At 66.5% G+C, this 115,343-nt stretch carries 82 protein-coding genes and 3 tRNA genes (1 of these 85 running past the window's edge); 33 read left to right on the top strand and 52 right to left on the bottom strand.

Annotation, left to right across the window (positions count from 1 at the left end):
• Positions 1 to 170: 170 nt before the first annotated feature.
• The 12 genes from F7Q96_RS08205 to F7Q96_RS08150 form a co-directional block, all read right to left on the bottom strand.
• Positions 171 to 953 carry an SDR family oxidoreductase gene (locus F7Q96_RS08205; protein ID WP_053821886.1) on the bottom strand — a complete coding sequence of 261 codons (783 nt, stop codon included), beginning with the start codon at positions 951 to 953 and terminating at the stop codon, positions 171 to 173.
• Positions 954 to 1,014: 61 nt separating this feature from the next.
• Positions 1,015 to 2,880, bottom strand: a complete 1,866-nt coding sequence (locus F7Q96_RS08200) for an acyl-CoA dehydrogenase (protein WP_053821887.1) — start codon at positions 2,878 to 2,880, stop codon at positions 1,015 to 1,017.
• A gap of 77 nt (positions 2,881 to 2,957) precedes the next feature.
• Positions 2,958 to 3,383 carry a PaaI family thioesterase gene (locus F7Q96_RS08195; protein ID WP_053823106.1) on the bottom strand — a complete coding sequence of 142 codons (426 nt, stop codon included), beginning with the start codon at positions 3,381 to 3,383 and terminating at the stop codon, positions 2,958 to 2,960.
• Between the two features lie 99 nt (positions 3,384 to 3,482).
• Positions 3,483 to 4,661: an acetyl-CoA C-acyltransferase gene (locus tag F7Q96_RS08190; protein ID WP_053821888.1), complete on the bottom strand. Its 1,179-nt coding sequence runs from the start codon at positions 4,659 to 4,661 to the stop codon at positions 3,483 to 3,485.
• Between the two features lie 81 nt (positions 4,662 to 4,742).
• Complete coding sequence (gene pncA / locus F7Q96_RS08185; RefSeq protein ID WP_053823107.1) at positions 4,743 to 5,378, bottom strand: bifunctional nicotinamidase/pyrazinamidase; 636 nt, start codon at positions 5,376 to 5,378, stop codon at positions 4,743 to 4,745.
• Positions 5,379 to 5,416: 38 nt separating this feature from the next.
• On the bottom strand, positions 5,417 to 7,498 hold the full coding sequence (locus F7Q96_RS08180) for a 3-hydroxyacyl-CoA dehydrogenase NAD-binding domain-containing protein (protein WP_053821889.1): 2,082 nt from the start codon (positions 7,496 to 7,498) through the stop codon (positions 5,417 to 5,419).
• Between the two features lie 342 nt (positions 7,499 to 7,840).
• The gene (locus tag F7Q96_RS08175; protein ID WP_053821890.1) at positions 7,841 to 8,554 is read right to left on the bottom strand and encodes an ABC transporter ATP-binding protein; all 714 of its coding nucleotides are present in this window, start codon (positions 8,552 to 8,554) and stop codon (positions 7,841 to 7,843) included.
• On the bottom strand, positions 8,554 to 9,366 hold the full coding sequence (locus F7Q96_RS08170) for an ABC transporter ATP-binding protein (RefSeq protein WP_006576137.1): 813 nt from the start codon (positions 9,364 to 9,366) through the stop codon (positions 8,554 to 8,556). The genes F7Q96_RS08175 and F7Q96_RS08170 overlap by 1 nt, the downstream gene beginning before the upstream one ends.
• Complete coding sequence (locus tag F7Q96_RS08165; protein ID WP_053821891.1) at positions 9,363 to 10,676, bottom strand: branched-chain amino acid ABC transporter permease; 1,314 nt, start codon at positions 10,674 to 10,676, stop codon at positions 9,363 to 9,365. The genes F7Q96_RS08170 and F7Q96_RS08165 overlap by 4 nt, the downstream gene beginning before the upstream one ends.
• 4 nt (positions 10,677 to 10,680) lie before the next feature.
• Positions 10,681 to 11,628, bottom strand: a complete 948-nt coding sequence (locus F7Q96_RS08160) for a branched-chain amino acid ABC transporter permease (protein WP_151022477.1) — start codon at positions 11,626 to 11,628, stop codon at positions 10,681 to 10,683.
• Between the two features lie 168 nt (positions 11,629 to 11,796).
• Positions 11,797 to 13,035, bottom strand: coding sequence for a branched-chain amino acid ABC transporter substrate-binding protein (locus F7Q96_RS08155; protein ID WP_053821892.1), 1,239 nt, complete (start codon positions 13,033 to 13,035; stop codon positions 11,797 to 11,799).
• 157 nt (positions 13,036 to 13,192) lie between these two features.
• Entirely contained in the window at positions 13,193 to 14,818 is a 1,626-nt protein-coding gene (locus tag F7Q96_RS08150) for a 3-(methylthio)propionyl-CoA ligase (RefSeq protein ID WP_053821893.1), read from the bottom strand.
• Positions 14,819 to 15,271: 453 nt separating this feature from the next.
• Here F7Q96_RS08150 and F7Q96_RS08145 point away from each other — a divergent pair, with 453 nt between their 5' ends.
• The 5 genes from F7Q96_RS08145 (at position 15,272) to F7Q96_RS08125 (ending at position 19,312) form a co-directional block, all read left to right on the top strand.
• Positions 15,272 to 16,903, top strand: a complete 1,632-nt coding sequence (locus tag F7Q96_RS08145; RefSeq protein ID WP_053821894.1) for a protein adenylyltransferase SelO — start codon at positions 15,272 to 15,274, stop codon at positions 16,901 to 16,903.
• Between the two features lie 66 nt (positions 16,904 to 16,969).
• Positions 16,970 to 17,419, top strand: a complete 450-nt coding sequence (gene msrB, locus F7Q96_RS08140) for a peptide-methionine (R)-S-oxide reductase MsrB (protein WP_053821895.1) — start codon at positions 16,970 to 16,972, stop codon at positions 17,417 to 17,419.
• A 101-nt stretch (positions 17,420 to 17,520) separates the two neighbouring features.
• Positions 17,521 to 18,084 (top strand): septation protein A, encoded by a 564-nt coding sequence (locus tag F7Q96_RS08135; protein WP_053821896.1) that lies wholly within the window; start codon positions 17,521 to 17,523, stop codon positions 18,082 to 18,084.
• A gap of 16 nt (positions 18,085 to 18,100) precedes the next feature.
• On the top strand, positions 18,101 to 18,430 hold the full coding sequence (locus tag F7Q96_RS08130) for a BolA family protein (protein ID WP_053821897.1): 330 nt from the start codon (positions 18,101 to 18,103) through the stop codon (positions 18,428 to 18,430).
• An 87-nt stretch (positions 18,431 to 18,517) separates the two neighbouring features.
• A complete protein-coding gene (locus tag F7Q96_RS08125) occupies positions 18,518 to 19,312 on the top strand; it encodes a peptidylprolyl isomerase (protein ID WP_053821898.1) in 795 nt (264 codons plus the stop codon).
• Positions 19,313 to 19,467: 155 nt separating this feature from the next.
• Here the strand turns inward: F7Q96_RS08125 and F7Q96_RS08120 are convergent, their stop codons facing one another.
• On the bottom strand, positions 19,468 to 20,082 hold the full coding sequence (locus F7Q96_RS08120) for a DUF1439 domain-containing protein (RefSeq protein ID WP_151022447.1): 615 nt from the start codon (positions 20,080 to 20,082) through the stop codon (positions 19,468 to 19,470).
• Positions 20,083 to 20,164: 82 nt separating this feature from the next.
• A complete protein-coding gene (locus tag F7Q96_RS08115) occupies positions 20,165 to 20,365 on the bottom strand; it encodes a SlyX family protein (RefSeq protein WP_053821900.1) in 201 nt (66 codons plus the stop codon).
• A gap of 673 nt (positions 20,366 to 21,038) precedes the next feature.
• Between F7Q96_RS08115 and F7Q96_RS08110 the strand changes: the two genes are divergently transcribed.
• A complete protein-coding gene (locus F7Q96_RS08110) occupies positions 21,039 to 22,046 on the top strand; it encodes a DMT family transporter (protein WP_082371477.1) in 1,008 nt (335 codons plus the stop codon).
• Between the two features lie 32 nt (positions 22,047 to 22,078).
• Here F7Q96_RS08110 and F7Q96_RS08105 read toward each other — a convergent pair whose 3' ends face one another.
• From F7Q96_RS08105 to F7Q96_RS08095, 3 genes are all read right to left on the bottom strand, one after another.
• Positions 22,079 to 22,453, bottom strand: a complete 375-nt coding sequence (locus F7Q96_RS08105; RefSeq protein WP_053821902.1) for a Clp protease/crotonase-like domain-containing protein — start codon at positions 22,451 to 22,453, stop codon at positions 22,079 to 22,081.
• 60 nt (positions 22,454 to 22,513) lie between these two features.
• On the bottom strand, positions 22,514 to 23,032 hold the full coding sequence (locus tag F7Q96_RS08100; RefSeq protein ID WP_043437575.1) for a nucleoside deaminase: 519 nt from the start codon (positions 23,030 to 23,032) through the stop codon (positions 22,514 to 22,516).
• Between the two features lie 84 nt (positions 23,033 to 23,116).
• Positions 23,117 to 24,559 carry a nucleobase:cation symporter-2 family protein gene (locus F7Q96_RS08095; protein WP_144425803.1) on the bottom strand — a complete coding sequence of 481 codons (1,443 nt, stop codon included), beginning with the start codon at positions 24,557 to 24,559 and terminating at the stop codon, positions 23,117 to 23,119.
• 149 nt (positions 24,560 to 24,708) lie between these two features.
• Between F7Q96_RS08095 and F7Q96_RS08090 the strand changes: the two genes are divergently transcribed.
• Positions 24,709 to 25,623 carry a LysR family transcriptional regulator gene (locus tag F7Q96_RS08090; protein WP_053821903.1) on the top strand — a complete coding sequence of 305 codons (915 nt, stop codon included), beginning with the start codon at positions 24,709 to 24,711 and terminating at the stop codon, positions 25,621 to 25,623.
• A gap of 35 nt (positions 25,624 to 25,658) precedes the next feature.
• On the opposite strand, the gene F7Q96_RS08085 is transcribed toward F7Q96_RS08090, so the two are convergent.
• The 13 genes from F7Q96_RS08085 to F7Q96_RS08025 all read right to left on the bottom strand — a co-directional run bounded on the left by F7Q96_RS08085 (position 25,659) and on the right by F7Q96_RS08025 (position 44,331).
• Positions 25,659 to 26,522: an energy transducer TonB gene (locus F7Q96_RS08085; RefSeq protein ID WP_144425804.1), complete on the bottom strand. Its 864-nt coding sequence runs from the start codon at positions 26,520 to 26,522 to the stop codon at positions 25,659 to 25,661.
• 3 nt (positions 26,523 to 26,525) lie between these two features.
• The gene (locus F7Q96_RS08080) at positions 26,526 to 27,428 is read right to left on the bottom strand and encodes a DUF6708 domain-containing protein (RefSeq protein ID WP_151022445.1); all 903 of its coding nucleotides are present in this window, start codon (positions 27,426 to 27,428) and stop codon (positions 26,526 to 26,528) included.
• A 3-nt stretch (positions 27,429 to 27,431) separates the two neighbouring features.
• Complete coding sequence (locus F7Q96_RS08075; protein ID WP_082371478.1) at positions 27,432 to 30,695, bottom strand: T6SS effector BTH_I2691 family protein; 3,264 nt, start codon at positions 30,693 to 30,695, stop codon at positions 27,432 to 27,434.
• Positions 30,696 to 30,774: 79 nt separating this feature from the next.
• Positions 30,775 to 31,707: a DUF4123 domain-containing protein gene (locus F7Q96_RS08070; RefSeq protein ID WP_151022443.1), complete on the bottom strand. Its 933-nt coding sequence runs from the start codon at positions 31,705 to 31,707 to the stop codon at positions 30,775 to 30,777.
• Between the two features lie 2 nt (positions 31,708 to 31,709).
• Positions 31,710 to 34,499 (bottom strand): type VI secretion system Vgr family protein, encoded by a 2,790-nt coding sequence (locus F7Q96_RS08065; protein WP_151022441.1) that lies wholly within the window; start codon positions 34,497 to 34,499, stop codon positions 31,710 to 31,712.
• Between the two features lie 62 nt (positions 34,500 to 34,561).
• Positions 34,562 to 37,294 carry a type VI secretion system ATPase TssH gene (tssH, locus tag F7Q96_RS08060; RefSeq protein WP_151022439.1) on the bottom strand — a complete coding sequence of 911 codons (2,733 nt, stop codon included), beginning with the start codon at positions 37,292 to 37,294 and terminating at the stop codon, positions 34,562 to 34,564.
• A gap of 20 nt (positions 37,295 to 37,314) precedes the next feature.
• Positions 37,315 to 38,520, bottom strand: a complete 1,206-nt coding sequence (gene tssG, locus F7Q96_RS08055) for a type VI secretion system baseplate subunit TssG (RefSeq protein ID WP_151022437.1) — start codon at positions 38,518 to 38,520, stop codon at positions 37,315 to 37,317.
• Positions 38,484 to 40,337: a type VI secretion system baseplate subunit TssF gene (gene tssF, locus F7Q96_RS08050; protein WP_151022434.1), complete on the bottom strand. Its 1,854-nt coding sequence runs from the start codon at positions 40,335 to 40,337 to the stop codon at positions 38,484 to 38,486. Before tssF ends, tssG begins: the two co-directional genes overlap by 37 nt.
• Before the next feature lie 114 nt (positions 40,338 to 40,451).
• A complete protein-coding gene (gene tssE, locus F7Q96_RS08045) occupies positions 40,452 to 40,925 on the bottom strand; it encodes a type VI secretion system baseplate subunit TssE (RefSeq protein ID WP_023263644.1) in 474 nt (157 codons plus the stop codon).
• Between the two features lie 107 nt (positions 40,926 to 41,032).
• Positions 41,033 to 41,536 carry an Hcp family type VI secretion system effector gene (locus tag F7Q96_RS08040; protein ID WP_006577978.1) on the bottom strand — a complete coding sequence of 168 codons (504 nt, stop codon included), beginning with the start codon at positions 41,534 to 41,536 and terminating at the stop codon, positions 41,033 to 41,035.
• A 98-nt stretch (positions 41,537 to 41,634) separates the two neighbouring features.
• Positions 41,635 to 43,122, bottom strand: coding sequence for a type VI secretion system contractile sheath large subunit (gene tssC / locus F7Q96_RS08035; protein ID WP_006577977.1), 1,488 nt, complete (start codon positions 43,120 to 43,122; stop codon positions 41,635 to 41,637).
• Positions 43,115 to 43,636, bottom strand: coding sequence for a type VI secretion system contractile sheath small subunit (gene tssB, locus F7Q96_RS08030; protein ID WP_006577976.1), 522 nt, complete (start codon positions 43,634 to 43,636; stop codon positions 43,115 to 43,117). Before tssB ends, tssC begins: the two co-directional genes overlap by 8 nt.
• Positions 43,637 to 43,701: 65 nt before the next feature.
• Positions 43,702 to 44,331, bottom strand: a complete 630-nt coding sequence (locus F7Q96_RS08025; protein WP_151022432.1) for an outer membrane protein assembly factor BamD — start codon at positions 44,329 to 44,331, stop codon at positions 43,702 to 43,704.
• 302 nt (positions 44,332 to 44,633) lie between these two features.
• On the opposite strand from F7Q96_RS08025, the gene tssJ reads away from it, so the two are divergent.
• From tssJ to F7Q96_RS07995, 6 genes are all read left to right on the top strand, one after another.
• Positions 44,634 to 45,263 (top strand): type VI secretion system lipoprotein TssJ, encoded by a 630-nt coding sequence (gene tssJ / locus F7Q96_RS08020; RefSeq protein ID WP_151022474.1) that lies wholly within the window; start codon positions 44,634 to 44,636, stop codon positions 45,261 to 45,263.
• An 81-nt stretch (positions 45,264 to 45,344) separates the two neighbouring features.
• A complete protein-coding gene (gene tssK, locus F7Q96_RS08015; RefSeq protein WP_151022430.1) occupies positions 45,345 to 46,691 on the top strand; it encodes a type VI secretion system baseplate subunit TssK in 1,347 nt (448 codons plus the stop codon).
• Positions 46,688 to 47,479, top strand: coding sequence for a type IVB secretion system protein IcmH/DotU (gene icmH / locus F7Q96_RS08010; protein ID WP_151022428.1), 792 nt, complete (start codon positions 46,688 to 46,690; stop codon positions 47,477 to 47,479). The genes tssK and icmH overlap by 4 nt, the downstream gene beginning before the upstream one ends.
• A 90-nt stretch (positions 47,480 to 47,569) precedes the next feature.
• Positions 47,570 to 50,338, top strand: coding sequence for a type VI secretion system Vgr family protein (locus tag F7Q96_RS08005; protein ID WP_249041656.1), 2,769 nt, complete (start codon positions 47,570 to 47,572; stop codon positions 50,336 to 50,338).
• A gap of 7 nt (positions 50,339 to 50,345) precedes the next feature.
• On the top strand, positions 50,346 to 51,827 hold the full coding sequence (locus tag F7Q96_RS08000) for a hypothetical protein (RefSeq protein WP_053821907.1): 1,482 nt from the start codon (positions 50,346 to 50,348) through the stop codon (positions 51,825 to 51,827).
• Complete coding sequence (locus tag F7Q96_RS07995; protein WP_151022426.1) at positions 51,824 to 52,774, top strand: hypothetical protein; 951 nt, start codon at positions 51,824 to 51,826, stop codon at positions 52,772 to 52,774. The genes F7Q96_RS08000 and F7Q96_RS07995 overlap by 4 nt, the downstream gene beginning before the upstream one ends.
• A 348-nt stretch (positions 52,775 to 53,122) precedes the next feature.
• On the opposite strand, the gene F7Q96_RS07990 is transcribed toward F7Q96_RS07995, so the two are convergent.
• From F7Q96_RS07990 to F7Q96_RS07975, 4 genes are all read right to left on the bottom strand, one after another.
• The gene (locus F7Q96_RS07990) at positions 53,123 to 53,734 is read right to left on the bottom strand and encodes a hypothetical protein (protein ID WP_151022424.1); all 612 of its coding nucleotides are present in this window, start codon (positions 53,732 to 53,734) and stop codon (positions 53,123 to 53,125) included.
• A complete protein-coding gene (locus F7Q96_RS07985) occupies positions 53,731 to 55,929 on the bottom strand; it encodes a M23 family metallopeptidase (protein ID WP_151022422.1) in 2,199 nt (732 codons plus the stop codon). The genes F7Q96_RS07990 and F7Q96_RS07985 overlap by 4 nt, the downstream gene beginning before the upstream one ends.
• A 6-nt stretch (positions 55,930 to 55,935) precedes the next feature.
• Positions 55,936 to 58,776, bottom strand: coding sequence for a type VI secretion system Vgr family protein (locus F7Q96_RS07980; RefSeq protein WP_053821908.1), 2,841 nt, complete (start codon positions 58,774 to 58,776; stop codon positions 55,936 to 55,938).
• Positions 58,777 to 58,928: 152 nt separating this feature from the next.
• The gene (locus F7Q96_RS07975; protein WP_151022421.1) at positions 58,929 to 59,834 is read right to left on the bottom strand and encodes a hypothetical protein; all 906 of its coding nucleotides are present in this window, start codon (positions 59,832 to 59,834) and stop codon (positions 58,929 to 58,931) included.
• Between the two features lie 330 nt (positions 59,835 to 60,164).
• On the opposite strand from F7Q96_RS07975, the gene F7Q96_RS07970 reads away from it, so the two are divergent.
• From F7Q96_RS07970 to F7Q96_RS07945, 6 genes are all read left to right on the top strand, one after another.
• A complete protein-coding gene (locus F7Q96_RS07970; protein ID WP_053821910.1) occupies positions 60,165 to 61,010 on the top strand; it encodes a M15 family metallopeptidase in 846 nt (281 codons plus the stop codon).
• A 104-nt stretch (positions 61,011 to 61,114) separates the two neighbouring features.
• Positions 61,115 to 61,381 carry a PAAR domain-containing protein gene (locus F7Q96_RS07965; RefSeq protein ID WP_006575567.1) on the top strand — a complete coding sequence of 89 codons (267 nt, stop codon included), beginning with the start codon at positions 61,115 to 61,117 and terminating at the stop codon, positions 61,379 to 61,381.
• A gap of 53 nt (positions 61,382 to 61,434) precedes the next feature.
• Positions 61,435 to 62,928, top strand: coding sequence for a hypothetical protein (locus F7Q96_RS07960; protein ID WP_053821911.1), 1,494 nt, complete (start codon positions 61,435 to 61,437; stop codon positions 62,926 to 62,928).
• A gap of 90 nt (positions 62,929 to 63,018) precedes the next feature.
• On the top strand, positions 63,019 to 66,996 hold the full coding sequence (gene tssM / locus F7Q96_RS07955) for a type VI secretion system membrane subunit TssM (protein ID WP_151022419.1): 3,978 nt from the start codon (positions 63,019 to 63,021) through the stop codon (positions 66,994 to 66,996).
• Positions 66,993 to 68,006 carry a type VI secretion system-associated protein TagF gene (tagF, locus tag F7Q96_RS07950; RefSeq protein WP_053821912.1) on the top strand — a complete coding sequence of 338 codons (1,014 nt, stop codon included), beginning with the start codon at positions 66,993 to 66,995 and terminating at the stop codon, positions 68,004 to 68,006. The genes tssM and tagF overlap by 4 nt, the downstream gene beginning before the upstream one ends.
• Positions 68,003 to 68,809, top strand: coding sequence for an OmpA family protein (locus F7Q96_RS07945; RefSeq protein ID WP_023264548.1), 807 nt, complete (start codon positions 68,003 to 68,005; stop codon positions 68,807 to 68,809). The genes tagF and F7Q96_RS07945 overlap by 4 nt, the downstream gene beginning before the upstream one ends.
• 137 nt (positions 68,810 to 68,946) lie before the next feature.
• On the opposite strand, the gene tssA is transcribed toward F7Q96_RS07945, so the two are convergent.
• Both tssA and purL read right to left on the bottom strand, forming a co-directional pair.
• Entirely contained in the window at positions 68,947 to 70,044 is a 1,098-nt protein-coding gene (gene tssA, locus F7Q96_RS07940; RefSeq protein ID WP_053821913.1) for a type VI secretion system protein TssA, read from the bottom strand.
• A gap of 146 nt (positions 70,045 to 70,190) precedes the next feature.
• Entirely contained in the window at positions 70,191 to 74,237 is a 4,047-nt protein-coding gene (gene purL, locus F7Q96_RS07935; RefSeq protein WP_053821914.1) for a phosphoribosylformylglycinamidine synthase, read from the bottom strand.
• Between the two features lie 338 nt (positions 74,238 to 74,575).
• Here purL and F7Q96_RS07930 point away from each other — a divergent pair, with 338 nt between their 5' ends.
• Positions 74,576 to 77,092, top strand: coding sequence for an alkaline phosphatase D family protein (locus F7Q96_RS07930; RefSeq protein WP_053821915.1), 2,517 nt, complete (start codon positions 74,576 to 74,578; stop codon positions 77,090 to 77,092).
• 165 nt (positions 77,093 to 77,257) lie between these two features.
• On the opposite strand, the gene F7Q96_RS07925 is transcribed toward F7Q96_RS07930, so the two are convergent.
• Positions 77,258 to 80,911: a hydantoinase B/oxoprolinase family protein gene (locus F7Q96_RS07925; RefSeq protein WP_053821916.1), complete on the bottom strand. Its 3,654-nt coding sequence runs from the start codon at positions 80,909 to 80,911 to the stop codon at positions 77,258 to 77,260.
• A gap of 123 nt (positions 80,912 to 81,034) precedes the next feature.
• Entirely contained in the window at positions 81,035 to 81,652 is a 618-nt protein-coding gene (locus tag F7Q96_RS07920) for a winged helix DNA-binding protein (RefSeq protein WP_053821917.1), read from the bottom strand.
• Positions 81,653 to 81,993: 341 nt separating this feature from the next.
• On the opposite strand from F7Q96_RS07920, the gene F7Q96_RS07915 reads away from it, so the two are divergent.
• From F7Q96_RS07915 to pgi, 8 genes are all read left to right on the top strand, one after another.
• Entirely contained in the window at positions 81,994 to 83,364 is a 1,371-nt protein-coding gene (locus tag F7Q96_RS07915) for an amidase (RefSeq protein WP_390885738.1), read from the top strand.
• Between the two features lie 137 nt (positions 83,365 to 83,501).
• Positions 83,502 to 84,491 carry a TRAP transporter substrate-binding protein gene (locus tag F7Q96_RS07910; protein WP_053823110.1) on the top strand — a complete coding sequence of 330 codons (990 nt, stop codon included), beginning with the start codon at positions 83,502 to 83,504 and terminating at the stop codon, positions 84,489 to 84,491.
• Between the two features lie 177 nt (positions 84,492 to 84,668).
• The gene (locus F7Q96_RS07905) at positions 84,669 to 85,181 is read left to right on the top strand and encodes a TRAP transporter small permease (RefSeq protein ID WP_053821918.1); all 513 of its coding nucleotides are present in this window, start codon (positions 84,669 to 84,671) and stop codon (positions 85,179 to 85,181) included.
• A gap of 81 nt (positions 85,182 to 85,262) precedes the next feature.
• Entirely contained in the window at positions 85,263 to 86,561 is a 1,299-nt protein-coding gene (locus tag F7Q96_RS07900) for a TRAP transporter large permease (RefSeq protein WP_053821919.1), read from the top strand.
• A 6-nt stretch (positions 86,562 to 86,567) separates the two neighbouring features.
• The gene (locus tag F7Q96_RS07895; RefSeq protein WP_053821920.1) at positions 86,568 to 87,842 is read left to right on the top strand and encodes a D-amino acid dehydrogenase; all 1,275 of its coding nucleotides are present in this window, start codon (positions 86,568 to 86,570) and stop codon (positions 87,840 to 87,842) included.
• Positions 87,843 to 87,875: 33 nt separating this feature from the next.
• Positions 87,876 to 89,513 (top strand): NAD(P)H-hydrate dehydratase, encoded by a 1,638-nt coding sequence (locus F7Q96_RS07890; protein WP_053821921.1) that lies wholly within the window; start codon positions 87,876 to 87,878, stop codon positions 89,511 to 89,513.
• Complete coding sequence (locus F7Q96_RS07885; RefSeq protein WP_053821922.1) at positions 89,510 to 90,454, top strand: DMT family transporter; 945 nt, start codon at positions 89,510 to 89,512, stop codon at positions 90,452 to 90,454. The genes F7Q96_RS07890 and F7Q96_RS07885 overlap by 4 nt, the downstream gene beginning before the upstream one ends.
• Before the next feature lie 108 nt (positions 90,455 to 90,562).
• The gene (gene pgi / locus F7Q96_RS07880; RefSeq protein WP_053821923.1) at positions 90,563 to 92,212 is read left to right on the top strand and encodes a glucose-6-phosphate isomerase; all 1,650 of its coding nucleotides are present in this window, start codon (positions 90,563 to 90,565) and stop codon (positions 92,210 to 92,212) included.
• Between the two features lie 30 nt (positions 92,213 to 92,242).
• Here pgi and F7Q96_RS07875 read toward each other — a convergent pair whose 3' ends face one another.
• The gene (locus F7Q96_RS07875) at positions 92,243 to 92,941 is read right to left on the bottom strand and encodes an ABC transporter ATP-binding protein (RefSeq protein WP_053823111.1); all 699 of its coding nucleotides are present in this window, start codon (positions 92,939 to 92,941) and stop codon (positions 92,243 to 92,245) included.
• Here F7Q96_RS07875 and F7Q96_RS07870 point away from each other — a divergent pair.
• Positions 92,940 to 93,647 (top strand): arylesterase, encoded by a 708-nt coding sequence (locus F7Q96_RS07870; protein WP_082371481.1) that lies wholly within the window; start codon positions 92,940 to 92,942, stop codon positions 93,645 to 93,647. The two genes, F7Q96_RS07875 and F7Q96_RS07870, sit on opposite strands and share 2 nt — an antisense overlap.
• 147 nt (positions 93,648 to 93,794) lie before the next feature.
• Here F7Q96_RS07870 and F7Q96_RS07865 read toward each other — a convergent pair whose 3' ends face one another.
• The 8 genes from F7Q96_RS07865 to mnmC form a co-directional block, all read right to left on the bottom strand.
• Positions 93,795 to 95,729: a SurA N-terminal domain-containing protein gene (locus F7Q96_RS07865; RefSeq protein ID WP_053821925.1), complete on the bottom strand. Its 1,935-nt coding sequence runs from the start codon at positions 95,727 to 95,729 to the stop codon at positions 93,795 to 93,797.
• A 167-nt stretch (positions 95,730 to 95,896) separates the two neighbouring features.
• Positions 95,897 to 95,973: transfer RNA gene (locus F7Q96_RS07860), tRNA-Asp, on the bottom strand.
• Positions 95,974 to 96,042: 69 nt separating this feature from the next.
• A tRNA-Val gene (locus F7Q96_RS07855) sits at positions 96,043 to 96,118 on the bottom strand.
• Positions 96,119 to 96,368: 250 nt separating this feature from the next.
• The gene (lon, locus tag F7Q96_RS07850; RefSeq protein WP_053821926.1) at positions 96,369 to 98,783 is read right to left on the bottom strand and encodes an endopeptidase La; all 2,415 of its coding nucleotides are present in this window, start codon (positions 98,781 to 98,783) and stop codon (positions 96,369 to 96,371) included.
• Positions 98,784 to 99,026: 243 nt separating this feature from the next.
• Complete coding sequence (clpX, locus tag F7Q96_RS07845) at positions 99,027 to 100,301, bottom strand: ATP-dependent Clp protease ATP-binding subunit ClpX (protein WP_006575958.1); 1,275 nt, start codon at positions 100,299 to 100,301, stop codon at positions 99,027 to 99,029.
• Between the two features lie 233 nt (positions 100,302 to 100,534).
• Complete coding sequence (gene clpP, locus F7Q96_RS07840) at positions 100,535 to 101,185, bottom strand: ATP-dependent Clp endopeptidase proteolytic subunit ClpP (RefSeq protein WP_053821927.1); 651 nt, start codon at positions 101,183 to 101,185, stop codon at positions 100,535 to 100,537.
• A gap of 94 nt (positions 101,186 to 101,279) precedes the next feature.
• The gene (gene tig, locus F7Q96_RS07835; RefSeq protein ID WP_053821928.1) at positions 101,280 to 102,638 is read right to left on the bottom strand and encodes a trigger factor; all 1,359 of its coding nucleotides are present in this window, start codon (positions 102,636 to 102,638) and stop codon (positions 101,280 to 101,282) included.
• 230 nt (positions 102,639 to 102,868) lie between these two features.
• A complete protein-coding gene (mnmC, locus tag F7Q96_RS07830; RefSeq protein ID WP_151022417.1) occupies positions 102,869 to 104,920 on the bottom strand; it encodes a bifunctional tRNA (5-methylaminomethyl-2-thiouridine)(34)-methyltransferase MnmD/FAD-dependent 5-carboxymethylaminomethyl-2-thiouridine(34) oxidoreductase MnmC in 2,052 nt (683 codons plus the stop codon).
• Between the two features lie 146 nt (positions 104,921 to 105,066).
• Between mnmC and F7Q96_RS07825 the strand changes: the two genes are divergently transcribed.
• The gene (locus F7Q96_RS07825; protein ID WP_053821929.1) at positions 105,067 to 105,924 is read left to right on the top strand and encodes a 23S rRNA (adenine(2030)-N(6))-methyltransferase RlmJ; all 858 of its coding nucleotides are present in this window, start codon (positions 105,067 to 105,069) and stop codon (positions 105,922 to 105,924) included.
• A 40-nt stretch (positions 105,925 to 105,964) separates the two neighbouring features.
• Here F7Q96_RS07825 and F7Q96_RS07820 read toward each other — a convergent pair whose 3' ends face one another.
• The 5 genes from F7Q96_RS07820 to F7Q96_RS07800 all read right to left on the bottom strand — a co-directional run bounded on the left by F7Q96_RS07820 (position 105,965) and on the right by F7Q96_RS07800 (position 111,759).
• Positions 105,965 to 106,438: an aminoacyl-tRNA deacylase gene (locus F7Q96_RS07820; RefSeq protein ID WP_053821930.1), complete on the bottom strand. Its 474-nt coding sequence runs from the start codon at positions 106,436 to 106,438 to the stop codon at positions 105,965 to 105,967.
• A gap of 220 nt (positions 106,439 to 106,658) precedes the next feature.
• Positions 106,659 to 106,979 (bottom strand): PXPV repeat protein, encoded by a 321-nt coding sequence (locus F7Q96_RS07815; RefSeq protein WP_053821931.1) that lies wholly within the window; start codon positions 106,977 to 106,979, stop codon positions 106,659 to 106,661.
• 164 nt (positions 106,980 to 107,143) lie between these two features.
• Positions 107,144 to 107,230, bottom strand: a tRNA-Leu gene (locus tag F7Q96_RS07810).
• 205 nt (positions 107,231 to 107,435) lie between these two features.
• Positions 107,436 to 110,543, bottom strand: a complete 3,108-nt coding sequence (locus tag F7Q96_RS07805; RefSeq protein ID WP_053821932.1) for an efflux RND transporter permease subunit — start codon at positions 110,541 to 110,543, stop codon at positions 107,436 to 107,438.
• Positions 110,544 to 110,553: 10 nt separating this feature from the next.
• Positions 110,554 to 111,759 carry an efflux RND transporter periplasmic adaptor subunit gene (locus tag F7Q96_RS07800; RefSeq protein WP_053821933.1) on the bottom strand — a complete coding sequence of 402 codons (1,206 nt, stop codon included), beginning with the start codon at positions 111,757 to 111,759 and terminating at the stop codon, positions 110,554 to 110,556.
• 397 nt (positions 111,760 to 112,156) lie between these two features.
• On the opposite strand from F7Q96_RS07800, the gene hpnC reads away from it, so the two are divergent.
• The 3 genes from hpnC to hpnE form a co-directional block, all read left to right on the top strand.
• A complete protein-coding gene (gene hpnC / locus F7Q96_RS07795) occupies positions 112,157 to 113,044 on the top strand; it encodes a squalene synthase HpnC (protein ID WP_053821934.1) in 888 nt (295 codons plus the stop codon).
• A gap of 96 nt (positions 113,045 to 113,140) precedes the next feature.
• Positions 113,141 to 113,977, top strand: a complete 837-nt coding sequence (gene hpnD / locus F7Q96_RS07790; RefSeq protein ID WP_053821935.1) for a presqualene diphosphate synthase HpnD — start codon at positions 113,141 to 113,143, stop codon at positions 113,975 to 113,977.
• A protein-coding gene (gene hpnE / locus F7Q96_RS07785) for a hydroxysqualene dehydroxylase HpnE (RefSeq protein ID WP_249041655.1) crosses the window boundary here: on the top strand, positions 113,950 to 115,343 show its 5' portion. It continues 154 nt past the right edge of the window; the window shows 1,394 of its 1,548 coding nt (coding positions 1–1,394); its start codon is at positions 113,950 to 113,952; its stop codon lies beyond the right edge, outside the window. The genes hpnD and hpnE overlap by 28 nt, the downstream gene beginning before the upstream one ends.

Genomic DNA, 115,343 nt, shown 5'->3' with positions numbered 1-115,343 from the left:
AGGGGTCGGTGGGGATACGCTGCTTGCCCTGTCCCTCGGTGGTGGTCTTCCCTCTCCCGCAAGCGGGAAAGGGAAGCCATCCGGTGGCGCACTCGGGCAAGGCCACTGTGTTCCTCCTCTCCCCTCATGGGCAGAGGGCTGACAGAGGGGTGGGTCCGGCGCGCCGCGGTTCAAACGGCGCTGACGCCCCCATCCACCGCCAGGATCTGTCCGGTGATGTGCTTGCCGGCCTCGGTCGCGAACAGCAGCGCGGCGCCCTTCAGGTCCTCGTCGTCGCCCAGCCGATGCAGCGGCACGCCCTCGCACATCTTGTCGACGCCCAGCCGCGCCAGCGAGCCCTGCGTCATCTTCGACGGGAAGAAGCCCGGCGCCAGCGCATTGACGGTGATGTTGTGCTCGCCCCATTCGGCCGCCAGCGTGCGCGTGAAATTGACCACCGCGCCCTTGGACGTGTTGTAGGCGATCGTCTCCATCGTGCCCGGCGGGTTGCCGGCCAGCCCGGCAATCGACGCGACGTTGATGATGCGGCCATAGCGGCGCGGAATCATCGATTGCTTGCCGATGCGCTGCGTCAGCAGGAACAGGCCGCGGACGTTCAGGTTCATCACCTTGTCCCAGGCCTCGACCGGATGGTCTTCGGCGGGCGCGCCCCAGGTTGCGCCGGCATTGTTGACCAGGATGTCGACGTGGCCCAGGCGCGCCAGCGTCTCGTCGGCCAGCCGCGCGATCTCGTCGTCGCGCGAACCGTCGGCGGCGATCCAGTCGGCCTCGATGCCGCGCGCCTTCAGATGTTCCTGCGCGGCCTTCAATTCGTCGGCCTTGCGCGCCGACAGCACCAGCCGCGCGCCCTGCTCGCCCAGCGCCTCCGCGATCTGCAGGCCCAGCCCGCGCGAGCCGCCGGTGATCAGCGCGGTGCGCCCTTTCAGGTCGAACAGTTGTGCGATCGTTTTCATGGTGTCCCCTCCTTGTCTCGGTGTCCGATGTCTTGTCCCGGCGTTTCGCGATGCGCCGGTCCTAGAACCAGGCGTCCTGCATGTCGAGCGTGGTGCGGTCCAGCGACGCCAGCAGATCCAGCTGCGGGCCGACCTTCGGCAGTTCCCAGCGGAAGAAGTAATCCGCCGCCGCCAGCTTGCCGCGATAGAAGCCAGCGTCCGCATGGTCCGACGGCAGCGCCGCCAGCGCGGTGTGCGCCAGCATCGCCTGCTCCAGCCAGATCCAGGCGACCACCACGTGGCCGAACGCTTCCAGATAGACCGAGGCATTGGCCAGCGTCACCGCCGGATCGCCGGCCGCCCACAGTTGGGACGTGACGTCGGCCAGCCGCGCGACGCGCGCGGCCAGTGCCTTGCCATGCGTGGCCAGGCCATCGTCGCCGCTGGCCATGGCGCGCTCGATGGTGGCCTGCACCACCTGTCCCAGCGCCTTGAACGCGGCGCCGTCCTTCATCACGACCTTGCGCCCGAGCAGGTCCAGACCCTGGATGCCGTGCGTGCCTTCGTGGATCGGGTTCAGCCGGTTGTCGCGATAGAACTGCTCGACGTTGTACTCGCGCGTATAGCCGTAGCCGCCGTGCACCTGGATCGCCAGGCTGTTGGCCTCCAGGCACCATTGCGAGGGCCAGCTCTTGGCGATCGGGGTCAGGATGTCGAGCAGCAACGCGAGGCGCTGATGTTCCGCCGTATCGCCGGCCGTGGCGGCGGCGCGCTCCTCGTCGACCAGCCGCGCGCAGTACAGGTTCAGCGCGAGCCCGCCCTCGACGTAGCTCTTCTGCGCCAGCAGCATGCGGCGCACGTCGGCATGCTCGACCAGCCTGACCTGCGGGCTGGACGGGTCCTTGCCGCCGGGGCCGACCGGCCGGCCCTGCGGCCGGTTGCGCGCGTAGTCCAGCGCGTGCAGATAGCCGGTATAGCCGAGCATCACCGCGCCGAGGCCGACGCCGATGCGGGCCTCGTTCATCATGTGGAACATGCACGCCAGGCCCTGGTGCGGCTGCCCGACCAGATAGCCGATCGCGCCCGCCTTGCCGCCGGGACGGTAGCGCGTGCCCTCGCCGAAGTTCAGCAGGCAGTTGGTGGTGCCGCGATAGCCCATCTTGTGGTTCAGGCCGGCCAGCACGACATCGTTGCGCTCGCCCAGCGAGCCGTCGGCATTGACCAGGAACTTGGGCACGATGAACAGCGAGATGCCCTTGACGCCGGGAATCAGCTTGCCGTCCGGGCCCGGGATCTTGGCCAGCACCAGATGCACGATGTTGTCCGACAGCTCGTGCTCGCCGGCCGAGATCCACATCTTGTTGCCGCGCAGCCGGTATTGCGCGCCCAGCGGCGATTCGCCCTCGTACTCGGCGCGCGTGGTGATGTCCGACAGCGACGAGCCGGCCTGCGGCTCGGACAGGCACATGGTGCCGAAGAAGCGCCCTTCCAGTTCGGGCTTGACGAAGGTCTCGATCTGCGCCGGCGTGCCGTGCGTCAGCAGCAGATTGGCGTTGCCGATGGTCAGGAACGGATAGGAGCTGGTGCCGACGTTGGCGCCCTTGAAATACGCGAAGCCGGCCTTCTCGACCACCACCGGCAGCTGCATGCCGCCCAGTTCGTAGTCCTGCCCGGCCGCCATCAGGCCGGCCTCGCAGAACGCCTTCAGCGCGGTCTTGACCTCGGGAATGATGGTGACGGTGTCGCCGTCGAAATGCGGTTCCTGCTGATCGTTCTTCTTGTTGTGCGGCGCGAACAGATCGGTGGCGATCTTCTCGCAGGTATCGAGCGCGGCGTCGAAGGTCTCGCGCGAGTGGTCGGCATAGCGCGGAATGCGCGTCAGCGATTCGACATCGAGCCACTCGTAGAGCAGAAAATCGAGGTCGCGGCGGGAAAGGATCAACGACATGGCGATTGCCGCTCCTTGGGATGGGAATGGATAGCGGGATGGGGGCGTAGGTTGCCCTCTCCCAACAAGAGTACCGCTCAGCCCGCCTCGCCCATCCGCGCGATGGTGCCCTGCGCGACCGCGCACAGCTTTTCCTCGCCGTCCCGGACGGCGAAGACATCGCAACGGACCACGGCCTGCTGCCGCCCGCGGCTGACGCACTCGGCGCGCGCGATCAGGCGCTCGCCCAATGCCGGGCGAACGTAATTGATCTTGTATTCCGAGGTCACCACCGGCGCGGCCATCGCCGCGCCGCCGGCATAGGTCAGCGCGTTGTCGGCCAGATAGCTGACCACGCCGCCGTGAGCGAAGCCATGCTGCTGCTGCAACGGCTGGCGCAGCGGCAGTTGCAGCTCGGCGCGCTGCGGCGTCAGCGCGGTCAGCTCCGCGCCGAGCAGCACCGAAAACGGCTGCTCGGCGAGGATCGCGCGGCCGTGGGCCAGCAGGTCGCCCGGCTGGCCCAGATCACGCGGCTGGCCGCGCTCCGCGCGTTCCTCGGCGGAGCCGGCGGACGGTGCGGCGGACGATGTGGTGGACGAAGCGGAAGACACCGCGGCCTGCGCTTACAGCACCTCGAACAGGCCGGCCGCGCCCTGGCCGCCGCCGATGCACATGGTGACGACCACGTACTTGACGCCGCGGCGCTTGCCTTCGATCAGCGCATGGCCGACCAGGCGGGCGCCCGACACGCCGTACGGGTGGCCCACCGCGATCGCGCCGCCGTTGACGTTCAGGCGGTCCATCGGGATGCCGAGCGTGTCGGCGCAGTACAGCACCTGCACCGCAAACGCCTCGTTCAGCTCCCACAGGCCAATGTCCTCGACCTTCAGGCCGGCCTTCTTCAGCAGCTTGGGCACGGCGAACACCGGGCCGATGCCCATTTCATCGGGCTCGCAGCCGGCCACCGCGAAGCCGCGGAAGGCGCCCAGCGGCTTCAGGCCGCGCTGCTCCGCCAGCTTGGCGCTCATCACCACCGCGGCCGAGGCGCCGTCCGAGAACTGCGACGCATTGCCAGCCGCGATCACGCCGCCCGGCATCGCCGTGCGGATCTTCGACACGCCTTCGTAGGTGGTATCCGGCCGGATGCCCTCGTCGGCCGAGACCGTGACCTCGCGCGTCACCAGCTGCCCGGTGGCCTTGTCAGCCACGCCGGCCAGCACCGTCAGCGGCACGATCTCGTCGTTGAACTTGCCGGCCTCCTGGGCCGCCGCCGCGCGCATCTGGCTCTGCACGCCGTATTCGTCCTGGCGCTCGCGCGGGATGTTGTAGCGCTTGGCGACGTTTTCCGCGGTCTGCAGCATGCTCCAGTAGATCTCGGGCTTGTTCTTGACCAGCCAGCCTTCCTGGATCATGTGGCGGTTCATCTCTTGCTGCACGCAGGAGATGCTCTCGACGCCGCCGGCGACGAAGATGTCGCCCTCGTCCGCGATCACGCGCTGCGCAGCCATCGCGATGGTCTGCAGGCCCGACGAGCAGAAGCGGTTCACCGTGGCGCCCGGCACCGTCACCGGGCAGCCGGCGCGCAGCGCGATCTGGCGTGCGATGTTGGCACCGGTCGCGCCTTCGGGATTGGCACAGCCCATCAGCACGTCCTCGACCTCGCCCGGCTCGATGTTGGCGCGCGCGATCGCGTGCTGGACCACATGGCCGCCGAGGGTGGCGCCGTGCGTCATGTTGAAGCCGCCCTTCCAGCTCTTGGCCAGACCGGTCCGTGCGGTCGATACGATCACTGCCTCGTTCATTTGTTGCTCCTCAGTATTCTCGGTGTCTGGTGTATCGATGTCTCGATGTCTCGGTGCCCATGCGCTGTCGCACGGGCCATCTCAGCTCAGCAGCTCGGCGGCACGCACCCTGCCGACGCCCGCCTCGGCGAGGCTCGCCCAGGCGGCGTCCAGCGATCCGTTCAGGTCGATCGCGCGGCAGGCGTCCTCGACCACCACCGCATCGAAGCCCGCCGCGCGCGCGTCCAGCGCGCTCCAGGCCACGCAGTAGTCGGTCGCCAGGCCGACGCAAATCACGCGGCGCACGCCATGCTCGCGCAGATAGCCGGCCAGCCCGGTCGGGGTCGTGCGGTCCGCCTCGACAAAGGCGGAATAGCTGTCGACCTCGCGCTGATGGCCCTTGCGGATCACCAGCCGCGCGTGCGGCACCGCCAGTTGCGGATGCAGCTCGGCCCCCGGTTGCCCTTGCACGCAGTGCGCGGGCCAGAGCACCTGCTCGCCATACAGCAGCGTGGTGGTCTGGAACGGCGCCGCGCCGGCATGGTTGACCGCGAACGACACGTGGTCGGCCGGGTGCCAGTCCTGCGTCAGCACCACATGCGTGAACGCCTCGGCCAGCCGGTTGATCACCGGCACGACCTGGTCGCCGTCAGGCACGGCGAGCGCGCCGCCGGGCATGAAGTCGTTCTGCACATCGATCACCAGCAGGCAATCGCTGTTGCCGAAGCGTCGTTGCATGGTCGCGTCCATTGCGTCGGTGTCGTGCCGTTCGCCGCTCAGCCGTTGAAGCCCTTGCCCTCGGCCGCCAGCTTCTTGAGCAGCGGCGCCGGCTCCCACGCTTCGCCGTGGTAGCCCTTGGCATAGCGCTGCATCGACAGCAGCACGTTGTACAGGCCGACCTGGTCCGCATACAGCATCGGGCCGCCGCGATGCAGCGGGAAGCCGTAGCCGGTCAGGTACACCATGTCGATGTCCGAGGCCTTCGAGGCAATGCCTTCCTCGAGAATCTTCGCGCCTTCATTGACCAGCGCGTACACCAGACGCTCGACGATCTCCTCGTCCGAGATCTTGCGGCGCGTGATGCCGAGATCCTTGGAATGCTGGACGATCATCTCGTTGACCTGCTGGTTCGGATACGGCTTGCGGTCGCCCGGCTTGTAGTCGTACCAGCCCGCGCCGGTCTTCTGGCCGAAGCGTCCCATCTCGCACAGCAGGTCGGCGGTCTTCGAATACTGGATGTCCGGCTTCTCGACCGCGCGGCGCTTGCGGATCGCCCAGCCGATGTCGTTGCCGGCCAGGTCGCCCATGCGGAACGGGCCCATCGCGAAGCCGAACTTCTCGATGGCCTTGTCGACCTGCTCGGGCAGCGCGCCCTCGTCCAGCAGATAGCCGGCCTGGCGGCTGTACTGCTCGATCATCCGGTTGCCGATGAAGCCGTCGCAGACGCCCGACACCACCGCGGTCTTCTTGATCTTCTTGGCGACCTGCATGACCGTGGCCAGCACGTCCTTGCCGGTCTTGTCGCCGCGCACCACTTCCAGCAGCTTCATCACGTTGGCTGGGCTGAAGAAGTGCATGCCGACCACGTCCTGCGGACGCTTGGTGAACGAGGCGATCTTGTTGACGTCGAGCGTCGAGGTGTTCGAGGCCAGGATCGCGCCGGGCTTGGCGACTTCGTCCAGCTTCTTGAAGACGGTCTCCTTGACGCCCATTTCCTCGAACACCGCCTCGATGATCAGGTCGGCGTCCTTGATGTCGTCATAGGACAGCGTGGTCGACAGCAGGCCCATGCGCTGCTCGACCTTCTCCTGCGTCAGCTTGCCCTTCTTGGCGCTGTTCTCGTAGTTGCGGCGGATCGTCGCCACGCCGCGCTCCAGCGCTTCCTGCTTGGTCTCCAGAACGGTGACGGGGATGCCCGCGTTAAGGAAGTTCATCGAGATGCCGCCGCCCATGGTGCCGGCGCCGATCACGGCAACCTTCTCGATCTTGCGGGTGGGCGTGTCCGACGGCACGTCGGGGATCTTGCTGGCGGCGCGTTCGCCGAAGAAGGCATGGCGCAGTGCGCGCGATTCCGGCGTATTGACCAGGAACATGAAGCCTTCACGCTCCAGGCGCAGGCCCTCGTCGAAGGGCTTGAGCGAAGCGGCGACCGCCTCGACGCACTTGCCCGGCGCCGGGAAATTCTTCGCGACGGCGGCGACGGTGTTCTTCGCGAAGGCGAGGAAGCCCTCTGCGTTTTCATGGCGCACCTTCAGGTCGCGCACCTTCGGGTGCGGGCCCGACGCTGCGCCGACATTGCGGGCGAAGGCGATCGCAGCAGGCAGCACGTCGCCGTCGACGATTTCGTCGAACAGCTTGGTGCCGGCAAACTTCTCCGACGGCACCGGATTGCCGGTGACGATCATGTTCAGCGCGGCCTCCAGGCCGATCACGCGCGGCAGGCGCTGCGTGCCGCCGGCGCCCGGCAGGATGCCCAGCTTGACTTCGGGCAGCGCGATCTGCGCGCCCTTCGAAGCGACGCGGTAGTTGCAACCCAGCGCCAGTTCCAGGCCCCCGCCCATCGCCACCGAATGGACCGCGGCGACGACCGGCTTGGTCGAATTCTCGATCACCTTGATCACCGAATGCAGCGTCGGCTCCTGCGTCGCCTTCGGCGTATTGAACTCGCGGATATCGGCGCCGCCCGAGAACGCCTTGCCGGCGCCGGTGATGACGACCGCCTTGACCGCGGCATCGTCCAGCGCACGGGTCATGCCTTCGACGATGCCAAGCCGGGTGCTGTGACCCAGGCCGTTGACAGGGGGATTGTCGAGCGTGATGACGGCGATGCCGTCCTGAACCTGATACTGCGCTGTCATGCTGGTTCCTTTGGTGTCTTGGTTGTCTCGGGATTCGAATTCTCGAATATTGTTTTGCTTCGGCTGCGCCATCGGTATCGCGGTGCGCCCTGGGAATAGTAGGCGCGAGCCGGCCGTCCGGGGAGGCGAGCGAAACAAGCATACACAAAATAGAACGGTCGTTCAATTTCTATTTTGGAGGAGAAATTCGCCGCCGCAGGCACAAAAAAAGCGCGCCATGCGGGGGCTGCATGGCACGCCTTCATGGCATGCATGGTCGAAACGGAAGCGGTCGATAACACCCTGCCTAACAGCCTCTTTGGCAGTCTCTTCAGCGGCCTCTTCAACAGCCTGTTCCGGCCCTCAAACCTCCAACCACTCCTTGCGCACCTGCGCATTGGCCTTGAGCTCGGCCGGCGTGCCTTCGAAAACGATGTGCCCGTGGCCCATCACGTAGACACGCTGCGAGATGTCCAGCGCGATCGCGAGCTTCTGCTCGATCAGCAGCACCGACACGCCGCGCTCCTTCAGCACCTTCAGGTAGTCGGCAACCTGGGCGACGATCATCGGCGCGAGCCCCTCGGTCGGCTCGTCGATCAGCACCAGGTCGGGGTCGCCCATCAGCGTGCGGCACAGCGTCAGCATCTGCTGCTCGCCGCCGGACAGCACGCCGGCCGGCGTGTTCTCGCGCTCCTTCAGGCGCGGAAACAGCGCGAACATGTCGTCGGTGCTCCAGCGCGGCCGGCTCTGGCGCGGGTTCGGCTTCTCGCCCAGCAGCAGGTTCTGGCGGACCGTCAGCGTCGGAAAGATGTCGCGATTCTCGGGCACGTAGCCGACGCCGAGGTGTGCGATCTCGAAGGTGCGCCGCCCCAGGATCTCGTCGCCGCGAAAGCGTACCGAGCCCTCGGCCTTGACCATGCCGAGGATCGCCTTCGCCATGGTCGAGCGCCCCACGCCGTTGCGCCCCAGCAGCGCGACGATCTCGCCCTCGTCGATATGCAGATCGACGCCATGCAGGATATGGCTCTTGCCGTAGTAGGCGTGCAGCCCCTGCACCTCCAGCATGCGCTTGCCCATCAGTGCGCCCCCTCGCTTGCGCTTGCGCCTACCGCGCCCTCGCCTTCGCCCTCGTCGAGCGTCGTGCCCAGATAGGCTTCCTTGACGCGGCGATCGTTGCGGATGGCCTCGGGCGTACCGGTGGCGATCACCTCGCCGTAGACCAGCACCGAGATGCGGTCGGCCAGCCCGAACACCACGCTCATGTCGTGCTCGACCATCACCAGCGTCTTGCCCACGGTGACCTTGCGGATCAGCTCGACCGCATGGTCTGACTCCGAGCGGCTCATGCCGGCGGTCGGCTCGTCCAGCAGGATCACGTCGGCGCCGCCGGCGATCGTGATGCCGATCTCCAGCGCGCGCTGCTCGGCATAGGTCAGCAGGCCCGACTGCGTATGGCGCCGGTGCTGCAGGCCGATCAGCTCCAGCACTTCCTCGGCCCGTTCGCGCGCATCGCGCAATTCGGACAGCCGGTGCCAGAACGAATACTTGTAGCCAAGCGCCCACAGCACCGCGCAGCGCAGGTTCTCGAACACCGTCAGCCGATGGAAGATATTGGTGATCTGGAAGCTGCGCGACAGCCCCTTCCGATTGATCACGAACGGCTGCAGCCCGCCGATCTCCTCGCCATTGAGCCGCACCGATCCCGAGGTCGGTGCGAACCGGCCGGAGATCAGGTTGAAGGTGGTCGACTTGCCCGCGCCGTTGGGACCGATCAGCGCATGGCGCTCGCCGCGCGCAATGTTCAGCGTCACGCCGCGGATGATCTCGGTCTGGCCGAAGCGCTTGCGCACATCGGTCAGCTCCAGCGCCGCCGTGGTATCCCGCCTCATGCCGCTCCTCCCGCGATTTCCGCCTGCACCTTGTCCCACCGCAGCCGCGCCTGCCCCACCGTGAAGCGCCATGCGGCCAGCCCCACCAGCCACAGCGCCGCCGCCACGCCCCAGGGCGCCAGCGTGCCGGCATCGAACGCGATGCCGAACAGCGTCATCGCGGTGCCGTTGGCGCTGTCGACCTGCACCTTGTAGACCAGCTCGACCGTCAGGATGATCGCCGCCAGCAGCACCACCCCGGCCAGCGCGCACAGCCCGTAGGACGGCAGCATCTGACGGAACTTGCCGCGCGCCACCAGCGGCAGCTGCATCATCAGCAGGCTGGCCAGCCCGCCCGGCACGAACATCACCATCAGCACGAAGAACAGGCCCAGGTACAGCAGCCATGCCTTGGTCAGGTCCGACAGCGCGACCGCGAACAGCACGAACACCACCGCGCCGATGATCGGCCCGAAGAAGAAGCCGGCGCCGCCGATGAAGGCGGCCAGCAGCACGCCGCCGGAGCGCACCGCGCTGACGTTCTCCGCCGACACGATCTCGAAGTTGATCGCCGCCAGCGCGCCCGAGATGCCGGCGAAGAACGCCGACAGGATCAGCACCAGATAGCGCACGCGCTGGGTGTTGTAGCCGATGAACTCGGCCCGCTCGGGGTTGTCGCGCACCGCGTTGGCGATGCGGCCGAGCGGCGTCTGCGTCCACGCATACATCGCCGCCATCGACAGCAGGCACCAGATCGCGATCAGGTAGTAGACCTGCCGGCCCGGCCCGAAGGTGATGCCCAGGAACGGCTCGCCCACCACGCGGTTGGTCGAGATGCCGCCCTCGCCGCCGAAGAATTCCGGGAACATCAGCGAGCTGGCAAACACCATTTCGCCGATCCCCAGCGTGATCATCGCGAAGGTGGTGCCGGACTTCTTGGTCGTCACGTAGCCGAAGATGACGCCGAAGAAGGCACCGGCGAGTCCCCCGACCAGCGGCAGCAGCGACACCGGCATCCACACGGTGCCGGCGCCGGCCATGTTCAGCACATGGACCGCGATGAAGGCGCCCAGGCCCGAGTAGACCGCGTGGCCGAACGACAGCATGCCGGTCTGGCCGAGCAGCATGTTGTAGGACAGCGCGAACACGATCATGATGCCCATCTGCGACATCAGCGTGATCGCAAACCCGCCGGTGAAGATCAGCGGCAGCACCAGCATCAGCAGCGCCGTGGTGCCCCACAGCACCCAGCGGCCCAGGTTCAGCGGCCGGTAGCGCATCGTGCGGCCGTTCAGCGCGGTGTCTTGCGTGCGTTGCATCGTCGATTCCATCGCGTCAGCTCTCCCGGGTTCCCATCAGGCCGCGCGGGCGGAAGATCAGCATCACGACCAGCAGCAGATACGGCAGCACCGGGGCGACCTGCGCCACCGTCAGCCGCCACAGCGAATAGAACGGCGTTTCGCTGGTCACGTTCAGCCCCAGCGAATTGAACATGCCGGCGAGCGACGCGTCGATGGTGACCGCGAAGGTCTGCAGCAGCCCGATCAGGATCGACGCGATGAACGCCCCGACCAGCGAGCCCATGCCGCCGACCACCGCCACCACGAACACGATCGAGCCGACCGCGGCGGCCATCGACGGCTCGGTGACGAAGGCATTGCCGCCGATCACGCCGGCCAGCCCCGCCAGCGCGGCACCGCCGCCGAACACCAGCATGAAGACGCGCGGCACGTTGTGGCCCAGGGCCTCGACCATCTCCGGATGCGTCAGCGCGGCCTGGATCACCAGCCCGATGCGGGTGCGCGTCAGCACCAGGTAGATCGCCACCAGCATCGCCAGCGACACCAGCATCATGAAGGCGCGGTACTTGGGGAAGGCCGAGGTGAACACGGTAAACAGCGGCCCGTCGAGCTCGGCCGGAATCCGGTACGGCACCGCCGCCAGACCCCAGACCAGCTTGACGCCCTCCTCGATCAGGTAGGCGAGGCCGAAGGTGAACAGCAGCTCGGCGACGTGGCCGTACTTGTGCACGGCTCGCAGGCCGAAGCGCTCGACCAGCGCACCGGCGAACGCCACCAGCAGCGGCGCGGCGATCAGCGCCGGCCAGAAGCCGATCTTGGTCGAGATCGAATACGCGAAATAGGCGCCGAGCATGTAGAAGCTCGCATGCGCGAAGTTCAGCACGCCCATCATGCTGAAGATCAGCGTCAGGCCCGACGACAGCATGAACAGCAGCAGCCCATAGCTGATGCCGTTCAACAGCGAGATGATGAAGAATTCCACAGCCAGTCCTTCCATCTGGCGCCGGGCCGGCGGCAAGTGCCGCCGTCCGGCGAAGGCGAAGCGAGGGCGGGCGCGGCGGCCGTGTCTGTGCCCCCAGGGGCCGGCAGCATACCACCGGCGCTGGCGGTCAGAGGCCGCGCGGGCGCGCCGCGTGTGGCGCGTCCGGGATCAGCCTGGACGCTTCATCTGGCAGGAGGTGGGTTGGGCGGCGATATGCGCGTCCAGCACCGCGTTGGTCTTCCAGCCGTAGCCGGTGTTTTCCTGGTCGTACTTGACTTCCTTGCCGTCGACCTTGGTCCAGGTGGCGATGGTCAGCGGCTGCTGGGCCTGGTGGTCGGTCGCGCGCATCTCGACGGTACCGTTCATGCTCTCGACCTTCATGCCCTCGAGCGCCTTGGCCACCTTGACCGGATCGGTCGACTTGGCAGTCTGGAACGCCTTGCTCAGCATCGCGATACCGGTGTACGAGGCCATCACGTAGAAGTCGTCGTTGTACTTCTTCTCGTAGCCCTCGATCACATCCGAGCCGCGGAAGCCCTTGTTGTTCGGGTTGTAGTAGCCGACATAGCGCACGCGCTCGGCTCCGGCCGCCCCCATCGCGGTCGGCACCCCGGTGGTGGCCGCGTAATAGGTGTAGAAATTGGCGGTCAGCCCGGCGTCCTTGGCCGCCTTGATCAGCAGCGCGAGGTCGCTGCCCCAGTTGCCGGTGATCACGGTATCGGCGCCGGCCGCCTTGATCTTGGCCACGTAGGGCGAGAAGTCCTTGACCTGCGCCAGCGGGTGCAGGTCCTCGCCGACCACCTGGATGTCCGGGCGCTTGCGCTTCAGGTATTCCTTGGCGGCACGCGCGACCTGGTGGCCGAACGAGTAGTTCTGGTTGATCAGATAGACCTTCTTGACGTTCTGGTCCTGCGCCAGATAGGTGGTCAGCGCCTCCATCTTCATGTCGGAGTTCGCGTCCAGACGGAAATGCCAGTAGTTGCATTTCGAGTTGGTCATGTCCGGATCGACCGCGGCATAGTTCAGATAGATGATCTCCTTGCCGGGGTTGCGCTCGTTGTGCTTGGCCACCGCGTCCTGCAGCGCCAGGCCGACCGACGAGCCGTTGCCCTGCACCACGTAGCGAATGCCCTGATCGACGGCCTGCTTCAGGATCGTCAGGCTTTCCTGCGGCGACAGCTTGTTGTCGAATCCCACGACCTCGAACTTGTGCCCGCCGGCCCAGTTCTTCTGATTGGCCAGCTCGGCGACGTACTGCCAGCTCTTGAGCTGGTTCTGGCCGACCGGCGCCATCAGGCCCGACAGCGGATCGATGAACGCGATCTTCACCGTATCGGCCGCGGCGGCTCCCGAACCGAGCGCAGCCATCAATGCCACGCCGGCGACGAGCGGACGCAATCTGATCATGGTTTGTCTCCTTCTCTCTTTCTCTCGTTGGCTATCGTGATGAGCGGACTACCGGGGCTGCCGCTTGTATCGCGGCTTGCCCGATGGCCCGTTTGCTTCTACGGCGGCGCCATCGAAGACGCCCCCGGCTGCTGCACGTGCCCTGCGGCGGCCCCGTTCAGGCCGTCGGCAGCCGATAGTCCTTGAACTGCTCGCGCAGCTTCAGCTTCTGCATCTTGCCGGTGGCCGTCAGCGGGATCTCGTCGACAAAGGCGACATCGTCGGGGATCCACCATTTGGCGACCTTGCCCTCGAAGAAGCTCAGCAGCTCTTCGCGGGTCAGCTCGGAGCCAGGCTTCTTCATCACCACCAGCAACGGCCGCTCGTCCCACTTGGGATGGTGCACCGAGATGCAGGCGGCCATATGCACCGCCGGATGCGCCGCGGCGACGTTCTCGACGTCGATCGACGAAATCCATTCCCCGCCGGACTTGATCACGTCCTTGCTGCGGTCGGTGATCTGCATATAGCCGTCGGCATCGATGGTCGCCACATCGCCGGTCGGAAACCAGCCGTCGACCAGCGGCGAGCTGTCGCTGCGGTAATAGCGGTCGATGATCCAGGGGCCGCGCACCATCAGGTCGCCGAAGGCCTTGCCGTCCCACGGCAGCTCGCGCCCTTCGCCGTCGACGATCTTCATGTCCACGCCGTAGATGACCCGGCCCTGCTTCTCCAGAATCGCCTGCTGCTGCTCGGGCGGCAGCGACAGATGCTTGTTCAGCAGCTTGCAGGTGGTGCCCAGCGGCGACATCTCGGTCATGCCCCAGGCATGGATCACCTCGACATCGAGCGCGTTCAGCGCCTTGATCATCGCCGGCGGCGCGGCCGAGCCGCCGATCACCGTGCGCTTGAAGCTGGAGAAGCGCAGCTGGTTGGCCTGCACATGCTGCAGCAGGCCGAGCCAGACCGTCGGCACGCCCGCCGAAAAGGTGACCTGCTCCTGCTCGAACAGCTCGTACAGCGAGGCGCCGTCGAGCTTCGCGCCCGGGAACACCAGCTTGGCGCCGACCAGCGGCACCGAGTACGGCAGGCCCCAGGCATTGACGTGGAACATCGGCACGACCGGCAGGATCACGTCCTTGGCCGAGCAGCCCAGCGCGTCGGGCAAGGCGGACGCATACGAATGCAGCACCGTCGAGCGGTGCGAATAGAGCGCGCCCTTCGGATTGCCGGTGGTGCCGGAGGTGTAGCACAGGCTCGACGCGGTGTTCTCGTCGAAGCTCGGCCACTGGTAGTTGCCGTCCTGGCCCTCGATCAGATCCTCGTAGCACAGCAGCGGCAGCTTCGATTCGGCCGGCAGGTGCGCGCGGTCGCTCATCAGCACCCAGCCCTTGACCTGCGGGCAATGCGGCGCCAGGCCCTCGACCAGCGGCAGGAAGGTCAGGTCGAAGAACACATAGCGGTCTTCGGCGTGATTGACGATATAGGCCAGCTGCTCGGGGAACAGCCGCGGGTTGATCGTGTGGCAGACCGAACCCATGCCCGATACCGCGTAGTAGATCTCGAGGTGGCGGTAGCCGTTCCACGCCAGCGTGCCGACCCGCTCGCCGGGCTGCACGCCCAGCTTGCCCAGCGCCTGCGCCAGCTGGCGGGCGCGCAGTTCGCAGTCGCGGTAGGTATAGCGGTGGAGATCCCCTTCGGTGCGCCGCGAAACGATTTCGGTGCTGCCGTAATGGCGGGCGGCGTGGGTGATGATGGAGGAAATGAGCAGCGGCGCGCCCATCATTTGTCCCATCAATGCCATGGGAATGGTCTCCTGTATCGGTTGCGATATTCGCCCCGGCAACGCCGAGAAGCGAACAATCGTTCTTTTTTTAGGCCGACAAAAACCTTCCAGCGGAAGGCGTCAGCAGACACGCTCGCACTGCCCGTCCTGCACTGCCCACGTGCACTGCGCCGGTGCACAGCAGAGGCGCAAACGGGCGGCATGACGGGAAGACTGCCGGTGATGGCCGCGCCGCGATGGGAACAAGCGGAAACAAGCGGGAACACCGGCCGCGGCGCCGCGGTCAGACCAGGGAAAATGCGGCGTGCAAGTACAATACTGCCAGCCATGTTGCACCTCAACATGTCGTTTTCCCTAGCCTGCAAGCGCACTTCCAGGCAGGCCACCGATTGCAGGCTGTTGCACCGCGCCGGTCCCCAGCCCCCTCCGCGACCATTCGCGCCCGGCGCGTGAAGCCAAGGCCCCGACCTCATGTCCTCTGATCCGACCTCAGCTGTCTCCCCCGCACCGGCTCCCTCGGCTCCATCGTCGCCCGCCATCGCCGCAGAACCGCCCTTTTCCGTGGCGCCCGGTTTTGCCGCGCTCGGCGAGCGCTTCTTCACCCGCCTGCAGCCCATGCCATTGCCGGCGCCCTATCTGGTTGCCGTCGCCCCGGCCGCGGCGGAACTGCTCGGCTGGCAGGCGGGTCATTCGGGCGAGCCAGCCAGCCCCGACAAGGCGCCCCCGCTGCGGGACTTCGCCGAAATCTTCATCGGCAACCGCGTGCCGGACTGGGCCGATCCGCTGGCCACCGTCTACTCGGGCCACCAGTTCGGCGTCTGGGCCGGTCAGCTCGGCGACGGCCGCGCGATCCGCATCGCCGAGGCGCAGACCGCCAACGGTCCGTGGGAAATCCAGCTCAAGGGCTCCGGCAAGACGCCGTATTCGCGGATGGGCGACGGCCGCGCCGTGCTGCGCTCGTCGATCCGCGAATACCTGTGCTCCGAGGCCATGGCCGCACTGGGCATTCCGACCACGCGCGCGCTGTGCATCGTCGGCTCCGACGCGCCGGTACGCCGGGAGACCATCGAGACCGCCGCGGTGGTCACGCGCCTGGCGCCCACCTTCATCCGCTTCGGCCATTTCGAGCATTTCGCCGCGCACGACGACGTGGCCGCGCTGCGCCAGCTGGCCGACTTCGTCATCGACCGCTTCATGCCGGAATGCCGCGACAGCGCCGGCGGCGAGACCATCAGCCCCTACCAGGCGCTGCTGCGCGAAGTGTCGCTGCGCACCGCCGACCTGATGGCCCAGTGGCAGGCCGTGGGCTTCTGCCATGGCGTGATGAACACGGACAACATGTCGATCCTCGGCCTGACCATCGATTACGGCCCGTTCGGCTTTCTCGACGCCTTCGACGCCAACCATATCTGCAATCACTCGGACACCCAGGGCCGCTATGCCTACAGCCAGCAGCCGCAGGTCGGCTTCTGGAACCTGCATTGCCTGGCGCAGGCGCTGCTGCCGCTGTGGATCCAGCGGGAGGACGGCCAGGCGCCGACCGAAGCGGCCAAGGAGGCCGCGATCGAGGCCGCGCACGCCGGCCTCGATCCCTTCCGCGACCGCTATGCGCAGCGCTTCTTCCAGCTGTACCGCGCCAAGCTGGGCCTGGCCAGCGCCGATATCGACCACGCGGCCGACGAGGCGCTGCTGACCGACCTGTTCCGCCTGCTGCATACCCAGCGGGTCGACTACACCTTGTTCTGGCGCAACCTCGCCCGCATCTCCTCGGCGGACGGCAGCCGCGACGCGCCGGTGCGCGACCTGTTCATGGACCGTGCCGGCTGGGACGCGTGGGCCGAACGCTACCGCGCCCGCCTGCGTGCCGAGAACTCGGACGACGCGGCCCGCGCGGCATCGATGCTGGCCGTCAATCCGAAGTACGTGCTGCGCAACCATCTGGCCGAGGTGGCGATCCAGCGCGCCAAGGAGAAGGACTTCAGCGAGGTGCAGCGGCTGCTGGCGGTGCTGTCGCGGCCATTCGACGAGCAGCCCGAGGCCGAGTCGTATGCCGCGCTGCCGCCGGACTGGGCGTCCGGTATCGAGGTAAGCTGTTCGTCCTGATATCGGTCCCGATCTCGAACCGATCTATCGAACCCAACACCGATCGCCCCCACAAGGATCCGCATCATGCCCGTCAACAAGACCGAAGCCGAATGGCGCGCGCAACTGTCCGACATCGAATACCGGGTCACGCGCGAGGCCGCCACCGAACGCGCCTTCACCGGCCGCTACTGGGACCACTGGGAGCCCGGCATCTATCGCTGCGTAGGCTGCGGCACGCCGCTGTTCGAGTCCACTACCAAGTTCGACGCCGGTTGTGGCTGGCCCAGCTATTTCCGGCCCATCAACGGTGAGGTGATCGACGAACACGTCGACCGCAGCCACGGCATGGTCCGCATCGAGGTGCGCTGCAAGGAATGCGGCAGCCATTTGGGTCACGTGTTCGAGGATGGCCCCGCGCCGACCGGCCTGCGCTATTGCATCAATTCGGCTGCGCTAAAATTCGACGACCGCGAGCCCGAACCGGGCTCCGGCGAGGATGCCGGCCACGCCGGCAAGTCCGGCACGCCTGGCTGAGCCGCAGCGCTGACCAACGCACGCTGACCCGCCGCGGCCAGACCCCACGATAACGATTCCGCGATGCCGCGCGCCGGCATCGCCTTCCCCGACGGACCCGCATGAAATTTCTGTTCGACCTGTTCCCGGTCATCCTGTTTTTCGTCACCTTCAAGCTGGCGGGCATCTTTGCCGCCACGGCGGTCGCCATCGCGGCCACCATCGTGCAGATCGGCTGGGTCTGGCTGCGCCACCGCAAGGTCGAACCGATGCAGTGGATCAGCCTGCTGATCATCGTCGTGTTCGGCGGCGCCACACTGCTGCTGCACAACGAGACCTTCATCAAGTGGAAGCCGACCGTGCTGTACTGGCTGTTCGCGGTCGCGCTGCTGGCCTCCGCCGCGATCTGGCGCAAGAACCTGATCCGCGCCATGATGGAAAAGTCCGTCAAGCTGCCCGACCCGGTCTGGGGCCGCCTCAATACCGCCTGGGCCGGCTTCTTCGCCGCGATGGGCGTGCTGAACCTGTGGGTGGCCTACCAGTTCTCGACCGACATCTGGGTCAATTTCAAGCTGTTCGGCAGCATGGGCCTGATGCTGGTCTTCATCGTCGCGCAAAGCCTCTGGCTGTCGCGCCATATGAACGAAAACGCGCCGGAAAAAGCGCAGGAAAGCGCCCGCGATTGAGCGCGGGCATCGCACCATGAACGACGTCTCTTCTTCGTTGCCTCCCGACAGCGCCGCCAACAGTCCGGCCGGCGACACCGCCGCGCAGATCGACGCCCTGCTGCGCGCCGAACTGGCCCCGTCCCAATTGACCGTGCGCGACGACAGTGCGCTGCATGCGGGCCATCCGGGCGCGGCCTCGGGCGGCGGGCACTATCATGTCACCATCGTCAGCGAACGCTTCGCCGGCGCGAGCCGGGTTGCCCGGCATCGCATGGTGTATGATGCGCTGCGCAGTCTCTTCCCCATGCGGATCCATGCCCTGGCAGTGTCCGCATTCACCGAGCAAGAGTATTCCGCGCAGTGACCATCATCCGCGCGGTGTCTGCACAAGCCTCTGCGCAAGTACCTGCATAATCGTCCAGCCTTCCCCAGACTTCCCAACACTGATTCCATGAAGACCACTGTCCTCTCGTTCAGCCTGGCGGCTGTGCTTGCCGCTGGCAGCTTGCCCGCACTCGCCCAGAATGCCGCCGTCGTCAATGGCAAGGGTATTCCGTCGGCCAAGCTCGACAAGCTGATCGCCGGCACCGGCCAGCCGGATTCCCCGGAGCTGCGGGATCGCGCGCGCAACATGCTGATCGACCGCGAACTGCTGGTGCAGGAAGCCACCAAGCGCGGCGTCACGCAAAACCCGGACGTGCAGGAGCAGCTGGAACAGGCGCGACTGAATGTGCTGGCCGGCGCTGTATTCGAAGACTATGTGCGCACCCACGGCACCAGCGATGCCGAGCTGCGCAAGCAATACGACAAGATCAAGGCCCAGTTCGGCAACGGCAAGGAATACCGCGCCCGCCATATCCTGGTCGAGAAGGAATCGGAAGCGGTCGCGATCATCGCCAAGATCAAGGGCGGCGCCAAGTTCGCCGACGTGGCCAAGGCCTCGTCGAAGGACCCGGGCTCGGCCGCCAACGGTGGCGATCTCGACTGGGCCAGCAGCAACAGCTATGTGCCGGAGTTCTCGGCCGCGATGGCCGGGCTGAAGAAGGGCCAGATGACCGAGACCCCGGTCAAGACCCAGTTCGGCTGGCACGTGATCCTGCTCGAGGACGAGCGCGAGACCAAGATCCCGACCTTCGAGGAAGCCAAGCCCCAGCTGCAGCAGATGCTGATGAGCGACCAGAACTGGCAGCGCGAGCAGTTCCAGTCGATGATGAAGTCGCTGCGGGACAAGGCCAAGATCCAGTAAGGCGGCTTGCCCCTGGCGCCCGGTCACCACCGGGCGTCGACGAGAAAACCGGCGCTTTACGCGCCGGTTTTTCTTTGCATCTCGCGGCCATTCGGGCCGTTCGAGCCATTCGGGCCATTCGAGCCATTCGGGGCCGTGAGACGGTCGGCCCCGCCCTACTTCGTGTCGATCTTCACCGCGATACCATCCTCGGTCACGGTGATCGCGCCGGGCTCGACCTGCTTGCCGTTGACCTGCAGCTCTTCGGGCTTGAACGTGTGCAGCGGATAGTCCTTCAGCAGTTCCTGCGCGACCAGGTTGCCCACCGCATTGAGCTGCGCGCTGTATTGGCCCGGCACGCCGTCGACGTGGACCTGCTCGACGGTCGGGTTGTCGAGCAGCACCGCGCGCTTGACCGGGTCGTAGCGCAGGCCGCTGTTCAGCGCCAGCGTGCCGTTGATCGGCGGCGCCGGCAGCAGGCTGTTGGTCAGCTGCGCATCGACCTGCGTGGTGATGCGGTTGCCCGCCGCGTCGAGCGTCAGCCGCGGCCGGGTCAGCCGGACGTCAAGCACCTGCGCATAGCGCAGCGTCGCCGGAAAGCGGCCTTCGACGGCGCGCTGCAGTTCCTGCTTGGTGAAGGTGTATTCGCCGGTCCAGATGTTGTAGCCGGCGATGGCGGCGCCCGAGAGCACGGCAAGGCCGGCACCGAGGCCAAGCGCCGCGGCGGTGGCCGTGGCCGCCAGGGGCCGCCGGAGGCCCCGGCGGCGGCCATGCGAAGGGATCGAAGACATGCGCGATGCTGGAGTGGTCACCTCGGTCAGACCCGGGTGGCGTCCCGACGTTCCAACATCGGCAATTGGTAGCAACGGCGGCTCAGTAGTGCGGCGGTATTTCCTGCACCGACCCGTCGGCCGCGTTACCCGTGGCAGCGGGCAATTGCTGGTACAGCGCCTGCATTTGCTCCTGCAGCAATTCGATCTGCCGCTGCTGCTTCGCGACGGTCAGGTTCAGCGTTTCCAGCAGGTCTTCCTGGAAGGCCAGCTTGACCTCCAGCTCGGTGATTCGCGATTCCATGAGGTCCTCCAATGCCAGATGTCAGACATACGGGCGGGCATGCGCCCGCGGGGCGCGCATTGTACCGGACCGGCGCCCCGGCCCGGGCCACCGCGGACGGGGTTGTCAGCACATCATAGAGCGTGTACGCTTGCGCGAGTCGTGCCGCGGAAAGCATCGGATTTCGGTCTGATTCCGATAGATCGCCCCGCCGCCGACGCACCGACCGTCCCATGACGGTCGTGTGACGGTTTTCCACCCCTTTCGGTTCCACTTGGGCTCCATGACGCCTGTACGCCGCGCTTCTTCGATTGCCGATCCGGTCCTGCCGACCGGTGGCGCGCGCGCGTCGGCGCCTCCCCGCGTTTCTCCTGTCTGGTCGCCGCCGGCCGCTGTCTGCTCGCCCCCGGCTGACGTCGCTGCCGTCGTGGCAGGCGTAGCACCGCCGCCCGCTGTCGTGGCCGGTGTTGCACCGCCGCGCGCCGTCGTCGCAGCGGTCGCCCCGCCGCCCGCGGCCGTCCTCGGCTGACCCCAGCCGACCCCCACTCTTCCGTCTGACCGTGCGCGCCCGGCGCGCGCGAACGCCATTGCCGTCTGCTGGATGCCGCGCATCGCGCCGATGCCGGCTCGCAATCGCCGCCGGCGTTCGCTCACGGTCGACCGAAGCCCGTCACACCAATGACAGGTGAAACCGATGAACTTCCAAAGATTCGCGCATGCGGCGCGATCGACGTTGTCCTTGCTGTCCTTGTCGACGTTCTCGTCGGCGCTGTTGTCGGCATTCTCGTCCCGACCGACCTCGTCCCGGCCCTCCTCCTCCCGACCGTCCCTGCGCTCGCGCGTGAAGCTGCCCGACACCTGGGCCGCCCACGGCTCCACGGCGCTGTTCGTGCTGCTGTGGAGCAGCGGCGCGATCGTCGCCAAATGGGGCCTGGCCTATGCCTCCGCCTTTGCCTTCCTGACGCTGCGCTTCGTGCTGGCGTTCGGCGTACTGCTGGCGATCGCCGCATGGCGCCGCCGCTGGCTGCCCGAGCCCGGACAGCGCGCGCGGGTCGCGATGGTCGGGCTGCTGCTGACCGGCTGCTATTCGATCTGCTACCTGCTGGCGCTGGACCGCGGCGTCACGCCCGGCATGCTGGCCACGCTGCTCGGCGCCCAGCCGATCCTGACGCTGCTGCTGACCGAGCGCCGCTTCTCGGCGTTGCGGCTGATCGGACTGGTGCTGGCGCTGGCGGGGCTCGTGATGGTCGTCTACCAGGGCATCGGCATTGCCGGCACCCCGGTGGCTGGCATGCTCTATGCGCTGACCGCGCTGGCCACGATGACGGCCGGCACCATCGTGCAGAAAGGCATCCGCCAGGCGCCGATCGACGTGATGCCGCTGCAATACGGCATCGCGCTGCTGATGTGCCTGGCGCTGCTGCCGTTCGAGCCGATCCACGTCTCGTGGACGCCCGCGCTGCTGCTGCCGCTCGGCTGGATGGCGCTGGTGATCTCGATCGGCGCGACACTGCTGCTGTACCGGATGATCCAGGGCGGCAATCTGGTCAATGTGACCAGCCTGTTCTACCTGGTGCCCGCCGGCACCGCGGTGCTCGACTATCTGATCCTCGGCAACCGGCTGGCGCCGCTCGCGTTGGCCGGCATGGTGACGATCCTGCTCGGGCTGGCGCTGGTGTTTCGGAACAAGCCCGGGGCGTGATGAGCCCGTGCGCCGTCGCCGGCCACCGCTGCTCAGGGCGGCGGCCGGCGACGGCGGGCCAGCACCGCGCCCAGGATCAGGCCGACCACGAGGGCGACCACGATCCACAGCCATGACGCTGCCATCGGTGGCGCCGTAGCGGGCGCCGTCGACGACCCGGGGGCGGCGGTCGGCGTCACGCCGGCCATCGTCGCGGTCAGCGCCTGCCAATCGGCTTTCGTGATCTGCGTCATCCGGGCCGCATCGGGCAGCCCGAACACGCAGATCTCGCCGCCCGGCAACTGACAGAAGCGCTCGGCCGGGCAAGCCTTCAGGATCTGTGGGGTTTCTCCCGTGCCACACCGTGCGCCGGCGCTCTTGAGCACCTGCAGGGTGACGTCGGGATGCTTGGTCAGTTGTTCCGGCATGGTGCCTCCCGCTGACATCGGCGACGAAACGCGTCGCAAGCGCGAGGCCCCTGCCCCGCCTTACTTCCAGAACCCAGTATGGGACTGGGCCGCCTCGTCTTCCAGCATCGGACCGTGCACCTCGATCTGGCGCTGTCCCCGCGCGAAGACTTCGCGGCAAGGCAGCGAGAAAGTCGGATTCTCCGGATGGTCGCCGGTCAGCCCGAGCAAGGTGTGCTCCGACAGCGCATAGACCACGCGGCCGATATTGCACCAGTAGATCGCGCCGGCGCACATGCAGCAGGGTTCGGCGCTGGTGTACAGCGTGCAGCGTGCCAACTGTTCCGGACTCAGGCGCTTGGCGGCCAGCGCCGCTGCGGCCAGCTCCGCATGCTGGGTCGGATCACCCTGCGGCGGCATCGAGTTGTTGCCGGCCGAGGCGACGATATTGCCGTGCTCGTCCGCCACGATCGCCGCGAAGGGATGGCGGCCGTTCTGCTTCGATTGCTCGGCCAGCGCGATTGACTCGCGCAGCAGCCGCAGGTCCAGTTCGGACAGCGTGGAGGTGGTGGTACGGGTCTGGGTGTCGATGGCTGGCATCGGACGATTCTCCTGGCAAAGATGCGCGTGATGGCGCGATTCGATTCGATTCAAATAGATTGCGGCCGGCATGGCCGCGTGGGATCAGGACTGGCCCGGGGCGACGGCATGCTCGCTGTCGGTCACCGCGGCCTGCGATGTCCCACGATTGAGCAACAGGTTCAGCAGCACGGCCGTGATGGCGCCGAGGAAAATGCCGCTGTCGAGCACCAGCTTCAGCGGCCCTTCGACGCGCTGGAACAGCGCCGGCAGCGACATCGGCAATACGCCCACGCTGACCGACACCGCGACGATGATCGCGTTGCGCGTGCCGTCGAACTTCACCCGCGACAGCTCCTGGATACCGGCGACCGTCGTCATGCCGAACATCACGATCGCGCAGCCGCCCAGCACCGGCCGCGGTACCGATGCAATCAACGCGCCAAGCTTGGGGAACAGGCCCATCAGCACCATGATCGCGCCCGCCGAGGCGACGACATAGCGACTCTTGACGTTCGAAAGCGCGATGAGCCCGGTGTTCTGCGTGAACGCGTTATAGGGAAAGCTGTTGAAGACGCCGCCGAGCATCGTCGACAGTCCATCGGCGCGGAAGGCATCGCCGAGCGTGCGCTGCGTCGAGGGCCGGCCGACGATGGTGCCGATCGCCAGTACATTGCCGGTGGTCTCGGCCATGATCACCAGCATCGCCAGCAGCATCACCAGCGTCGGCACCGGTGCGAAGGACGGGGCGCCGAACGCGAACGGCGGGCTGATCTCGAACCAGGCGGCGCGCCCGACCGCGTCGAAGCTCGTCATGCCGCACGCCATCGCGACCGCCGTGCCGGCCAGCAGGCCGATCAGCACCGACAGATTGCCGATGAAGCCGGAGAAGCGCGCATAGACGAACAGCGTGATGGCGATCGTCGCCAGGCCGAGCAGCAGGTTCGGCGCCGCGCCAAAGTCCGGTGCCGCGGGATTGCCGCCGCCCAGCCAGATCGCCGCTGCGGGCATCGGCGTGACGCCGATGATCACGATCAGACTGCCGATCACCACCGGCGGAAACCAGCGCAGCAGCCGGCTGAACAGCGGTGCAATCGCGATGGTCAGCGCGCCGGCGGCAATGACGGCACCGAACACATGGCTGAGCCCGTATTGCTGGCCGATCAGGATCATCGGCGCGATCGCGATAAACGAACAACCCTGGATCAGCGGCAGGCGTGCGCCAAAACGCCAGAAACCCAACGTCTGGATCAGCGTCGCGACGCCCGAGGTCAGCAGGTTGGCATTGATCAGCGTGACCATCTGCTGCTGGGTCAAGCCCAGCGCGCTGCCAAGAATCAACGGCACCGCGACGGCGCCCGCGTACATCACCAGCACGTGCTGCAGGCCGAAGCTGGCCAGCTGCCGCACTGGCAATCGTTGATCGACCGGATGGACGGCCGGGCGGACGTCCGGGTGGTTGGCCGATTGATAGGCCGAATGAGCGGCCGAGTGAGCGGCCGGCTCCTGCGGCATCGGTTCTGGTCCCGCCTGCTGCTGCGAATGCATCGTGGTCTCCTCCGTCTGGTCTGTGGTCCCGCGCTTTTGCGCCGGCCGGATCGGTGCGCCATAATCCGGCGGGTTTGCGCGGCGGGCCAAATCGGCAGCCATCGATTTTTTTGATAGGCAGTTTTTTGACGGGCAGGAGTCAGGCAGCGATGCGCTATTCGCTCGATCAGCTGGAAATGTTCACCCTGGTGGCCAGCACCGGCTCGTTCTCGGCCGCGGCCCGGCAACTGCGCAAGACGCAGTCCGCGGTCAGCACCGCGATCGCCAATCTGGAGGCCGACCTCGGCCTGGTGCTGTTCGAACGCGGCGGCAAGGCGTCGACGCTGACGCCGGCCGGAGAAAAGCTGCGCAACGAAGCCGAACTGGTGCTGGAGCGCTGCCTTCAACTGGAAGCGCATGCCAACGAGCTCGGCGAACGCGTCGAGCCGGCGCTGACGCTGGCGATCGAGGTCCCCTACTCCACCCTGATGCCGCCGCTACGGGACTTCGCCGAGCGCTTTCCGCATGTCGACCTGCAGATCCGGCATCCGCTGCATGGCGATGTGGCCGAACTGCTCGCGCGCGGCGAAGCGGACCTGGGCATCGCGTTCTCGCAGCCGGCCTACCCGCGCGATCTCGGCTTTGCCCAGATGGGCAAGCTGATCCTGTCGCATGTCGCCCACCGCGACCATCCGCTGTCGAAGCTGAAGCGCGTCGATTTCGCCGACCTGCGCGCGCACCGGCGGCTCGTCTTCAGCGGCCACAACCACAAGCTGCCGAGCAGCGAATACCTCGACGCGACGCGCTGCTGGCAGGCGGAGAGCTATGCCGCGCTGCTTGAACTGGCGCGCACGGGCCTCGGATGGACCACGCTGCCGCGGCAACTGATTCTGTCCGAATTGGCGTCAGGCGAACTGGTGGAACTACCACTGACCGCTTATCCGTACACCGACTGGCTGGTCGGCGTGGATCTGATCTGGGCGAAGGCGCATGTGCTCGGCAAGGCAGGGCTGTGGTTGAAACGCCGGCTTGGCGAGCACAAGGTGTATGAAGTGGATCGGGAGGGGAAGAGGACGACGTTGTAGGGCCGGCGCCCTCGCTGGCGGCCGTACGCTCCGGCCTACCCTCCTGCCTGTACGACAAACGATTGCGTCGTCGTGAACGGTACAAGGGCACCGCTACCGCGCACCGAACAACGCATCGCGCTCATCGCCCTGCGCGCCGCGTTGTCCACCGGCTGGAATCCCGACGGCTTTTCCAGCGCGGTCCGGGCCACCGAACCATCCTCACCGATCCACACGCGCACCGTCACCGATACCGGCTTGTCGGGCAGCTCGCTGACCAGGGTCAGCCGCGGCTGCGAGCAGCCGACATTGGGCGGCAGCCCTTCCCGATAGTTGACCGGCGCAGATGCGGCCGGCCGCGGTGAAGTTTCCTCGTTGCGGCAGATCGCCTGCTGCTCCTCGAACACCTTGCGCATCGCCTGCAGCGTGTGCGGCTGGGTGGCCGCGCCGGCCGACCACTTGGCCGCCAGCGGCGCCGGCAGAGCCTTGCCGACGACTGCAGATTCCTCGGGCGTCAGCCGGAAAGCGAGATTGCCTGACGACAGCCGGTCGGCTCGCGCCTGCTGGATGCGCTTGCCTACCGGGGTATCAAGGAAACGCCTCAGCGCGAGGAATTCCTCCTTCGAAAAATCCTCTGCCAGGGGATAGCCGATTTGGTTTGCTACCGTGCGCGGCTCCATGGCCGACAGGCAGGCGGCGCGCTTGGGCGAAACCTTGTTGCCTTGCGGCTTCAGCGTGCCCTTGGCGGCGGGGATCACTTCGCCGGTAGCGACGGCTTCGGAGACGCGCTTGGCTGCAAGCTCAAGAGTGCTCGGCTGACTATCGGCCGCAACTACAGCGACACTGCTGGGGGCCCAGAGAATAAGCGGCAACAATCCCGCAATGAGAGTCGAGCGGCCAGTGTCGATGTGGTCGACCATGTATCAACGGCCCTTTCCTTCAATCTGCTCAGGGGATAGCGGAGCGCCGCCGGCCGCTTCCTCCAAATACTTGGGGAAACGCAGTGGTGGGTTGTTGTTTGTCGGCTTACGGAGTGATTCTCCGTCGTTTAGAACTGGGCCACCTTCTTCCATATACCGCCTGATATGCTCCCAAATTTGAATGCAAGGTCCATCACCTGCATTAAAGGTATCGCCCAATCGAACGACATCTTTGAGACGTCTAGGATTGTCTTCATCACCCCACAGAATCGCAATTTCAGACGTCTCTCTAAACAACGCACCCGTAAACTGGATGGCCTTATAGGTTCGAAAGTGCGCGTCATCCCAAGAGCGGACGATGAGATCGACCGGCGCAGGCTGCCAGAACCTAAGGAAATTTGGAAATCTAACTTGGAAGTATGATACTTGCCGAGTATGCCTATTAAACATGATAGGCCAGTCCGGCGGCGCCCAACGAATAATATTAATGCACCAAACAACAAACAAAAAATCAACCACAATTAAGAAAAGAAACAACAAAGAACCAATCACATCCGATAGCGATATATCGTCCGCCGCAAAATGATAAAAATCCCCAATGAGAGAAAATGCAACTGGGAAAAATAAAAACATCCCCATCAATATGCCGAGCCATACAAAAAATTGTCGCGTTGACCTGCCCGCTGGGGATCCCACCAACAGGGCACTCGGGTAGGCGCCGATGATCGTGTCGTAGGTCCTGGCTACTTTGCTGACGGGACCGCTACCTAAAGCAGGTGCTCCTCGGACGGGCGCGTTTTTTAGAAAAGGCACACGCCTTTTCAGCTCTTCTGGTATATCAAAGATACGCTCTGATGCGCCAGATTCTGGCAGCAGTATTTCTTTATCAAAGTCGTGCACAAACATTACTTAATCTCGAAGAACCTCGTCCACGATGAATACCTCATCTCCTGCCGCGCCTGCATTCGGTGCAAATATTGACACCCTTGCGTAAGCCGAATCGTACACCAGCATGTCGACTTTAACGGAGATAATGTGACTGGAATATCCTGAATCCTTGTCTACCGTCGGCTCGTGTTTTGGCGCTTGAACTCCGCTCTTCGCACCCGTCGTGAGCCATCCGTGCCGTCCCTCACCATAATGGCGAATGCCTGCGACGAGGGAATCCCCGGTCTTGCCAGACCCATATATTCTGACTTCCCATGGCAACTTATGATCAAGCGGAAGTGGAATTTTCAGTCTCAGCCAAGCCTCGCGCGAAAAGCTTTGTGCAGCATGTTGAGGAGTGGACAAACCGCCAAACCCGAGCTGCGACGATGCGGCTGATATTGCCATATTCTCGAGCAGATTCAGGCGATACGAAAAATCCACTTCCAAACCAAGCAACGTCTTATTTGCTTCCACCGACTCTTTTTCAAAACCACCCCATTTATCCGACGCCTTCCCCCAAAGTGTTTTCGCCGCCCATTTCTCTGGTGGCCTGTCCTTTATCAACAGAATCACGAAGCCAACAATTACACCTAAAGCCACCAACAGCAGGCCCCAGCCCGTGGCCGACAGGCCTAAGAATGGCGTCGTCCATCCGAATGCCGCTGCGACCAAAGCTCCTGAAGCAACGCCAAACAGGACAAGCTGGAATCGGTACCCTGCCCGCGCATCTCCATCGCCATCTTTTCCAGCTCGCTCCATGTTGATATATGCCTGAACGGCGTCGATCGCCGTGGTGAAGGCGCCGAGCATACCGGCCAATTTGGTCAACCCTTCTGTAGCAACATGGAGTCGTATTCGCTTTGCCACCCCGATCTCAGCGAATACCGCACCAATGCCGAGACCGGCCGACAATAGTGCTAAAGCGCCATCCTGACGTTCGCTGCTATTACCCTTTGAGTAGTCGCCCCATGTCTTTGCGACTACCAAGACTTGTAATACGCCGGACCCGGTTGCAAGCACACCGGTTTTTGTCCGAAGTGCCGCCATATAGTCGCGCGCGACCTTGGTGAGCCCAGAGAAGTCCAGGCTCATGGTCCATTGAGCCAGCTTGTTACCATAGACTTCGGCTGGCCGTACGACATACTTTCCAACGGCGGCACCGGCTTCTTTCGCGCCCCGAAACACATCCTCCGGTGCTCCTTTCGCGATAAGGTACACGTCGACCATCCCCATTGCGGCAACCGGTGCGCCGTTCATCTCCAGGGCCGTGGCTCCGTTCAGTACAAGGCTCTCGACCTTCCGTTCGGCCGACTTTGCTGTAGCAGCCACCGCTTGCCGAATCTCCCCCTTCATGCTGTGCCATAGCGCCGTCGCTTCGCTCAACGTCACCCTTACCCGCACCAGCGTGATGTGCGAAGGCTCGGACTTGATCATCAAAGCCATCGTCGCCAACTTCAGTTTGTACCGAAGCTGTTCAGGCAGATTTCGTGCCCTATCCAAGCCAGCCGACACTGCACCGACGACTGGAAGTAAATCCTGTACAGTCTCTTGCATCAATGCCGCGAACTTCCGACCAGGGGAGAGATCTGCCAGCGTTTTGATGGCATCAAACCCCTTAGACCACTGATTTGGATCATCTACCCATTTCGCGAAGGTCATCTGATTTCCGAGGAGGGCTTTCCACAGCAGGGCTTCATCGTTGGCTGCGGGCAGCGTCAAGAACCCCTCGAACGCTTCCTGCCCTTTCTTTGTCAAGGGACCACCAAGCGTCAATTTGCAGATGCATCTGGCATAGAAAAGGCCATCCGTTTCGTTTGCGGTATCGAAATCATTCTTTGTGACAAACTTCCTGGCATCGCTGCGTAACCATGCAAGATAGTCTTCCTCGACACGCGCGAGCTGCTTTTCGTCATCTGCGACGGTTTGGTAATACGTCTGCAGAAACTCCCTGTGTTTTGGTGCCTTGCGCCCTCCCTGCAATTTGTCAAGGACGTCCCCGACCAGGTCGTTCGTCTGGTAATCGATTTCCTTGGCACTCGGGATATCAATGGTTCCATTCAAATTATCGGGATACCAATGATTAGGGTTGGGTGACCCTTTTACGAGCCCCGGACGGAACCGAGCATCGGCCGGTAATTGCTTACTAGCCATCATCGTATCGAACTGCTTTCGGGTCACGGCCTTACCCTGCAAATGCGCGAAACCTGCGTTGGTTTTCCTCCTATCCGCACCATTTTGCTCGATGATTTTTAGCATGCCCTCGATCTGGAGTGCCGATGGCAAGCAGTCGGGGCCCTTCTTCTCCAGCAAACGGGCAGCATCATTGCAAAGCGTCAGCCTCCGTTGTGCTGCCTCAGTCGTCACGCCAACAGGATCGGGCACGCTAACAATCATCAGATTGGCGTCGGTGAACTTTTTGGACGGATCGGCCGCCACAAGCTTGCGGGCTTCGGCCATCAAGTGCGACGCCCATTCCCGGCGTTTCTTTGGGGGCTCGTCGTCGAGTATGTGCGGCTGGTCTTTCTTTTTTTGTTTGTCGTCCTTGGTTTGTGGCTGCTCCTCCGTCAGCTGATGCCCCTGAAACGGATTTCCGCGCAATGCCTCGGGGTGTGTCTGCGCGAGCTTGGGCTTATAGTCGGCGACGCATTCCTCGATGTTGAGCACCGACATGGGCAGCGAACGTTCAGCCCTTCCCGCCTTTGCGTCAATGCATGCCATGCGCTTGCTACGCAGGCTTTCATTCGCGGCATAGCGCTTGCGTACGGGCTCGCTCCACGGATGGTCGCTGAAGCCGACCCACACGCGCTGTGTATTGGCGGCGTCTGGAATGACGAACAGCATGGCGATGGCGTACGCCTCGGTCCGCTTGCAGTAAAACGCCTTCGGATCCTCGCCGGCTGCCGCCAGGGCGACCGGCGTCAGATATCCGCCCTCGTCGACATGGAACAGTTGCCAACCACCTTGCTGCTTCAGTTCCGGCGTATGAGGATGCTCATAGTACGCATGAAGGTAGCCCTTGCGCAGCGTTCGCATGACATAACCGGACGCGGTGAGTTTCTGATCCGCCACGCCCTTTAAAAGAGGCTCGACGTATTTCCTGCGTGCGTTGGCATATGCCGCGTCGGCCAACCCCGGCCGCACCAGCAACACCGGCAACCCGGTCTTCACACAGGACGGGCACCCCTGCCCGCCACAAGCCGTGGCCGTCGCCGCTGCCGCATTGGCACGCGAGCCGTAGGTCATTACTTGTCCTTCTGCCATGTCTTGGATCCGATGGTTGTGTTGCGTCGAATTGAGCGGATGAAAGCGGGACGCTGCGGCGCTATGCCGGCACTTCCGCGCGCTCCAGATCGCGCCGGATGGCGTCCCAGCCTTCCGGGTCGGGGATTTTTTCCAGCGCCAGGCCGAGCGGAATACCTTGCTCGCGGGCCTCTTCGACCGCCCTGATGATGCGGGGGTGTTCGGTCAATCTGGGATGCAGCATCAGCTGATAGGCGCCGAGCAGCACGATGTCGGCGCTTTCTGTAAGACCGATGCCGCGAGCCGATGCGACCGCATGGTCCGCCTGCTTCAGGTAGTCGTGCGGCAGTTCGTCCTCGAAGGCGCGCCAGCCTCGCAGCATCTGCTGAACCTCTTCACAGCGGTGTGCGTGACGCCATTGCGCCTGCGACAGTTGCAGTGGCGGCATGCCTGCCGCAAGGGGTGCCAACGGAACTGGTGGCCCGACATACCGCACGACGGCGCCACGCCGATCCAGTACGAGCCATTGTCGGATCGGATGCATCAGCGAAGCTTGCTGGCCTGACTCGAGCACCGGCCACATCCATTCGAGCACGCGCCGATCTGCGAGACGGAAATAGCGAATGCCGTGCCCCGGTTCGATCGGCGACATGATGTTGGCAAAATGCCGGGCCAGTGCGTCGCCGGATTCTTCGGACAGCAGCCAGCCACCGACGGCAAATCCGCGCGTGCTTTCGAGTTCCGGGTTTTCGAGCTCGGCAATGGATGCGACAACGCTGGCTTCCAGTATCTCTACCGCGGTCGCTCGCAGCCCCAGTAGGTACGGGCGTTTGTCGTGATCGATGCCCGGCCGGCGAATCGGAATGTCCCAACGCTGAAGCGCCGCCGCCTCGACGCGCTCTGCATCGATCGGCTCGTAGAGCATCGGATCGATCAGCAGGTACGCACGCAGGCTGTCATCGGCTTGCAGCGATGTACCGATTTGCTGAATCAGTTGGTCCGCATCGATGGCCATGGCTATAGCACCGCGCTGCCGCTCGCCGCAGCAGCATCGTCCTTGGTGGGACAAGCCTTGAGGTCCCCATTGGCAAGGTCGGTACTTGCCTCCCCACCACCCGGCCCCACAAACCGATGCCCCGCCCCCTTGAACTCCACCTTCCCGGGCGCGTGCAATTCGATCTTGCCGCCCAGCACGCGGACCTGCGCGCCGGCGGCATTCAGCAGCACGTGCTGCTTGCCCTCGACCGTAACGTTGGCCTGCGTCGAGGCGATGGTCACCGTGCGCTCGGCTGCGTAGCGGCTGGCGCCGGTCAGGCTGGCGACTTCGACCTTGCCGGTGGCGGCGTGCAAGGCCATGCCTTTCGCGTCGCCGCCCTTTTGCCCGGTCGGCGTACCTTGGCCGGTGGAACCAGAGCTTGAACCGGAGCCCGAGCCCCCCTGCCCATCGGTAAACAGGCTAAGACCATCAGCCACCGCGACGGCCAGATTGCCGCCTGCCGCAAGATTGAAATGTTCCCCGGCCACCAGCGTGGCATTGGTGCCCGCGACGAGCACCGCATCGGCCGGCGTCGACAGCGCCACGCCCTTCGGGCCGGAGACCACCAGATGCGGCTCGCTGTAAGCAATCGCAGAGCCGCCGTCCTCGGCCTTCGCCTCGGTACGCAGCACCTCCGCGCTGCGCTTCAGCGATTCGAGCGCCGGCAGTGCATCGGCAGCGGGCTCGCCTGGCAGCGCGGCCTTCTGTTTTGCGGCCTGCTGCTCCAGCGTGCGGGCGAGCTCCAGGCTGTCCTCGACCTGCGTCGCGGCCTGTTCGCTCTGCAGCAGCGGTTGCGTGACGCTGCCATCTTCGGCGGCGATCAGCAGCCCGGAGCCGGCGCGGACGCTGCCGGAAGCGTCGGTGGCCAGCGCCGCGCCATGACCCAGGTCCGCCTCGCGGGCGTTGTCGCGCTGGAACAGGTGGTGGCCCAGCGTCAGCGACGTCGCGGCCTGCGTGGTCGACAGCAGCGTGCGGCTCTGGCCCTCGGTGTCGTCGAACACCAGCTGGTTGTAGCCGCCGTTGCCGGTCTGGCTGGCGGACAGCGCCTGCGTCTTGATGCCGGACATTACGGCGTTGTGTGCGTGCGCCTTGTCGTTCTTGCCGTCACCGGCGAACCAGGCGGGCGCATTGCCGGTCGCGTTCGCGGCGCCGGCCTGTTGCTTGTTGATCTGCGCGTCAGGCTCGCCGGCGCCGTTGTAGGCCGCGCCGACGACCACCGGCCGGTCGATATCGCCGTTGACGAACTCGACCACGACTTCCTGGCCAACGCGCGGCAGCGCGACGCCGCCCCAGTTGTCGCCGGCCACCGGCGTGGCAACGCGCAGCCAGCAGCCCAGTGCGGACTCGGCGCGCGCGTTGTCGTCCCCGGCCGGGTGGGACTGACGGCTCGATGAACGCCCGCCGCGCTGCCAATGGAATTGCACCTTGATGCGATGGTCCCGATCGGTATGGACAGGACCGCCGTCGCCGACGACCAGTGCGGTCTGGCTGCCGCGCACGGTGGGACGCGGATGCAGCAGGCGGCCGTCGTCGCCGCGCAGCGCCGGCCGGTATGGCACGCTGGCGCGCACGGCGGTGAAGCGGTTGCGGTACAGCGGCAGCGTTTCGTTGTCGCCGGCCGGGGCCAGGCCCGTCATTGCCATCAAGGCCTGGCCGAAGCCCTCGTTGAAGTTGTTGCGAGCCTCGTGCGTAACCGACAGCACCACGAAGCGGCGGCCGTCGTCCTCGTCGCCATCGTGCTCGTAGTGATCGAGCAGCGAGAACGTGGTCGCCGGCGCCAGCGTGCGCACCGTGCCGCCGCCATGGAAGGCCTTGTTGCGAACCTCGAGCGATTCCATCGCGATGCGCGCGATGCGCTGCGCCTGCTCGGCATCCTCGAACGCGTACTGGCCGACGTAGTCGGTGTCGGTCAGCGCGGTGGCCTGTTCGCCATTGTCGTGGTGCGTGCTCAGCGTGGCGCTGCGCAGCGAGGCGGTGCGATAGTCCCAGGTCGCCAGCTCGACCGCATTGGTCTGCCACTGGCGCTCGCCCTGCCATTCGGTGATCACGTCCTCCGAAGCGGTCGCATCGGCGCGGCCGAAGCGGACGCTGGCCTGCGCGTTGTCCTTGAATACGTCGTTGCGATCGGCGATCACCATCCGATGCAGGCCGAGGGCGTCGCCATCGGCAGCCTCGTGCTCGAAGTAGTAGAACAGCCCTTCCTCGGCAAGCAACCGCGTCACGAAATCGAAATCCGACTCGTCGTACTGCGTCACCACGCTGCGCTTCGGATAGATCGCGGCGTCGGCCACCGCCCAGCGCCATTCCGGCACCAGCTTGCCCTGCCCGCGGTAGTCGCCGAGCACGCTGTCGACGACTTCGATCACCGACATGTCCTGGAACAGGAAGCTGTCGCGCCGATGCCGCAGGAAGGCAAGCCACGGCTCGATCACGAGCCGGTAGCGCGCCAGGCCGCCATTGGCGCCGACGCGCTCGAACACCGTCACATGGCCGTGCAACGCGCGCGGCTTGTCGCGGCTGAGCTGCGTCAGCAGATCGATGCGCACCGGCTGGCCGAGCAAGGCGGCCGGATCGAGCTTCGCGTCGTCCGACAGCGCCGACAGCTCGATACGAAAACCGCCGCCATCGAGCTGTTCGCGCGCGAGCAGACGCTCGGCCAGCAGCACGTCGTCGCCCAGCGGCGTCGCTAGCCGCAGCAGCCGGTCGTGCTGGCGGAAGGCCGCGCGCAGTTGCGCCGCCAGTTCATGCGCCATATCGGTCAGTACGCCCATCGCTGCCTCGACTGTGAGTTACGGTGTCAATCGACTCAATCGACTCAATTGACTCAATTGACTCAATTGATCTTGTAGCGGAAGCCGCCGTTCTTGTTGACGCCGACCTTGATCTTCTGGATCGCCTCGCCCTGCGCCATCTTCGCCAGCACGGACTGCGCGATCTCGGGCAGCAGCGTGCCGTTCAGGATATGGTCGACCGCGCGCGCGCCGGTATCGACCTCGGTGCAGCGCTGCAGCACCGCCTCGGTCACGGCGTCATCCCATTCGAAGACGGCGCGGTGGTTCTGCTGCACGCGTTCGCCGATGCGGCGCAGCTTCAGCTCGATGATCTCGACCAGCGTGTCGTCGCTGATCGGGTAGTACGGCACCACCTTGGTCCGCCCGATAAATGCGGGCTTGAAGGTCTTGTACAGCGTCGGGCGCAGCGCCTCGGTCAGCGCGTCGGCGTCCGGCAGTTCTTCGGCGGACTTGTTCAGGCAGGCCTGCATGATCGAGGCCGAGCCCGCGTTGGAGGTCAGGATGATGATGGTGTTGCGGAAGTCGATGGTCCGGCCCTCGGCGTCCTCCATCCACCCCTTGTCGAAGACCTGGAAGAACATCTCCAGCACGTCCGGATGCGCCTTCTCGATTTCGTCGAGCAGCACCACGCTGTACGGGTTGCGGCGCACCGCCTCGGTCAGCACCCCGCCCTCGCCATAGCCAACATAGCCCGGCGGCGAGCCCTTGAGTCCCGACACACTGTGGGCCTCCTGGTACTCGCTCATATTGATGGTGATCAGCTTGCGCTCGCCCCCGTACAGGATGTCGGCCAGCGCCAGCGCGGTCTCGGTCTTGCCAACGCCGGACGGGCCGACGAACAGGAACACGCCGCGCGGCTTGTGCGGGTCCTCCAGATTGGCCGCCGCGGTACGCACGCGCTGCGCCACCGCTTCGAGCGCGTGCGGCTGGCCGACCACGCGCTCCTCGAGCAGCGGCTTCAGGTTCATCACCGTGTGCAGCTCGTCCTTGACCATGCGGCCCAGCGGAATGCCGGTCCAGGCCGAGACGATCTCGGAAACGACCTGGCCGTCGACCTGGATCGGCACCAGCGGCGTTTCGCCCTGCAGTTCGCGCAGTTCAGCCTTCAGGCGCGACAGTTCGTCGGCCGGGGCCGCCGGCGCGGCGGCCTTGCGACGGCGCCCGGAGGCGGGCGCGATATCGCTGTTGGCATCGACCGGTTCGGCTTCCTCTGCAGCGCTATCGGCGGCCGCCTCACCGGCACCCGCATCGCGCGAGCGCAGCAGCGCGACGATCTGCTCGACCAGCTCGCGTTCGCGTGCGAGCCGTTCGTTACCCGCGGCAATGCGCTCGCGCAGCGTCTGCTCCTGCTTCTGCAACTCGGCCAACCGTGCCTGATGCTGTCCGCCGGTCGTCAGCTCGCGCTGCAGCGCGCCGATCTCGACGGTCAGGCGCTCCAGCGCCTTCTGGTCCTGCTCGATTTCGGCCGGCGTCGCGCTCTGCGCCAGCGCCACCTTGGCGCAGGCGGTGTCGAGCACGCTGACGGCCTTGTCCGGCAACTGCCGGCCGCTGATATAGCGGTGCGACAGCCGCACCGCCTCGGTGATCGCCTCGTCGAGCACGCGCACGTCGAAGTGCCGCTCCATCAGGCCGACCATGCCGCGCAGCATCGCCGAGGCCAGCGCCTCGTCCGGCTCCTCGACCTTGACGACCTGGAAGCGCCGCGCCAGCGCGGCATCCTTCTCGAAGTACTTCTTGTATTCGGCCCAGGTCGTGGCCGCGATCGTACGCAGCTCGCCGCGCGCCAGCGCGGGCTTCAGCAGATTGGCGGCGTCGTTCTGGCCCGCCTGGCCGCCCGCGCCGATGATGGTGTGCGCCTCGTCGATGAACAGGATGATCGGCTGCGGGCTGCGCTTGACCTCGTCGATCACGTTGCGCAGCCGGTTCTCGAATTCGCCCTTGACGCTGGCGCCGGCCTGCAGCAAGCCCATGTCCAGCGTACGCAGTGCGACGCCGCGCAGCGGCGGCGGCACGTCATCGGCGGCGATGCGCAACGCCAGTCCTTCGACCACCGCGGTCTTGCCGACGCCGGCCTCGCCGGTCAGGATCGGGTTGTTCTGCCGGCGGCGCATCAGGATGTCGATCATCTGGCGGATCTCGGCGTCGCGGCCGATCACCGGATCGATGCGGCCGTCGCGTGCCGCCGCGGTCAGGTCGACGGTGTACTGGTCCAGCGCCGGGGTCTTCGACAGCGCGCCCTGCCCCGAGGGCTCGTCGGCCGCCGCGGCGCCGGCGTCCGCGAACGCCACGGCCTGCTCGGCCTCTTCCGAGCCCTTGGTCAAGACGGCCAGTTCATGCTTGAGGCGCTCGACCGGGAACTGGCCGAAACGTCTGGAGCCGCGCTCGGCCAGCGGCGCCAGGCTCGGCTCGGTCAGCAGCGCCAGCAGCAGATGACCGGAGCGGATGCGCGTGGTCTGCGAATCGAGCGAGGCGATCAGCCAGGCATGCTCGAACAGCTTGGGCAGCCACGGCGAGAACGCCGGCGTGCGCCCATTGCCCGTCTGGAAGCGCCCCAGCTCCCTGTCCAGATCGCTTTGCAGCGCGGCCGGATCGATACCGCTCGCCCTGGCCGCGACCGACACGTCGCTGCGGGGATTCTCCAGCAGCGCCAGGAACAGATGCTCCAGGTCGACCTCATAGTGGCCGCGCGCCATGCACAGCGAGGCGGCCCGTTCGGCGGCCTGCCGGCTGGTGGCATTGAGCTTGGCGATCAGCGTCTTCAAGGGGGTGGCCATGATGGCTCGGCTCCGGTCTATCAATGAATGGGCGACAGCGTGTAATGCGCGTCGCTGCGATCCTGCGTGGCGGGTCGCGAAACGAGGAAGGTGTCCCAGCCGACATGACCGCTGCCTGCGGCGCCGAGCTGGGACCCGGTCACGTCCTGCCGGCGCAGGATCGGTTTGACTTCGTATTCGAGCGTGGCGCCGCCCAGCACGGTCAGCATCTTGCGCAGCGCCAGCGCGCCCTCGGCGCCGGGCAGGAAGGCGCGGTACTGGTCGCGCGCCAGCGGCCCGATCCAGACGCGCACGCGCAGATCGCGCTGCCAGACCCGCTGACCGGCCAGCGCGGTGGCGCCGAGTACGTTATTGACGCCGCCCAGCCGCGACCATTGCGACGGCGGCACCCGATACCAGCCGCCGACGAACTGCTCGACGCGGAACGGCACGCGGAAATAGTCGGACAGTACCTGCTGCAGATACGACGCAGACATCGGCCGATGCCGCACTGCCGTCGCATAGCCGGCGACCGCTTCGTCGTGGATCGTCCCCGGCGTCTCGCGCAGCCCGCGGCGAACGCCGGCATCGGCCACGCCCGCCAGCGACAGCAGCAGCGGCAGGTAGTGGCGCGTGCGGTCGACCTCGTGCTGGAACGGCAGCCGGTACTTTTTCCACGCCAGATAGAACAGCGCGGCGGCGCGGTTCGAGAAGATATCGAAGAAGGCGCGCGCGGCGCCGTCGCGGCGCATTGTCTCGCGCTCGGCCACCACTTCGGTGTAGTGCAGCGGCAGCGCGCCCTGCCCGCCCAGCATGCCGAAGAAGGCCGGCGTCACGGCCACGTCGTCGAGCGGGCGTTGTGCCAGCGCCTCGGCGAAGCCGGCATCGCTGTCGAGCGCCTCCTTGGCGAAGCTACCCGCCTCGATCTGCACGATTTCGCTGGCCGGGAATGACAGCGACAGCGCGTTGGGAAAGCGCACGCGCGTGGCGAGCTGGTGCTCGGGAGTGTCGGCGACGCGCGCGATGGCGTTGCCGTTCACTGCCCCGTTCACTGCCCCGTTCACCGCGCGATTCGCCACGCCGTTGGCCGCGCCATGCACGCCGCCATTGGCATCGCCCTGCGCCCGGCCCTGACGCGCGAACTGAATCTGCAGCAGCCGCACCGCCTGGAAGAACTGGAAGCGATACGGCTGCCGCAGCAGCCGCCGTATCACACCAGGATCGATTCGCCGCTTCGGGGAGCGCATTGGATCAATTCCTTGCCGGTGCGGCGCGAGACGGCGACGAGCTGCACAAAGCTGTTCAGATGGACGTACAGACCGAAGAAGTGGTCCATCACGCGGATGAAGCGGTGCAGGCCGGTGCCGACAAAGGCTTCCTCGTCCAGCGTCAGGCGGACTTGCAAGCCGCGCACGAACGTCGCGAACGGCTTGCCCGCCAGCCACTGGGTGGTGGGCTGATAGTCCAGTCCGACGATGCCTTCGATCTGCCGCGCCGAGATGCCGCTGCGGGCCAGGTCATGCAGGCGCAGCATCTCCTTGAGCGCCGGCAGGCCGTCCTGCACCAGCGACAGATGGTTCAGCGCCAGCAGCGAGATCAGGCGCCATTGCGCCGCGCGGCCGCCCGGCAGCCGCAGCGACGGCGTCGGCTTGCGCAGGAACGTGATCTGCCGCGCGATCGACGTGCCTTCCATCGTCAGATCGCCGTCGGCATGGCCGAACGACAGGCTGGCCGGCAGATCGCGATTGGTGCAGGTGACGTCGATGCTCAGCGTATCGGTCTGCGGCTGCGCCGGATCGAAATCCAGGTCGACGATCGAGATCTCGGTTTCGTAGCCGGGACTGCGGCGCGCCACCAGCTCGTCGCGCCGCGCCAGCCAGAAATGGCCCGCGCGGTTCGGATCGTCGGCGTGATGCAGCGAATAGAACGGCCGGAATTCGATCACGTCGTTGCCATTGGCGGTCTCGCGCACCAGATGAACGCGGTCGATCGAGTAGATGTCGTAGCCGTGCGCGCGGCGGCCGTCGGCCACCACCGGATAGGCGCTGGCCGTATGCTCGATGCGGATCGGGTCGGCCTTCTGTGCGAACAGGTTGACCACCGGTGTGCAATGCAGCCGCAGATGCTCGGCCTGCAGGCTCTCCAGCAGGCGCGCGGTGTGCGAGTCGCTGCGGATGTCGGTCATCACCAGATGCAGCTGCAGGCGCCGGGTGTTGCCACCGGCCGGCCCCAGCGCTCGGCGCAGTGCCGCCAGATCGATGTCGACGAAGTTGAATTTCTCGGCGAAGGCGAAGTGTTCGGACAGCAGCCGGTAGGCGGGATGCGAGCGCGCCGGCGTGTCGATCAGCGCCTCGTCGGCGGCAAAACCCACCTCGCGCAGCGGCACGGCGGACAGCCGCTGCCAGACGCCAGGCCGCGGTCCCTCCAGATACGCCGCCGCGGTATGCAGGAACAGCGCGTCGCCGAGCGCGGCGACGAAGGATGGTTCGCCGTCCAGATAGACCCGCAGCGTATCGAGCGCCAGCGTGTCGAAACCGCCCCGCTCGCCCTGATAATCGAGCGCGATCGTCAGCGCGCCCGTCGCTCCCTTGGGCAGTACGGTCGCTGCCGGCGCAACCGCTGCGCCGCGATAGCTCGCCTCGGCGATGCGGACCGGGGCAAAGGTCACGTCGTAGGCGGTGCGGAAGCGGCATTCGACCCGGTTGACCGGCCGCGTGCTCAGCATCGTGCCGCGCGGCACCGTCATCGGCGCGGACAGCTGCGCCGCCGCGCCACGGGCATCGAAATGCGCGATCGAGCAGGACGGAAACGGCCGCAGGTAATGCGGATACATGACCTCCAGCAGCGCTTCGGTCAGTTCCGGGTAGTCGTCGTCGAGCTTCTTGCTGATGCGCGCCGTCAAGAAGGCGAAGGACTCGACCATCCGCTCGACGTGCGGATCGTCGCAACCGTCGGCCGACATGGCGAGCCGCCCGGCGATCTTGGGATATCGCTCGGCGAAGTCGCGCGAGTACCGGCGCAGATAGGCCAGTTCTCGCTCGTAGTAAGGCAGTAGCTCTTCCATGGCTGCTCGGCGGTCGGTGCGTGGCGGTGGCGGGTTGGATTGGCTCGGGCATGGATTGGGACAATGACCCGTTCATGGATCCGTGCTTGGGTCAAGGACCATGCGCCTGCCCTGTCAGGTTCGTCCGCGCGTCACCGAGTACTGCAGCGTCGACGGCTGCAGCAACGCATCGAAGCTCACCGGCTCCCGCGCCGGCCCCACCAGCAGCATGGCGGTGATGCCGAAGCACAACGCATTGGTGTTGCGCTCGCTGACATCCAGCGACACGGTGACATTGCGCAGCCGCGGCTCGTGGCGCTCGATGGCCTTGGTCAGCGACTGGCAGATGTAGTTGCGGTCGTAGTAGCTGGCCAGACTGAGCCCGGCGAAATCGTTGAGCCCGTACGTCAGCAGCGAACGCTTGCACTCCGGCAGGCCGCTCAACTGCGCTTCGTCGATCACGATGCGCGTATTGAGCAACGCCTCGATGTCGCGCGCCACCGTCGACTTCAGCTCCTCGAGCGTCAGCTGCCGCATCGCGGTGGGCAACGGCGCGTGGGGCTCGTCGTCGAACAGCTTGTCGAGCAGACTCGGTTCGAAACCTTTCATGGCAAGCGCCGGCACCCCGGCAACCCGCGCGTTGCCGCGCCGAATCGCCAGGATGCCGGCATCCGCTTCAACCGATCATCGGCCAGCATCGCCCCCAAGGAACGGCATCAGACCGAGTAGGTCTTGTCGTTCTTGGTCAGGCTCCAGGCGCCCTGCGAGTTGCCGCCCTGGTTGCCGCCGATCTTCTGCTGGGTGTACTTCCACTGCACCGCGGCGTACTTCAGCGAGAACTTGTCGGTCGGCAGGCCTTCGGCCGCGACCTTCGCATCTACCGCGCCCAGGATCGCGTTCTTCAGCTTGATTTCCAGATACTTGACGCGCTTGCCTTCGCCGTCAGCGCGCATGAAATCGATCGTGACCTCGTCGAAGGTCGTGCCGCCCGACGCGTGCTGATACAGCAGCGGGCTCACCACGTCCATGTCCTTGGTAAAGATCATTTCGCCGTGCTCGCAGCGCTCGGCGGTGTGACCGCCAGCGGTCGAAGCGGTCGCCGAACGCGGCTGCTTGATGTTGTGCTCCCAGCTGAGGACTTCGATCCAGTCCTTGTGGTCCTTGTCCTGGGATTCACCCTTGATGGCGGGATTACCGAACTTGACGTAGATATCCTTCATGAGACCCTCGATGAGATAGTGGCTTTGTTTCGCCTTAGAAAGTACTGCTGCCTCGACCGTCGGACGCCGGCATGGCGCCGGTGTCCGACGGCAACCGGTTACGAGTTGGCGGCCTGCGGCAGGTCGGCGACCAGGCGCAGCGAAATCGACAGCTCGTCGAGTTGGAAATGCGGACGCAGGAAGGCTACCGAACGGTAAGCGCCGGGCTTGCCCGGGATTTCGGAAACCTGGATCGACGCCTCGCGCAGCGGGAACTGCGCCTTCTGCTCCTGGCTGGCGTTGTCGTCCAGCAGAACGTATTGCGAGATCCAGCGGTTCAGGAAGCTTTCAACGTTCTGGGCCGAAGCAAAGCTGCCGATCTTGTCGCGCATCATCGCCTTCAGGTAATGAGCGACGCGCGAGACCGAGAAGATGTACTGCAGCTGGGCGGACAGCACCGCGTTGGCATTGGCGCTGTCGGTGTTGTACTTCTTCGGCTTCTGCACCGATTGCGCGGCGAAGAAGGCCGCGTAGTCGGAATTCTTGCAATGGACCAGCGGGATGAAGCCCAGGTCGCTGAGCTCCTTCTCGCGGCGGTCGGTGATCGCGATCTCGGTCGGGCACTTGAGCGCGATCTCGCCGTCGTCGGTCTTGAAGGTGTGGGTCGGCAGGTCTTCCACCAGGCCGCCGCCCTCGACGCCGCGGATCGCCGCGCACCAGCCGAAGTCCTCGAACGCCGCGGTCAGGCGCGCGCCGAAGGCCCAGGCGGCGTTGCACCACAGGTACTTGCTGTGGTCGGTGCCGTCGACGTCCTCGACGAAGTTGAAGCCCTCGACCGTGGTGCCGTCCTTCGGGTTGTACGGCAGACGGCCGAGGAAGCGCGGCATCGTCAGGCCGACGTAGCGCGAATCCTCGGACTCGCGGAACGACTTCCACTTGGCGTATTCGACGGTGTCGAACACCTTGGCCAGGTCACGCGGCTTGCCCAGGTCGGCGAACGACTCCAGCCCGAACAGCTCCGGCGAGGCCGAGGCGATGAACGGTGCGTGCGCGGCCGACGCGACGTGCGACATCTGTTCGATGAAGTAGATGTCTTCGGGCTGGCGCGTGATTTCATAGTCGCCGATCAGCGCGCCGAACGGTGCGCCGCCGAAGGTGCCGAACTCTTCCTCGTAGACCTTCTTGAACAGCGCGCTCTGGTCGAAATCGATCGCGGTCTTGAAGTCGCGCACCAGGTCGCGCTTGGTCGCATTCAGCGCCTTGATCTTGATCATCGTGCCGGTCTGCGTTTCCTTGACCAGGTACGACATGCCGCGCCAGGTGCTTTCCAGCTTCTGGAATTCCGGCGCGTGCATCACGGCGCTCAACTGCGCCGAGATCAGGCGGTCCAGCTCGGCCACGCGGGCATCGAGCGTGGCCGACAAGTTGTCCGACACCACCACGGTGCCGTCCAGCACTTCCTTGACCAGCTCGCCGATGATGTCCTTGGCACGCGCGTGTTCGGCGTCGGACTTGGCGACACGGCTCTGCTCGACGATCTCGTCGAGCAGGCTGGCATTGGCAACGGGCGCCGCCTGCGCGGCGACTGCGGCTTGCGTCTCAGGCATCCTGACCACCCTTCGGTTCCTTGCCGCCATGGCCGAGCTGCTGCAGCTTCTCGGTATTGGTCAGCACTTCGCTAAGCAGATCTTCGAGCTTGTCGTTGCCGGCGAGCTTGTTGCGCAGGTCGGCCAGCTTCGAGCGGGCCTCGAGCAGCTTGCGCAGCGGCTCGATCTGGTCGACCACCGCTTCCGGGCTGAAATCGTCGAGCGAGCGGAATTTCAGGTCGACGCCGAACTTCCCGCCGTCCTCGGACAGCTTGTTGGGGACCTGGAAGGCCGCGCGCGGCTCGACCGCCGACATCACGTCGTCGAAATTGTCCCGATCGATATTGACGAACTTGCGGTCGCGCAGCTTGGGCAACGCAACTTCCGACTGACCGGACAGGTCCGCCACCACGCCGACGACGAAGGGCAATTCCTTCTGCTCGATGGCGTCGCCCTTCTCGACGTCATAGGTGAGCTGCACCCGGGGCGGACGCACCTTCTGCAGACGCTTTTGCACGCTTTCCTTCTTGGCCATGCGGATTCTCCGGTTGTTCCGGTCGTGGTTGTCGGGGTTTCGGGACGTGGGTACCTGGCCGTGGATCAGCGCAGCGCGCCGAACGGATCGGCGGAACCACCGCCGGCATTGGCGGCGGCCGGCGCGGCAGCCGGAGCCGCCTGTTCCGCGGGCGCGGCCTTGGCGCGCGGCGCCGGACGCGCGACCGGACGCTTGCGCACCGGCGGCTTCTTTTCCTCGGGGAACAGCACCTGCTCGCCCAGCGTTTCGCGCAGCATCTTGGCCAGTACCTGCGCATCGGTGCGCACGTCCCCTGCCAGCGCGCTGTCGTCGCGCAGCTCCATCACCGAGCGGCGCGCCACGCGCAGGCCGCTGACGGCCAGGATGCTCTTCGCCTTGCGATCGTTGCTGTCGCGCTGCAGCGCTTCTTCGGCAGCGAGGATGGCCTGCGGATATTTCTCGTCGGCGTACTGGATCTGCGCGATCTGCGACCACGGCTCCTGGCGAGCGGGGTTCGCCTTCGCGATCTCTTCGTACAGGCTCACCGCCTGCTCACGCTGGCCGCCCTTCAATGCCGCGTCGGCCTGCGCCATGCTTTGCGTGAATGCCTCTTCCGATTGCGGACCCGAGGTGCTCCCAGTGGAGGCGCAACCGGAAAACAATGCGGCGGCACCAATGGCAATTGCAAAAGATCGTGAAAAGCCAAAAGGGATCATGGCTCTGACCGTCGCGTGGCTTTGTTGTTGACGTATTGTTCAATGCCTTCTCCGCGCTGGATAAAACAAAGCGGAGTAATTGATTGGTAAGCGATATTGGCCCAATCGGCGCGCAATAGTACACTCTGCGCGTCGCCGCTGACAACCATACCGAGGGTAGGTTCCAGACAGTGAATTAAATGAAACTGAATTCTGGTTTTCGTGCGGCAAAGCATCGTTGTGCAAGCCATTACATAACACCGCCGCCAGACGTCAGGGTCGCCCGCCACATAGCACAGGCCAATAAGAAGAATCCGATTTGTATGACTTTTTTACAATTCTTTATAAATCCACGGACAGTGCTGGCCGGGCTGGCCGTCGTCACGCTGGCGTCATGCTCCGTTGGTACGCAAGTGCTGGCCGGCGCAGCCGGTGGAGCGCTGGAAGCGTTGGGAATCAAGCCTACCAACGTACCGGATGCGCAAAAGCCGCCCCGGCAGGTACCATTGCGGCTTTATGCCGGCAATAACCTGAATGCGGCCAATGACAATCGCGCCGCAGCATTGGTGGTACGGGTTTACACCTTAAAGGAATCAACCGCCTTTATGCAGGCGCCCTTCGACGCCTTTGTCGATCCGGCGCGCGAAAAACAGGTGCTCGGTTCCGAATTGGTCAACGTTCGCGAAATCACGCTGATTCCGGGTCAGCGTTATGACGTGATGGAAAAAGTCTCGCGCGAAGCGGGTGCGATCGGGGTGGTCGCCTTGTTCCGCAGTCCGGCGCCGCAGCGCTGGAAATTCGCCTTCGATGCAGCAAAGGGAGAGAAGTCCGGTATCACGATCGGCCTGCATGCCTGCGCGATGACGCTGACCGCGGGCGAGCCCCTGACGCCCAGCGATGGCGTGCCGCGGTCCTCGCTGAACCTGCTGTCGCCGACCAGTTGCCGGGCGTGAGAGCGCAGCCATGATGGCATCCATTGCCCGCGGCCGCGCCGATCGGGACAAGAAAGACAACAAGGCTATACAAGGCTAATTGTGAGCGATTCCGCCAAGATCCTCTGGGGCGAAGGTCTATTCCTTCGCCCGCAGCATTTCCAGCAGCAGGACGCCTATCACGAGGCGCGGCTGCACGCCACCGCGCAGGCGATCCAACCCTACGCCTGGGGGGTGCGCCACGCCCGCTTCGATACCGACGCACTCGCCAGCGGCATTCTGCGCATCAGCGAACTGTCGCTGTTCTTTCCCGATGGCGAATGGTATTGCGCGCCGCAATCGGACGAATTGCCGGCGCCGCTCGCCCTGGCCAATCTGCCGGCCGGCGTTTCCGAATCGACGTTCCATCTCGCGCTCTATCCGCTGCGCGATTTCGGCGGCAACTACCGCGAAGCCAGCGAAGGCTCGCCCTCTTCCCGCTTCGTCGGCCACCAGCGCGACACCGCCGATCTGTTTACCGAAGCAGAACCGGCATCGATCGCCTATCTGAAAAAGGCGGTCAAGCTGGTCGCCGATTCGGAACCGCGCGACCAATATATTTCGCTGCCGCTCGTCCGCGTGCGCCGCACGGCCACCGGCGGTTTCGAACTGGACGAGAATTTCGTCGCGCCGAGCCTGGCCATCAACGCGTCGGCCGTGCTGTACCAACGGCTGCGCCGCCTGCTCGATGCGCTGCAGGCCAAGGTCAATGCGCTGTACGGCTTCCATCGCGAGCCGACCAAGAACATCATCGAATTCCGCTCCGGCGATATCGCGTCGTTCTGGCTGCTGCATACGGCCAATGCCTCGTTCGCCGCGCTGTCGCACCTGTATCACCATCCCGAAGTCCATCCCGAACGGCTGTTCCAGGAATTGCTGCGCCTCGCCGGCGCGTTGATGACCTTCTCCAAGTCGTACTCGCTGGCCGACCTGCCGGTCTACGACCACGGCAATCCGGGCAAGGTCTTCGCGCAACTCGACACGATGGTGCGCGAGTTGCTCGATACCGTCATTTCCACGCGCTATTTCGCGATTGCGCTCGACGAATCGCGGCCATCCTTCCATCTCGGCCGCCTGGACTCCGGCAAGATCGACGACAAGACCCGCTTCTACCTGTCCGTATCGGCCGACATGCCGACCGTCGAACTGGTCGATGCGATTCCCGCGCGCTTCAAGGTCGGTGCGCCTGACGACGTCGACAAGCTGGTGCTGTCCTCGATGCCCGGCGTGCCGCTGACCTATACGCCGCAGGTGCCGCCCGCCATCCCGGTGCGCCCCGGCGCCTGCTATTTCGCCGTCGAGGCACGCGGGCCGTTGTACGAACGCATGCTGCAGGCGGGCACGATCACCATCTATACGCCCGCCGGTATCCGGGAACTTCAACTTGAACTGATCGCGGTGACCTCATGAGCTCCACTTCGATGCCCTCGCTGTTTGGCGACGCCCCGGCCGGCGCGGCCACCACCTTTGCCGATTCGGGCGACGCCTCGCGCCACGCGCGCACGCTGCTCGATCTGCTGTACGACGGCTTCTTCATGCTGTTCCTGCTGCGCAATGGCCAGCCGCCAGACAGCGCCGAGAACTTCCTTGCCAAGGTACGCGGGTTTCTCGACGAGTTCGACCGTGGCGCCAAACGCCTGAACGTGTCGGCCGACGATGTCTTCGACGCCAAGTACGCGTTCTGCGCGGCCATCGACGAGACCATCCTCGCCTCGGACTTCGCAATTCGCGCCGATTGGGAGCGCCGCCCGCTGCAGCTGGTGCTGTTCGGCGAGCAGCTTGCCGGCGAAGCCTTCTTCACCAAGCTCGAAGCGCTGCGCGCACAGGGCGCTCCGCGTCTGCAGGCGCTGGAAGTCTTCCACATGTGCCTGCTGCTGGGATTTCGCGGCAAATACATCCTCGAAGGCCCGGAGAAGCTGTCCTACCTGACCGCGCGGCTCGGCGACGAGATCGCGGCGATCAAGGGCAAGCGCGCGCCGTTCGCCCCGCACTGGCCGCTGCCCGACAAGATCGCGCACACGCTCAAGCGCGAGACACCGCTGTGGATCTTCGGCGCCGTGTTCGCGCTGATTGCGCTGCTCGGCTACCTCGGCCTGTCGTCGGTGCTGAACAAGCAGACCAACGATGCGATGCAGGAGTACTCGCAGGTGATCAAGCTCGGCCCGCGCTTCTCGCACCTGACGATTTCGCTGCCGTAAGACGGATGCCGATCGAACGCCTGGTCGCGCCGCACTGACACAGAGAGAGCTCCGAAGCCGGACGCCAACCACCACCTCGCCAAGGTAGCCATGATGCCCACCACGTCGCTGCCGTCGGCCGTACTTGCCTCGCTGCTCGGCCAGGGCACGCGGCAGATCGCGCTCGACACCCCGCTTCGCGAAGCGAATCTGATCGTCGAGCGTTTTACCGCGATCGAGGCGGTTTCGCGCCCCTTCGCCATCGAGATCGACTGCCTGTCGCCGTCGGCACATCTCGACACGGTCGAACTGGCGCGCCAGGAAATCACGCTGCGGCTGATGCTGGCCGACGGCCGCTACCGCGCCTGGCACGGCTTCGTCGTCGATTGCGCGGCGATGGGCGGCGACGGCGGCCTGGCGCGCTACCGACTCACCGTCGCGCCGTGGCTCGAGCGCCTGCGCGGCCGTGTCGACTGCTACGTCTATCAGGACAAGACCGTGCACGAGATTGTCGAGGAGGTGTTCCGAGACTACCCTGCCGCCAACTTCCAGTTCTCCGTCTCGCAACCGCTGCGCCGCCGCTCGATCTGCGCGCAGTACCGCGAGAGCGATTTCGACTTCGTGCAGCGGCTGCTGGCCGAGGAAGGCCTGTCCTACCGCTTCGAGCACCTGCAGGGCGAAGACGACAAACCGGAAGGCAGCCAGGCTCGCCACAAGCTGGTTGTGTTCGACAACGATGCCGAACGCCCACCCTGCCCCCAATCAAGCATCCGCTTCCATCGTGCCGACATGACCGAGGAATCGGACACGATGACGGTCTGGTCCACGCGGCACAGCATCGGACCCAATGCCGTCACCGTCTCGTCGTGGGACTACAAGACGCTGACCGCCGCCTCGGCGCAGGCCAATGCCGCGGCGGTGCCCGGCGAATGGCCGACGCTCGAATCGTTCGATGCGCTGGGGCCCTATCGCTATCCCGATGCTGCGACCGCAGATCGTGCGGCGCAACTGCGCATGCAGGCCGAGGAAAGCGGCTTTGTCCGCTTCGACGGTGCCGGCACGGTGCGCCAGCTGGGCGCAGGCCAGCGCTTTGCCCTGACCGAACATTTCGCAGCCGACGGCGACGAGTTCGTCGCGCTGTCGGTGCGCCACGAAGCGGCCAACAACCTCGGCGCCGATGTCGCCAAGCTGCTCGGCACCACCGACATCGAGGCTGGCGGCTATCGCAACACGCTCGAAGCGGTGCGGGCCGATGCCCCGATCGTGCCGCGCTTCCGCGCCAAACCGACCGCCCCGGAAGGCCAGACCGCGATCATCATTGCCGAGGGTGAGACGCCCCTGCACACCGATCGCGATCATCGTGTGCGTGTTCGCTTTCCTTGGCTGCGGGCCCCTGCGCCGGCGGACCAGACGAGCCAGGCGGGTCAGGCCGGGGCCTTCACCGATCCGGGCTCCGACGATCTGACGCAGGTTACCGCCTGGGTGCGCGTCGCCGGCGCCATGGCCGGTCCCAACTGGGGCACGCACCACCTGCCGCGCGTCGGCACCGAACTGCTGCTGACCTTCCTCGACGGCGACATCGACCGGCCCTTGGCCGCGATGCAGCTGCACAACGAACAGGACACCCCGCCCTGGGCCAACGACGACAAGCCGCTCGCTTCGATGTTGTCCGGCTGGCATACCCGCGGCCTTGGCGGCGACGGCTACAACCAGTGGGTCGTCGACGACTTCAAGGGCCGGCTGCGCATGCGGCTGGCCAGCTCCGCGGCGCAGACCCAGCTGAACCTAGGCTATCTGGTCGCCCAGGGCCCGCAGGATGCGCAGCGCGGCCCCTGGCGCGGCACCGGTGCCGAGCTGCGCAGCGATGCGTGGACAGTCGTACGCGCCGGCCAAGGTCTGCTGCTGTCGACCACGGCCCGGCCCCGCGCCACCGGCACCATGATGGGCATGCCCGAGGCGGTTGCGCTGCTCAAGGGCGCGCAACGCACCGCCGACCGCTTGTCGACTGCGGCTCAAACACAAACCGCCCTGCCCCTGACCGCCAACGAGGTCTTCGAGCCACTGTTGACGATGGTCGAGCCGGAGCAGGACGGGCATTACGCCGACACCGTCAACGGCCAGGACGCCAAGCAGCCTGACGGCAAGCCGGTCGAGCGCTTTGCCGAGCCGCTGCTGGTGGCGGAGGCGCCGACGTCTATCGCAGTCGCCAGTCAAGAGACCACCGCCGTTTATTCGGGCCGGCATCTGCATGGCACCGTGCAATCAGACTGGCAGCTGACCGCGGGCAAGACCATCGCGATGGCGGCGGCGCAAGGCGTGTCGCTGTTTGTGCAGCGCAATGGCTTGAAGGCCGTGGCGGCGAACGGGCCGCTGTCGGTGCAGGCGCATGGCGGCGCGATGGCAATCCTGGCGGACAAGGAAGTGGTGGTGACGTCGTCGAACGAGGCGGTCGAAATTCTGGCGAAGAGCACCGTCGTGCTGCATGGAGCCGATTCGTCGATCCGGTTGGAGGGGAATGCGATTACCTTTGAGACGCCGGGGATGTTTGAGGTCAAGGGGGCTGGGCATCCGTTTAGTGGTGCGGCTGGCAGTGCCGCCGGCCTCCCCGCGCTTCCCACCGGCGCCACCGCGCTCGACCACTGGATCGAGATCAACCACCGCGACATTGACGGTGAACCGTTCGAGGGCCAGGCCTACAAAATTCACTTCGAGGACGGCCAGATCATATCGGGCAAGCTCGATGCCGCCGGTCATGCCCGCCACGAAGGTGTACCGCCGAACGCAGTGCGCGTCGAATACGAAATACCCCCTCCCGGCGAAGACGAGCCGTGGGATCCCATCGCCAAACTGATTCAAGCCTCTCGCTCCAAGCTCGGATAAAACAACAATGTGGGAAGAACTTGAGAACGCGCTTGCGTGGTTCAAAAGCGCACCGTCCGACTGGGTCAAGAGTGGCAAGCAAAACCTCGCTGCGGCGGCGGAGTGGATCTGGACTGTGATCCAAGGCGATTTCGCCGACGAACAGACCACCGCGCAAGTGGCAACGGGGACTGTCATCTCGATGATCCCCTTCGTCGATCAGATTTGCGACGTGCGAGACGTAGTCGCAAACTGTCGCAAGATCCATCAGGACACGTCGAACAAGTGGGCGTGGATCGGTTTGATCCTGACACTCATTGGGCTATTTCCAGTGTTGGGATCGCTTGCAAAAGGCTGCTGCAAGATCCTGTTTGCGTATGGGCGGAAGTCCGTATTCCGCGCCGGCAAGGCCGCGCTGGACTCCAACTTCTGGAAGGCAAGCAAACCTTTTGTGGAAGCTGGCATCCAGACTCTCAATCGACATCTGAAGACGCCGGCCGTACGGCGCGCGCTGAAGGTCGCAAAGATTGCGAACCCTTACAAATGGTTGGCGGGCAAGGTGCGGCAAGTCATCGGCAAGCTCAACGCGCGCGAGCTGACTGCTGCCTTCGACAAGGTGATGGAAGCATTCAAGTACTTTGTCGACCTGATCAAGCGCTGGGGTACGGACGCCATGGGTTCCCGCGCCGGTCAATTGTTCTCGACCGTGCAGCGGATCCGCCAGATGCTGAACAGCAAACTCGACGAGGTGCTGGGTCCGGTTGTGGATTGGCTCAATCGTCTCGCGCGCCGACTGGAAATCGAAGGGGACATGCTGTACCGGGCCAATGTGGACGCTGTGAATCCGCATAAATATCAATGGCTGAAACCGGATGACGAAGCGAGATTGCTCGATGGACATCCGCCGAAGTGGGTGGATAAGACCGGCAAGCTGCCCTATCAACCGATGGCTCGCTTCCGCCCTGTTGCGGGCTGGCCGGACCTGAATCCGACGGTTAAACCCGGGGAACGCCACCCTCTGAAGACTGCCTATAACACCTTCCACCGCGCCCGTAATGTCACTATCAGGCCCGGGGAGGTGCTGTACCGTGTAGTGGACCCCTCCTCCGCAGACAACAGTATCTGCTGGATGCGAAAGGAAGAATTTCTGAAGCTGAAGAGCCGCAGCGATTGGCGCCGCCGCTTTGCAGTCTGGCGCCACTGGAACCGAAACGGGGAGTACATCACGTACACCGTGCCTCCTGGCGGAGGACTGAACGTATGGGAGGGCCCGGCCGCGAGTCAAAGCCTGGCAGGTCATCCCGAATATGTATTGGAAGGCGGAGCAAACCAGATCGTCCTCGATCCGAAACACCTGCAGCCGGAATACATCGCCAAGCGTAAAGCGACGGGTTGGGGCTATACCGATTTCCCCGGTGAAACGGACCAGTTCCTTGGTTTGCCGAAGCTGACCAACAACGTGAATCCGAACCTTCTGCCGGACAACCACCCCATGAGAGGCAAAAAGTGAGCACCCCGCTCTTTCCCCAGGAGATCTACCTGCTGGAGCGCTATAGCTCGGTCGAATATTTCGATGCCATGCGCGGTGCATGGGAAGCCATGCTGGACCACGTCGAGGATTGCATGGCGCGCTTTATGACGCAGTTGCCTCCGGATTACCGAAGCCGTCCGCAGCCGCTGCAACCGGACATCGTCTGGGGGCAACGCGTCATTCCAAATTTCCGGAACACTTCGCTAGTGTTGGACGACGGCTTTATCAAGCTCACGCACGGCGACGCCCAAGGACTTTTTGCTGCATCCGGCATCATGGAAGGTGTGCGGGGACAACGCGATTTCTCGGCGGATTGGATGGACGAGGTCACCCCCGGCGCTGCGGCCCGCTATGAAGCCCTGCTTTACGCTGCCCAGGACTACGCAACAAATGTCAGCACGACAGCCCATGCCGGTTGGGTGACCACGGTTCTGTCGACGGATTACTCGGACCAGTTTCAAGGTCCGCTAAACCCGCCTGCGGCTTGGCCACGCTATCGCTTGGACAGCACCGTTCAGGTCAGGACCGATGATGCCGTTACCGAGTCTGGCATTTACCTTCCCGACATTGACGATTCGTGCGCACAGTTCTTGATTGCCGGGACGCAAGCTCCGGACGCACCTGTCGGCTTCGATGGGCAGCAATACATTTCAATGACCGCAGCGCTCTGGACGCGCGTTCGTCGCGTAGAAGGCGAAAGCGTAGTCGATGGACTGGCCGACCTATCGGCCGCGACGGAGGTACGACAGTCTGTCCGTGTGCCGGGCGGTGACGTATGTCCGAGGAGCGGATGGTGGTTCACGCCATCGAGCGCAGGTTCCCGGCGATATTTCAGGCAGGGTGAAGTCTTTCCGATTGCGGAGGGAAGCGACTACGGCGCCACCTTCTGGCAATGGGATGTCGATCAAGCCGATCCCAGGCTGTAAGCCTCCTCCCCTGCAGATGGGGCAATATCGCACCGCAAAATTTACGGAGCCAATACCTTCATCCATCTCTCGAAGAGAAGGTCGCACGAAGCTTTAGCGACGGGTCACGGTGTCTACCCGTATATGGCTCTTTGGAATAGATCCTCACCGAGTCCCGATATGAAACGCCGGCCACACGACTGCAGTGATATCAGTGAACTCACGACTTTCCCGCAAGACTCCTAGTCATCTAGGAAGTCCTTGCTTGGAGACAGCGAGGCAATTCGACGTTTATGGCTTTCTTGATAACATAAAAAATAAGGCTTGTTTTCGGCGGCAGTTATCTATTTGGGCTCCGTCGTTTCGGCTTCACTCTAGTCGACTAGCCTTAACCGCATTCTTGACTGCATTGAACGCACTCGCTCTTCCACTCGCCGGGATGCAGCCAGACATCATCAACGTCTTTTGTCCATCGCTTTTTATCGCGCTGGTGCAGCGCTGCTTTTCTTTCGTCTCGATCGCCTCGATTTCGGAAACGGCCTCTATTCGCCTTACTTCTCTGCCGTACTCGACGATCATATAACCCACCCCATTTTCCATGGCTGTGCTGCGATTAAGAATGGAAGTTGGGCGGCTAAAAAAACCAGTTGCAGCTTGCTCGGCGACCTCTGGCATCTGGAACTCGACCGTTCCATCGGGTCTCGCACCGAAGTTGGAGGGTACCGTAGTGAGTATCGATGCCAAATCGCCCCGAAACACAGAGACCGAGAACACCGCTGACGGCTGACTTTTTTGGCCAGCATGACCGGCGTAACGATAAAACCGGCTGCAGGACGTTGCGTCCTCGGGACTGGAGGGCAGCGCCTCAAAACCGGTCGACGACAAGGGAATTGAGGCGCCGCACGCCTCCCAGTAGTCGGCGGCCGCGGTGGAACAGGCTACCAACAGAACAACTGGAAGAAAGGATGTTAGCCGGTTCATATTGGTCTTAGATTCTCAATGTTGGCAGCTCTTATCGTATCGTCGGATAGCTGGTAGTACGCTGCCCGAAAGAATGTCCGTCGCTCATCGATATGCAGAGCTGCACGATTGACTTGCAATGTCACGCTTAGCACGTCCGCGTCCACTTCCGCGGCGTTTGCTAGCGTTATGAAACGGCTTGCATCGGCTCGGCGGTTGATACCAACGTGTCCGTCCAGGACCCAACGATAGCGTCTGCCCCCGGGATTTGTGTTTGCGATCCGATCGCGCGTACGCTCTGCTATCCAATAGAAACCTGCGGCATCGCAACTTACGTACGCATCGCTCTGGAGTAGAAGATGCCGGCCGCTGGTGGTGAAATCCATACCGCGATATGTTCCATATTGCTGATATAGTCCCTTTCCAGTCAGCTGTATAACGCCACGTCCTTTGAACCGCGGCCCGTCTCCCGGCTGCGTATTCCCAAGTTCCCGTGCTTTAGCAGGATCGACAGCCATGTCGTATGCGTTACCACTGGCGTACTCGCGCACCGTCTGAAGGTGATCCGTCTCCAGACACACTTGGCCAAAAAAATGGGCCGATCGTCGATCATTATGGATTAGATATTTTCGCCGCGTTGTATTCAAAGCGACTGCCATCCCCGGCGGTAAAATTTGCTGCGCAGTCTCATGCCCTCTCGTCAACCGCTCCGTCATGGCCTGGAAGCGAGGAACGCCTGCGCCGTTCGGAAGGCATTGCACCATCTCGGCCGTACTAAGCCACATGCAACGCCTGAAATGGCGAATGAACTCTTTCGGCTCCCAATGCCACTCCGCTGCCAAGAACTCGGGGCAGTCTATCGATAGAGCGTTCACGTATCGACGGAGATCCTTGAAACCCGATTCGTCTGCTATTGCTTCCTCATTTGGGTTGGCACGAGCTGTTGTCCAAGCCCAACGAACATCAAAAGTGGCAGGATTCCACTCACTAGGAAATCGGCAGACCGTCTTTGATAGTCTTCTACGAGTTTCAGCATCCGCCAGGCGTGCCCCTCGTTCAGCAAGGGAGGTTTCACCATCTCCATTGGAATCCAGCTCCATCCTGATGAGTCGGGATTCGCAGCGGCTGTCGGTGTTGGTGTCATCGTCGACAACCCGCCATCCCCGCCATTGCGGGAAGTCGGCGTCGCTGAACTTCGTGGTGCCTTGCGCGTTTAGATTGACCCATCCTTCTCCTCCGGGATATCGGACCTTGCGCCAATGTGGAACATCCGTGGGTGTAAGGGTCTCATAAGCGGAATGAATGACTCGGCCGAAGCGCAGCAATTCATACACAGCGCTTGGCGCCGGGCGTCCGGAAGCGGGGTATGCCCGACTGATAGATGTGGCCCGGCCATACATGTCGTATTCGGCGTCTGGCTCTTCTAGCGTGCGAGCGTCCACAGCGGCTCCGTCACGACGATACGTGGTGACATAGGCGTCGCCACGATGACCGATAGTCCCCAGTCCCCCAGCATATCGGATACCTACGTAGTAATCCTCTGTGGTCGTGTGTACGGCGGGCGCTGTCGGCGCCGTGACGTTGTGGGGAGGTTGCTCGGCGTACACGGCCGTACCAGCCGGTATCCTGACGTAGATATCGCCGAATACTGCATCGCTACGCCCGTTCAAAGCAACATTGACTTCGCCGGTAGACCGCCCCATCAATTTGCGCTGGTTCTCGTCATCGCAAACAATCTCGAAGTGAATCCGACGCTCGGTTTGGCCATCAATTTGGCCCGCCGTACCGAGCACCGTCTTACGCGCCAACCGCTGGCCCTGATTAATCCCTGGTTCAATCGCGCCCAAATGCTGATAGACGGAGTAGAACGTGATGTCCGTAGCTTGAGAGCCTTCCCCAATGTCGGTCTGGTGACGCAGAACGATGGTGCCGTTGTCGGTCCATCCATTGGGATAACGTTGTGGATGATCAGGTAGTTCCGACCTGGGAGTGGGTCGCCGTAGGAACACAATGGTACCGTCTGCAATCGCCCGCACCGGGAGGCTGCTGTTCGCATTGGCATTTCCCATGGGGGCTAACAGATGGACGCCACCGTGCCACACAAAGTGACGGCTCACCGGAAAGACCCCTTCAGGGGCCGAAGCCATGGCGGCATTCAACCATTGCTCTTCTGTATGGTTCTGCCGATCGGGCAGAAACGGAGGGCTGATGAGCATGGAAGTCTAAATCGAGAATGGCGGTCGACGTTTCAACACCAACGGATTTTCTGGCATCAGCGGCAAATCATAGTTTGTATTCACTGGCCCATCAAACTTCCGCTGCGCACTCTTGTAAGTAATCGCCCCCGGACACTCCACTGTAATATTCCCACCCTCAATCGTGATCGACGCCCCGCCCGCCGTCGCCACGCGAATCCGCTTCGCGGCAGCAAAGTCCACCTGCATATTCGCCGACACGACCTTCAGTTCATCCTTCGCCTGCAGCTTCATCGCGTCGTGCTGGGCCTGCACGTCGATGTCTTCGCTACCGGCGATCAGCTTCAGGCCGGTGTTGCCTTCGCCCGCTTTCTCCAGCGCCGCGGCGATGCCGATGGCTTGACCGCTGTGCAATCGTGCCTGCTTGCCGATCGCCAGGTTGGTGTCCTGGCCTGACACCATGCCGAGCGACTTTCCGTTGACCATCTGCAGTTCCTGTCCGGCGACCATCGCCAGGCCAGCGCGGCCGGCCAGTTGCACGATGGCTTCGCTCGGATGCGGCACCTTGCCTTGCGTCTGCTGGTTGCCGCTGGCGGCGTCCTGCATCGCGGCGTCCAGGTCCTTGCCGTCGACCATGCCGGAGGCGGCGGTCTCCAGCTTGGCCAGCGGAGCCTCGTCATCCATCGCCGTCAGCAACGCAGCGGTCTGATGCTTGACCGCTCCCTCGCCCAGCGTCTGCGTCAGCGACTTCGCCTGCCGGATCAGCGCGATGCCGGCGGCGTTGTCGCCGGTCGGCACTGGCCGCTGGCTCTGCGCATCGCGGTAGGTGGTGATCAGCACGCCGGCCTTGCCCCGGATGGCGCCGTAGCCGTCGGTGCGCAGCTCGAAGCCTTCGCCGCGGAAGCTGCCGCGATAGTTGTCCTGCTGGTGGATCAGGTGGCCGAGGTTGAGTTGGCTGTGCTGGACCGTCGTGGCCAGTTGCGTGCGCAGTTGGTTGTCGCTGTCGTCGAACACCAGCTGGTTGGCGCCGTCGCCACCGTGCTCGCGGCTCTTGAAGCCACTCAGTGCGGCGGCGTTGCGGTGTCCTTCCTGATCAGCGCTCATGCCGTGCCAGGCGGGCGCATGGCCACCGGCGACATTGGCCTGCGCGCTTGGCGCGGTGTCGCTGCCTTGCTGATACACCGAGGCATCGGCGGCAGCGGCCTGCTTGCCGCCCGGCGTCGGCGCAATGCCGCCCTCGCCCTGTCCGTTGTACAGTGCGCCGATCACGATCGGTTGATCGATATCGTCGTCGGCGAACTTGACCAGCACCTCTTGGCCGATACGCGGCAGCCATTGCCAGCCCATGCCTGCACCGGCCTGGCGCTGAGCGACGCGGACCCAGCGCGTGCTGCGGTCATCGTCGCGCTCGCCCTTCTGCCACGGGAAGCGGACCCGAATCTCGCCGCGCGGGCTGACATGGTGCTCGGCATCGCCGCTGGGCGTGGTCTCGCCTTGCGGGCCGACCACGGTCGCGGTCTGCACGCCGATCGCGGTCGGCGCGGCAAACAGCCTGGCGCCGTTGCCATCGACCACGCGCGGGCGCCACGGCCGGCGCGCATCGCAGGCGCGGAACAGATTGGCATAGCCGTATTGCTCGGCCGCCTGGCGCAGCGACGCCGTCGGCACGCTGCGCTCCACCGCATCGCCAAGCGCCAGGAAGCCCATCGTCATCGGCCCATTCTCCGGCGCGCTGGGCGGCGTATCGAAGCACAGCGCGGCCTCGAGTGGGCCCAGCCGCTGCCCCAGCGCGGCGCGCGTCTCCGCCGCGAGGTTGTTCAGGCCACAGTGCTCGACGATGTCGAGCAGCAGCGGATAGGCGGCCTCGGCATCTTCCTGTTTGGGCAGATGCGGGCAATCGGAAACCGCCACGCGCGTGCCGCTGACGAAGGTACGCACCGTACCCTGCCCGGCGAACAGCTGCGCGCGGGCCTCGATGCTCTCCATCAACTGCTCGGCCAGCCGCTGCGCGCCGGCGGCATCGCCGACCACCGACTGGCTGACCGACAGATAGGGCTCCGGGCATTGCGCGCCGCCGCCGAGCTTGGCCGGCGCATGGCCGCGCAGCGTGCGCTTGCCGTTGCCATCCCACGCCACCACCGCGACGCCGGGCACCGTCACGCGGCTATGGCAAGCGAGCTGCTGCACGGCGTCGGCTTCTTCCTGGCTGTGGGCGCGGTGATAGCGCACCGAAGCCGATTGCCCCTCCGGCAATTGCGGACTGTCGGCGAAGATCGTCAGTGCATGGCCGGACGGTGCCTGCTCGTCCTCGACAAAGGCAAAGCCCAACCCTGCCTCGGCCAGCAGCCGGGACAGGAACGCGTAATCGGTCTCGCGATATTGGCTGACATGTTCGCGCGGACCGAGCGCGTCGATGCGCTGCTGCGCGCCCGCCGTATAGCGCCACACCGCATGCGGCGCGTACGGCGACAGGATCTGTTCGGCGATATCGGCCAGCGTGCGGTTCTGGAATACCTGGCTATGTCGCTGCTGCGTGGCCAGCCACAGCCACGGCACCACGGTCAGCCGATAGCGCGCCAGGCTGCCGTCGGCGCCCAGCTTCTCGGCCTTGCGCACCAGTCCGCTGCGGCGAATGCGACTGCCATCGGCCAGCGTGGTCCACAGCGTGACCTTCGCGCCGAGCAGAGACTTCAGAGGCAATCGCGCATTGGCGCTGACCGCAACGATGCGCGTTTCGCTCAGCTCCGACAGCGCCTCGCGGCCGAGCCAGGCCTCGACGGCCAGTTCGCCGACGGCCCCCTCGCCTTCAAGCTGGAACAGCCGCCGCGCCGGGGAAAACAGAGTCTGAATCAGGGTGGTGTGGTCCATGGCGGTTCGGTGTCGCAGCGGGTGTCGCAGGGGCTATCACAGCGGATGTCGCAGCGATCGGCAAGCTCGCCGATCAGTTGCCCGACAACGGCAATGGCCGCGTCGATGCCGCGGCCATCTGCTCTGTCAGCACCCTTGCCTCTCGGCCGTCATTACTGCGAACGCTGGGCGGTGCCGCTTTTGCGCGTCCGCGACGCGGTCGTGGTTTTCTCTTCGGGCGTGGGGGCCAGCAATGCCGCCAGCAATTCGGCATCGCGATCATTGCCGGTATTGGCGCCCGTCTTTTTTGAAACTCGGCGCGTATTGTTGGAGGCAATACGCGAGCGCTCGGTTTTCGTCTTCCCTACAGTCGTAGGGTTCGAATTGGAACGCGAAGCAACCTTGGTCGCCGTATTCGAATGTTGCCGTTTTGTCGCGGTCTGATTCGATGCAGTGATCTTCGTTTTATTTACTTCTTGGTTTAGCGTTTTTTTATTCGGTTCCTTGGCGGCGACCGTCGTCGATTTGGCGTGACGGTCCGCAGCGCTCTTGTCATGATCTGGCGCCGCATTTGCTGCCAGCGCGGTACCGCCGGCCAGTGCCGCGGCACCGAGGCCGGCAGCGGCCAGATCGCCGGATGGCATCTTGCCGAGATTGTCGAGCGCATCGTCATCGGCATCGCGCTCGGGGCTGACATCGACGATGGTAGCGGAGCTGGCCGGCGCTTCGACGGAAGCGGCCGCGCCTGCCGCGGCGGCCTGCATGTCGGCGGCCGGGGCCGCGCTGGCGGCGGAATTCGCGCTTTCAGCCGGCACGACGGTGGCCACCGTTGGGGCCTCGACGTCGTTGCCCTTGCCCAGCCAGAAGGCCACGGCGCCCGCGCCGACCAGCAGCAGCGCCAGCGTGGCGAACACGCCGTGGCGCTTGATATCGGGAGTCTTCTTCTTGACAGGAGCGTGACTGGCGACCCGCCCTTCGAGGCTGGCCAGGATGCGCGTATCGGGTCCCTGGCTGTCGGCATTGCCCGAGCCGAACAGCGACGGTGGTCCATTTCCTTTGAAGTCGTCGCCGTGGCTCATCTTTTGGCTCTCGAATTGCAATAAAATGCGCGTCGGGCAGCGCAGGGATGGAATTGAGTTAAGCGATCGGCAACATAACTCGAAGACAGGGCCCGAGCAGAAATTCGACGAGGTGGCGCGAGCTGCCGATGCGGACGAAGCGCGCAGATTTTATAGCTGGCCGCAACAAAAATGCAAATATGTGAACGGCGCCGTCACAACTCGCAGACGGCGATTTTTTTGCAGCCGAATGTCAGCCCGGAATCGAGCCAAATAAAATGTCACAAAATGTAACTATTGAGGCCGTTGTCATGGGCGGTTTGGACGGCGCGCGGTACGCGCACTGAGCGGATGATCTTTATTACGCTGTTCCTGTATTTCGCGCTGATGGTCGCGATCGCGGCCATTCTGCTGCTGCCGGACGTGCGCGAGCGCGTGCTGCTGACCGCGCGCACGCAATGGCAGCGGCTCAGTATCCATGCCAGCGCGGCAAGCCAGCGCTCGGCCGGAACCCTACGAACGTCGGCTTCCCAGGCAGCCGATTCGATGGAAGCATTGCGCGCCTTCGTTGCGCGCCGAAAGGTCTTTCTGCTGTGCGCGGCGGGCGTCGTCGCGACCCCGCCGATCGTTGCCCTCGCCTTGCGACCGAAACTGCTGTTCGAGTACGATGACGCGCTGCGCGAGCCGGACCAGAAGATTTCCGCTTTATTGAATGGCGAACGCCTGGTTCCGCCGGCGCCATTGCCGCCGGAAGTATTCACCACGCAGGAAGTCGAACGGATTCGCCCGACCATTCGCGAAGCCAGCCGCAATTGGGATCTGCTCGACGCCGATTTTCGTCAGCGCCTGCTGCTGGTCTACAAGATCATGCGCGACGAGCATGGCTATGAAATGGCGCTGCTGGAGGGCTATCGCAGTCCGGAGCGCCAGGCCAGGCTGGCCGCGATGGGCACGCATGTCACAAAGGCGGGCGCCTATCACAGTTACCATCAGTTCGGCCTGGCCGCGGACAGCGCCTTCTATCGCGACGGCAAGCTGGTGATCAGCGAAAAGGATCCGTGGGCAATGCGCGGATACGAGTTGTATGGGCAAATCGCCGAGTCCGCGGGGCTGACCTGGGGCGGGCGCTGGAAGATGATGGATCTTGGGCACGTCGAGTTGCGCCGGCCCGGCGTGCTCGGCAAGAAGCCCGGCTAGCGTGCGATGTGCGGGGGCACGGTGCACGCAACGGCGGCCGGCGAAAGCAGGCTGCGAATCGATAGCTGGTGGCGGGATCGCCCTTCTCAGTCGAGAGAACAACAATGACACGGCCATTTATCGTATTGGGTGACAAGACCGACCACGGCGGCGTCGTGATCAGCGCGTCGGGCACCACGTCGACCAACGGCAAGGGCATCGCCTGCGTCGGCGATCGCGTGACCTGTCCGAAGTCGGGTCATGGCGAAACCACCATCGTCACCGGCGATTCGACCGTGATCATCGATGGCCGTGCCGCTGCCCGCCACGGCGACAAGACGGCATGCGGCGCGACGCTGCTGTCCAGCCAGGGAGTCACCGGCAGCGCGTAAGCCGAGCGCGCCCTTCCGCTGCTGCGCTTCCTGTGCCGACCCTCCCCGACACCATGCTCGCACGCCTGTTCCGTTCCGGCCTGATCCTGTTCGCCGTCTTCGCGCTGGTCTGGACCGCGACGATCCTGTGGTGGCAATCGATCCATCGAATGCCGACCACGACCGATATCGTCACGCATCTGTTCCTGCTGCCCGCGGGCATGGTCGCGGGCTATCTGGTCATCCGCCGCGCGCTGGACGGCATTCGCCGCAATGTCGCGGCCGCGGTCAGCACGCCGGCGGCCGCCGCGCAAGACGGCGGGGACTCGGCCGACGGCGCCGTGCCCGACGACGACCCCGCCCGCCGTTGGCGCGCGCTGGTGTTGGGCGCTGCCCTGCATACCGCCAAGGGCGGCGACACGGCCGCCACCGCCGCGGCCACCGCCGAGCAGCAGCGGCCGGACGTCGTCGACGTGCTGGGCGATGGCATGCCGATCTTCGCCGCGCCTGCCGAGGACATCGATGTCGATGGCACGCGCGAGGCGCTGGAGCAGGCCTTCGCCGAGCTGCCGTGGAATGACGAGGCCGTGCGCACCGTCGCGCTGGCCAGCGATGTGGCCGAGCGGCTGGTGGCGCAGGTGCTGGAGCAATATCCCGGCCTGTATTTCGCCGCCGCCGATGAGACAACCACGGCGCCGCAAGCCGAAGAGCCCCCGCGGCTGGTGCTGGCGCTGCTGCTGCCGGAGCGCTGGCAGGCGCCGATGGCGGCGGCCGCCGGCCAATATGTGCGCGGCCGCCTGACCGGGCTGTGGCCGGTCGAACGGATCTCGATGGAGACGCTGACCGCCAAGGGCGACGGCGATGCGATGGTCCAGGTCGATCGCGCAATCCTTGCGCTGCATCGCGAACCGACCCACGAACTGCGCGGCGTGATCGCGGCGGATTCGCATATCGGTGCCGAAGCGATCGACCGGCTGCGCGCAACCAACCGGCTGTTCAGCGCCCAATGCGAGCACGGCGTCGCGCCCTCCGAGGCGGCGGCGGGCATCCTGCTGTATCCGCCGCAGGGACCGCTGGCCGCGATGCTCGCGCAGGACGCGCCGCCGGCGTCGATCGGTCGCGCCACGCTGACGCGGCTCGATGCGCCGACGCCCGACAAGGGCCAGCCGCGCACCGCGGCGCTCGATCAGGCCATTGCGCAGACCGTGGGGCTGCTGGCCGAACCGGCTGACGACGCGAAGACCAAAGACGACGACCAGGCAGAACCGGCCGCCGAACCTGCGCCGGCGCCCCAACCGGTTGTGGTCACCGCAGACATCAGCCCGCATCCGGTCCGCACCGTCGAACTGGCGCGGGTGTTCTCCGAACGCTTTGGCGAACTCGACGTCAGCGCGGACCTGCTGGCGGTCGGCACCGCCTGTGGATACACCGGCAATGCCGGCGCGCTGCTGGCGATCGTGCTCGCGCATCAGCAGTGCGCCGAGCGCGGCGGCCCGGCACTCGCACTGACCGCGGCCGATCCGCAGCAGCGCGGCGCGATCGCGGTATTGCCGCCGGCCACCACCTAGCGGCCATCCGCCCCAAGCCAGAACACGCACGAGCTCGCACCAAGCCCAAGCACAAGAACCAGCACACGCATTCGCAAACCGCAGGCCACCATGCATCGATTCCTCAGTTTCCTGACCAACACGCGCACGCTGTCCGTGATAGGCGTCGTCGCGCTGACGCTCTTCCTGCTGCTGGCGGCCGATACCTTCGAGGTCGGGCTGACCTGGGTCGGCATCGTGCTCGGCCTGCTGGTGGTCGCGTGGCTGATCGCCTTCGCATGGCGTCACTATCGCGCACGGCAAGCCAGCGGCAAGCTCGGCGCACTGCTGGAACAGCAGGCCAATGCGGCGGCCCAGGAAGCGCCGCAGGAAAAGCGCGGCGAGGTCGAGGCGCTGCGCACGCGGCTGGTCGATGCGGTCAAGACCATCAAGACGTCCAAGCTCGGCCAGCTGTCGGGCAACGAGGCGCTGTACGAGCTGCCCTGGTACATCGTGATCGGCAACCCGGCAGCGGGCAAGAGCACCGCGGTGCTGAACTCGGGCCTGCAGTTCCCGTTCGCCGACAAGAACAACGCGATCATCCACGGCATCGGCGGCACGCGTAATTGCGACTGGTTCTTCACCACCGAGGGCATCCTGCTCGATACCGCGGGCCGCTATTCGGTGCACGAGGAAGACCGCAAGGAATGGCTGGGCTTCCTGGACCTGCTCAAGCGCTACCGTCCGCGCGCGCCGATCAACGGCATCGTGGTCACCGTCAGCATTCCGGAGCTGACGCAGAACCGTCCCGAGTTCGCGATCCAGCTGGCCAAGAACCTGCGCCAGCGGGTGCAGGAACTGACCGAGCGGCTGGAGGTGTTCGCGCCGGTCTACGTGATGTTCACCAAGGCGGATCTGATCACCGGCTTCACCGAGTTCTTCGGCGACAGCGACAAGCACGAGCGCGACCGCGTCTGGGGCGCTACCCTGCCCTTCGAGCCGGGCGAAAAGCGCGATGCCGCCGCGATGTTCGACGAGCGTTTCGACGAGCTGTACGACGGGCTGAAGGAAATCAGCGTGGCGCAGATCGCGCAGCACCGCAACGGCAAGCTGTCGCCTGGGCTGCTGAGCTTCCCGCTCGAGTTCGCGTCGATCAAGCCGGCGCTGCGCGCCTTCCTGGTGACGCTGTTCGACGAGAACCCGTTCCAGTACAAGCCGGTGTTCCGCGGCTTCTATTTCACCAGCGCGGTGCAGGAGGCGAGCACTACCAGCGCCTCGGCCGAACGGATTGCCCGCCGCTTCGGCCTGAAGCTCGACAGCGCCGCCCATAGCCGCGAGGTGTTCTCCAAGAACGGCTTCTTCCTGCGCGACCTGTTCTCCAAGGTAGTGTTCGCCGACCGCAAGACGGTCCGCCAGTTCTCCAGCCCGGCCAAGACGCGGATGCGCTTCGTCACGTTCTTCGGGCTGGTGCTGGCGCTGGGCCTGCTGCTGGGCGGCTGGACCTGGTCGTTTATCGGCAACCGCCAGCTGACCGCCAATGTGCAGGCCGACCTCGACAAGATCGTCAAGCTGCAGCAGAACCGCATCGACCTGCAATCGCGCCTGGAGGCGCTCGATATCCTGCAGGACCGCATCGAGCAGCTGGAGCGCTTCCGCGCCGACCATCCGATCGCGCTGTCGCTGGGCCTCTATCAAGGCGATACGCTGCAGCACAAGCTGCTCGACGAGTATTACAACGGCCTGCGCCAGGTCATGCTGAAGCCGGTCGGCACGTCGATCGAGCGCTTCCTCGCCGAAGTCAACGCGCATCCGGACCAGCTCGCACAGAACGTGCGGGTGCCGGCCGCCAATGGCGCCGTGGTGCAGGCCTCGGCGCAAGCCGGTGCGAGCGCCGGCGCGAGCGCGGCGGCCGCCGCCCCGGCCGCGGCAGCCACTGCGGCGGCTGCGGCCACGCCTTCGGCGGCCGACATGACGGCCGCGCTCAATACCGAATCGCCGAACGCGAAGCGCTATGCCGACGCCTCGCCGACCAATGTCGAGGACGCCTACAACGCGCTGAAGACCTATCTGATGCTGGCGGACAAGCGCCATGTCGAGGTCGCGCATCTGACCGACCAGGTCACGCGCTTCTGGCGCGGCTGGCTCGAGGAGAACCGCGGCAACATGCCGCGCGAGCAGCTGATCCGCGCGGCCGAGCGCAACATCTCGTTCTACCTGGCCCGCGTCAATGACGACAACTGGCCGCTGCTCGAAAGCAATCTGTCGCTGATCGACCAGACCCGCGAGAACCTGCGCCGCGTGGTGCGCGGCATGCCGGCGCGCGAGCGTGCCTACGCCGAGATCAAGGCACGCGCGGCGACGCGCTTCGCGCCGATGACCGTGGCCCGCATCGTCGGCGACGCCGGCGCGACGGTGGTCACCGGCAGCTACGCGGTGCCCGGCACCTTCACGCGGGAAGCCTGGCTGCAATACGTGCAGCCGGCCATCCGCGAGGCGGCCAGCAAGGAGCTGCAAAGCAAGGACTGGGTGCTGAACGTCGCCGCCCGCGACGACCTGACGCTCGAGGGAAGCCCCGAGCAGATCCAGAAGACGCTGGTGTCGATGTACAAGAACGAATACGCGAAGGAGTGGCAACGCTTCATGCAGGGCGTCGCGGTACAGGAATTCAAGAGCTTCGATCAGGCCGTCACCGCGATGAACCTGCTCGGCGATCCGGTCAATTCGCCGATCCGCAAGCTGTTCGACGCCGCCTACGAGCAGACCTCGTGGGATAACCCGTCGATCGTCAACGCGGGCCTGAAGCAGGCCAAGACCGGCGTGATCGAATGGTTCAAGCGCTGGGTCTCGCGCGGCACGCCGTCGGCCGTCAGCGTCAATGTCGACAGCGCGAGCCTCGCCTCCTCGTCCGAAGCCGGCAATATCCCGATGGGGCCGGTCGGCAAGGAGTTCTCGGGCCTGGCCAAGATCGCCGTGATGCGCGACAACAATTCGCTGCTGCGCGGCTATATGGAGGCGCTGTCGAAGGTCCGCACGCGCTTCAACACCATCAAGAACCAGGGCGATCCCGGCCCCGGCGCACGCCAGCTGATGCAGCAGACGCTGGACGGCAACGGCTCCGAGCTGGCCGACGCGCTGAAGTACGTGGACGAGCAGATGCTGACCGGCATGACCGACAGCCAGCGCCAGACGCTGCGTCCGCTGCTGGTCCGTCCGCTGCTGCAGTCGTATGCGGTGACGATCCGCCCTGCCAGCGTGGAAATCAACAAGGTGTGGAACGCGCAGGTCTACCAGCCGTTCATGCAGACGCTGGCGACCAAGTATCCGTTTGCCTCGGATGCCAAGATCGAGGCCAGCGCGGCCGAGATCGGCCAGGTGTTCGGTCCGGACGGCGCCATCGCGAAGTTTGCCGGCACCACCATCGGCCCGCTGTCGGTGCGCCGAGGAGACATGATCGCCGCGCGGACCTGGGGCGACCTTGGCGTGACCTTCGCGCCGGAGTTCACCACCAACTTCACACGCTGGATCGCGCCGCTGACCGGCGGCGCGGCGGCCGGGGCCGGCGGTGCCGCCGCTGCGGCCCCGCAGACCGTGTTCCAGATCCTGCCCTCGCCGGCGGCCGGCACCACCGAATACACGATCGAGATCGATGGACAACAGCTGCGCTATCGCAATACGCCGCCGCAGTGGACCAACTTCGTCTGGCCCAATCCGCAGGGCACGCCGGGCGCGCGCATTACCGCGACGACCTTCGATGGCCGTACCGTCGAGGTGCTCAGCGAACCGGGCCGCTTCGGCCTGGAACGGCTGATCGCCACAGCCTCGCGCAAGCGTCGTCCGGATGGGGCGTTCGAACTGTCGTGGACGCAGGGCGGCACCACGGTCGCGGTGGCGCTGCGCATCGTCAGCAGCCCGCAGACCACCACGGCCGCCGCGGACTCGCCGCAGGGACAAGGCCTGCGCGGCCTGAAGCTGCCGCCGGCGATTGCCGACGCCTCGGCGCCTGTCAGCACGACCGAGGCGGCACAGCCCGCCGCATCGGCACCGGTTGCGCAATCCGGCGCGCCCGTCGCGCAATCCGGCGCCACCGTGCGTGCAGGAGGTGCGCAATGAGCCAGGCAGCGCAATTGCAGCTCGCGTACTTCGGCAAGCTTCCGTCGCGCGGGGATTTCGTCAAGAGCCCGAACCAGACCCAGCTGCTCGATACGCTGGACCGCTGGATGTCGCAGGCGATGGAGATGCTGGCCGAGGATCCGGGCTGGAAGACCGTCTACGACGCGTGGCAGCCGGTCCAGTTCGCCTTCCTCGGTTCGCAGAGCCGGCTGGCGATCGCCGGCACGGTGATGGCCAGCAACGACCAGTCGTCGCGCCGCTTCCCCTTCCTCGCCGCCGCCGCGCTGGAGATCGACCAGCCGCTGCCGTTCATCGCGCGCAGCCCGCTGGCGCTGACCCGGCTGTGGACGCGCGCCAGCCATCAGATGCAGGAACTGGTTTCCGCCGCCGATCCGGCCGAAGGGTTGCGCAATCTGGCGCAGACCCAGTTCGCGGTCGAGATCGGCGCGGGCGCGCAGGCCTACGATGCCAGCTTCAAGGACTTCATCGAATTCCAGACGGTGGCCGGCCTGGAGCAGATGCTGCGCGCCGATGGGCAAACGCTGTGCCTGCGCCGCACGCTGGTCGCGCTCGGCATCCTGCTCGAACCGGTGATGAGTGCCGGCACCTCGCGGCTGGACAAAGGCTTGACGCTGCCGTTGCCGTCCGATCCGGTCTATCGCAGCCTGATGGCCAGTTTCTGGCTGGACCTGGTGTCCGGCTTCCTGAAGCGCGGGGATTTCGAGCTGTCGCTGTTCCTCGGCCGCGTCGGCAATCCCGGCGCCGGACAAGCCGGCCGCAGCGAACGCCTGGTGATCGGCTTCAACGGCGCCTCGTCGCGCACGTTGCACGGCATCATGTCGCCGCTGGCGTACGGCGAAGTCAATATCGACATCGACGACCCGCAGTGGGTGGACCAGCATGCCGGCTCGCGCTATGGCGTGGCCAAGCTGGCCAGCTATCTCGAGCAGCCGCAGCTGTCGCTGCGCGCGGCGCTCGACACCTTCCGCGAAGTCTTCATCGGAGAATGATCATGCGTTCGGTTTTCCCGGCCTGCCGCGCTGTTGCGCTGGCGACGGCCCTGACCTGGCTGCTGGCGGCGCCCGCTTCCGCCCAGACGCCTGCCGGCGCGGAGGCGGCGGCGGGCCGCGTGGTGGCCGGCGGCGCGGTGCCGGACGAGGCGACCAAGGCCGAGGTGCTCGCACGGCTGCGCGAGCTGTACGGCGCGGCCAATGTGGTCGACCAGATCGAGGTGGGCGGCGTGGTGTCGCCGCCGAACTGGACCGCGAACGTGCAGAAGGTGCTGTCGCCGCAGATCAAGCAGGTCAAGCGGGGGCAGTTGAGCATCGACGGCACGCAGATCGCGCTGTATGGCGACGTCGCCGACGAGGGGCAACGCCAACAGCTTGCCACGATGATGTCCAGCGGACTGGGGCAGAACTATACGATCAAGAACGGTCTGCGCGTGCCGGCCTCGGGCCAGGATCTGCTGGACCGCACGCTGGCGAACCGGATCATCGAATTCGAGACCGGCAGCGCCACGCTGACGCCGAAGGGCCGCGTGATTCTCGACGAGATGGCGGCGGTGCTGCCGAAGCTGTCGGGACGCAAGATCGAGATCGTCGGCCACACCGACAATTCGGGCAGCCGCGCGCTCAATCTGGCGCTGTCGCAGTCGCGCGCGGAGACGGTCAAGAGCTATCTGGCCGGCAAGGGCATCGAGCCGTCGGTGCTGTCAGCGGTCGGCGTCGGCCCGGATCAGCCGATCGCGCCGAACGACAAGGAAGAGAACCGGGCGCGCAATCGGCGCATCGAGTTCAGGGCGAGCCAGTAAGGCGTTGATCGACGATTTGCTTGTCGTCCCCACGCAGGCGGGGACCCAGTGGCTTGATCCATTGCTGGCAGCCGTGCAGGTCGCTGGGTCCCCGCCTGCGCGGGGACGACAGGTTGTTGGCTGCGCGGCGGGCTGACTCAGCTGCTGGAATCGCTCTCCGCGTCCGGCATCACGCCCAGCAATTCCTCGATCTGCGACAACGTCGCATCGTCCTTCACGACGGTGCGCAGCCATGCGTGCAGCGGCATCTCGCCCCACTTGGCGGCGCGCGCGGCGAGATAGGCGACCGGGCTGTGCGGCTCGGTACGGCGGAAGAAATCGGCGACTTCGCGCAGTTGCGCCAGGGCCTGCTGACGCGTGCGGATCGGGCCGCCGGCCGCGGCGGCGCCCTGCCCGCCCGCTGCCGGCGCTTCGACACGGCCGACGGCGGTCGGCGCAGCTGCCTGCTGCGCGTCGCCGGCGACAGTGGCCGGTGCGGCGGGCTTGCCGACAAAGCGCTCGACCAGCGCCCGCACCGCTTCCAGCGCCTCGCGCGCCTGCCGGAAGCTCGGCGCATGCTCGCCGGCCTTGGCGTCCAGCACATCGCTGAGCCTTGCCAGCGCCTGCTGGCACGACACCACGTCCTGCAGCAGCGCCACATGGAATTCGGCCGGCGTCGCCTTGCGCGCGGCCTCGAACGCTTCCTGCGTGACCTTGCCCTCGGACAGTTCGTCGGCGTGGTCCGGATCGCGGCGAATCGCCTCGGTCAGCGCCGTCGCGACCTCCCAATCGACATAGCCATAGCCGCCGGCGGCCTCGTCGACCAGCGCAATCTCGCGGATCAGCTGGCGCGAGCGCGTCGCCAGCCACGCCACGCTGCCGGTGCGATATTCGAGATCCTCCTCGTCGGCGCGCGGGTGCAGCCCGCTCCAGAACGACTCGCACAGCTGCGCCGTCACCGTATAGCCGTCGCGCAAACCCGCAAACCCTCTGGTCTTGGCGAGCGCCTCGGTCAGCCACACCGCCAGCCGCAGATCCTTGGTCCGCTCGGACAGCAGCCGCGTCGACAGGTCGACCACCTGGCGCCAGTCCGCCTCCTTCAACTCGGTCACCCACTCGCCCTGGTCCAGCGAGGGATCGTCGAAACGGCGCGCCTCCTGGATGCGGTCGAATTCGGCCGAGAACAACAGATCCTCGCCGCAAGGGTCGTCGCCCGAAACAGGTTGCAGCAAACGGTCGAAGGAAAGAGTCGCCATGTCAGCCCGCAGGAAATGGAATGGCGGGTAGTTTAGCGCCTGCCGCTTCGACGGCCAAACATGGGGCCAAACAAAGCAAAAAGGCCCGCATCGTGCGAGCCTTCTTGCTTCAAACCAACCTCAACCGAGATCGGTACTGGAACGGCTTACCCCACCCACTTGCGCGCATTGCGGAACATGCGCATCCACGGGCTGGCGCCGTCCGGGATCTGCTTCCAGGCGTCGGGGGCCCAGCTCATCGTGGCGGCGCGGAACACGCGCTCCGGATGGGGCATCAACACGGTGAAGCGGCCGTCGACCGTCGTCACCGAGGTGATGCCGTCCGGCGAGCCGTTCGGGTTCAGCGGATAGGTCTGCGTCACCGCACCGCGGTTGTCGACGAAGCGCAGCGATACGTCGACCTTGCTCTTGTCGCCCTGCTGCGAGAAGTCGGCATAGCCCTCGCCGTGCGCGACGACGATCGGGATGCGGCTGCCTTCCATGCCGGCAAAGAAGATCGATGGCGACTGCTGGACCTCGACCGTGACGAAGCGGGCTTCGTACTGCTCGCTCTGGTTGCGGGTGAACTTCGGCCACGCGCCAGCGCCCGGGATGATCGGCGCCAGATTGCTCATCATCTGGCAGCCGTTGCAGACGCCCAGCGCGAAGGTGTCGGTGCGGTTGAAGAAGGCCGCGAACTGCTCGGCCATCGCGCCGTTGAACAGGATGGTCTTGGCCCAGCCTTCGCCGGCGCCCAGCACGTCGCCGTAGCTGAAGCCGCCGCAGGCGACGAAGCCGACGAAGTCGTCCAGCTTCGCGCGGCCCGCGATCAGGTCGCTCATATGGACGTCGTAGGTATCGAAGCCTGCGCGGTCCATGCTGTAGGCCATCTCGATCTGCGAGTTGACGCCCTGCTCGCGCAGGATCGCCACGCGCGGCCGGGCGCCGCTGGCGATGAACGGCGCGGCGATGTCCTCGGCCGGATCGAACGTGAGGCTCGGCGTGATGCCGGGATCGGCGGCGTCAAGCAGCAGCTCGTATTCGCTGTCGGCGCAGGCGGGGTTGTCGCGCAGCCGTGCGATGCGCCAGCTGACCTCGCTCCAGACACGTTGCAGCTCGGCGCGCGGCGCGCCGAACACCTTCTTCGCGTCGCGGTAGATCTCGATCTGGTCGCTGCCATTGGGCTTGCCGACCACATGGCTGCAGGCGGACAGGCCGGCCTCGCGCAGCGCGGCGAACACGGCGTCGCGATCCTCGAGCTTGACCTGGATCACCGCGCCCAGCTCTTCGGAGAACAGCGCGCGCAGCGTCTGATCGTTGCGGCGCTCGGCGATCTGCTGGGCCCAGTTCTTGGCGTCGCCATAGTCCTGTTCCTGCGTCGGATCGAGCGTCAGCATGTCGACGTTCAGCGACAGGCCGCAATGGCCGGCAAACGCCATCTCGGCCAGCGTCGCCATCAGGCCGCCGTCCGAACGGTCGTGGTACGCCAGCAGCTTGCCCTCGCGGTTCAGCCGCTGGATCGCGTTGAAGAAGTTGCGCAGGTCGGCCGCGTCGTCGACATCGGGAACGCTGTCGCCGACCTGTTGCGTGACCTGCGCGAGGATGCTGCCGCCGAGGCGGTTCTTGCCGCGGCCCAGGTCGATCGCGATCAGTACGGACTCGCCCAGATCGGTGCGCAGCTGCGGCGTCAGCGTGCGGTCGACGTCGTCGACGGCGGCGAACGCCGAGATGATCAGCGACACCGGTGCGACCACTTCCTTGGCCACGCCCGCATCGTCCCATTTGGTGCGCATCGACAGCGAATCCTTGCCGACCGGAATGCTGATGCCCAGCGCCGGGCACAGCTCCATGCCGACCGCACGCACCGTGTCATACAGCTTCGCATCCTCGCCCTCGACGCCGCAGGCGGCCATCCAGTTGGCCGACAGCTTGACCTTGCCGAGGTCCTTGACCGGCGCGGCGGCCAGATTGGTCAGCGCCTCGCCGATCGCCATGCGGCCCGATGCCGGGGCATCGATCACGGCCAGCGGCGTGCGCTCGCCCATCGTCATCGCCTCGCCGGCCTTGCCCTGGTAGTCGAGCGTGGTGACCGCGACATCGGCCACCGGCACCTGCCACGGGCCGACCATCTGGTCGCGTGCGTTCATGCCGCCGACGCTGCGGTCGCCGATCGTGATCAGGAAGGACTTGCTGGCGACCGTCGGGTGGCGCAGCACGTCGCGCACCGCCTGATCCAGCGCGATGCCGGTGACATCCACCGCCGGCAGCGATTGCTCGACGCGCTTGACGTCGCGATGCATGCGCGGCGGCTTGCCGAGCAGCACGTCCATCGGCATGTCGACCGCGTAATGTTCCTTCAACGCCTGATCGACGCTGGCGTCGACCAGCTGCAGCTGCTTTTCCTCGGTCGCCACGCCGACCACCGCGAACGGGGAGCGCTCGCGCTCGCACATCGCGGCGAAGCGCGGGAAGCTGTCCGGCGCGATCGCCAGCACATAGCGCTCCTGCGATTCGTTGCACCAGATCTCGGCCGGCGACAGGCCCGACTCTTCCAGATGGATCTGGCGCAGCTCGAAGCGCGCGCCGCGGCCGGCGCCATCGACCACTTCGGGGAAGGCATTGGACAGGCCGCCCGCACCGACGTCGTGAATCGACAGGATCGGGTTCTCGTCGCCGAGCTGCCAGCAGGCGTTGATCACTTCCTGCGCGCGCCGCTCCATTTCCGGGTTGCCGCGCTGCACCGAATCGAAATCGAGGTCGGCCGTATTGGCGCCGGTCGCCATCGAGCTGGCCGCGCCGCCGCCCATGCCGATGCGCATGCCCGGGCCGCCCAGCTGGATCAGCAGCGAACCGGCCGGCAGCGGCTCCTTGTGCGTATGCGAGGCGTCGATATTGCCGATGCCGCCGGCGATCATGATCGGCTTGTGGTAGCCGCGCACGGTGCCGCCGACGTTCTGCTCGTAGACGCGGAAATAGCCGCCCAGGTTGGCGCGGCCAAATTCGTTGTTGAAGGCGGCGCCGCCGAGCGGACCTTCGATCATGATCTGCAGCGGCGAAGCGATGCGCTCCGGCTTGCCGGTCACCGCGGGACGCTCGTCGGGATTGCGGAAGGCCAGCGGCTGGGCGGCATCGCGCGCGTTTTCCCAGGGCTCGACCGCGTCGGGCAGCATCAGGTTGGACACCGTGAAGCCGGTCAGGCCGGCCTTGGGCTTGGCGCCGCGGCCGGTCGCGCCCTCGTCGCGGATTTCGCCGCCGGCGCCGGTCGACGCGCCCGGGAACGGCGAGATCGCGGTCGGGTGGTTATGCGTCTCGACCTTCATCAGCGTATGGGTCAGCGCCTGATGGCGGCCATACTGGTGGGCGTCGCCGCGCGGGAACCAGCGTTCGGCGACATCGCCCTCCATCACCGCCGAGTTGTCCGAATACGCGACGATCGAACCCTGCGGGTTCAGCTGGTGCGTATTGCGGATCATCGCGAACAGCGACTTGTCCTGTTCCTCGCCGTCGATGGTCCAGGTGGCGTTGAAGATCTTGTGGCGGCAGTGCTCGCTGTTGGCCTGCGCGAACATCATCAGTTCGACGTCGGTCGGGTTGCGGCCCAGCTTCGCGTAGGCATCGATCAGATAGTCGATCTCGTCGTCGGACAGTGCCAGGCCCATCGCGACGTTGGCCTCGGCCAGCGCGGCGCGGCCGCCCGCCAGGTCGATGAAGCGCAGCGGCTTGGCCGGCAGTTCCTCGAACAGTCCGGCCGCGGCGTCCCGCGTGGCGACCACGGTCTCGGTCATCCGGTCGAACAGCAGCGCGGCGACGGCATCGCGCGTCAGCGGATCCAGCGTCTTGCGCCCGCGCAGCAGGCCCTTCTTGCAGATCACCGTGAATTCGATGCCGCGCTCGATCCGGTGCACGTGCGACAGGCCGCAGTTGTGCGCGATATCGGTGGCCTTGCTGGCCCACGGCGAAATCGTGCCGAAACGCGGGATCACGACGAAGCGGTCGCCCTCGGCCTGCTCGGCGAACGGCGCGCCATAGGTCAGCAGCGCGCGGATACGGTCGGTATCGCCCTTGTCCAGCGGCTGGTCGGTGTCGACGAAGTGCAGGAACTGGCCGTGCACCGACTCGATGTCGGCGTCGATCTGTTGCAGGGCGGTGAGCAGGCGTTGCTGGCGGAAGGCCGACAGGGCCAATGCGCCGGGGAAGCACGAGAAATGCGCCATGATCTGAGCGGTCGGAGGGCGATGGAGGGTAAGACGGCGGCCGGGCCGCTGGCGCGGGGGTGGCGCCAGCCGGGGCAGTCCGGCGAAAACCGCTATTGTACCTTGCCGGGCGGCAATCCTTGCGGCGCAGCATCCCCCGGATCCGAGCCCTCCACGGGCAGCGGTGCGCGCCGATCAGTCGCCGTGTTGCCGGCCCCGGTGCGCCCCCCACATCACGCCGTTGTCACAACGCCCTGCTCCAATCCGCTTCTGGCGGCCGTTGCGGCCCTTGCACGGCCGTTGACGGCAGGTTCCCTTCGGGACGCGCTCCCGAGCCACCCCAACGAGAACGAAAAGACATGGACAGAAGGCGATTTCTGAAGCTGGGCGGCTTCATCACGGTGTCGGCGGCCACGGCGGGCGGGCTGGCGGCATGCGGCGGCGACGACCATCCGGACGGCCAACCCGACACCGGCACGCCGGCCGTGCCGCCGGCCTCCGGCGCAAACTGGAAGTTCCCGCAGAGCGTGGCGTCTGGCGATCCGAAGCCGGACGGCATCCTGCTGTGGACCCGCGTCGTGCCCGCCAACGTCGACGATGCCGCGGCGGCGAGCCTTGACGCCAGCTTTTCGATCCGGCTGCGCGTGACGGCCGCCGACAACGCCGGCGCGCTGGGGACCGCCGCCGCGCTCGCCGGCACCGCGGTCGTCGATGCCGCCATCCCGGTCGCCGGCGCCTACGACTGCACGGTGCGCCACAAGATCACCGGTCTCGATGCCGGCCGGACGTACTACTACCAGTTCACTGCCGGCGAGGTCCGCTCGCGCGTCGGGCGGTTCCGCACCGCGCCCGCGGCCGATGCCGACGTGTCGCAATTGCGCCTCGGTTTCCTCAGCTGCCAGGACTGGAGCATCAACCACTGGGGCACGTTCGAGGCGCTGGCGGCCGAGGACCTGGATTTCGTCGTCCATCTGGGCGACTACATCTACGAAACGGTCGGCGAGGACTTCCAGACCGGTGCGGTCGAAAGCCTGCACACCCCGCTCGCGCTGCCGGACGGCACCTTCAAGAACGGCAGCGGCGGCGCGAAGTACGCGACCACGCTGAACGACTACCGCTACCTGTACAAGCGCTACCGCAGCGACCCGCGCCTGCAGGCGGTGCACGAGCGCTTCGCCATGGTGGCCACCTGGGACGACCACGAGTTCAGCGACGACTGCTGGGGCGATGCGGAGACCTACAACGCGGCGGGCAACGGCATCGAGCAGCACCAGCCCGCGCGCCGGCGCGCCGCCAGCCGTGCCTGGTTCGAATTCATGCCGGCCGACATCGTGTTCGACGAAAAGCAGGATGGCATCCATGCGATCCGCATCTATCGCGAGTTGCGCTTCGGCAAGCTGGCCCATCTGGTGATGACGGACGAGCGGCTGTACCGCACCGACCACGTGCTGCCCGAAGCGGCGATCAATCCGGCGACCGGCGCGCCGCTGGGCAGCATCGGCGCCCGCTACATGGTGCCGGCGGCGACGCTGGCCGCCGCCGAGGCGGCCAAGATGGCCGCCGCTGGATCCGCCGACACGCTGGCGCTGACGTCGATCCTCGGCAATGAACAGCGCAACTGGTGGCGCGACACGATGGCACGCTCGCCGGCAATCTGGAAGCTGTGGGGCAACGAGGTCTCGCTGCTGCGCATGGGCATCGATGGCAGCAACGCCATCGCGACACTGGTCGCGCTGCAGGCCGTCGGCACGCTGTCGGCCAGCATCCAGGGCGCGCTGACCTCGACCGGCGGCAATGTGCCGGTCGCCGCGGCGGTGGTCGCCGCTGTGTCGGCCGGCGCCGCGCAGTCCACCGCGGCCACGGCGGCGCAGGCGATCGCGATGGCCGATGCCGCCGCGGGCGACAAGTCCGGCAGCGCCATCGCGGCCGGACTGACCGCCGCGCAGGCCGCGATCGCGGTGCTGGCTTTCGAACAGGCCAAGGGCGCTGCCGCCGGCGGCATTGCGGCGCAGATCGGCGCCGCCGCGCAGGCCATCGCCTTCGGCCATGTGAAGCCTGACGTGCTCGCCAGGCGCGAGCAGTCAGCCTTTATCCCGGCCGCGCAGAAGGCCGCGCTGGCTCCGTTCTTCCAGCGCTTCCTGCTGAACGCCGACCAGTGGGACGGCTTCAACGCCGAACGCAAGGCGCTGATGCGGCATCTGGCGGACAACGGCATCCGCAATGTGGTGGCGCTGACCGGCGACATTCATGCGTTCTACGCTGGCACCGTGCACGACGATTACGATGCCGAGGGCGGCGGCACCCCGGTGATGGTCGACCTGGTCACGGCCGGCATCAGCTCGGACTCGTTCTTCTCGTATCTGAAGTCGGCGGTCGGCGCGCTGTCGGAGAGCCTGTCGACGCTGGTCTACCGCACGCTGTCGCTGCCCGTTCCCGCGCTGGGCAGCGAGCCAGTGTCGGTCGACGTCAACCTGCTGGACCATACGCTGGCGCCGTCGGCTGTCACCGCCGCCACCGTGGCCGAATCGCTGCGGATCTCGCTGCGCGGCGCGCTGGCCGCACGCGGCGTGGCGGAGGGACAGCTCGATGCGACCACCGATGCGGTGCTGGCCGCGCTGCAGGCCGATGCGGGCTTCGTGCAGCAGGTCGTGCCGCTATGCCAGCAACTGGCCGCGCTGCGCAGCAATCCCTGGCTGCAGTACGCCAATACCGACGCGCAGGGCTATGCGGTGGTGACGGTCACGCCGGCCGCGCTGACCTGCGAGTTCAGGCAGGTCAACCGGCTGGTCGGCGGCAAGGCGCCGGCCGCGGTGGTGGCGCGGACGGTGAAGGCGACGGTGCCGCGGGATACGGCGGCGGTATCGATCGAGCGGTAGCGATACGCTGGCCGCTCTTGCCCCCTCCCCCGGCCCCTCTCCCGCCCGCGGGAGAGGGGAGAAAATCGGCGGACCGATAGACTTACGTCACAACGCACACGACGCTCCCCTCTCCCGCTTGCGGGAGAGGGGCTGGGGGAGAGGGCAACCGCCGGCCCTCCCCGCCTACACCGCCCCAAATCCCCCACCCCCGGGCGTCTCGATCACGAACACATCCCCGACGCCCATCTCGGTCCGTGCCACATGCGGCAGCGTCTCCTCGCTGCCGTCGGCGCGGATCACGCGGTTGCGGCCCGTCGCGCCCGGCTCGCCTCCCGCCATGCCGAACGGCGCATGCACGCGATTGTTCGACAGGATCGACGCCGTCATCGGCTCGAGGAAACGCACCTTGCGCACGCCGCCATTGCCGCCGTGCCAGCGCCCCACACCGCCCGATCCATGCCGGATCTCGTAGCTGTCCAGCCGCACCGGGAAGCGCCACTCCAGCACCTCGGGATCGGTCAGGCGCGAGTTGGTCATATGCGTCTGCACCACGTCGCAGCCGTCGAAGCCGTTGCCGGCGCCGCTGCCGCCCGAGATCGTCTCGTAGTACTGGTAGCGCGCGTTGCCGAACGTGAAATTGTTCATCGTGCCCTGGCTGGCGGCGACGACGCCGAGCGCGCCGTACAGCGCGTTGGTGATGCACGACGACGTCTCGACATTGCCCGACACCACCGAGGCCGGATAGCGCGGGTTGAGCATCGAGCCCTCGGGGATCACCACATGCAGCGGCTTCAGGCAACCGGCGTTCAGCGGGATGTCCTGGTCGACCAGCGAGCGGAACACATACAGCACCGCGGCCATGCAGACCGCGCGGGGCGCGTTGAAGTTGTTCGGCAGCTGGTCCGAGGTACCGGTGAAATCGACGGTCGCTTCCCTGCGCTCCCGATCGACGGTCACGCGCACGCGGATCTGTGCGCCATTGTCCAGCGGATAGGTATAGCTGCCGTCCTTGAGCGCCGTGATCACGCGCCGCACCGCCTCCTCGGCGTTGTCCTGCACGTGACCCATATAGGCGCGCACCACCGGCAAGCCGAAGTGCGCGACCATCTTGCGCAGTTCCTCGACGCCCTTCGCGTTGGCCGCGACCTGGGCGCGCAGATCGGCCATGTTCTGGTCGGCGTTGCGGGCCGGATAGCGCGCGCCGGCCAGCAGCGCGCGCATGCCGGCGTCGTCCAGCACGCCGCCATCGACCAGCAGGAAGTTGTCGATCAGCACGCCCTCCTCCTCGACCACGGTCGAGTCCGGCGGCATCGAGCCCGGCGTGATGCCGCCGATATCGACGTGGTGGCCGCGCGAGCCGACGTAGAACAGCACCTCTCTGCCGTCGGCATCGAACACCGGCGTGATCACCGTTACGTCCGGCAGATGCGTGCCGCCGTTGTACGGGTCGTTCAGCACATAGACGTCGCCGTCCTTCATCCGCCCGGCATTGCGCGCGATCACGGTCTTGATGCTCTCGCCCATCGAACCCAGATGCACCGGCATATGCGGCGCGTTGGCGATCAGGTTGCCCATGGCGTCGAAGATCGCGCAGGAGAAGTCCAGCCGCTCCTTGATGTTGACCGAATAGGCGGTGTTCTGCAGCCGCAGCCCCATCTGCTCGGCGATCGACATGAACAGGTTGTTGAAGACCTCGAGCATCACCGGATCGGCCTCGGTGCCGATGGCGCGGCGCTGAGGCCGGGGCACCGCCCGCGTCAGCACCAGATGGTCCTGCTCGGTCAGCAGCGCCTGCCAGCCCGGTTCGACCACGGTGGTGGCGTTCTGCTCGGCGATGATCGCCGGGCCGGCGAGCCGGTCGCCGGGACGCAGCGTATCGCGGCGGTAGAGGCCGGTGTCGTGCCAGGCGCCGCCGCTGAACATGCGCACCGTCTCCGCCGGCCGCGGCGGGCCTTCGCGCGGCGCCAGTTCGGGCGGCCGCTCCTGCGGCGCCTGCGCGACGCCGACCGCCTCGACCGAGACCGCCTCGACGATCAGCCCCTTGTCCGGCATCAGGAAGGCATAGCGCTGCCGGTAGGCGGCCTCGAAGCCCGCCCGCATTGCGCCGGCATCGCCGAACGGCACCACCAGCGCCGAATCGGTGCCCTCGTAGCGCAGATGGACCCGCCGCAGCACCTCGATGCGGCCGGCGTCCTCGCCCTGCTCCAGCAGCTCGTCGCGCGCCTGCTGCGCGAGCGCGTCGAGCCGCTGCGCCAACATCGGCACCGCGGCCTCGTCCAGCTTCGCTTCGATCGACAGCTCGCGCATCGCCGTGCGGTCGGCCAGGCCCATGCCGTAGGCCGACAGCACGCCGGCCAGCGGATGGACGAACACGGTCTGCATGCCGAGCGCATCGGCCACCAGGCAGGCATGCTGGCCGCCGGCACCGCCGAACGTCGTCAGCGTGTAGCCGGTCACGTCGTGTCCGCGTTGCACCGAGATCTGCTTGATCGCGTTGGCCATGTTGCCGACCGCGATCTCGATGAAGCCCTCGGCGACCTGCTCGGGCGTGCGCCGGTCGCCGGTCTGCTCGGCGATCTGCGCCGCCAGGTCCTCGAAGCGCGCGACCACGGCATCGCGATCGAGCGGCGCATCCGCGCGCGGACCGAATACAGCGGGGAAATGCGCGGGCTGGATCTTGCCAAGCATCACGTTGCAGTCGGTCACCGCCAGCGGGCCGCCGCGCCGATAGCTGGCCGGCCCCGGATTCGCGCCGGCCGAGTCCGGGCCGACGCGATAGCGGCTGCCGTCGAAATGCAGCACCGAGCCGCCGCCCGCCGCCACCGTATGGATGCTCATCATCGGCGCGCGCATGCGCACGCCGGCGACGCTGGTCTCGAACACGCGCTCGAAGTCATTCGGGTGCTTGCCGCTGAAGTGCGACACGTCCGTGGAGGTGCCGCCCATGTCGAAGCCGATGATGCGATCGAAGCCGGCGCGCTGCGAGGCGCGCACCATGCCGACGATGCCGCCGGCCGGACCGGACAGGATCGCGTCCTTGCCCTGGAAGCGATGCGCGTCGGTCAAGCCCCCGCTGCTCTGCATGAACTGCAGGTTCACGCCCGGCATCTCGCGCTCGATCTGTTCGACATAACGGCGCAGGATCGGCGACAGATAGGCGTCGACCACCGTGGTGTCGCCGCGCGGCACCAGCTTCATCAGCGGCGATACCTCGTGCGACACCGAGACCTGCGCAAAGCCGAGTTCGCGCGCGATGCGCGCCGCGCGCGCCTCGTGATCGGAATGGCGGTAGCCGTGCATCAGCACGATCGCCACGGCGCGAATACCGTCGGCAAGCACCCGCGTCATCTGTTCGCGCAGCGCGGCCTCGTCCAGCGGCTGCACCACGTCGCCATGCGCGCCGATCCGTTCGTCGACCTCGACCACCTCGCGATACAGCAGCTCGGGCAGCAAGATGTTCAGGTCGAACAGCCGCGGCCGGTTCTGGTAGGCGATCCGCAGCGCGTCGCGATAGCCGCGCGTGATAAACAGCGCGGTCGGCTCGCCCTTGCGCTCGAGCAGCGCGTTGGTGGCCACCGTGGTGCCCATCTTCACCGCGGACACCAGCCTTGGCGTGATCGGCTCGCCCGGGGCCAGACCCAGCAGATGGCGGATACCGGCCACCGCCGCATCGGCGTATTGCTCCGGGTTCTCCGACAGCAGCTTGTGCGTGACCACGGTGCCGTCCGGGCGCAGGCCGACGATATCGGTGAAGGTGCCGCCGCGATCGATCCAGAACTGCCAGCGCGAGCCGGCCGAAGGAGTTTGCGATGCGGCTTGCGATGCGGAAGAAGACACGCTGAACTACCTCGAGATAGGGATGGTTGTCTCTCGTCCCCGCGCAGGCGGGGACCCAGTGGCTTGCGTGCTGCTGCAAGACGCTGGGCACCGCTTTCGCGGAGGCGATGTGATGGGAGCGCGCTACAGCGATGTCGCCGAACGCGCCGCCTGCTCGTACAGCCCGGTCAGCACGCGCAACAGCCGTGCCAGTTCGCCGATCTCGGCGTTCTCCGCGCTGCCCGGCGTCATATTGCTGGTCAGGCATTGCTCGCGGATTTCGCGATACCGCGCGCACGCCTCGGTGCCTGCCGCGGTAGTGCTGTAGGTCGCCTCCTTGCCCACGCGCACGCCGGCGACCAACCCCATGCCCTGCAGCTTCTTCAGCGAGTAGGTCACCAGGTGGGTGTCTTCGACATTCAGCACGAAGCAGATGTCGGCCAGCCGCTTGGCGCGCCCGCGGTGGTTGACGTGATGGAGCACCAGCACGTCGAGGAAGGTCAGGTCGCGCACGCCCGCCGCGCCCATGCAGCGCACGACCCAGCGGCTATAGGCGTTGTAGGCGGTGTTCAGGCCGAACTCGAATTCCGACAGCTCGGGACTGCGCGACGACACCAGATGGGCGGACGACACGATGCCGGCGCTGCTCGAACGAACGACCGCTTCGGCGGCCGCGGCCGACGCGGTACCGGCAGAGACAACATCGGCAGCGGCAATATCGTGAGAGGCAACATCGTCGCGGCGGCTCGGCTTTCGGGCCATGGGTGGCACTCCTGCAGAAGGACAGCGGAGAACGAACGGCGTCGTGCGTCGCGGAACGCAAGCGGAGACAAGGACGTGTAGGGATTTCCCGGGGGCCGCCGCGGCAATTTCAGCTTGACAGTTTATCGACAAATTATGAGCATGAGTACCCGGTAACGATGGGGATTGCGCGGCACCGAAACGACCGCTTCCGACTCGATTCGCGCACGAATTCTGGGCATCCGGCGGGGTTCGCACTGCCGCGGGGCAAGCGGCAAGCAGTACGGTCCCCATCATCGCCGTTCCCGACTTCGACCCACGCCCGAGCCCACTGCCCGGACACAGAGCCAGACCTTGTACCGATGACGATGCCTGCCGCGCTGCTCCCCGATATCGACACGCTGAACCGGCTGGCCCGCGAGGGCCGACTGTCGCGCGCTGCGCTGCTGCAGCAGGCCGAGGCCCGGGCGAAGGAGCCGGAGGCGCAAGCGGTATTCCTGCAGACCAGCTTCGATACCGCGGCCAGCGCGGCGCGGGCCGCCGATGCCGCGGCGCTGGCCGGCAAGCCGCTGCATCCGCTGGCGGGGCTGCCGGTATCGATCAAGGACCTGTTCGATATCGGCGGCGATGTCACGCGCGCCGCCTCGACGGTGCGCGCCGATGCCGCGCCCGCGACCGACGACGCGCCCGTGGTGGCGCGGCTGCGAGCGGTGGGCGCCGCGCTGGTGGGCCGCACCAACATGACCGAGTTCGCCTTCTCCGGCGTCGGCATCAACCCGCACTACGGCACGCCGGTCAATCCGCACGACACCGCGGTGCAGCGCATCTGCGGCGGCTCGTCGTCGGGCGCGGCGGCTTCGGTGGCGCTTGGCCTCGCCGTGGCGGCGCTGGGCAGCGATACCGGCGGGTCGATCCGCATTCCGGCCGCGCTGTGCGGGCTGACCGGTTTCAAGCCGACCGCGCGGCGCGTGCCGCTGGCCGGTGCCTTTCCGCTGTCGTTCTCGCTCGATACCGCCTGCGCGATGGCGCGCACCGTGGCCGACTGCGTGCTGGTCGACGGCGTGATCGCGGATCAGGCGTTGGTGCCTGTGCGCAAGGCCGCCGGCGCGCTGCGGCTGGCCGTACCGCGCCAGCTGCTGCTGGACGATCTGGACGAGACCGTGTCGCGCGCCTTCGATCGCGCGTTGGGACGACTGTCCGCCGCCGGCGTGCAGATCGAACATGTGGATCTGCCCGAGCTGCTGGAGCTGTCGACGCTGAACGCGCAAGGCGGCCTGACCGCGGCCGAGGCCTATGCGATCCACCGCGGCACGCTGTCGTCGCGGCGCACGCTGTACGACCCGCGCGTGGCGGCGCGCATCGACCGCGGCGCCGCGATCGGCGCGGCCGACTATGTCGATCTGGTGCGCGCCCGCGCCGCCTGGAGCGAGCGTGTGATGGCGCGGCTGGACGGCTTCGACGCGCTGGCCTGCCCCACCGTGCCGGTCATCGCCCCACCGATCGCGCCATTGGTCGCCGACGACGCGCTGTTTGCGCGCATCAATGCGCTGCTGCTGCGCAATCCTTCGACCATCAACTTCCTCGACGGCTGCGCGATCTCGCTGCCGTGCCACCAGCCCGACGAACTGCCGGTCGGACTGATGCTCGCGCATGGCCCGATGCGCGACGCGACGCTGCTGGGCACGGCGCTTGCATTGGAGGCCGTGCTCGCGCCCACGCCGCAGCAGGCCTGAGCCGGCGGGCGGACGACTAGCGGACGACCTAGTGGACGACCCAGTGGACGAGCCACCGCTGGCGGCGCAAGATCCACGCACGCGTGCGCACCACGGATGCGCAACGACGCGGTAATGACACAACCAGGAGAGAAATGATGCAGCGCAAGGGATTGCTGAAGTCGATGTCTGCGTGCGGGCTGCTCGCCTGCGCCTTCGCGATGGCGCCGCTGGCGCAGGCCCAGGTCAAATGGGATCTGCCGACCGGCTATCCGGCCAACAACCCGCACACGGTCAACCTGGACCAGTTCGCCAAGGAGGTCAGCGCGGCCACGCAGGGCAAGCTCGCCATCACGCTGCATCCGAACGGTTCGCTGTTCAAGGCCAACGAGATCAAGCGCGCGGTGCAGAGCAACCAGGCCCAGGCGGGCGAGGTGCTGATGTCGCTGCTGGAGAACGAGAATGCGCTGTTCGGCGTCGATGCCGTGCCCTTCCTCGCCACCGGCTTCGATGCATCGTACAAGCTGTGGCAGGCGCAGCGGCCCGTGATCGATCGCCTGCTGGACCGCCAGGGCATCAAGCTGCTGTACGCGGTCGCGTGGCCGCCGCAGGGCATCTATGCGAAGAAGGAGATCCGCTCGGGCGCCGACATGAAGGGCCTGAAGTGGCGCGCCTACAATCCGGCCACCACGCGCATCGCACAGGCGGTCGGCGCCCAGCCGATGACGATCCAGGCCGCCGAGCTGTCGCAGGCGCTGGCCACCGGCGTGGTCGACAGCTTCATGTCGTCGGGCGCCACCGGCGTCGACAGCAAGGTCTGGGAGAGCCTGACGCACTTCCATACGGTCGACGCCTGGCTGCCGAAGAACATGGTGATCGTCAACAAGCGCGAGTTCGACAAGCTCGACAAGCCGTCGCAGGAGGCGCTGATCAAGGCCGCGCAGGCGGCCGAGACGCGCGGCTGGCAGCGGATGCGCGAATACACGCAGCAATCGCTGGACACGCTGGCCAAGAACAAGATGACCATCGTCAAGCCCACGCCGCAGCTGCAGGCCGACATGAAGAAGATCGGCGACGAACTGCTGGCCGAGTGGGAAAAGAAGGCCGGCCCCGACGGCAAGGAAATCATCGCGGCGTATCGCAAGTAAGGCGAACGGCGTGACGATGCCGGGCCAGGCTCGCCACGCCACCTCGTCGCCCCCGCGCAGGCGGGGGCCCAGCGTCTTGACGCAAGCCACTGGGTCCCCGCCTTCGCGGGGACGACAGCGATCCCCCGAAGTGGCACGGCTTCCCGCTTCCCTCTCCTCTAGCCTCCCGGACGCACCATGACTTCCCGCTTCCAGTGGTTCTACCAGGCGCTCGGCGCGCTGGCGGCCGTCTTCATCTGCCTGACGCTGCTGATCGAACTGGCCATCATCGTCGGGCGCTTTGCCCATTTCCAGATCGACGGCGGCGATGCCTATGCCGGCTATTTCATGGCCGCGGGGTCGTTCCTTGCGCTGGCCGCGACGCTGCGCCAGGGCGACCATATCCGCGTGACGCTGATCCTGCAGCGCCTGCACGGCAAGCCGCGCGTCTGGGTGGAGATCTTCTGCCTGGCGGTGGCCACGCTGCTGACCGCGTACTTCACCTACTACGCGGGCAAGCTCGCGTACGACTCGTACATCTATCACGACATCTCGCAGAACACCGACGCCACGCCGCTGTGGATTCCGCAGCTGTCGATGGCGGTGGGCCTGTTCGGGCTGTTCGTCGCCTTCGCCGAGGAGTTCGTCTACGTGCTGCGCACGCGCCGTCTGCCGCGCGAGGAAAGCGGCGAGATGGCGCGCACCGAATGACGCCGCGTACCGACACGTAGCCTCCGTATCGCACCAGCCGGCCATCTCGACTGAACGGCATCCCCACAGGAACGCAACAACATGGATCTCTGGATCACCCTCTTCCTGATCGTCGCGATCTTCGCCGTGCTCGGCGCCGGCGTCTGGATCGGCATCGCGATTCTCGGCGTCGGATGGATAGCGATGGAGCTGTTCACCAACAAGGTCGGCGGCGAATCGATGGCGCTGACGGTCTGGGGCTCGCTGTCAAGCTGGACGCTGACGGCGCTGCCCCTGTTCATCTGGATGGGCGAGATCCTGCTCAAGACAAAACTGTCCGAAGGCATGTTCCGCGGGCTGGCGCCCTGGCTGCAGCGCCTGCCGGGCCGGCTGCTGCATGTCAACGTGATCGGCTGCACGATCTTCGCGGCGGTGTCGGGCTCGAGCGCCGCCACCTGCGCGACGATCGGCAAGATCTCGCTGCCGGAACTGGCCAAGCGCGGCTATCCCGATTCGATGGCGATCGGCTCGCTGGCCGGCGCCGGCACGCTCGGGCTGCTGATTCCGCCGTCGATCATCATGATCGTCTATGGCGTCACCGCCGACGTGTCGATCGGCAAGCTGTTCATCGGCGGGGTGCTGCCGGGGCTGATGCTGGCGCTGCTGTTCATGGGCTATGTCGCGGTCTGGGGCTGGCGCCATCGCGACGCGATCCCGGTGCCCGAGCATCGCCTGGACCTGCACGCCAAGCTGGCCGAATCGCGCCACCTGATTCCGGTGGTGCTGCTGATCGGCGCAGTGCTGGGCTCGATCTACGCCGGCATCGCCACCGCCACCGAGGCGGCGGCGCTCGGCGTCGTCGGGGCGCTGCTGCTGGCGCTGGCGCAGCGCACCTTGACCTGGCAGACCTTCCGCGATTCGCTGATGTCGGCCACCCGGCTGTACTGCATGATCGCGCTGATCCTGGCGGGCTCGTCGTTCCTGACGCTGGCGATGGGCTTCATCGGCCTGCCGCGCCATCTTGCCGAATGGATCGTCGGCCTGAACCTGACGCCGTTCCTGCTGATCGTCGCGCTGATGGTGTTCTTCATCATCCTCGGCTGCTTCCTCGACGGCATCTCGATGGTGGTGCTGACGATGTCGGTGCTGCTGCCGACGATCCAGGCAGTCGGCATCGACCTGCTGTGGTTCGGCATCTTTGTCGTGCTGGTGGTCGAGATGGCGCAGATCACGCCGCCGGTCGGCTTCAACCTGTTCGTGCTGCAGGGGATGACCCGGCGCAATATCAGTTATATCGCCTGGGCCGCCTTCCCCTTCTTCGTGCTGATGGTGGTGGCGGTGCTGCTGATCTGGGCCTTCCCCGGCCTGGTGACCTATCTGCCCGCGCAGATGAAGATGTAAGTCCCCATGCGCGCCATCGTGATCGGGGCCGGCGTGATCGGCGTGTGCTCGGCCTGGTATCTGCGCGAGGCCGGATTCGAGGTCACCGTGCTGGACCGGCGCGCCTCTCCGGCCCAGGAGACCAGCTTCGGCAACGCCGGCGTCATCGCGCCCGGCTATGTGACACCGTGGGCCGCGCCCGGAATGCCGGCCAAGGTGCTGCGCACCCTGTTCGCCAGTACCTCGCCGGTGGTGTTCCGGCCCAGCGCGGACCCGGCGATGTGGCGCTGGATCGCGCGCTGGCTCGGCGAATGCCGGCTCGAGCGCTACCGCATCAACAAGCTGCGCATGCAGCGGCTGGCCTTCTACAGCCGCGCCTGCCTGCACCAGTTGCGCGACCAGCTGCAGATCGATTACGAGCAGTCGCAGGGCTATCTGCAGCTGTTCAGGACCGAGCGCGACCTTGAGATGGCCCAGCCCGCGCTGGCGCTGCTGCGCGAGAACGCCGTACCCCATCGGCTGGTCGATGCGGCCGAATGCCGCCGGCTCGAGCCCGGGCTGGCTCCGGACACCGCGCTGGCCGGCGGGCTGCATCTGCCCGAGGACGAATCGGGCAATTGCCCGATGTTCACGCGCCGGCTGCGGCAGTTCGCTGAGGCGGCCGGTGTGCGGTTTCAGATGGACACCACCGTTCACGGCATCGGCGCGCCTGGCGACGGCGTGCTGTCGGTGTCCGTGCGGTGCCAGGGAGGGGACTCGATCCTGCGCGCGCCACATGTCGTGGTTGCCGCCGGTGTCGCCAGTGCCGCGCTGCTGCGCCCGCTCGGCCTGCGCGTGCCGCTCTATCCGGTCAAGGGCTATTCGGCGACGGTGCCGGTGCGCGATGCCCTGCAGGCCCCGCTGGCCGCGCTGATGGACGAGTCGTACAAGGTCGCGATCACCCGCATGGGCAATCGCATTCGGCTGGCCGGCACCGCCGAGCTGGGCTCGCGCAAGCTGGACCTGCGCCGGGCCGCGGTGCGCACGCTGCTGAAGGTCGGCCGCGACTGGTTCCCGGGCGCGGCCAACTACGCCGAAGCGTCGCTGTGGACCGGTGCCCGGCCGATGCTGCCGGACGGCCCGCCGCTGATCGGCGCCACCGCCGTGCCGGGGCTGTTCCTCAATCTCGGCCATGGTTCCACCGGCTGGGCGATGGCCTGCGGCTCGGGCAAGCTGCTCGCGGCGCAGGTGTCCGGCGCGCCGGCCGAGATCGACCTGGAAGGCCTGACGCCGGACCGCTACGGCCTGGGCCCGCGGCGATGAGCCGTTTGCCGGCGGCGCTGCGATAATGCGCCGATGACGCCCTTCTCCTCTCCCGCCGTTGCCGGGACGGCCGCCGAGGCCGCGGACTGGTTGCGCTTCGATCCGCTCAGCGCCACGTCCATTCCGTTGTTCGACAGCGCCGCGATCCGCCGGCTCGAACAGGCGGCCTACGCCACCCTGTCGCCGTTCACGCTGATGGCCCGTGCCGGGGCTGCCGCTGCCGCCTGGCTGAGCGCCCATGCACCGGCCGGACCGCTGCTGTTGCTGGCGGGCCCCGGCAATAACGGCGGCGACGCGCTGGTCGCGGCGACACACCTGCATCAGGCCGGCCGCGAGGTGCAGGCATGGCTGCTGGCCGATCCCGCACGCCTGCCCACCGATGCCGCACGCGCGTGGCAGCAGGCAAACGATGCCGGCGTGCCGCTGCAGGTGCTGGTGCCCGATGCCGCCTCGCCGCAATCCGCCCCGCCCTGGCCCGCGGCGGCGCCGCGTTTTGCCGCGGTGGTCGACGGCCTGCTCGGTATCGGGCTGAACCGTCCCGCCAGCGGCGCGCTCGCCGAATGGATCGCGCGGCTGTGCGCACTGGCCGACGACGGGGTGCCGGTGTTCGCGCTCGACGTACCGAGCGGCCTGTCGGCCGATACCGGCGCCGGTACGCCCGCGGTGCGCGCAACCCGGACGTTGACCTTCATCGCCGCGAAGCCGGGCCTGCTGACGCTGGACGGCCGCGACTGTGCCGGCGAACTCGATATCGCGCCGCTCGGCCTCGACTATCCGCCGCAAGATGCAGGGGCGGCGGCCCGGGCCGTCTGGGCCAATACGCCGGCGCGCTTCGCCGCCGGGCTTCCAGGCCGACGACATGCGAGCCACAAGGGCAGCTTCGGCACGCTGGCGGTGATCGGTGGCAGCATCGGCATGGTCGGCGCGCCGTTGCTCGGAGCCCGGGCCGCGCTGCATCTGGGCGCCGGGCGCGTGCATATCGGCTTTCTGGCCGACCCCGCGCCGCCGTTCGATCCGGCGCATCCCGAATTGATGCTGCATCCGGTCGACCGGCTGCGGCTGCACGAGATGTCGGCGCTGGTGGCCGGCCCGGGCATGGGTACCGGCGAGGACGCCGGCCGATGGCTCGAGAGGGCGCTGCGTGCGGATACGCCAGCCGTGCTCGACGCCGATGCACTGAATCTGCTGGCCGCAGACGCGGAATTGGCGGCGCTGGCGAAGGCCGGCACCGCGCCGCGCGTACTGACGCCGCACCCGCTCGAAGCGGCGCGGCTGATGGGCTGCACCGTGGCGGAGATCCAGCGCGATCGTATCGACGCGGCACGTGCATTGGCTGCGCAGTGGCAAGCGGTAGTTGTGCTGAAGGGCTCGGGTACCGTGATCGCTGGTCGGGACGAGAACACGATTGCCATCAATCCGACCGGCAACGCGGGCCTGGCCACCGCCGGCACCGGCGACGTGCTGGCCGGCATGATCGGCGCGCTGCTGGCACAGGGCATGGCGGCCGAGCCCGCGGCGCTGGCCGCGGTCTGGCTGCATGGCTGCGCGGCCGATCGCCTGGTGGCAGGCGGCGAAGGCCCGGCCGGGCTGACGGCCGGCGAATTGGCCCGGGCCGCGCGGCATGAACTCAATGCATTGAACCGGCTGAACAACCCGGGCACGAGGCGATGAGCGGCGCGATCCCGGTACCGAGCGCGGCGCCGAGCCGTCGGCAGCTGTTGACCGGCATCGCGTTGCTGGTACTCGGCCAATGGATCCTGACGCTGCTCGACGCCACCGGCAAGACGCTGACCCAGCAGGGCCTGCCGATCATGGCGGTGGCCTGGGTCCGTTACGTGGGCCATGTGGTCGCCATCTTTCTGCTGCTCGGTCCGGCCCGCTTCCGGGCCCAGGTCCGCACCGGCCAGCCGCGGCTGCAATGGGTACGCGGCGCTCTGATGCTGGCCTCGACGCTGGTGTTCTTTTCGGTGCTCAAGCTGATGCCGCTGGCGACCGCCACCGCGCTGAACTTCTGCGCGCCGCTGTTCGTGGTCGCGCTGTCGCCGTGGCTGCTCGGCGAACGGCCGGGGCGCAACGCCCGCCTGATGCGCTGGAGCGGCGTGCTGATCGGCTTTGCCGGCATGCTGGTGGTGGTGCGCCCCGGCGGCGAGCTGACGCCGGGCGGCGTGGCGCTCGGTCTCACGTCGGCATTGCTGTTTGCGCTGCTGCAAATGCTGACGCGGCGCATGGCGGCCCACGATGCGCCGATGACCACGCTGATCTGGAGCGGCATCAGCGGCGCCGCGCTGACGACGCTGCTGGTGCCCTTCTTCTGGTTTGCCGCCATGCCGACACCGCTGCAATGCGCGCTGCTGCTGTCGGCCGGCATCACCGGGTCGCTCGGCCACTACTTCGTGATCCGCGCCTTCCAGTACGCCGACGCCTCGTTCCTCAGTCCCTTCCTCTATCTGCAGATCATCTCGGCCACCACGGTCGGCTTCCTCGCCTTCGGCCAGTTGCCGGACTGGACCACGGCGCTGGGGATTGCGGTGATCTGCGCCGGCGGCCTGTGGGTCGCGGGCGGCGAATCGGCCTTGCGGCTGGTGGCGAGGGGCCTCGGCGGAACGCGTTGATTGCGGCGTTGTCTGACAGTTTTCGCCGAATGTGCACGCTATACTCGGCACGTTCCGCGTCTTCGCGCTCGTACTATCCGCTCGACTCTTTTCCGCCCGTATTTCGCAATGCCCACTGACCTTCCCGCCTGGCAACGTCTGCAGCAGCACTACCAAGCGATCCGCGACCAGCGGATGCGCGACTGGTTTGCCGCGCCCGACGCCGGCGAGCGGGTCGACCGGTTCTCGCTGGAAGCGGCCGGCCTGTTCCTGGACTACTCGAAGAACCGCATCGTGCCGGAGACGATGGACCTGCTGGTCCAATTGGCCGAAGAGGCCGGCGTACCCGCGCAGCGCGATGCCATGTTCGCTGGCGCACATATCAACGCGACCGAGGATCGCGCGGCGCTGCATATGGCGCTGCGCGCCGCGCCGGACGCCCCGTTTCAGGTCGATGGCAAGTCGGTGATGCCGGCAGTGCACGATGTGCTCTCGCGCATGCGGGACTTCTCGCAGCGCGTGCGCAGCGGCCAATGGACGGGCCATGGCGGCAAGACCATCACCGACGTGGTCAACCTCGGCATCGGCGGCTCGGATCTCGGGCCGCGCATGGTGTGCAGGGCGCTCGCGCACCTTGCGGGCGATGGCGGGGGCGGCGCCGCGTCCGGGCCGCGCGTGCATTTCGTCTCCAATGTCGACGGCACCGAACTGGCCGAGACGCTGGCGCGGCTCGATCCCGAACGCACGCTGGTGATCGTCTGCTCGAAGACCTTCACCACGCTGGAGACGATGGCGAACGCCAACAGCACGCGCCAATGGTTCATCGAGCGCGGCGTGCCGGAGAGCGGACTGGCGCGCCATTTCGTCGCGGTGTCGACCAATCTCGAGGCGGTACGCGCCTTCGGCATCGATCCGGCCAATATGTTCGAGTTCTGGGACTGGATCGGCGGACGCTTCTCGCTGTGGTCCTCGGTCGGGCTGTCGATCACGCTGGCGCTCGGCTTCGAAGCCTTCGCGGAACTGCTGGCCGGCGGCCGCGAGATGGACGAGCACTTCCGCACCGCACCGCTGGCGCGCAACATGCCGGTGATCCTCGGCCTGCTGGGGGTCTGGTACCGCAATGTGTTCGGCCTGCCGACCAGCTGCATGGCGCCCTATTCGACCTCGCTGGAGCTGTTCCCCGCCTTCCTGCAGCAGCTGGAGATGGAGAGCAACGGCAAGTCGGTGCAGCGCGATGGGTGGCCGGTGCGCGTGGACACCGCGCCGGTGGTCTGGGGGACGGCCGGCACCAACGGCCAGCACGCGTATTTCCAGCTGATCCACCAGGGCTCGCAGATCGTGCCGGTCGATTTCGTCGCACCGCTGTCCGCGCCGCGTACGCTGCCGGGCCATCATGCCAAGCTGCTGGCCAACTGCTTTGCGCAGGCCGAAGCGCTGATGCGCGGGCGGACCGAGGAAGAACTGCGGGCGGCCGGCATCGTCGAGCCCGAACGCATCGCGCATATGCGCTTCGCGGGCAATCGGCCGAGCAATATGCTGTTGATCGACGGCATCACGCCGCGCGCGCTGGGTGCGCTGATCGCGCTGTACGAACACCGCACCTTCGTGATGGGCGCGATCTGGAATATCAACTCGTTCGACCAGTGGGGCGTCGAACTTGGCAAGCTGCTGGCGCGGCCGATCGAGGCCGAGCTGAACGGACGCGCCGAGGGGCCGCACGATCCGTCCACCAGCGCGCTGATTGCGCGCGCGCGAGGCGCGCTGGCCCGGGGAGGCTGAGGGCCTGCCCTTGCCCTCGATTTCGCGTTCTCAGACTTCCGCGCCCATCCACTCGTCGCTGGCGACCTTGCCTGCCTCGATCGTCAGGATGCGCCCGCAACGCGCCGCCACCGAGCGATCGTGCGTGACCAGCACCAGCGTCGAGCCGGCGTCGCGATTCAGTTCGAACATCAGCGCGATCACCGCTTCGCCTGTCGCGGTGTCGAGGCTGCCGGTCGGCTCGTCGGCGAACAGGATGTCGGGCCGCGTGACAAAGGCACGGGCCAGTGCGACGCGCTGCTGTTCGCCGCCCGACAACGTGCGCGGATAGTGCGACAGCCGCGCGCCAAGGCCGACCCGCTCCAGCATCGCCTTGGCGCGCTCGCGCACACCGTCGGTCTCGCCGCGCAGCTCCAGCGGCAACATCACGTTCTCCAGCGCGGTCAGATGCCCGACCAGCTGGAAGGACTGGAACACGAAGCCGACATGACGGCCGCGCAGGGCGGCGCGCTGATCCTCGTCGAGCGCGAACAGGTCGTGGCCGTGCAGCGACACGGTGCCACGGCTGGGCAGGTCGAGCCCGGCCATCAGTCCGAGCAGCGTCGACTTGCCCGACCCGGAGGCCCCGACGATGGCCAGCGTTTCGCCGGGCGTGACGGAAAAGGACACGTCGTGCAGAATCGTCAGCGAACCGGTCGCGTCCGTCACGGTCTTTCCCAAGGATTCGACAGCAAGAATGGATGAGGACATGAGCAAGGGTTTCCGGAACGGTTTCTGGCGGGACATCGGTGGACGCTGGCGCGCCCTGGTGCTGGGCGGGCTGCTGGCGCTGGCAGCGATGCCCGCGCTGGCGCAACGCGCGCCGACGATCCTGGTGCTTGGCGACAGCCTGTCGGCGGAATACGGCATCGCGCGCGGCGCGGGGTGGGTCAAGTTATTGGAAGACCGCCTGCGCGCGGAGAGGTTCGATTATAGCGTCGTCAATGCAAGCATCAGCGGCGAGACCACGGTCGGCGGCAAGACCCGCCTGCCCGATCTGCTGTCCCGCCACCGGCCCGCCGTCGTGGTCGTCGAGCTCGGCGCCAACGACGCGCTGCGCGGCCTGCCGCTGCAGAGCACCGAGGCCAATCTGCGCCAGATCGTCACCAGCGCCAAGGCCGCCAAGGCCAATGTGCTGCTGATCGGCATGCGGATCCCGCCGAACTACGGGCCCGACTACACCGAGCGCTTCTTCGCGCTGTATCCGAAGCTGGCCAAGGAATACCAGCTGCCGCTGGTGCCTTTCCTGCTCGACAAGGTGGTGACGCGGCCAGACTGGTTCCAGGACGATCGCATCCATCCGACCGCGCAGGCCCAGCCGGCGCTGCTCGACACCGTGTGGCCGCAGCTCGAGCCGCTGCTCAAGCGCCAGCGGCGCAGCGCGGAGGAAGGCAACGCGCAGCAACGGCGCGGGTGAACGCCGGCCCGGCGGCATCGCTCGCCGGCGCATGACACCGGCGCATGACACCGGCGCATGACAAAGCAAAGGGGCCCCGCGGGGCCCCTTCTTCATCGCTGCCGGACGGACCTGTGCGGCCGGTCCCGTCCATCGCATCGATCGCGGTCAGCCTGCCGGCTGCGATTCCGCCGGCGCCGCGGGCTTGAGCACCTCGACGTCCGAACGCGCCTTCAGGCTCTCGAAGAACGCTTCGAGCTCGCTCTGGCCGGCCAGTTGCGACAGCTGCTGCGCGTCGGCCTGGCGTTGCGCCGGATTGGCCTGCGCCGGTTGCGAGACCTTGGCGATGCGATAGATCGCATAGCCCTGCGCGCCCAGATCGACGCCGACCATCGCCGGCAGCTTCGACGCATCGGCGCGCATCACGGCCTCGACTGCCTTCGGCGCGAGACCGGCCGGCTGCTGGCGTGATACCGTGACGGCGGCGCCGAACCCATCGGCCGAACCGCTCTGCTTCAGTTTGGCCAGCTGCGCTTCGCCGTCCTTGCGCGCCAGTTCGGCGGCCTGTTCGGCCACGTACTGCGCGCGGACCTGATCGCGCACTGCATCGAACGGACGCACCGACGCCGGGCGGTACTCGACCACACGGCCGGCGACCAGCGTTTCCGGACCGACCTGGATTGCTTCGGTATTGCGCTTGTTCTTGATCGCGTCGTCGCTGAACAGCGCGGTCAGCACCTTCTCGTTGTTCAGCGGATTGTTCGCGCCCAGCGCCGGGTTCGGCGCGCGGGTCACGTTGTCGGCAGTCTGGATCGTCAGCTTGAACTTGTCGGCGGCCGGCTTCAGGCTGTCCGACTGCTCGTAGACGGTATTGCCGAAGGCATCAGCCTGCTCGGTGAACTGCTTGGCGGCGAGCTGCTTGCGCAGTTCGGCCTCGAGCTCCGCCTTGACTGCCTCGAGCGGACGCGTCTCCGACGGCTTGACCTCGGTCACCTTGATGATGTGATAGCCGTAGTCGGTCTCGACCACATCGCTGAGCTGGTTCGGCTGCAGCGCGTACATCGCGTCCTCGAACGGCTTGACCAGCGCGCCGCGACCCATGAAACCCAGATCGCCGCCCTTCTCCGCCGAGCCCGGATCCTGCGACTGCTTGCGCGCGACATCGGCGAAGGTGTCCGGCTGCTTGCGCAGTTCTTCGAGCAGCCTGGTGGCCTTGTCCTTGGCGGCCTGGCGCTCGGCGGCGGGCGCGTCCTTCGGCGCCGCGATCAGGATATGGCTGGCGCGGCGCTGCTCATCGGTACGGAAGCGCGCGATATTGCTGTCGTAGTAGGACTTCAGCTGCTCGGGCGTGATGCTGATGCCCGCGGCCAGCGCATCGGCCGACAGCACCAGGTATTCGACCTTGGCCTGCTCGGGCACACTGAAGGCCTGGCGATGCTTGTCGTAGTACGCCTTCAGCGCGGCGTCGTCGGCCGACACCTTGGCGGCGTAGTCGCTGGCCTTCAGCAGCAGCGGCTGGACCTCGCGCTGCTGGTCGCGCACGGCGATCAGGCGGTCCAGCAACGACTTCGGCATGAACGCGGTCGCACCGATCGACTGGCCGAGCTGCTGCGTCGCCAGGTCGAAACGCATGCGCGCGTCGAACTGTTCGGGCGTCATGCCCTGCGACGCCAGCAGTTCGAGATAGGCCTTGTCCTCGACCCGCCCGTCCGCCTTCTTCGGCAGCTGCGCGATCGCGGGAATGCTGACGATCGCCTCGTACAGCCGCTCGTTCGACACGGTCAGATGCTCGCGATTGACCTCGTAGGCAACCACGCGCTGCAGGATCAGCTGGTCCAGCACCGCCTTGCGCGCTTCCGGACCTTCGAACTGGCGCGGATCGTAGGCAGCGCCCAGTACCTGCCGCATCCGCTCGGACTGCTCGCGCAGCACGTTGTCGACTTCCTGTTGGGTGATGGCGCGGCCATCGACCTTGGCGGCGTCGTGCGAGCTGTCCATGAAGCGCGAATAGCTTTCCACGCCGAAGAACACGAACGACGGAAACACCAGCACCAGCAGCAGCAAAAGCATCAGGCGCCGGTTGTTGCGAACGAAATCAAGCATGCTGACTCGGGATCAAGTTGGGACGGAGGTCAAACTCCGCGATTCTAGCAGGCTGCGCGGGGCCGCCCGCGGGATGTGGCGTCGGCGGCCGCTAAGGTCTACAAATGAAAACAGCCGCATGGAGGCGGCTGATTCGGCCGGCCACCTGGCGGTGCCCGGATGCAATGTGGCGGAGTGGACGGGACTCGAACCCGCGACCCCCGGCGTGACAGGCCGGTATTCTAACCGACTGAACTACCACTCCGATGTCGGTCTCGCTGCCCGGCGACACGGCCTGATGACATCTGGCATGACGATCGGGCCATCGAGAGAGTGGTGGGTGCTGAGGGGATCGAACCCCCGACCTACGCCTTGTAAGGGCGCCGCTCTACCAGCTGAGCTAAGCACCCGCTCGATGTTGCCGCGATGTTGCCACCGGATGTTGCCACCAAGTGGCCGCAATGCCGCCAATCAGGCTGTATCGCCGCGCACGTATCAGCCGTCGACTGCCGTTTGCGCTGCGAGGCCGCAAGTGTAATACAGCGTCTTTGGCTTTGCCAAGCCGAACACCGCGCGGCGCGAAAAAAAACCGCAGGGCGAACCCTGCGGTCTTTGCGGTGCCGGCGGGCGGATCGCCCGGCCGGCGCGCGATCGGCACGATCAGTGGTGGATCATCTCGTGCGTGGCTGCCGCGCCCTTGTCCTTGACTTCGGCAGGGCTGGCGACCTCTTCCGGCAACGGCTCGGGCTTGCGCTCGAGCGCCATCTCCAACACCTTGTCGATCCAGCGCACCGGAACGATCTCGATGTTGTTCTTGACGTTGTCCGGAATGTCGGCGAGGTCCTTGACGTTCTCCTCGGGAATCAGCGCCAGCTTGATGCCACCGCGGTGGGCGGCCAGCAGCTTCTCCTTCAGACCGCCGATCGGCAGCACCTCGCCGCGCAGCGTGATCTCGCCGGTCATCGCCACGTCGGCACGCACCGGGATCCCGGTCAGCACCGACACCAGCGCCGTCGTCATCGCGATACCGGCGGACGGACCGTCCTTCGGCGTCGCGCCCTCGGGCACGTGGATGTGGATGTCCCGCTTCTCGAACATCTCGTCGGTGATGCCAAGCCGGCGGGCGCGCGAACGCACCACCGAACGCGCCGCCTCGACCGATTCCTTCATCACGTCGCCCAGCGAGCCGGTGCGGGTGATATTGCCCTTGCCCGGCATCAGCGCCGCTTCGATCGTCAGCAGATCGCCGCCTACCTCGGTCCACGCCAGACCGGTGACCTGGCCCACCTGGTTTTCCTTGCCGGCCAGGCCGAAGTCGTACTTGCGTACGCCGAGGAATTTGTCCAGGTTCTCCGAATCGACCTTGACCGTGCCGCTCTCCTTCTTCAGCAGCAGCATCTTGACCACCTTGCGGGCGATCTTCGACACCTCGCGTTCGAGCGAGCGCACACCGGCTTCCCGGGTGTAGTAGCGGATGATGTCGCGGATCGCCGCTTCGGTGACCTCGATCTCGCCCGGCTTCAGGCCGTTGTTGCGGATCTGCTTCGGCAGCAGATAGCGCTGGGTGATATTGACCTTCTCTTCCTCGGTGTAGCCGGACAGCCGGATCACTTCCATCCGGTCGAGCAGCGGCGGCGGAATGTTCAGCGAGTTCGAAGTCGCCACGAACATCACGTCCGACAGATCGAAGTCCACCTCGATGTAGTGGTCCTGGAACGTGTGGTTCTGTTCCGGGTCCAGCACCTCGAGCAGTGCCGACGACGGGTCGCCGCGGAAGTCCATGCCCATCTTGTCGATCTCGTCGAGCAGGAAGAGCGGATTGCGCACGCCGACCTTGGTCAGGCTCTGCAGGATCTTGCCGGGCATCGAACCGATGTAGGTACGGCGGTGACCGCGGATCTCGGCCTCGTCGCGCACGCCGCCCAGTGCCATGCGGACGAACTTGCGGTTCGTCGCACGCGCCACCGACTGGCCCAGCGAGGTCTTGCCGACCCCGGGCGGCCCGACCAGGCACAGGATCGGCGCCTTGACCTTGTCGACGCGCTGCTGCACGGCGAGGTATTCCAGGATCCGTTCCTTGACCTTCTCGAGACCATAGTGGTCTTCGTCCAGCACGCGCTCGGCGTTGGCCAGGTCGTTGTTGACCTTGCTCTTCTTGCGCCACGGCAGGTTGACCAGCGTGTCGATGTAGTTGCGCACGACCGTCGCCTCGGCGGACATCGGCGACATCAGCTTGAGCTTCTTGAACTCGGCCTCGGCCTTCTTCTTGGCCTCCTTCGGCATGCGGGCGGCCTTGATGCGCTTGTCGAGTTCCTCGAGATCCGCGCCCTCTTCACCTTCGCCCAGCTCCTTCTGGATGGCCTTGACCTGCTCGTTCAGGTAGTACTCGCGCTGGCTCTTTTCCATCTGCCGCTTGACGCGGCCGCGGATGCGCTTCTCGACCTGCAGGATGTCGATCTCGCCCTCGAGCTGCGACAGCAGGCTCTCCAGGCGCTCGGTCACATTGACCATCTCCAGGATCTTCTGCTTCTGCTCGAGCTTGATCGGCAGATGCGCGGCGATGGTATCGGCAAGGCGACCCGGCTCGTCGATGCCCGACAGCGAGGTCAGGATCTCCGGCGGGATCTTCTTGTTCAGCTTCACGTACTGGTCGAACTGCGACACGATCGCGCGGCGCAGCGCCTCGGTCTCGGCGCTCTCGCCCGGGCCCAGGGGCACGGGCACGGCCTCGCACATGAAGTGCGAGTCGTCCTCGCTCACTTCGCGGATATTCGCGCGCTGCGTGCCTTCGACCAGCACCTTCACGGTGCCGTCCGGCAGCTTCAGCATCTGCAGGATATTGGCGATGCAGCCGACCTCGTACAGGTCTTCGGCGGTGGGCTCATCCTTCGCCGCCGTTTTCTGGGCCACGAGCATGATGCTCTTGCCCGACTCCATCGCAGTTTCCAGCGCCTTGATGGACTTCGGGCGACCCACGAACAGCGGGATCACCATGTGCGGAAACACCACCACGTCGCGCAGCGGCAACAGTGGGAGGCGAATCGGCTCAGCCGGGAGGAGTTGTGTTCCAGACATCAGTTTCCCCAGTCAGTCATTTAAGGCGTAAATTGGGTCGCACGAACCGATTACAAGACAGCAATCACCGGTTCGCAGCATCAGTCAAATGACGGCCCCGACACTTGCGAATCCCGCGCAAACAGCATACCCGCGTTTCCTCCCGTTCGTTTGGCGAAATGAAGAAAAAAAGCCGCTCGCTTCTCGCGAACGGCCTGTCGGTTGGCTGCCGGCGGGGGATACGCCCTTGCGCCGGCGTTCGCGTCAGTTGGAGCCAGCCACCTTGGGCTGCTCCTCGTACATCAGCAAGGGGGGTGCATCGCCGGTGATCGTGCTTTCATCGATCACGACTTTTTGCACGCCCTTGTAATTCGGCAGGTCGTACATGACATCCATCAGCGATTGTTCGAGGATCGAACGCAGGCCGCGCGCACCCGTCTTGCGCTTGATGGCCTTGCGGGCAATCGCGGACAGCGCTGCCGGCCGGATCTCCAGTTCGACGCCTTCCATCGCCAGCAGTTTCTGATATTGCTTGACCAGCGCGTTCTTCGGCTCGATCAGGATCTGCACCAGGGCCGCCTCGTCCAGCTTGGACAGCGTTGCGACCACCGGCAGGCGGCCGATCAGCTCGGGGATCAGGCCGAACTTGATCAGATCCTCGGGCTCGGTCTGCGGCAGCACCTCGCTGACATCGCGCTCTTCCTTGCTCTGGACCTGGGCGCCGAAACCGATGCCGGTCTTGTCCGAGCGCTGCATGATGACCTTCTCCAGTCCATCGAAGGCACCGCCGCAGATGAACAGGATGTTGGTGGTATCGACCTGCAGGAAGTCCTGGTTCGGATGCTTGCGCCCGCCTTGCGGCGGCACCGAGGCCATGGTGCCCTCGATCAGCTTCAGCAGCGCCTGCTGCACGCCCTCGCCCGACACGTCGCGCGTGATGGACGGGTTGTCCGACTTGCGCGAGATCTTGTCGATCTCGTCGATGTAGACGATGCCGCGCTGGGCCTTCTCGACCTCGTAATTGCAGTTCTGCAGCAGCTTCTGGATGATGTTCTCGACGTCCTCGCCGACATAGCCGGCTTCGGTCAGCGTGGTCGCGTCGGCGATCACGAACGGAACGTTGAGCAGGCGCGCCAGCGTCTGCGCGAGCAGCGTCTTGCCCGAACCGGTCGGGCCGATCAGCAGGATATTGCTCTTGGAGAGCTCGACATCGTCCTTCTTGCCGAGATGCTTGAGCCGCTTGTAGTGGTTGTAGACAGCCACGGCCAGAATCTTCTTGGCCTGCTCCTGGCCAATCACATACTGGTCCAGGCTTTCGCGGATCTCGTGCGGCGTCGGCAGATCCGACTTGGCCGCGGCCGGGGCGTCCTTGTCGGCGCCGGCGGCTTCATCGCGAATGATCTCGTTGCACAGGTCGATGCATTCGTCGCAGATGAACACCGACGGGCCGGCGATCAGCTTCTTGACCTCGTGCTGGCTTTTGCCGCAGAAGGAGCAATACAGAAGCTTCTCGCTGGATGAACCTTTTTTGTCCGCCATAGGAATCGTCACATTAGCAGGGGCGCGCCAGGGCGCAGAAAGGACCTTGGCGATACGCGTCAAACGCATCATACGCCAAAACCTTTAGGGCAGCGGGCGGAACCCCCAAGGTGTGGGGGCAAACACCACAAACGAGGCGCGGGGCCTCGTTTTGTGGTGTAGGCTTGGCCGTTTGAGGCCGGGCCGGGACTCGAAAAGCCGGCGCGCCCGAAAACCGGGCCGCCGCGTCCGGCTTAACCGCGGCGGGCGATCACCTTGTCGATCAGGCCGTAATCGACTGCCTGGTCGCCGCTCATGAAATTGTCCCGGTCGGTGTCGCGGGCAATTTTCTCGACCGGCTGGCCGGTCACGTCGGCCAGGATCGAATTCAGGCGTTCACGCAGATACAGAATCTCGCGCGCCTGGATCTCGATGTCCGAGGCCTGGCCACGCGCGCCGCCCAGCGGCTGGTGGATCATGATCCGCGAGTTGGGCAGCGCCAGGCGCTTGCCCTTGGCGCCGGCAGCCAGCAGGAATGCGCCCATGCTGGCGGCCATGCCCATGCACAGCGTCGACACGTCCGGCTTGATGAACTGCATCGTGTCGTACACCGCCAGACCGGCCGAAACCGAACCGCCCGGCGAGTTGATGTAGAGAAAGACATCCTTGTCGGGATTCTCGCTCTCCAGAAACAGCAGCTGCGCGATCACCAGATTGGCGGTCTGGTCGTTGACTTCGCCCACCATGAACACCAGGCGCTCCTTCAGCAGGCGCGAGTAGATGTCATAGGCGCGCTCGCCCCGACCGGACTGCTCGACCACCATCGGCACCAGCCCGAGGCCCATGGTCTCCAGCGCCGAGGCTTGCGTGGTGGCGAGACGATCGAGCAAATCATTGCGGGTCATGCAGAGTTCTCCAGGAATTCGGTGGCAGGCCAGTGGCCTCGGCAAAAGGCAAACAAGCCGCCCGAAGGCGGCTTTGCCCTGAGGCGGCTGTCGATCAGGCTTGCTGGCCGCCGTTGCCTTCGGCCGTCAGCTCCTCGAAGGACACCGACTTGTCGGTAACCTTGGCCTTCTCGCACACGAAATTTACCACGTTGTTTTCGAGCACGTAGGCTTCCATCTCGGCCAGGCGCTGCTGGTCGCCGTAGTACCAGCGCATGACTTCCTTCGGATCCTCGTAGCTCTTGGCGAACTCTTCGATCTCGGCCTTGATCTGGTCGGCCTTCGCTTCCAGGCCGTTGGCCTTGACGATCTCGGCCAGGATCAGACCCAGCTTGACGCGGCGCTCGGCCTGCTGCGCGAACATCTCCGGCGGAATCGGCATGTCCTTGGCGTTCGGCATGCCACGCTGCTCCAGATCGCGGCGGGCCATCTGCACCAGGCGCTCCTGGTCCTGTTCGATCAGGGCCTTGGGCACGTCCAGCTCGCTCGCCTTCAGCAGCGCTTCCATGACCTGGTCCTTCAGCATCGCGTGCGTGCGGCGCTTGACCTCGCGCTCCAGGTTCTCGCGGATGTCGGCGCGCATCTTCTCGACGCTGCCATCGGCGATGCCCAGCGACTTGGCGAAGTTGTCGTCGACCTCGGGCAGGTGGGCCCACTCGACCTGCTTCATCGTGATGGTGAATTCGGCGGTCTTGCCGGCGACTTCCTTGCCGTGATAGTCCTCGGGGAACGCCAGCGGGAACGTCTTGCTTTCGCCGACCTTCAGGCCGAGGGCGGCCTGCTCGAACTCGGGCAGCATGCGGCCTTCGCCCAGCACGAAGACGAAGTCCTCGGCCTTGCCGCCGGCGAACTCGACACCGTCGATCTTGCCGACGAAGTCGACCGTCACGCGGTCGCCGTTCTTGGCCGCCACATCGCCGCCGCCATCGCCATGCTCGCCGGCTTCGCCGCGGGCGTGGTAGTGGACGCGCTGCTTGCGCAGGATGTCGATGGTCTTGTCGATCTCGGCGTCGGTGATCTCGGTCTTCGTGCGGACCACTTCGGCGGCCGACAGGTCACCGATCTTGACTTCCGGGTAGACCTCGAAGGTGGCATCGAATGCCACTTCGTCGTCCGCCACACCTTCGGTCTTGATCTCGAACTTGGGCTGGCCGGCGACCTTGACGTCCTGCTGCTGGGTGATGTCGAAGAACTTGCGGGCGGCCTTGTCGAAGCGCACTTCGAATTCGACCTGCTGGCCGTACTGCTTCTCGACCATCTTCATCGGCACCTTGCCCGGGCGGAAGCCGGCCATCTTGACCGTCTTCGACAGGCGAACCAGGCGTTCCTGCTTCTCCTTCTCGACCTCGGCCTTCGGAATGGCCAGGGTCACCTTGCGGTCGAGTTTGCCGAGGTTTTCAATCACATTCGACATGGTCGTCAATCCAATCCAGAAATGTTGTTGTGTTCGTCAGCGCGTTCCGCTTGCGTGCCTGCGTGCAGGGGTTTTCTCCCTCAGGCCGTCGAACGGTTCGCACGCACCAGCCACGCATGAGGCACGCGGGCAAGCCGCCTGAGCCCCGATCGCGAACTCGCGCAAACAAACACACCGCGCAAACGGAAAACGCGGATTATCGCACGGTTTCGAATCGGTTCCGGCAGTTTTTACCCTGACCGGGCCTGATCGGGGCCCTCATCGCCCTGCCCGGCCTCGTGCCCGGCCTCGTGCCCGGCATCTTGCCCGGCGCCACCGTGCTGCCCATGCCGCAACGCGCGCAGCAGCAGCCGCGCCGGATCGAGCGCGTCGGCCAGATCGCTTTCGACGGGCAGCGGCTCCCCCTCGATCCGGCTGGCCAGCAGTTCGCCGGCCAGCGCCGCCCAGGTCAATCCTCGCGAGGCAAATGCCAGCGCCACGTACAGGCCCGGCAGCCGCGGCAGATCGCGCAGATGCGCGCCGCGCAGCGAGGCGGCCCGGCGCTCGCATTCGGCCTCGTCGGCGACCTGGCCGACCCACGGCAGGCGATTGTGCGACACGCTGCGCACGCCGACATAGCCGTGCAGCGCGGCGGGGTCCAGCCCGTCCAGCGCCGCACCGCGGTCCGGCAACAGCGTCGATAGCCGGCGCAGATTGTCGGCATGGGTCTCGACCCGCTCGACCAGCGGCCCTTCGTCGGGCTCGTAGCTGGAACCGATCCTGGCGCTGCCGCCCCCGTCGCGCGGCAGCAGGTAACCGCTGCCCGTCACCACGCAGTCGGGCCAGCGGCCCAGCCGGGCCACATCGCCGGCCTCGAGCGTGGTCAGCTGTCCCCGCACGCGGCGGATCGGCAGGTGGCGCAGCGGCATCAGGCTGCTCGCGTGGTGCGCATTGGCCAGCACCAGCACCGGCGCTTCCGCCACCGGCTGCCCCGCCTCGTCGGATACCTGCCAGCCGTTTCCAGTCCGGTGCAGCGAGGCGATACGGCAGCCGAACCGCGTCTCCACGGCCTCGCCGGCCATTGCCAGCTGCGCGCGGCAGACGTCGGGCGGCGCGACCCATCCGCCCTGCGGAAACCACAGGCCGCCGCGCGCCACCGTCGCGCCATGCTCGGCGGCCGCCTGCTGCGCGCTCATCCATTGCACGTATTCCGGCGGCAAGCCAAGCTCGGCCAACGCGCGCTGCTGGAGCGCCGAGTCGTCGTCGTCCTGGCCGACCTGCAGCACGCCGCACCCCTTCCAGCCGACCGGATGCCCCGCTTCGGCCAGCGCCCGCCACGCTCGCAAGGCGTACTGATTGCCGGCGCGCGACAGCCGCGACAGCACGCTGTCGTCCGGCGACAGATGCGGATGCATGGCCGCGGCGCGATGCGACGAGGTCTCCCGCGCCGGACCGTCGTGCGCGTCGATCAGCGTCACGCGCCAGCCCCGCGCGGCCAGCCGCTCGGTCACCGCGCAACCGGCCAACCCGGCGCCGATCACGATCGCGTGGCGCCGAGTCCAGGCACCGGGCATCGGCGGCAGATGGCGACGGCGGCGTTCGGCAGGCAGGCGCGCGACCGTCATGTCGCGCTTGCTGCCGAAGCCGGGCACCTTGCTGACCGCGAAGCCTGCCGCCTGCAGGCCGCGCCTGACGAAGCCGGCGGCCGTATAGGTCGCCAGCGTGGCGCCGGGACGGGCCAGCCTGGCCAGCCCCTTCATCACCGTCGGGTCCCACATGTCGGCATTGCGCGCCGGGGCGAAGCCATCCAGATAGAAGGCGTCGGCGCCCACGGCCAGGCGCGGCAGCAGCGCCTGCACGTCGCCCAGCGCCAGCGTCAGCACCACCGCGCCGCCGTCGAAGGCGAGCCGATGCAGCCCGGGCAATGCCAACGGCCACGCGGCCTGCAGCTGCCGCGCCAGCGGAGCGAGCTCGCCGAGGCCGGCGTGCAGCTCGACCAGCCCCTCGCGTGTGAACGGATGCTTCTCGATCGAGACGAAATGCAGGCGCGCGCAGCGGCGCGGATCGTCGCGCCAGGCCTGCCACGTCGCCAGGAAATTGAGCCCCTGGCCAAAGCCCGTCTCGACGATGACGAACTGCTCCCGGCCCTGCCACGCCTGCGGCAGGCCATTGCCGCCGAGAAACACGTGCCGCGCCTGCGCCAGTCCGCCCTCGACGCTGTGATAGACGTCGTCATAGCGGGGCGAGTACGGCGTCCCCTGGTCGGACAGGATCGGCTCGGCGGGATCGAGGGCGCGGGGCATCGGGAGAACAAAAACGGGGCGGAGGACTGCGGGGAAAGACGTCTGGCGGCACGGCAAAACCGCCGCAGCATGCTGCATGACGGCGCTGGGGGCCGCGGAAGGTCGGCCGGATGGTAGCATGGCGCCCTGCTCCGCCCGCCCCTGCCATGCTCAGCTATCGCCACGCCTTTCACGCCGGCAATCACGCCGACGTTCTCAAGCACGCCATCGTCGCCCACCTGCTCGATTACCTGACGCAGAAGGACAAGCCGTTCTGGTATATCGACACGCATGCCGGCGCCGGCCTCTATGCGCTGGACGAAGGCTACGCGACCAGGAAGTCGGAGTTCGAGACCGGCATCGCGCCGCTGTGGCGCGCCGCCGCGGACGGCCGTGCGCTGCCGCCGCTGCTGCAGCAATACCTGGACCAGGTGCGCACGCTCAATCCCGACGGCCGCCTTCGGCACTATCCCGGCTCGCCGTGGCTGGCCTGGCAGATGCTGCGCGAGGCGGACCGGCTGCGGCTGTTCGAATTGCACAGCACCGAGATCCAGGTGCTGCGCGAGAACTTCCGCGGCGCGGGCCGTCGCGTGATGCTGTATGACGGTGATGGTTTCGGCGGCATCAAGGCCATCCTGCCGCCCCCGCCGCGCCGCGCGCTGGTGCTGATCGATCCGTCTTACGAGGACAAGCAGGACTACGCGCGCACCTTGCAATGCCTGCGCGACGGGCTGCAGCGCTTTGCCACGGGGACCTATGCGGTCTGGTATCCGCAGGTGCAGCGGCGCGAGTCCGTGCAATTGCCGGTCCAGATGAAGGCGCTGCCGTTCAAGAGCTGGCTGCACGCGACGCTGACCGTCAAGCACCCGGTGCCCGGCGGACTCGGCCTGCACGGCAGCGGCATGTTCGTCGCCAATCCGCCGTGGACCTTGCGCGCCGCGCTGGAGGCGGCGCTGCCGGCGCTGGTCGAACTGCTCGGCCAGGACGCCGGCGCCGCCTTCACGCTGGAAGGCGAACAGCCCTGAGCGCGGGACAGCGCTGCCTGCCGGCGCTGCGCCCGCCCCGCTACATCATGCGGCGGGTGAACTGCCCTCGCTCGGCGCCGGCCATCAGATCCAGGAACGCTTCCGTCGTCATATGGATCAGTTCCTCGTGGTCCCCCGCCTCGAAATAGACCTCGGGCTGGCCGAGCAGGCTGTCATCGATATAGGTGCGCATGCCATACGCCATGCCGACCGGCGGAATCGCGCCGAGCACGCAGTCCTTGAACACTTCGCGCACCTCGTCCTCGCTGGCCATCGTCAGCCGGCGCCCGGTGCGCTCGCATAGTTCGGACAGATCGAGCAGGCGGGTCGACGGCATCACCGCCGCCACGTAGCCCGCCTCGTCCTCGAGCAATACCGTCTTGACCAGGCGATCGCCCGGCACATGGGCGGCCTGCGCGGTGGCCATGCTGCCCAGCGCGTAGGGGTGGCGGATGATATCGAAATGGCTGTTCTTGCTGCTCAGGCAAGTCGCCAGGGTGGTTGCCAGTGCCATGATGGGTCCCCTCATCGAGATACAGGGATGGCGCGCACTGGCGTGAGGCGCGTGGCGCGCCGTCCATCAGCCATCACTGGGGGGCGCCGGTGCAACGCTGGCCTGCGGGTATCTACTATAGGACGCGGGGGACGTGACGCGCGGACACGGCGGCGGAACGCGACGCGGCAAGGCGGGCGGCGGCGATCGCGCCGTCCATCCAGAGCAATTCAGCGGGACATCAGCGGGGGAAGGTCACGGTGCCATGCACGGTGACGCCCGGCGGCACATAGACCGGGGCGGGTTCGACATAGACCGGCGCCGGGCCGTAGTAGCCGTAGCGCGGCCCCTTGCACTTGCGCTCTTCCTTGTAGTCGCCGTTGCCCTTGAACTTGCGTTCGACCTTGCAGTTGCCGTCCCAGTATTCTTCCTTGTAGTCGCCGCCATGGTGATGGCCGCGCCATTTGCCATGGCCGCTTTCGTCCTTCCAGGGATCGGCCTGGGCGGCCAGCGGCAGCGCGAGCAAGGCGGCGAGACAGAGGGATGTTGCGGTTGCAGTCATGATGGTGTCCCGATCCGATACGGGCCGACGGAGAGTTCTTCTTCTCGAAGAGCTTAGCGCCGGCGCGGAACGCCGGCGACCCATCAGGTGAAACGTCGGTAAGCAAATGTTTCGCCGATCACACCGGCCGGCGCACGCCGACAGGAAGTGGCGATGAAGAAGTGTGGTGCGAGGGAGGGGACTCGAACCCCTACACCATTGCTGGCGTCAGGACCTAAACCTGGTGCGTCTACCAATTTCGCCACCCTCGCGGTCCAGGCGGTGCCGCCCTGACGGGAGGCGCCGCGGTCTGCCGAACATCGGGCCGAAAAAACAAAAGAGGCGACTGGAACCGCTTGCCGCCCCTGCTTCTCCGACCGGCCTGCGGCGTTGCACCGCTGCCCGGCAAAGACCGCGGATTGTAGCGCATGGTTTCGCGCGAATCCAGCCCCCCGGGCGGCCTTCGCCGTCACGCCGTCACGCCATCACGCCGCTCCCCTGCTCCGGCCGCCGCACGCGGAACCAGGCCGCGTACAGCGCCGGCAGGAACAGCAGCGTCAGCACCGTGGCAACGATCAGTCCGCCCATGATCGCCACCGCCATCGGCCCCCAGAACACCGAGCGCGACAGCGGGATCATCGCCAGCACGGCGGCCGCCGCCGTCAGCATGATCGGCCGAAAGCGGCGTACCGCGGCCTCGACGATCGCGCTCCAGGCCGGCACGCCGGCGCGGATGTCCTGCTCGATCTGGTCGACCAGGATCACCGAGTTGCGGATGATCATGCCGACCAGCGCGGTAATGCCCAGCTGGGCGACGAAGCCCATCGGCGAGCGCAGCAGCAACAGCGTCGCCGCGGCGCCGATCAGCCCGAGCGGGCCGGTCAGGAACACCATCACGGCGCGCGAGAAGCTATGCAGCTGCAGCATCAGCAGCGTGAAGATCAGGAACACGCACAGCGGCAGTTGCGCGGCAATCGACGCGCCGGCCTTGCCGCTCTCCTCTTCGGCCCCGGCCACCGTGATCAGGTAGCCGGCCGGCAGCTCGGCGCGCAGCTTGTCGAGCTGCGGATCGATCTGCGCCGTCACGGTCGGACCCTGGATGCCGTCGACCACGTCAGCCTGCACGGTGACGCCGAAGTCGCGATTCTCGCGCCAGACGATGCCCGGCTCGGAGCGGATGCCGATGCGCGCGACCTGCGTCAGCGGCACCGCGCGGCCGCTGCTCGTCGGCACCTGCACGTTGTGCAGATCGGCCAGCGCCTCGCGTTCGTCCTTGGCCGAGCGCATCACGATGTCGATCAGCTTGTCGCCGTCGCGATACTGTCCGACCGGCGCGCCGGTCAGCACGGTCTGGGTGACGCGGGCGATCGCATTGGTGGTCACGCCGAGCGCACGGGCCTTTTCCTGGTCGATATCCAGGCGCAAGACCTTGACGTTCTCGTTCCAGTTGTCGTTGACGCCGACGGTGTTCGGGTTCGCGCTCATGATCGCCTTGACCTGGTCGGCGATCCGGCGTACTGCCGCGGCTTCCGGCCCGATCACGCGGAACTGCACCGGATAGGCCACGGGGGGCCCGTTCGGCAGCAGCTTCACGCGTCCGCGCAATTGCGGGAAGTCGCTCGCCAGCAGCGCGATGATGCGCTGGCGCAGCCGCTCGCGCACCTCGACGTCGACCGGCAGCACGATCAGCTGCACCACATTGCTCTGCGGAAAGATCTGGTCCAGTGGCAGGTAGAAGCGCGGCGCGCCGGTGCCGACGAACGTCGTGATGCTGCCGACATCGGCATCGCCGCGCAGCGCGGCCTCGAAGCGCCTGGCCTCGGCCTCGCTCTGCGCGAAGCTGGCGCCCTCGGGCAGCCACATCTCGACCATCAGTTCCGGCCGGCTGGAATCGGGGAAGAACTGCTTCTGGACGAACTGGAAGGCGAAGATGCCGAGCGCGAAGGTTCCCAGCGTGATCGCGATCACGGTCTTGCGCCAGTCCACGCACCAGTCCACCGCGCGCCGGAAGCGTGCATAGAACGGCGTGTCGAACACCTCGTGATGGCCGCCCTCGCTCGGCTTGACCTTCAGCAGCAGGTAGCCCAGGTACGGCGTGAAATAGACCGCTGCCAGCCACGACAGCACCAGCGCGAGCGCCGTCACCGCGAAGATCGCGAACGTGTATTCGCCGACCGTCGAACGCGCGAGCCCGACCGGCAGGAAGCCGGCGGCGGTGATCAAGGTGCCGGTCAGCATCGGCATCGCGGTCGACGTATAGGCGAAGGTCGCCGCCTCCATCTTGGAGAAGCCTTCCTCGAGCTTGCGCACCATCATCTCGACCGCGATGATCGCATCGTCGACCAGCAGGCCCAGCGCGATGATCAGCGCGCCCAGCGACACCTTGTGCAGGCCGATGTCGAACACGTTCATGAACAGGAAGGTGACCGCCAGCACCAGCGGGATGGTCAGCGCCACCACCAGGCCGGGGCGCGCATCGAGCCGCAGCGGCTTCGTATGCAGGCCCAGCGAGATGAAGCTGACCGCCAGCACGATCACCACGGCCTCGATCAGCACGCGCACGAACTCGCCCACCGAACGCTTGACCGCCTCGGGCTGGTCCTGCACCTGCTCCATCTCGATGCCGACCGGCAGCTGCTTGCGCAGCGCGTCGGCCTCGGCGCGCAGTGCCTCGCCCAGCGCGATGATGTCGCCGCCCTTCTCCATCGAGATGCCCAGGCCGATCACGTCCTTGCCGTTGAAGCGCATGCGCGGCGCGGGCGGATCGACATAGCCGCGATAGACGCGGGCGATATCGCCGAGCCGGATGTTGGCCGCGCCGTTGGGCCCGCGCAGCACCATGTTGCGCAGATCGCCGACATCGGCGAACTGGCCCGACACGCGCACCTGCACGTTGTCGCTGGGGGTCACCAGCACGCCGCTGGCGGTCAGGTTGTTCTGCTCGGCGATCTGGTCGGCGATCGCGTTCAGGTCCAGGCCGAGCTGCGCGAAGCGGGTCTGGTTGAACTCGATATAGATCTTCTCGTCCTGCAGGCCGATCAGCGACACCTTGGCCACCGACGGCACGCGCAGCAGCTGCTGCCGCACCAGGTCGGCGTACTCGCGCAGCTCCTTGTAGGTGAAGCCGTCGGCGGACAGCGCATAGATGGTGCCGTAGACATCGCCGAACTCGTCGTTGAAGAATGGCCCGCGCACGCCGGCGGGCAGCGTGCCCGCGATGTCGCCGATCTTCTTGCGCACCGTGTACCAGATCTGCGCCGTCTCCTTCGCCGGCGCGTCGTCGCGCAGCTGGAAGATCACGGTGGTCTCGCCCGGCTTCGAGAAGCTGCGGATCTTGTCCGCGTAGGGCACCTCCTGCAGCTGGCGTTCGAGCTTGTCGGTGACCTGCACCGCGATCTGTTCGGCGGTGGCACCGGGCCAGAAGGCCTGCACCACCATCACGCGGAAGGTGAACGGCGGGTCCTCGTCCTGCCCAAGCTGGAAGTACGACATCAGCCCGGCCAGCAGCAGCACCACCAGCAGATAGCGGGTCAGCGCCTGGTGCTCGAGCGCCCAGCGCGACAGATTGAATCGGGAGTGCTCCATCGCGGCGCCCTTAGCTGCGGGCGGCCGGCGCGCTGGCCGGCGGGTTTGCCGGAGCCGCGGCGGGGACAGGCGCCGAGGCGGGCGCGACGGCCTGCAACGGCCGCACCTTCTGTCCCGGCTTGAGCAGATGCACGCCGGCGGTGACGATGGTCTGGCCCGGACGCAGCCCGCTGCTGACCTCGACCTCGTTGCCGATCGGCTGGCCCAACGTGACCGCGACGGGCTGTACCGTGCCGGCCGCGCTGTCGTAGACCCAGACCTGGTTGCTGCCCTGCTGCTGCAGCAACGCGGTCAACGGCACGCGCACCGCCGGCGAGGCGCCGGTCCGCACGAAGGTGACCATCGCGGTCATGCCGAACTTCAGGTCGGCGGGCGGATTGGGCACGGTGATGCGTGCCGCGTAGGTGCGCGTGACCGGATCCGCGGCCGCCGCGATCTCGCGCACGCGGCCCGGCAGCCTGCGCTCCGGCTCGGCCCAGGTCCGCACGCTGACGTCGCGGATGTCGCGCAGCCAGTCGACCTGGTCCTCGGGCAGACCGATCGCGACCTCCTTCTCGGCGGTCTGCGCGACCCGCACCACCGACTGTCCGGCGCTGACCACCTGCCCCACTTCCGCGTCGATTGCGGTAACCACGCCGTCGGCATCGGAGGCCAGCACCGTATATCCGGTCCGGTTGCTCTGCTCGCGCAGCGCGGCCTCGGCCTGGCGCAGCCGCGCGGCGGCGGCCTCGTAGCTGGCCTGGCGACGGTTCTGCTCGGCCGCGCTGATAAAGCCCTTGGCAAACAGGTCGTTGTAGCGCTTCAGATCGGCCGCCGCCAGGTCGCGGTCGGTGCGCGCCGCCTCGTACTGGGCGCGCGAGCCCTGCTCGGCCAGGTTCAGGTCGGTCGGATCGAGCCGGGCCAGCGGTTGGCCGCGCCGCACCGTCGCCCCGACGTCGACCAGCCGCGCAGCGATCTTGCCGCCGACGCGGAAGCCGAGCCGCGATTCGATGCGCGGCCGCACGTCGCCGGAGAACTCATAGGCAGACTCGCCTGTCGCCGACTGCAGCTGCAACAGACGCACCGGCCGGACGTCCGGCGCGCGCTCGGGCTCGCGCGAACAGCCGCCGAGCACCAGCAGGGCAAGCAAGCACGGCAACACCATGCCGACGGTCGACGGCAGGGGCTTCAAAGCGTTGACGGCCGCGACTTCCGGCCCAGGGCAAGGCACTGGCATGGATGGCGATGAGACGGGTGCAACGGCATGACGAGAGGCGACGTGCGCCGGCACGGCCGGACTGGCGGCAAGCCGCAAGGCTGCCGCGCGACACGACAAGGGCGCCGACCGAAGGACGGCGGGTCCGGCAGTAAATAACCGGCCGGTCAGCAATATATCGACCCCTTCGGGGTGCGTCAAACGCGACGCGACGAACCACCCCATTTGGGGGGTGGAACGATCGATTTAGGCGCCAATTGGCGCGTGATGCGTGTCGACGGCCCCCCAATGGGTAGGGTGCCGGGCGTCCCGGCATGCCCTTGCATGCAGGCCGCGTGGTTACAATGCTGCCGCCATGTCCAAGCCCGACGCGCCTTCCGCCGATACCCCGCAAACGCCGTCCCCGATGCCGGCGTCAATGCCGGACGCCCCCGCGGCCGCGGAAGGCGATGTCGTGGACCACTACGAGAACTTTCCGGTGGCCAGCGTGCTGCTGCCCCGCCCGCTGCGCCGGCCAGTGGCGGTGATCTACCGCTTCGCCCGCACCGCCGACGATCTGGCGGACGAGGGCGATGCGGCGCCCGCCGAGCGGCTGGCCGCGCTCGGCGCCCTGTCCGATGCGCTCGAACGCATCGGCGCCGGCACCGATCCCGGTACGCCGATGATGCGCGCGCTGGCCGAGGTCATCGCCGAATACCGGCTGCCGCTGCCGCTGTTCCACGATCTGCTCGATGCGTTCCGGCAGGACGTGACGGTGCACCGTCATGCCGACTGGGACAGCCTGCTCGACTATTCGCGCCGCTCCGCCAATCCGGTGGGCCGGCTGATGCTGCATCTGTACGGCGCGGCCACGCCGGACCGCTTCGCGCGTGCCGATGCGATCTGCACCGGCCTGCAGCTGGTCAACTTCTGGCAGGACGTCGCGATCGACTTCGCGCGCGGCCGCATCTACCTGCCCGCCGACGCGATGGCGCGCCACGGCGTCGACGAAAACGCGCTGGCCGAGGGCCGCTGCGACGTGCGCTGGCTGGCGCTGATGGAGGAGCTGAAGATCCGCACGGAGGCGATGCTACAATCCGGCGCTTCGCTCGCGCTGGACCTGCCTCGCACGGTGGACTGGCGTATCGGCTGGGAGCTGCGGCTGGTGGTGCAAGGCGGCCTGCGCGTGCTGGAACGCATCGAGGCCGTCGGCTACGATGTCTTCCGGCGCCGTCCGACGCTCGGGCCCGCCGACTGGCTGCTGCTGGCATGGCGGGCGGCAGCGCGCTACCGGAGCGGCACCGCGCCGAGCAAGCCGGCTCATTGAGTTCGGGACCGAGCCGGGCTTGCATCCGGATCGAGTCCGGGATCGAGCCCCCAGATTGAGCCCCCCAGTGTGTCCCCTAGCGAGCGCGAGACCGCTTTGACGCCCGACCAGTACTGCCAAGACAAGGCCGCCCAGAGCGGCTCCAGCTTCTACTACAGCTTCCTGTTCCTGCCCCCGGAACGGCGGCGCGCCATCACCGCGCTCTATGCCTGGTGCCGCGAGGTCGACGACGTCGTCGACGAGACCCAGGACCTGACCGTCGCCCAGCAGCAGCTGGCCTGGTGGCACGGCGAGCTCAAGCGCCTGTTCGCCGGCGAACCGACCCATCCGACCACGCTCGCGCTGCAGCCGCATCTGGCCTCCTGCGGCCTGACGCAGCCGATGCTCGCGGAGGTACTGGAGGGCATGGAGATGGACCTGATGCAGACGCGCTATCTGGACGAGGCGGGCCTGGACCGTTATTGCCATTGCGTGGCCGGCGTGGTCGGCACGATGAGCGCGCGCATCTTCGGCTACCGCGATCCGCGCACGCTCGAATTCGCCGAGAAACTGGGGCGCTCGCTGCAGCTGGTCAATATCATCCGCGACGTCGGCGAGGACGCGCGGCGCGGCCGGCTCTATCTGCCGGTCAATGTGCTGCAGCGCTTCGAAGTGCCGGCCGCCGACATCATGCAGGGCCGCCATTCGCCGCGCTTCGTCGCGCTGATGCAATATCACGCCGAGCGCGCGCGCACCTTCTACCGCGAGGCGCTGGCGCTGCTGCCCGATAGCGACCGCCGCGCCCAGCGCGCCGGCCTGCTGATGGGCGCGATCTATCACGCCCTGCTCGACGAGATCGAGGCCAGCGGCTTCCAGGTATTGAACCAGCGCATCTCGCTGACCCCCATGCGCAAGCTGTGGATCGCATGGAAGACGTGGATACGCAACCGCTGAACACCGCGATGGCGGAACGCGCCGCCACGCCCGCCGCAACGTCGCCGCGAGCCGGTGACGCGGTGGGCGCAGCCGGCGCAGCCGGCGCGGTCGGCATCATCGGCGGCGGCTGGGCCGGCATGGCCGCGGCGCTCGAACTGGCGCAGGCCGGGCGCGTCGTCCAAGTGTTCGAAGCCGCCCCGGTGCTCGGCGGCCGCGCGCGCCGCGTCGCGCGGCGCCATCCGCAGGTGGCAGGCGAACTCGACAACGGCCAGCATCTGCTGCTCGGCGCCTATCGCCATACCCTCGCGCTGATGCGCCGCGCCGGCGTCGATCCCGATGCCGCGCTGCTGCGGCTGCCGCTGCAGATGGCCTATGCCGATGGCTGGCGGCTGCAGGCGCCGCGCCTGCCGGCGCCCTGGCATCTGGTGGGCATGGGCCTGACCGCACGCGGGCTGGGCTGGCGCGAGCGCGCGGCATTGGCGCAGGCGCTGTCGCGGCTGCGCGCCGCCAGCGATGACGACGATGCTGCTGATACCGATGGCGCGGGTGCCAACATCGCCGGCGAGACCGTCGCCGCGTGGCTGGCGCAGGCACCGTCGTCGCTGCGGGAACGCCTGTGGTTCCCGCTGTGCGTGGCGGCGCTGAACACCCCGGCCGAACAGGCCGATGCCCGCGTGTTCCGCCGCGTGCTGCGCGACAGCCTGCTGGCGGCGCGCGGGGACAGCGACATGCTGGTGCCGCGCCGGGACCTGAGCCGGCTGTTTCCCGAAGCCGCCGCGCACGCGATCGTTGCCGCCGGCGGCACGGTACGGACCGGCGCCGCGGTGCAGGCGATTTCGCAAAGCCCGCACGGCTGGCTGCTGCAGACGCACGCCGGCCGGCAGGAGGTCGCGCAGCTGGTCGTCGCCACCGCGCCGCGGCAGGCGGCGCGCCTGCTGGCGCAGGTCCCGCATGGCCCGCACCAGGCCGCGCTGCAGGCGGCCGCGGCGAAGCTTCAGGCCTTCGACCATGTGCCGATCGTCACGCTGTATCTGAACGTCGGCGCGCTGCGCCTGCCGCGTCCGTTTCTCGCGCTCGACGCCAGCGCCGCCGCGCCGGGTCAGTTCGTCTTCGATCGCGCCGCGCTGTCGACCGAGCCCCGCGCGTCGGCCGCGCCGGATCACGACAACGTCTGGTCGGTCGTGATCAGCGCGGCCGACGATGCCGCCGCGCTGCCGCAGGCAGAGCTGGCGCGGCGCGTGCGCGCGCAGCTTGCCACGCAACTCGCACCGTGGATTGCCGGTGCCGCGCACCTTGCCGACGCGCGCGGCGAATTCGTGATCGCCGAACGCCTGGCCACGTTCCGCTGCATACCGGGCCTGGCGCGTCCCGGCAACGATATCGG

The sequence above is a fragment of the Cupriavidus gilardii genome, assembly GCF_008801915.1.
GTDB classification, from domain to species: domain Bacteria; phylum Pseudomonadota; class Gammaproteobacteria; order Burkholderiales; family Burkholderiaceae; genus Cupriavidus; species Cupriavidus gilardii.
The sequence above is the reverse complement of the archived record's forward strand: the minus strand, read 5'-3'. Positions and strand labels throughout refer to the sequence as shown.

Coding starts and splice junctions, on each gene's coding strand:
- tssB (WP_006577976.1), bottom strand. CDS start 43,636: ATGGCCAAGAAGGAAAGCGTGCAAAAGCGTCTGCAGAAGGTGCGTCCG.
- F7Q96_RS08000 (WP_053821907.1), top strand. CDS start 50,346: ATGTGGGAAGAACTTGAGAACGCGCTTGCGTGGTTCAAAAGCGCACCG.
- F7Q96_RS07970 (WP_053821910.1), top strand. CDS start 60,165: ATGATCTTTATTACGCTGTTCCTGTATTTCGCGCTGATGGTCGCGATC.
- F7Q96_RS07875 (WP_053823111.1), bottom strand. CDS start 92,941: ATGTCCTCATCCATTCTTGCTGTCGAATCCTTGGGAAAGACCGTGACG.
- F7Q96_RS08145 (WP_053821894.1), top strand. CDS start 15,272: ATGTCCTCTGATCCGACCTCAGCTGTCTCCCCCGCACCGGCTCCCTCG.
- F7Q96_RS07825 (WP_053821929.1), top strand. CDS start 105,067: ATGCTCAGCTATCGCCACGCCTTTCACGCCGGCAATCACGCCGACGTT.
- purL (WP_053821914.1), bottom strand. CDS start 74,237: ATGGCGCATTTCTCGTGCTTCCCCGGCGCATTGGCCCTGTCGGCCTTC.
- F7Q96_RS07885 (WP_053821922.1), top strand. CDS start 89,510: ATGAGCGGCGCGATCCCGGTACCGAGCGCGGCGCCGAGCCGTCGGCAG.
- F7Q96_RS07820 (WP_053821930.1), bottom strand. CDS start 106,438: ATGGCACTGGCAACCACCCTGGCGACTTGCCTGAGCAGCAAGAACAGC.
- F7Q96_RS07815 (WP_053821931.1), bottom strand. CDS start 106,979: ATGACTGCAACCGCAACATCCCTCTGTCTCGCCGCCTTGCTCGCGCTG.
- tssE (WP_023263644.1), bottom strand. CDS start 40,925: ATGAAAGGTTTCGAACCGAGTCTGCTCGACAAGCTGTTCGACGACGAG.
- F7Q96_RS08170 (WP_006576137.1), bottom strand. CDS start 9,366: ATGAGGCGGGATACCACGGCGGCGCTGGAGCTGACCGATGTGCGCAAG.
- F7Q96_RS08165 (WP_053821891.1), bottom strand. CDS start 10,676: ATGGAATCGACGATGCAACGCACGCAAGACACCGCGCTGAACGGCCGC.
- F7Q96_RS08065 (WP_151022441.1), bottom strand. CDS start 34,499: ATGGGCGTACTGACCGATATGGCGCATGAACTGGCGGCGCAACTGCGC.
- mnmC (WP_151022417.1), bottom strand. CDS start 104,920: ATGCCCCGCGCCCTCGATCCCGCCGAGCCGATCCTGTCCGACCAGGGG.
- lon (WP_053821926.1), bottom strand. CDS start 98,783: ATGTCTGGAACACAACTCCTCCCGGCTGAGCCGATTCGCCTCCCACTG.
- F7Q96_RS07900 (WP_053821919.1), top strand. CDS start 85,263: ATGGATCTCTGGATCACCCTCTTCCTGATCGTCGCGATCTTCGCCGTG.
- pgi (WP_053821923.1), top strand. CDS start 90,563: ATGCCCACTGACCTTCCCGCCTGGCAACGTCTGCAGCAGCACTACCAA.
- F7Q96_RS07895 (WP_053821920.1), top strand. CDS start 86,568: ATGCGCGCCATCGTGATCGGGGCCGGCGTGATCGGCGTGTGCTCGGCC.
- F7Q96_RS08120 (WP_151022447.1), bottom strand. CDS start 20,082: ATGTCTTCGATCCCTTCGCATGGCCGCCGCCGGGGCCTCCGGCGGCCC.
- F7Q96_RS07980 (WP_053821908.1), bottom strand. CDS start 58,776: ATGGACCACACCACCCTGATTCAGACTCTGTTTTCCCCGGCGCGGCGG.
- F7Q96_RS08205 (WP_053821886.1), bottom strand. CDS start 953: ATGAAAACGATCGCACAACTGTTCGACCTGAAAGGGCGCACCGCGCTG.
- tssJ (WP_151022474.1), top strand. CDS start 44,634: ATGACTTTTTTACAATTCTTTATAAATCCACGGACAGTGCTGGCCGGG.
- F7Q96_RS07920 (WP_053821917.1), bottom strand. CDS start 81,652: ATGGCCCGAAAGCCGAGCCGCCGCGACGATGTTGCCTCTCACGATATT.
- F7Q96_RS07910 (WP_053823110.1), top strand. CDS start 83,502: ATGCAGCGCAAGGGATTGCTGAAGTCGATGTCTGCGTGCGGGCTGCTC.
- F7Q96_RS08075 (WP_082371478.1), bottom strand. CDS start 30,695: ATGACCTACGGCTCGCGTGCCAATGCGGCAGCGGCGACGGCCACGGCT.
- F7Q96_RS07960 (WP_053821911.1), top strand. CDS start 61,435: ATGCTCGCACGCCTGTTCCGTTCCGGCCTGATCCTGTTCGCCGTCTTC.
- F7Q96_RS08135 (WP_053821896.1), top strand. CDS start 17,521: ATGAAATTTCTGTTCGACCTGTTCCCGGTCATCCTGTTTTTCGTCACC.
- tssC (WP_006577977.1), bottom strand. CDS start 43,122: ATGCCTGAGACGCAAGCCGCAGTCGCCGCGCAGGCGGCGCCCGTTGCC.
- F7Q96_RS07800 (WP_053821933.1), bottom strand. CDS start 111,759: ATGCCAGTGCCTTGCCCTGGGCCGGAAGTCGCGGCCGTCAACGCTTTG.
- F7Q96_RS07905 (WP_053821918.1), top strand. CDS start 84,669: ATGACTTCCCGCTTCCAGTGGTTCTACCAGGCGCTCGGCGCGCTGGCG.
- F7Q96_RS08005 (WP_249041656.1), top strand. CDS start 47,570: ATGATGCCCACCACGTCGCTGCCGTCGGCCGTACTTGCCTCGCTGCTC.
- F7Q96_RS08180 (WP_053821889.1), bottom strand. CDS start 7,498: ATGACAGCGCAGTATCAGGTTCAGGACGGCATCGCCGTCATCACGCTC.
- F7Q96_RS07985 (WP_151022422.1), bottom strand. CDS start 55,929: ATGCTCATCAGCCCTCCGTTTCTGCCCGATCGGCAGAACCATACAGAA.
- pncA (WP_053823107.1), bottom strand. CDS start 5,378: ATGCAACGACGCTTCGGCAACAGCGATTGCCTGCTGGTGATCGATGTG.
- clpX (WP_006575958.1), bottom strand. CDS start 100,301: ATGGCGGACAAAAAAGGTTCATCCAGCGAGAAGCTTCTGTATTGCTCC.
- F7Q96_RS07945 (WP_023264548.1), top strand. CDS start 68,003: ATGATCATGCGTTCGGTTTTCCCGGCCTGCCGCGCTGTTGCGCTGGCG.
- F7Q96_RS07915 (WP_390885738.1), top strand. CDS start 81,994: ATGACGATGCCTGCCGCGCTGCTCCCCGATATCGACACGCTGAACCGG.
- F7Q96_RS08085 (WP_144425804.1), bottom strand. CDS start 26,522: ATGGTCGACCACATCGACACTGGCCGCTCGACTCTCATTGCGGGATTG.
- F7Q96_RS08125 (WP_053821898.1), top strand. CDS start 18,518: ATGAAGACCACTGTCCTCTCGTTCAGCCTGGCGGCTGTGCTTGCCGCT.
- F7Q96_RS08115 (WP_053821900.1), bottom strand. CDS start 20,365: ATGGAATCGCGAATCACCGAGCTGGAGGTCAAGCTGGCCTTCCAGGAA.
- tssM (WP_151022419.1), top strand. CDS start 63,019: ATGCATCGATTCCTCAGTTTCCTGACCAACACGCGCACGCTGTCCGTG.
- F7Q96_RS08040 (WP_006577978.1), bottom strand. CDS start 41,536: ATGAAGGATATCTACGTCAAGTTCGGTAATCCCGCCATCAAGGGTGAA.
- F7Q96_RS07990 (WP_151022424.1), bottom strand. CDS start 53,734: ATGAACCGGCTAACATCCTTTCTTCCAGTTGTTCTGTTGGTAGCCTGT.
- F7Q96_RS07805 (WP_053821932.1), bottom strand. CDS start 110,543: ATGGAGCACTCCCGATTCAATCTGTCGCGCTGGGCGCTCGAGCACCAG.
- msrB (WP_053821895.1), top strand. CDS start 16,970: ATGCCCGTCAACAAGACCGAAGCCGAATGGCGCGCGCAACTGTCCGAC.
- F7Q96_RS08025 (WP_151022432.1), bottom strand. CDS start 44,331: ATGATCCCTTTTGGCTTTTCACGATCTTTTGCAATTGCCATTGGTGCC.
- F7Q96_RS08095 (WP_144425803.1), bottom strand. CDS start 24,559: ATGCATTCGCAGCAGCAGGCGGGACCAGAACCGATGCCGCAGGAGCCG.
- F7Q96_RS08190 (WP_053821888.1), bottom strand. CDS start 4,661: ATGAACGAGGCAGTGATCGTATCGACCGCACGGACCGGTCTGGCCAAG.
- tssF (WP_151022434.1), bottom strand. CDS start 40,337: ATGGAAGAGCTACTGCCTTACTACGAGCGAGAACTGGCCTATCTGCGC.
- tssA (WP_053821913.1), bottom strand. CDS start 70,044: ATGGCGACTCTTTCCTTCGACCGTTTGCTGCAACCTGTTTCGGGCGAC.
- F7Q96_RS08105 (WP_053821902.1), bottom strand. CDS start 22,453: ATGCCGGAACAACTGACCAAGCATCCCGACGTCACCCTGCAGGTGCTC.
- tssH (WP_151022439.1), bottom strand. CDS start 37,294: ATGGCCACCCCCTTGAAGACGCTGATCGCCAAGCTCAATGCCACCAGC.
- tig (WP_053821928.1), bottom strand. CDS start 102,638: ATGTCGAATGTGATTGAAAACCTCGGCAAACTCGACCGCAAGGTGACC.
- tssG (WP_151022437.1), bottom strand. CDS start 38,520: ATGCGCTCCCCGAAGCGGCGAATCGATCCTGGTGTGATACGGCGGCTG.
- F7Q96_RS08150 (WP_053821893.1), bottom strand. CDS start 14,818: ATGGCATTGATGGGACAAATGATGGGCGCGCCGCTGCTCATTTCCTCC.
- F7Q96_RS08080 (WP_151022445.1), bottom strand. CDS start 27,428: ATGTTTGTGCACGACTTTGATAAAGAAATACTGCTGCCAGAATCTGGC.
- F7Q96_RS08155 (WP_053821892.1), bottom strand. CDS start 13,035: ATGATCAGATTGCGTCCGCTCGTCGCCGGCGTGGCATTGATGGCTGCG.
- F7Q96_RS08175 (WP_053821890.1), bottom strand. CDS start 8,554: ATGGGCAAGCGCATGCTGGAGGTGCAGGGGCTGCACGCCTACTACGGC.
- F7Q96_RS08070 (WP_151022443.1), bottom strand. CDS start 31,707: ATGGCCATCGATGCGGACCAACTGATTCAGCAAATCGGTACATCGCTG.
- F7Q96_RS08200 (WP_053821887.1), bottom strand. CDS start 2,880: ATGTCGTTGATCCTTTCCCGCCGCGACCTCGATTTTCTGCTCTACGAG.
- clpP (WP_053821927.1), bottom strand. CDS start 101,185: ATGACCCGCAATGATTTGCTCGATCGTCTCGCCACCACGCAAGCCTCG.
- F7Q96_RS08130 (WP_053821897.1), top strand. CDS start 18,101: ATGAACGACGTCTCTTCTTCGTTGCCTCCCGACAGCGCCGCCAACAGT.
- F7Q96_RS07890 (WP_053821921.1), top strand. CDS start 87,876: ATGACGCCCTTCTCCTCTCCCGCCGTTGCCGGGACGGCCGCCGAGGCC.
- F7Q96_RS08110 (WP_082371477.1), top strand. CDS start 21,039: ATGAACTTCCAAAGATTCGCGCATGCGGCGCGATCGACGTTGTCCTTG.
- F7Q96_RS07865 (WP_053821925.1), bottom strand. CDS start 95,729: ATGCTTGATTTCGTTCGCAACAACCGGCGCCTGATGCTTTTGCTGCTG.
- F7Q96_RS07975 (WP_151022421.1), bottom strand. CDS start 59,834: ATGAGCCACGGCGACGACTTCAAAGGAAATGGACCACCGTCGCTGTTC.
- tagF (WP_053821912.1), top strand. CDS start 66,993: ATGAGCCAGGCAGCGCAATTGCAGCTCGCGTACTTCGGCAAGCTTCCG.
- F7Q96_RS07930 (WP_053821915.1), top strand. CDS start 74,576: ATGGACAGAAGGCGATTTCTGAAGCTGGGCGGCTTCATCACGGTGTCG.
- F7Q96_RS08090 (WP_053821903.1), top strand. CDS start 24,709: ATGCGCTATTCGCTCGATCAGCTGGAAATGTTCACCCTGGTGGCCAGC.
- F7Q96_RS07965 (WP_006575567.1), top strand. CDS start 61,115: ATGACACGGCCATTTATCGTATTGGGTGACAAGACCGACCACGGCGGC.
- hpnC (WP_053821934.1), top strand. CDS start 112,157: ATGCCGGACGCCCCCGCGGCCGCGGAAGGCGATGTCGTGGACCACTAC.
- F7Q96_RS07870 (WP_082371481.1), top strand. CDS start 92,940: ATGAGCAAGGGTTTCCGGAACGGTTTCTGGCGGGACATCGGTGGACGC.
- F7Q96_RS08100 (WP_043437575.1), bottom strand. CDS start 23,032: ATGCCAGCCATCGACACCCAGACCCGTACCACCACCTCCACGCTGTCC.
- icmH (WP_151022428.1), top strand. CDS start 46,688: ATGAGCTCCACTTCGATGCCCTCGCTGTTTGGCGACGCCCCGGCCGGC.